The following is an 89,183-nucleotide window of genomic DNA, read 5'->3' as shown; positions in this document are numbered from 1 at the left end:
CCCCGATGCGCCAGCGGTAGAGCAGATCGTTGAGGCAATGCCCGAAGCGCGAGACCATGATGACGACCTTCATCTTCTCGGCCTCGTCGTGGAACTGCCATTCCATCCCGAAGGGCTCCGCGACCGGGCCGAAGGCGGCGCCGACATCCTCCAGCGTCGCGCCCCGTTCGCTCTTGAAGCTCACGCGCATGAAGAAGTTGCCGGTCTCGAGATCGTCGAACTGGGCGCTGTCGGTGATGTTGCAGCCCTGCTCCGCCAGGAAGGTGGCGATGGCAGCGACGATGCCGCGGGTCGAGGGGCATTTGACGGTGAGGGCGTAGGAGCTCATGCTGGGCGGATCCTGTGGATGGCGCGACGGTCGGACCCTCGCTGCCGGGTTTGCGGCAGGGCGTCAAGCCCGCGCGGGCGGAAGTCTGGGCCCATATTCCGCAAGCTTTGCCTATCCGTGCGCCCGGTGGCGACCACTTTGACCCGGCCAGCGACATGAACGGCCCCCGAGCCTTTCCCCCTGCGCGGGAACGTGTTTATGCTGCCCGAGCCTTGTGCAAGCGCTTTGGACCTTGCCCGGTGCGGCGCCACCCCCGGGGGCGGTGCAGGCCCGGACCGGGGAAGGGATGCGGCGCCCTTGGCGGACCGACGAAGCAACCACGGAAAGGACTTCGATCCTTCATGGCCGAAACCTCCTTCGCGACCCGTTTGACCGACCTGCTGTCATTCGTCTATCCCGACATCGACGGCCCCATGCTGGCGAGCCAGGTGATCGACGCCTTCTGGCCCGAGGACAAGCACAGGCGGAAGAAACCGCGAAAGCCCGGCAACAACCTGTGGACGCAGAACGACGCGGTGCTCATCACTTACGGCGATTCGCTGATCGACGGGTCGCACAAGCCGCTGGACCTGATGAACGACTTCCTGCTGAACCGGATGAAGGGGGTGGTGAACGGGGTGCATATCCTGCCGTTCTTCCCCTACACCTCGGATGACGGGTTCGCGGTCACCGATTACCGCAAGGTGAACCCGCAATTGGGCGAATGGGCCGACATCACGCGGATCGGCGCGGAATTCCATCTGATGTCGGATCTGGTGCTGAACCATGTCTCGTCGCAGGGGGTGTGGTTCAACGCCTACCGGCAGGGGCAGAAACCCTATGACGGCTTCTTTTTCGAAGCCTCGCCCGAGGACGACCTGTCGATGGTCGTCCGCCCCCGCACCACGCCGCTGCTGCAGGAGGTCGAGACGGCGATGGGCACGCGCCATGTCTGGTGCACCTTCAGCCACGACCAGATCGACCTCGATTTCCGCAATCCCGAGGTGCTGCTGGAGATCGTGCGCATCATCCGGCTGCACATCGACATGGGGGTGCGCATCATCCGGCTCGATGCGGTGGCCTTCCTGTGGAAGGAGATCGGGACCAACTGCATCCACCTGCCGCAGACCCATGCGGTGATCCGGATGCTGCGCCTGCTGATGGATTACGCGACCGAGTCGGTCATCCTGCTGACCGAAACCAACGTGCCCAAGGCCGAGAACCTCAGCTATTTCGGCCACCGGAACGAGGCGCATGTGGTCTACAACTTTCCGCTGCCGCCGCTGATCCTGCACGCGATGATGTCGGGGACGGCGCGCTATCTCGTGGACTGGCAGCGCACCATGCCGCCCGCGCCGCTGGGCTGCGCCTATCTGAACTTCACCGCCTCGCATGACGGCATCGGGATGCGCCCCGCCGAGGGGCTGCTGCCGCCGCCCGAGATCGGCAGGATCATCGACACCATCCGCGAGATCGGCGGGCTGGTCTCCATGCGCACCCTGCCGGGCGGGGGCGAGGCGCCCTACGAACTGAACTGCGGCTATTTCGCCGCCATGGGACGCACCTTCAAGGGCGAGGATGGGCACCACCTTGCCCGGTTCCTGTGCTGCCAGACCATCGTCATGTCGCTCGAAGGCATCCCTGCCTTCTACATCCATTCCATGCTGGCCACCCCCAACGACCTGGAGGCGGTGGAGCGGCGCGGCATGAACCGGGCGATCAACCGCCACCGCTGGGATTACCCGGCGCTCCTGGAACGGCTCGACGATCCGGAGACGATCCACGCGCAGGTGCTGAAGGCGGTGTCGGAACGGCTGCAACTGCGTTCCGGGCAGGAGGCCTTCCACCCCAACGCGACGCAGTTCACGCTGAACCTCGACCGGCGGCTGTTCGGGCTGTGGCGGCAATCGCTGGACCGGGCGCAGTCGATCTTTGCCCTGCACAACGTCAGCGACGAGACGGTCGAGATCGCCGAAGGCGACCTGAACCTCATCGCGGACGAGACCTGGGTCGACCTGCTGTCGGGCGAGGAGATCACGGGAAGCGTCACCATGGCGCCCTACCAGTGCCGCTGGATCACCAACGAGGTCTGAGGCGCCTCAGAGGCGGGCCAGAAGCTCGGCCTTCTTGGACTCGTATTCGGCATCGCTGAGAATGCCCTTGTCATGCAGCGCCGCGAGTTTCTCGATCCGGCTGAAGATCTGGTCGTCGCTCATCGCCGGGGTCTGCGGCGGCGTGCCGGGCTGCGGCGCGGGGGCGGGGGCAGGCGACAACGGCGGCTCAGGGATCAGCGGTGTCGCACCGGCGGGCAGGGTGTCTTCGGGGGCGGAGGGCGCCGGAGCCGCCCCGGATGCCTCTGCGCGGGTGTCCCCGGATGCGGGCGACGGTGCGGCGGCTTCCGTGATCTCGCGAAGGTCGGCCACCCGGACCAGCCCGTGCTGGCTGGTGAAGGTCAGGCTCTGCCCGCCGCTCTGTGCCTGCCCGAAGCCCGAGATCGCGTGATCGCCGGTGTCGAAGACCCGGACCCGTCCGCCGATGTCCAGCGCCAGCCGCCGTGTCTGCGGGAAATACGCGTAGCGCATGTCGTTCTGGCTGCCGACCGAGGCGGGCTGACCCAGTTCCTCCGGCCAGCCGCCGGCTTGCGGCACGAAGAGGCTGCTGCCGGAGAGGCTGTTGCCCTGAAAGCTGCCGCCCTGCGATTGCGACTGCGACGACACGGGCGCCGCGAACAGCCCGTGGCTGCGCACCACCCCGGCGAGGTCGTTGCAAAGCGCGTCCACCCTGGCCTTCAGCCCGTTGTTGAACATGTCGCCGACCATGGTCATGCCGCCCTGCGACCACTGACCCATGCCGCCCAGCTCGGGATGGTTGAACTGCGCCTGCGTACCGCCGCCTGCAGCCACCGCCATGAGCATGTGGGTCGCGGCGTCTTCGCTGATGCCATGGCGCGCGGCGATCTCGGCCACGATCCGCTGGCCGTCGTCTGTGAGTGTCTGCATCGGATGGTCCTTCGGTCCGGGCAAGGTCAGGGGAATAGCACCGGGGGCGGCTGGTGAACACAGCAATCGGCCGAAGCGGCCGCACGAATAAGCGGCAGCGCCCGCCGTCTGCGCCGCGCCATTGGGCAGTTCGGCACCTCGGCGGCGACCGCAGCCCGTGGCACGAGCTTCGACCGATGGGGCCCGCAGGTCCCGCCGCGCAGGGTTATTCCGGAATGCTCTCGCCGCTGCCGCCGAGGTCGGACGGGAAATCCTTCATCTTGGGAAGGCCGTCCCGCATCGGCAGCACGGTTTCGGCATAGTTGACGTGAACGCCGGGCGCGAAGGGCTGCGTCGGAATGGTCGCCGCGTAGACGTCCATCAGATCCCAGTGCGGGTGGTGGGTCATCAGGTGACCGCCGCATTTCGTGCAGAACTGCCGGTCGCTCCGCTCGGTCTTGCGGTAATGTCCGACGTGGTCCTCGCCAGCGGTGATCCTGACGTTCCCCGTGTTGAAGAGGGTGAAGGCGTTGACCGGCCCAGCGGACCACGACCGGCAGGAGGCGCAATGGCAATAGCCCATCGCGACAGGATCTCCGGTCACTTCGATTTCGACCGCGCCGCAAAAGCACGTCCCCGTTTGCGTTCCGCCCATGTGCCGATGTCCCCCGCGCGCCCGGACCCGGCATGTGCCGGGTCTCGTCACGCGAGCAAAGCCTAGCACGGATCGGCCGCTCCCCCGGTGCCAATTCCGGTCAGGCAGGTTCCGTCGCCTTCGCCCGGCCCGGAACAGGGCCCGCAGAGCCGAGCCGCGGCGGCCTCGGGCGTCACCCGAACTCCTCCTCGTCAGCCGCCACCGCCGCCCGGAAATCCGCCAGAAGGGTCGGGTCGGCGGAATGCACGCGGTTCCAGGTGGGGATGAACGGCGTCTCCTGCGGGTTCTCGATGAACATCTGGCCCGCGCGGACGATGTTCTCGCCGAACATCTCGATCGAGCGTTCCTCGGCGTGGCGGTCGATGGCCAGTCCGTTCATCTTGGCATCGGCCCAGTAGGCTTCGAGCAGGTCCAGCGCCGAGCGGTAGTAGGTCGCCTTGAGCGTGCGGAAGACATGGGGGGTAAAGATCGTCCCGTCCGCCGCCAGCTTGCGGAAGATCGCCTTGCAGATGTCCACCGACATGCGCGACAGCCCCTTCGAGGCATCCTCCGGCGACAGCTCCTGGTGCTTGTGGTCGTACTCGTCCGCGATCTCGACCTGGCAGACCTGTCGCGGCCCGAGATTGCGCCAGGCCTCGGAGAGCACGCCGATCTCCAGACCCCAGTCCGAGGGAATGCGCAGGTCGGGCAGCAGGCCCGTGCGCAGCGCCATCTCGCCGGACAGCGGGTAGCGGAACGCCCGCAGGTAGTCGATGTAATCCCGGTCCCCGATGGTGCGCTTCATCGCGATCAGCAGCGGCGACACCAGCAGCCGCGTCACCCGGCCGTTCAGCTTTCCCTGCCCGACGCGGGGGTAGTAGCCCTTGGAAAGCTGGTAGGAAAAGCTCGGGTGCGCCACCGGATAGACCAGCCGGTCGAGCATCTCGCGCTTGTAGGTGACGATGTCGCAATCGTGGATCGCCATCACCGCGGAATCGGCGCAGGAGATCAGGTAGCCCATGCAGCCCCAGACGTTCTTGCCCTTGCCCGGCTCCTGCGGGGCCAGCCCCAGCGCCTCGAGCCGGCCCATGATCCCGAGCATCCGCGGGCTGTCGTTCCAGATCACCGTGGTCTGCTGCGGAAGCACCGAAAAGAACTGCCGCGCGTGGCGGTACTGCGCCTCGTCCGCGCGGTCGAGACCGATGATGATGCGGTGCAGGTAGCTGACCTTGGCCAGCTCCCGCAGGATGCCGGGCAGCGCGTCGCCTTCCAGCTCCGAGAACAGCGACGGCAGCACCAGCGAGATCTTGCGGCTCTGGGAAAAGGTCTCGAGTTCGTAGATCAGCTCTTCCTGCGGGCGGGCGCGCAGGTTGTGGAACTGGGCAATGTTGCCGTTCTGCTGAAAGTCGGCCATTCACTCTGCTCCCGTCATGAATCCAAGCTCGTCAAGTATGTCCAGTACGGCGCGGTTCCAGCCCTCCGGGCCGGGCGCCGTGGTGCGTCGGATGCGGCCCGTCGCCTCGCCCGGAAGGGGGGGCAGGCCGGTGCCGTGGTCGTTGCGGATGACGACGCCGTGGTCGGCGGCCTCGATCATCTCGCGGTCGTTCGGGGCATCCCCCAGGGCCAGCGTCACCTCGGCCCCGAGATCGCGCGCGATGCCCGCCATCTGCCCGGCCTTGGTGCCGCCGAAGGACAGGGTCAGGAACCGCCCGCCGCGCCGCGCCGCGATCCCCTGCGAGGCAAGCGCCGCGACAAACGCCGCCTCGCCCGCCGCGGTTCCGCCCCACAGCCCCGGTTCGGTGAACTGCCGCTGACGCGCCAGCGCCGCGCCGGCGGGGGGCAGGCCGGTCGCCTCGGCCACCTCGCGGTCGCTCATGTCGCCGAAGCCGGTGAAGGGCGCGCGCAGCGGCTGCGGCAGGGCGGCAAGCGCCGCACGCAGCCGGGCATAGGTGGCGGCGCTGCCGCCCGTTTCTCCGGGCGGACAGCGCGCCGCGCCGTTCTCGGCGATCACGGGGGTTCCGCGCAGGTTCAGCTCGGCCTGCAGAGGGGCAATCTCGGCCACGGTCTTCGAGCTTGCCAGCACCAGCGGCACCGCGAGCCGCGCCAGCGCCGCCAGCGCCGGGGCGGCGGCGGCATGGCTGTAGGACGCATGGTCCAGCAGCGTGCCATCCAGGTCGGTAAATACAACAAGCCGCACGCGGATCCCCCGGCGTCCTAGGATTCGCCACCAGCCTAATCGCTTGTCCGGGCATAGGAAACAACGGATCGCCGCAGCGCGGCACGGCGCCCGGTCCGGGCGCATCCGACCCGATTGAATGAAGCTGTTCTTAAGTGTCCTTTAAGAATTGATGATTGTTGAGCGCGCCCTCCGGCCGCATAACCCTCCCCGGAAGACAAGGGAGGACACCATGACCGCAACACCCGCTCGCGACGGCTCCAACACCAGCCTCGACCAGCGCGCCTGGGCCATCCGGCGCAACGCGCTGCTGATGGGCGAGGTGCAGGGCCAGGGCTACATCGGCCAGGCGCTCGGCGCCGCCGACCTGCTCGCGGTCAGCTACTTCCACGCCATGACCCTGCGCGCCGAAGACCCCGAATGGGAAGGGCGCGACCGCTTCTACCTGTCGATCGGGCACTATGCCATCGCCCTCTACGCCGCCCTGATCGAGGCCGGCGTGCTGCCCGAGGACGAGATCGCCACCTACGGCATGGACGATTCACGCATGCCGATGTCCGGCATGGCCGCCTATACGCCGGGGATGGAGATCACCGGCGGTTCGCTCGGCCACGGTCTCGGCATCGCGGTGGGCGCGGCCCTGGGCCTGAAACGCAAGAACAACCCCGCCTTCGTCTACAACATGCTGTCGGACGGCGAACTCGGCGAAGGCTCCACCTGGGAGGCGGTGATGTCCGCCGTTCAGTGGAAGCTCGACAACCTCATCGCAATCGTCGACTTCAACAACCAGCAGGCGGACGGACCGAGCATGAAAGCCCTCGCCACCGGTCCCGGCACCGAGGCGGCCAAATGGCGGGCCTTCGGCTGGCACGCGGTCGAGGTCGACGGCAACGACATCCCCGCGCTGGTGCAGGCCTTCGACACCGCCCGCTCCCTGGCCGAGCCGAAACCGCGCGTCATCATCTGCCACACCAGGATGTGCAAGGGCATCCCCTTCCTCGAAGAGCGCGAGATCACCCACTTCGTCCGCGTCGATGCCGACGAATGGCAAAAGGCACTGGCGCTGCACGACACCAACCGCCCCGCCTGACCCCGCATCTTCTCTGGTTTCGAAATATCCCGGGGGAGTCCGCGAAAGCGGACGGGGGCAGCGCCCCCCGACACCCCCGGCCACAAGGAGGGCCGCACCCATGATCGGACCGAATTCCCGCCGCAAATCCAAGTACGACCCCCGCAGCGCCCCCGGCGCGGGCGGGGCACGCACCTCCGCGATGATCGCCTCGCTCGATTCCGAAGGCCGCGACACCGTTGCCGCCCCCTTCGGGCAGGCCCTGATCGAACTGGCGAAAACCCGCGAGGACATCGTCGGCCTCAGCGCGGACCTGTCGAAATACACCGACATGCACGTCTTTGCCAATGCCCACCCCGACCGCTTCTACCAGATGGGCATGGCCGAGCAGTTGCTGATGTCCGCCGCCGCCGGCATGGCGCGCGAAGGCTTCACCCCCTTCGCAACCACCTACGCGGTCTTCGCCTCGCGCCGGGCCTATGACTTCATCTGCATGGCGATCGCCGAGGAGAACCTCCCCGTCAAGATCGTCTGCGCGCTGCCCGGTCTCACCACGGGCTACGGCCCCAGCCACCAGGCGACCGAGGATCTCGCCATCATGCGCGGGATGCCCAACCTCACGGTGATCGACCCCTGCGACGCGGTGGAAACCGCGCAGGCGACCCATGCCATCGCGGATCATCCCGGCCCGGCCTACATGCGGCTGCTGCGCGGCAAGGTGCCGGAGGTTCTGGGCGAATACGGCTACGAATTCGAGATCGGCAAGGCCAAGGTCATCCGCGACGGCACCGACGTGCTCTTCGTTTCGTCGGGCTTCATGACCATGCGTACCCTCGACGCCGCCACCGCGCTGGCCCGCGACGGCATCTCCTGCGCGGTGCTGCACAGCCCGACGATCAAGCCGCTGGACGAGGCCACCATCGCCCGCGAAGCGGCCAGGGGCGGCCGCCTCGTCGTCACCGCCGAGAATCACTCGATCACCGGCGGGCTGGGCGAAGCGGTGGCCGGGGCGCTGATGCGGCGGGGTATACACGTACCGTTCCGCCAGGTGGCGCTGCCGGACGAATTCCTCGACGCGGGGGCGCTGCCCACGCTTCACGACCAATACGGACTTTCCGTCGGCGCGATCACGCAGCGCGTGAAAAGCTGGCTCTAACGCAAGGAAACGACTATGAAACTTCTCGAAGGCAAAGTGGCCGTCATCACCGGCGGCGCCAGCCCCCGCGGCCTCGGCAAGGCGACCGCGAAACTCTTTGCGGAGCACGGCGCGACCATCGCCATCCTCGACCTCGACGCAGCGCAGGCAGAGGCCGCGGCGGCGGATCTCGGCGAGGGTCACATCGGCCTGGCCTGCAACGTGACCGACAAGGCGGGCTGCGACGCCGCCGTGGCCGAGGTCATCGCGCGGCTCGGCAAGATCGACGTGCTGGTGAACAACGCGGGCATCACCCAGCCGCTCAAGTTCCTCGACATCGCGCCGGAGAACTACGACGCGGTGCTCGACGTGAACCTGCGCGGGACGCTCTACATGAGTCAGGCCGTGCTGCCCGGGATGCGCGCGCGCAAGCAGGGCTCGGTCGTCAACATCTCCTCGGTCAGCGCGCAGCGCGGCGGCGGCATCTTCGGCGGCCCGCACTATTCCGCGGCCAAGGCCGGGGTGCTCGGCCTGACCAAGGCCTTTGCCCGCGAATGTGCCCCCGACGGCATCCGCGCCAACGCGGTCTGCCCGGGGTTCATCGCGACCGACATCACCGGCGGCAAGCTGACGCCCGACATGATGACCCAGATCCTTTCGGGCATTCCCATGGGCCGCGCCGGCGAAGCGTCGGACGTGGCGGGCTGCTGCCTGTTCCTGGCCTCGGACCTTGCGGCCTACGTGACCGGGTCCGAAGTCGACGTGAACGGCGGATCGCTGATTCACTGACGGGCTAGGGGTCGGTGGCCCTCAACCGCTGACCCGTTGGGGGGCGGCGCCGGACATCAGTTCGCGTTCGGCGTCGATCTCTTCCGTCCGCAGCCCGAGCCGCGCCAGGAGCGCGGCGGTCTGCGCCTCGTGGAGCGCGGATTCCTCGGTGATCCAGTCCATGAACAGCCGCACCGCGCGCCGGTTCAGGTAGCGCGTGGGGCAGGTGGCCCAATGGGCGATGTAGACCAGCACCGGAAGGGACGGGGTGAAGGGCACCAGCCGCCCTTCGGCGACCTCGGCCGAGGCCATGACCAGCGATTCCAGCACCACGCCCGCGCCATCCGCGGCCAGTTGCAGCGCCATCGAGGATCGGTCGATCAGGATCGCCTTGGTGTTGCGGGCCGACAGCTCGTTCCGCCGCAGCCAGACATCCCACTGGCAGAGGTTGCGGGCGCTGTCGATCAGCCGCGCCTTTTCGAAACGCGAGCGGGGATCGGCTTCGGTGTCGAGCCCGGCAAGGTAGTCCGGGCTGCACAGCGGCAGCATGTGGTCGCGCACCATGGGCGAGACGTGGAACCCAGGCCAGGTGCCGAGCCCGTAGCGGATGTCGAGGTCCATGATCTCGCGTTCGAAATCGGTCGGGTCCGGCGCCGCGTCGACCCGCAGATCCCAGGTCGGGTGCCGTTCCACGAAGCGGTGAAGGCGCGGCCCCAGCCAGCGTACCCCGAAGCTGGGCGAGACGCGCAGGTTCAGACGGCGGCTTTCGCGCGCCCGGCCGAGGTTGCGATGCGCCTCGCGCAGCATGGAAATGGCGGCGGTACTGGCCTGGAACAGCTGTTCCCCCTCGAGCGTCAGGCTGAGCGCGCGCCCGTTGCGGCGGAACAGCTTCACGCCCAGTTGCTGTTCGAGCTGCTTGACCTGCTGGGAGACGGCGGAGGGCGAAACCGAGAGTTCCTCGGCGGCGCGGGTCAGGCTGCCGCGCCGGGCCACCGCTTCGAAATAGAGAAAGGCGTTGAGGTTCTGGTCTCGTGACACGGCAGGGCCCCTGGTTGAAGCCCTGCTAAACTACCCCTTCGGCCGGGCTTTAGAAAGGCCCGGCGCGCGCGGGGGCGGTCAGGCTCCGCGCTGCCGGCGCAGGTCGGCCAGTTCCTCCGGGCGCAGCACGGGCATGGCGGGGCGGCGCGGCGATACCGGGACCGGGGCGGGCGTGCCCCCGGTGCGATCCGGCCAGACGCAAAGTGCGAGCCCCATCCAGAAGCACAGGCCCAGCAGCAGGAAGGGCGGGGCGGCGGCCATGACGGACAGCGACCGGGACAGCGGTTCCTCGATCTGCATGGCGATCACCGCGCCCATCGCCGGCAGCACGAAGAGCAGCGGCAGCAGCCCGGTGCCCAGCAGCACCGGCAGAAGGTGCCGCCTGCGCGACGGGCGGGCGAACCATGCCGGCATCAGCGGCGGGCGGGCCAGCGTCACCGCCACCAGCATTCCGACCACCGCGATGACCGCGGGCAGGGCAGCGAACTGACCGCGCGCCATCATGCCGGGCACCGCCACGAAGAACGCCAGAACGGCGAAGGCTCCGTAGATCCCGGTCAGTCGCAGCAGGGTCAGGTAACAGGTCGCAAGCATGCGGCGCATGGAGGTCCTCCTCATCGGTGTGTGGGGAGGGATATCGCGCCGCGTCATGACGGCTTGTAGGCCGGTAAAGGGCAAGAATGTGGAATGTGGTTAACCGGCGGTTAATGGCCGAGCGGGGCTACCAGGATTTGCCGCGCGCGGTCACCGGCCAGAGGCATTCCACCGTATCGCCGCGCATGCCGACGTACCAGTCGTGCAGGTTGCAGGTCGGGTCGCAGTGACCGGGGACGAGGTGCAGCGCATCGCCGATGGCCAGCGTGTCCTCCGGGTCGGTCACGGTGCCGTGCTCGTCCGAGCAGGCGGCATAGCGCAGGTCGGCGCGCCCGTGGATCAGCGGCAGGCCGCTGTCGAGCGATTGCGATTTCAGCCCCGCATCCACCACCGCCTGCCCCGGCCGGGTGCGCGACATGACGCGGGTCAGCAGGAACAGCGCGTTGTCGAAGGTCGCGTCCAGCCGGGCGCCGGACCGGTCGAGGATCCGTCCGTAATCCGCATCCATGAAGGCGTAGGAGCCGCACTGCAGCTCGGTATACAGCCCCGACGCGGCTTCGAAGTCGGCGCTGCCGGTGCCGCCGCCGGTCACGGTGTCGCAGGGCAGACCCGCCGCGGCCAGCGCCTCGACCACGGTGCGCGTTCGGGCAATGGCGGCCTCGGCCACCTCGCGGCGATCCTCGAAGGTTTCGATATGCTGGAGCGCGCCGTGATAGGCCTGAAGGCCGCGAAAGCGCAGCCCCGGCGCGGCGGCGATGGCGCGCGCGATGGTCACGGCCTCGTCGGCGGAGGGGACACCGCAGCGTCCCGCGCCGCTGTCGAACTCCACCATAACATCCAGCGCCGTGCCCTGCGCCTGAACCGCGGCGGAGAGCTCGGCCACGTTGTCGGCATCGTCGGTGCAGACCGCCACCCGCGCGCCCAGCAGCGGCAGCCGCGCAAGCCGGATCAGCATGCGCGGATCGCGCACCTCGTTGGATACCAGCACATCGGAGATGCCCGCCCGCACGAAGGCTTCGGCCTCCGACACCTTCTGGCAGCACAGCCCCACCGCCCCGGCGGCGATCTGCAGCCGCGCCACGTCGACGGACTTGTGCATCTTGCCATGGGGCCGCAGGTTCACGCCCCGCGCCCGCGCCAGGGCGGCCATGCGGTCGATGTTGCGTTCGAGCGCATTCAGATCGAGGACCAGGCAGGGCGTGACCACCTCGTCCAGACCCATGCCGGGCAGGGCTGGCACGTCGTAGCCGACCCTCGGACCTCCCGCCGGTCCCGTCACGCGCTCAGGCGACGTTCTCGAATTTCGCCTCGGGCGTGACGCCGAGCGCATAGCACACGTCGCGCGTCAGTTCCGGACGGTTCAGCGTGTAGAAATGCAGCTTGTCGACGCCGCCTTCCAGAAGCTCGGTGCACAGCTCGGTGCAGAGCGCGGTCGCCAGCAGGTCCTGGCGGCCGTCGCGTTCGGCGGCCTCGAAGGCCTCGATCACCCAGGCGGGGATCTTGGTGCCGGTGGCCTCGGCAAAGCGGCGCGCTCCCTTCCAGTTCTCGATCGGCAGGATGCCGGGCACGATCGGCTTGTCGATGCCCGCCTTCTCGCAGGCGTCGCGGAAGCGGAAGAAGCTTTCCGCCTCGAAGAAGAACTGGGTCAGCGCCTCGGTGGCACCGGCGTCGAACTTGCGCTTGAGATACTCCACGTCGGCGGTGGCGGTGGGCGCCTCGGGGTGCTTGTCGGGATAGGCCCCGACGCGGATGGTGAAATCGCCGCTCTCGCGCAGCGCCTCGATCAGCTCGACGGACGACCCGAAGCCGTCGGCATGGGCGGTGAAGCCCGAGGCGCCCTTGGGCGGGTCGCCGCGCAGCGCGACGATGTCGTTCACGCCGGCCTCGCGGAACTGGCGCGCGATGTTCAGGGTCTCTTCGCGGGTGGCGTCGACGCAGGTCAGATGCGCCGCGACCTTCAGGCCGGAATGCTTGTGCAGCGTCGCCACCACGTCGCGGGTCAGCTCGCGGGTGGTGCCGCCCGCGCCGTAGGTGACCGACACGAACCGGGGGGCCAGCGGGGCCAGCGACTGTACCGTGTCCCAAAGGCGGAAGGTCGCCTCGATGTTGCGCGGCGGGAAGAATTCGAAGCTGATCTCGGGGCGGTTCATGACCGTGGTCCTTCTGTTGACGTGGCCCTTGTCGCATGACAGCGGTTGTGAGACAAACTCATAAATCTCAAGAACAACATGAGCCGGACGCGGGTATGCATATCGAGTTCCGACATCTTCGGACGATCAAGGCCATTCACGAAGCGGGCGGGCTGGCCCGGGCGGCGGATCAGCTGAACATAACGCAATCCGCGCTGTCGCACCAGATCAAGGGGCTGGAAGATCAGGCCGGGGTGGAGCTTTTCGTGCGCCGCTCCAAGCCGATGACCCTTTCGGCGGCGGGAATGCGGCTGTTGCGGCTGGCCGACCACATCCTGCCGCAGGTCGAGGCGGCGCTGGCGGAATTCGACGGCCTTCGCAACGGCTCGTCGGGGCGGCTGCACATCGCGATCGAGTGTCATGCCTGTTTCGAATGGCTTTTTCCGGTCCTGGAGACCTTCCGCAAGAGCTGGCCCGACGTCGATGTCGACATCCGCCCCGGCCTTGCCTTCGATGCCCTGCCGGCGCTGCTGAAGGAGGACGTGGACCTCGTCGTCTCCTCGGATCCGGAGGCGCTGGCCGGCGTCACCTTCAACGAACTATTCGACTACAATCCGGTCTTTGTCGCGGCCTCGTCGCATCCGCTGGCCGCGCGGCCATATGTCGAGGCCGAGGATTTCCGCGACCAGACGCTGATCACCTACCCGGTGGAGCGGTCGCGGCTCGACATCTTCTCGCAGCTTCTGACGCCCGCCAAGGTCGAACCGGCCGCGATCCGGCAGGTGGAACTGACGGCGATGATTCTGCTGCTGGTCGCCTCGAACCGAGGGGTTGCGGTGCTGCCCGACTGGGTCGTGCGCGAGGTGAAGTACAATTCCGACTACGTCACCCGGCCCCTGACGAAAACGGGGATCACGCGCGGCCTCTATGCCGCCACGCGGAACGACGATCTCGACAAGCCCTACATGCGCGACCTGATCCGCCTCGCGGGACAGGAAGCCCGCCGCCTTCAGACGCAGTAGGGGACGGACGCACCCCCGCCCGGGACCGATGCCGGGTCGCCGGTGCCGCCGGATCGCGACCGGGACGCGGTCACACGGACTTGATGTCGGATGCCATCATGCGCCCGTCGCGGCCTTCCTTGAGTTCGAAACTGACTTTCTGATTATCGGCGAGGCCGGTAAGTCCCGACCGTTCGACGGCTGAAATATGAACGAAGACGTCCTTGCCGCCTTCTTCGGGTGCAATGAAGCCGTAGCCTTTGGTGGTATTGAACCATTTCACGGTGCCGCTTGGCATGTTTCCCCGTGCTCCTTCCAGTCTTCCCTTGTACATGCCCGCCGGTCCGGCGGACGCCCTGTCACATCCGATTTTCAGGGGGAGAGCCCGTTCGGCGACGGGGGTCCGCGGCTGATCGTCGAAGGTCACGCATCGAGGGTTACACGGGCGATGTAAAAATCAAGAGAAAGGCTTCGCAGGCGCGGCAATCGGCAATAAATTGTTCCGGAACGGTCAAGGAAGGGGCGCCCCATGCGGCTTTACGGTCTGAAAACATGTGACACCTGCCGGAAGGCGCTGAAGGCGCTGCCGGAGGCGGAGTTCGTCGACGTGCGCGGGACGGGAGTGCCTGCGGAGGTGCTGGAGGCGGCGTTGCAGACCTTCGGGGAGCGGCTGCTCAATACCCGGTCGACGACCTGGCGCGGGCTCGATCCCGCCGAGCGGGAGGGCGCGCCGCGCGATCTTCTGGCCGCTCACCCGACGTTGATGAAGCGGCCGTTGATCGTCGCGGGGGACCGGATGTACCTCGGCTGGGATGCCGGGGTGCGGACCGCGCTCGGCGCGTCGGGCTAGGCCGGGGTTCCGGCCGGGGCCGCGCGCCGCGCCAGCACCCGGTCGAGCGACAGCGCCCCGGCCCCGAGCATCACCAGCGGCACGAGCAGCGCGAGCCACAGCAGCCGCTGGTCGAGGATCGGCGCGTCGGGCACCCTGTCGAACCAGGCGCCCAGGGTTTCGGGCTGGCCGAGCGCGCCGTGGCCGTAGAGGTCGGTGAGCGTCTGCACCGCGACGAAGCCGATCATCGCGAGCGAGGCAAGCCGGGTGAACAGCCCCGCGACGATGAGCAGGGGCAGCAGGAATTCCGCCCAGGTTCCGGCGACCGTGACCAGCCAGTGAAACACGCCGAGCTGCGAGGAATCGTAGCCCGTCGCTTCGAACTGGCGCGGAAAGATCTGCGCATAGGCGCCGGTCGAGGGGCTGAGGATGCCGAACACCCCGTCGCCGAGCTTGGTCGCCGCCGAGGCCCAGAAATATCCCAGCAGCGTCGCGGCAAAGGTCACGCGGGCCAGCAGGGGCAGCCCTTCGGGAGCGAGCCGTTCGATGGCGGCAAAGAGGCGGTGATGCAGGCGGATGAGCATGTCCATGTCAGCGGTCCTTCGGGATGAGGGCGGTGATGGCCCGCCCCGCGAGAAGCAGGGACAGGCAGGCGGCGGGATCGAACCCGTCCCCCGCGCGGTCGAGCGCGGTGCCGAAATCCTTGCCGTCCCGCAGCGCCGCGACGAAGGCGCCGCCGCCGGGCGGGAGCAGGTGGGGCGCGGGGTCGTAGTCCGGCCGCAGGATCAGCACGTCCTGCGCCTCGGCGGGTGGCGGCGGCGCGCCCGGCTCCAGCGCCAGGCGCCGCAGGGCGTGGATCGGCCAGGGCGAGCGCAGCAGGATCGCGGCCGGGGCCAGCGCGATGCGCAGTCCCGCCAGCGCGGTGCCGTCCGGCGTCATCAGCTCCGCCGCATCGACCGGCCGGGCATCCGCCGCGTGATAGGAGCGCCGCATGGCCAGGTCGAGCCGGCCGCAATCGGGCAGGTAGCCCATGCCTTCCAGCGCCTCGAGCCCGGCGAGGAAGGCGGGAAAGGCCGCGCCGTACCGCATCATCAGCGGCGATTCCGGCGGATGGCGGCGCAGGAACAGCCCGGCCACGCGGGCGAAATTCCCCTCTCCGAGCAGGGCGCGGACCACGGGAAAGCCGGTTTCCAGCGCCTCGGTCAGGGAGACGGCGACATTGTTGCGATAGACCGCAAAGCGCCGCCCGGCCGGGGCCCCGGCGCCGTCGGTCAGCCCCTCGGGTACCGGGCGCGCGGGGTCGAGCAGCGCGGCATGGAAGGCGCGGGGGATCATGCCGGCACCAGTGTCCGGGCCAGCGCCGCCCGGGCGCGGCGCGCTTCGGCGGCCAGCACCGGCCAGTCGGGCACGTCCGTGTCCCATTCCACCAGCACGGGTAGGGGACCGGAGCGGGCAAGCGTGTGGTCGAGCAGCGCCCAGACCGGGTCGGCCACCTCGCGGCCGTGGCTGTCGATCAGCAGCGGCGCGCCGTGGTCGTCCTCGTCCTCGTCATGGCCGCCGACATGGATCTCGCCCACGCGGTCGAGCGGAAAGGCGTCGATGTAGCCCTGCGGGGTGTAGCCGAGGTTGGTGGCCGAAACGAAGACGTTGTTGACGTCGAGCAGCAGCCCGCAACCGGTGCGCTGCGCGATCTCGGCCAGGAACCCCGGCTCGTCCCGCGTGCTTTGGGCGAAGGCGAGGTAGGAGGAGGGATTTTCCAGCAGCATCCGGCGGCCCAGCACCTCCTGCACCTCGTCGACGTGGTCGCAGATCCGCGCGAGGGTGGCATCGGTATAGGGCAGGGGCAGCAGGTCGTTCAGAAAGTGGCTGTCATGGGTCGACCAGGCGAGATGTTCGGAAAAGCTCGCCGGGTTCAGCCATTCCACGAGATGTTTCAGGCGGGCGAGGTGGTCGCGGTCCAGCGCACCCTCGCCGCCGATGGACAGGCCGACGCCGTGCACCGAGATGGCAAAGCGTTCGGACAGGGCGCGCAGCTGGGCCAGCGGTCGGCCGCCGTCGCCCATGTAGTTCTCGGCGTGGATCTCAAGCCATTGCACCGGCGCGGCATCCGCCAGGATCGGCGTGTAATGCTGCGGCTTGTATCCGACGCCCGGCGCGGCGGGCAGGGGGGTGATCGGGGGCATGGCGGTCTCCTCGGCCGGAACGGATCTGGAAAGGGGCGCGGATCGGGGCGGCCGCTGCCGCCCCGTCGCTCGATCGGATCAGGTGCTGGGCAGATCCCGCTCCAGCGCCTCGAGCGAGCCCATGCGCGCCGTGCCGTCCATCATCGCCGGCAGTTCGACCTTCATGCAGGTGCCCTCGTCGACGAGTTTCCAGGCATTGCCCTGGTAGTCGACCTTGGAGGTGCCGGCGCAGGTGGTGCCGGGGCCTGCCGCGCAATCGTTCTGGCCGGCCATCGCCACGCCGAAGCACTTCTCCTGTCCCGCGGCATGGGCCGGGGTCACGGCGAGCGTGCCGGTCAGGGCGGTGGCGAGGGCGGTTGCGAGCAGGGCGTTCTTGTTGGGGGTCATGTCTTTCCTCCGGGGTTGGGGGCGCCGTCGTGGCGTCCATGATGTGCCTTTCGCAACGCAGCCCCGGTTCGTTACAGCCATCACGCAGCCGTGACGCATTGCGCGATTTTCGCGAACGGCTGTAACGTTTCGGCGCGCGACGCGAAGGGAGAGGTAGATGAGCGATCGCAATGCCCGCTGGGGCGATCTTCTGTCCCGGGCGCTCGCCGGTGACGGGGTGGCCTACGCGACCTTCCTGACGGAGACCTCCGAGGTCATCCGCCGCGTCGTCCGGGCCCGGAGTCCGGGCGGGGCGGAGGATATCGAGGACATCGTCCAGGAGGTGCTGCTTGCGGTCCACACCAAGCGCCATACATGGCGCCGGGGGGAGCCGGTCTCGCCCTGGCTCTGGGCCATCACGCGCTACAAGACGACGGATGCCTTCCGGCGCCGCAAGTGGCGGGCGACCCTGCCGATCGAGGATTTCGCCGAGATCCTCCCCGAGGACGGCGCCGGCGACATCACCGCGCCGCGCGACCTCGAGCGGCTGCTCGGCGGGATCGACGCGCGCTCGGCCCGGATCGTGCGCGCGGTCGGACTGGACGGAGAAAGCGCGGGCGACGTGGGGGCCCGTCTGGGAATGAGCGAAGGCGCGGTGCGGGTGGCCTATCACCGCGCGATGACCCGGCTGAAGCAGCTGGCAGAGATGGACGGAACGGAATGAAGACGGATGACCTCATCAGAACCCTCGCGGCCGAGCCGGCCACCCCGGCCGGGCTCTCCGTCGATGTGCGGGCGCTGCTCGGGACGGTCGGCGGCCTGATCCTCACGCTCGCGCTCTTCGTTACGGCGCTCGGGCCGCGCCCCGGCCTCTGGCAGGCCTGGGCCGATCCGCTGGTGCTGGCGAAATCCGTGCTGCCGCTGGTGCTGGGCCTGCTGGCGCTGGCGCTGGCGCTGCGCGCGGTGCGGCCCGGCCGGGCTGCCGGGGCGCCGGGACGGGCGATCGCGGTCGTGCCGGTCGCGGCGGCCGGGCTCTTTCTCTTCGCCTTTGCCACGGCAGCACCCGGCACGCGCATGGCGCTGTTCCTCGGGCATTCCATTCCGGTCTGCCTGCCGGCCATCGTGATCCTGTCCCTGCCGGTGCTCGCGGGCCTGCTGTCGGCGCTGAAACGCGGCGCTCCGGTGCGGCCGGCCTTGGCCGGTGCCCTTGCGGGGCTGGCGGCCGGGGGCCTCGCCGCCACGGTCTACTCGACCTTCTGCACCGAGGATTCGCCGCTGTTCTATGCCGTCTGGTACGCGCTGGGCATCACCCTCGCCGCGCTGGCGGGCGCGCTTGCGGGGCGCAGGCTGCTCGCCTGGTAGGCGCGGGAACGGATGGCGCGAACGCAAACGGGGCCGGACACATGTCCGGCCCCGTCCGTTTCTCGGGATCGCCCGTCAGCGCAGGTCGGGCGGCGTCGCATCCAGCGCGAAGGCGGCCAGCGCCTCGTCCAGCGGCAGCACCGAGGTCTGCTTTTCCCCGAGCCGCCGCACGGTCACGGTCCGCTCCTCGACCTCGCGATGCCCCACGGCAAGGATCACCGGCACCTTGCCGACGGAATGCTCGCGGACCTTGTAGTTGATCTTTTCGTTGCGCACGTCGGCCTCGGCCCGCACACCCGCCTTCTTCAGCGCGGCGACGACCTCCTGCACGTAGTCATCCGCCTCCGAGGTGATCGCGGCCACGACAACCTGGCGCGGCGCGATCCAGAACGGCAGCCTGCCCGAGTGTTCCTCGATCAGGATGCCGATGAAGCGCTCGAACGAGCCGAGGCAGGCGCGGTGCAGCATGACCGGGCGGTGCTTTTCGCCATCGGCGCCGACATAGCTGGCGTCCAGCCGCTCGGGCAGAACGAAATCCACCTGGAAGGTGCCGCATTGCCAGACCCGGCCGATGGCGTCGGTGAGACTGAATTCCAGTTTCGGGCCGTAGAAGGCGCCCTCGCCGGGGTTCATCTCGGGCTCGACACCCGCCGCGCGCGTGGCATCGAGCAGCGCGCTTTCGGCCTTGTCCCATACGGCATCCGAGCCGGCGCGGGTATCCGGCCGGTCCGAGAACAGCACCCGGAACTCCTCGAAACCGAGGTCCTTGTAGACCGCCGACAGGAAGTCGATGAACTTCTTGCACTCGCTGGCGATCTGCTCCTCGGTGGCAAAGATATGCGCGTCGTCCTGGGTGAATCCGCGCACCCGCATGATGCCGTGCAGCGCCCCCGACGGCTCGTAACGGGCGCAGGAGCCGAACTCGGCCATGCGCAGCGGCAGATCGCGGTAGGATTTCAGCCCGACCTTGAAGATCTCGACGTGGCAGGGGCAGTTCATCGGCTTCAGCGCGTTGACCGCCTTCTCGCGGGCGTGCTCCTCGTCGACCTCGACGATGAACATGTGCTCCTGGTACTTCTCCCAGTGGCCCGAGGCCTCCCACAGCTTGCGGTCGACCACCTGCGGCGTGTTCACCTCGACATAGCCGCCACGACGCTGCGCGCGGCGCATGTAATCCTGCAGCGCGGTGTAGATCGTCCAGCCGTTCGGATGCCAGAACACCTGCCCGGGCGCCTCGGGCTGCAGGTGGAACAGGTCCATCTCGCGGCCGAGCTTGCGGTGGTCGCGCTTCGCCGCCTCCTCGAGGAAGGTGAGATAGGCCTTGAGATCGTCGCGGTTGCGGAAGGCGACGCCGGAAATGCGCTGCAGCATGGGGCGGCTGGTGTCGCCGAACCAGTAGGCACCCGAGACGCCCATCAGCTTGAAGGAATCCGCCGGAAGCTGTCCGGTGTTCTGAAGATGCGGGCCCCGGCACAGATCCTGCCAGTCGCCGTGCCAGTACATGCGGATCGGCGCCCCCTCGGGGATGCGGTCCACCAGCTCCACCTTGTAGCCCTCGCCGCTCTCCTCGTAGAAGGCGCGGGCGCGGTCACGCTCCCAGATCTCGGTGCGCACGGGTTCGCGGGCGTTGATGATCTCCTTCATCCGCGCCTCGATCGTGCCCAGATCCTCCGGCGTGAACGGCGCCTCCCGGTCGAAATCGTAGAACCAGCCGTGTTCGGTCACCGGCCCGATGGTCACCTTGGTGCCGGGCCAGATGTCCTGGACGGCGCGCGCCATCACGTGCGCCAGATCGTGACGGATCAGCTCCAGCGCCGGGTCGGCATCCTGCATGGTGTTGATGGCGATGGCGGCATCGGCCTCGATCGGCCATTGCAGATCCCAGTGCGCGCCGTCGACCTGCGCCGAAATCGCCTTCTTGGAAAGGCTCTTCGAGATCGACCCGGCCACCTCGGCAGGGGTCACGCCCCTGTCGTAGCTACGGGAATTGCCATCGGGAAAGGTCAGGGTAATCTGGCTCATCGGCCTGATCTCCTCGTCGGTCTGGCGCCCACGGAACGCCCGGTTGCGGGTTATGTCGTGCCCGCCTTGTGCCGCCGCACCCGCCCCCTGTCAAGCCGGCGACGCAGGCGCGCGTCGCGGTTTCTTCTGGCCGGAAATATCCCGGGGGAGTCCCGCAGGGACGGGGGCAGCGCCCCCATGCGCCGCGCAGCGTCGCTCGGCCCGACGGAGCTTCCCATTCTCCGCGGCCTCGGGCAGACTTCCCGCAACCGCAGAGCAAGGGACGCCCGGCCATGCGCAGTTTTGCCGAGATCCTCGACATCGCCGCCCGGCGCCACGGTGGCCCCGAGGCCGCGCTCGCCGGGATCCCCGTGCCGCTCTCCGGCGCCGAACTCGGCGCGACGCGGGACGATGGCTGGCTCTCGGCCATGGCGCGCAGCATCTTCCAGGCCGGCATCTCCTGGCAGGTGGTCGAAACCAAGTGGCCCGAGATCGAGGCGGCCTTCGGCGGCTTCGACCCCGGCCGCCTCTCGATGATGTCCGACGAGGCCTTCGACGACCTGCTGCGCGACCCCAGGGTGATCCGCTCCGCCCCCAAGATCGCCGCCATCCGCGACAATGCCGCCTTCATCCGCGAGGTTTCCGCCGCCTCCGGCAGCTTCGGCCGCCGGATCGCCGACTGGCCGGCCGGGGATTTCATCGGCCTGCTCGACTGGCTCAAGACCGAAGGCGCGCGCCTCGGCGGCGGAACCGGCGCCCATGTCCTGCGCCGGATGGGCCGGGACGGGTTCGTGCTCGGCCGCGATGTGGTGGCCCGCCTGATCGAGGAGGGCGTGATCGACAAGCCCCCGGCCAGCCGCCGCGCCATGCTGCCGGTCCAGGCGGCCTTCGACCGCTGGGCCGCCGAAAGCGGGTTGCCCTTCACCACCATCAGCCGCGTGCTCGCGCGCAGCATCGGCTGACCCCGGGGGCGACCGGAGATCCCGGCGCCCGGACCTTTCCCGCAAGAGGCAGACCGCGATGATGAAACCTGACGAAGAGGCCGTGTTCGCCACCCTCACCGGCGCCGAGGACACCCTGTCGCCGCAGGAATCGCGCAACGGGCTGCGCCACGTCGCGGCGCTGTCGATGACCAAGCTCTCGGACGGTCTTCTCAATCCCAAGCTGGTGCTGACCTGGCTCGCCCAGGCGCTCGGCGCGCCGGCGGTGCTGATCGGCCTGCTGGTGCCGATCCGCGAAGCCGGAGCGTTGCTGCCGCAGCTTCTGCTGGCCCGGCGGATCGAGGCGATGCGCCGGCGCAAATGGGCCTGGGTTGCCGGATCGCTGGGGCAGGGCGCCGCCGCGGCGGGGATGGTGGTGGTGGCGCTGACGCTCGACGGTCTCGCGGCGGGCGTCGCGTTGTGCCTGCTGCTCGCGCTGCTCGCCCTCGCGCGCTCCGCGGCCTCGGTCAGCTACAAGGACGTGCTGGGCAAGACCGTGGCCAAGACCCGTCGCGGCACCGTGACGGGCACCGCGGGGTCGCTGAGCGCCACCGGGGTGATCCTGTTCGCGCTGCTTCTCATGTCGGGGCTGTTGCAGGATGTGGCGCCGGTGACCGTCGCCGTGGCCATCGCCGCCGGTCTCTGGATCTGTGCCGGCCTGCTGTTTGCGACGCTGGAGGAGCCCGAAAGCACCCCGGCCCCCGCGACGGCGCTGATCGACCTTTCCCCCCTGCGCGAGGATGCGCAGTTCCGCCGCTTCGTGCTGGCGCGCGGCGCGCTCACCGCGACGGCGCTGGCCCCGCCCCATATCGTGATGCTCGACGACAGCGGCGGAGCGTTGCAGGCGCTGGGGGCGCTGGTGCTGGCCTCGGCGGCGGCCTCCTTCGCCTCCTCCTACGTCTGGGGGCGGATGGCGGACCGCTCCTCCCGCCGGGTGCTGGTGCTCTCGGGGCTGTGCGGCGGGATCGCCATGGCGCTGGCCGCCGCCGCCGGGATGTTCGGCCTGGCCGCCACGCCGTGGGTCGCGCCGGTCATCCTCTTCATCCTGATGGTCGCCTATCACGGCGTGCGCGAAGGGCGCTCGACCTACCTGGTGGACATGGCGCCCGAAACCGCCCGCGCGCGCTACGCCGCGCTGGCCAATACGCTGATCGGGGGGCTGCTGCTGCTCACCGGCGCCTTCGGAGGGGCGCTCGCAGCCTTCGGGCCGGTGGCGGCGCTTGCGGGCTTCGCGGCGCTCTCCCTCGTCGGCGCCCTGCTGGCCCTGCGCCTCGACGAAGTCGAACGGGGCTGATCCGCGCCCCCGGGGTCTTGGGTTTTCCGGCGCGCGATGCTACGGCCCCGCGGAACGGCAGTCGGGACCAAGGGAGATCCGGGCAGATGCAGGCGGCACTTGCGGGATTCGCCCTCGGGCTATCGCTGATCCTCGCGATCGGAGCGCAGAACGCCTTCGTGCTGCGCCAGGGCATCCGCCGCGAGCATGTCGGCGCGGTCGTGGCGATCTGCGCCCTTTCCGATGCCGCGTTGATCCTCGCCGGGGTTGCGGGCTTCGGCGCGCTGACCCGGGCGGTGCCGGGGCTCGAGACCGTCATGCGCCTGCTCGGCGCGGCCTTCCTCGCCTTCTACGGCGCGCGCACCCTGCTGTCGGCCTGGCGCGGCGGCGAGCGGCTGGAGCCGGCCGAAGGCACCGGTTCGCTGCGCAAGGTCGTGCTGACCTGCCTCGCCTTCACCTGGCTCAACCCGCATGTCTACCTGGATACGGTGGTGCTGCTCGGCGCGGTGTCGGCGCAATATGCCGACCGGACCGCCTTTGCGCTGGGCGCGATGACCGCCTCCTTCGCCTTCTTCACCACGCTCGGCTACGGCGCGCGGGCGCTGGCGCCGGTCTTTGCCCGGCCCGTGGCCTGGCGGGCGCTGGACCTGCTCATCGGCCTCACCATGTGGGCCATCGCGGCGAGCCTGCTTCTCGGCTGAGAGCGGCCGGTGCCCCTTGCCTCCGCCGAAAGATGGTCTACGAACGATTTCATGGAAACAGTCCAAGCCCGTCCCGCTGCCGGGATCTTCTGGATGGTCGTCACCGGACTCTGCTTCGTGATGGTGACGGCCCTTGTGAAACTGCTCGGCGGCCGGGTGCCGGCGGCTGAATCGGCCTTCCTGAGATATGTTCTCGGGCTGGTCTTTCTGCTGCCCGCCTGGCGCAGCCTGCGCAGCCTGTCGCTGAGCCGGCGGCAATGGGGGCTGGTCGGGGTGCGCGGCGTGACCCAGACGCTGGGGGTGCTGTGCTGGTTCTTCGCCATGACCCGCATCCCGCTGGCCGAGGTCACGGCAATGAACTATCTCACACCGATCTACGTCACCATCCTCGCCGTATTCGTGCTGGGCGAACGCCTGGCGATCCGGCGCGTGCTCGCCATCGTCGTGGCGCTGGGCGGGGCGCTGCTGATCCTGCGACCGGGGTTCCGGGAACTCGACCCGGGGCATTTCGCCATGCTGGGCACCGCGGCGCTGTTCTCTATCTCCTATCTCGCCGCCAAGATACTCTCTGGGGAAATGAGCCCCGCGCTGGTGGTGGCGATGCTGTCGATCACCGTGACCATCGGGCTTGCGCCCTTCGCCGCGGCCGTCTGGGTGACGCCGGGCTGGTACGACCTCGCGGTGCTGTTCGGGGTCGCCTGCTTTGCCACCGGCGGGCACTACGCGATGACGCTGGCCTTTGCGGCGGCGCCGGTCACCATCACGCAGCCGGTGACCTTCCTGCAGCTGGTCTGGTCGGTGACGCTCGGCGCGGTCTTCTTCAACGAGCCCGTGGACCTCTGGGTCGTGGCGGGCGGGGTGATCATCATGGGCTCGGTCCTCTTCATCACCCTGCGCGAGGCGCGGCTCAAGAAACGGGTGACGCCGGACAGCCCCGAAACGAAACTCTGATCCCCGGATCGGCGGAAACGCTCTGTTTCCGGATCGCGAAAAATCCCGATTCGCAGCGCATTTCCGCCGCAATCGGCCCGCACTCTCGATTCAGCAAAGATGTTGAAATCGGAGAGTACGATGTTTGCCGAGAACAAGTTGATCGAGAACATGGATGAAATCCGCGACTTTCTGCTGACCGAACGCGGGAAGGTGCTGTCGGAAACGGAATGGCGGTTCCGCATGCGCGGCTACGGCTACAACCTGCGCCGCACCGACGGTGGCGTCGAAGTCGCCCGCCTGCCGCAGAACCGGGTGCTCGGCACGCTCAGCCTCTGAGCCCGCGTCATCCGGTGGTGCGCCTTCGGCGCGCAGATGGGTCCTGCGTTCACGCAGTCAGAGGCTCCGCCTCTCTGCCGCGCGGGGCGCGGCATTCACTCCGGGATATTTGGAGGCCAGAAGAAGCCTCCGACCGCAGGGTTTCTTCTGGCCCGAAATATCCCCGCCGGAGGCATCGGACGCGTCGGCAGAGGGCGGGACGCCGGGTCGGCCGGGCGGCAGTCCACCGCGCGTTTTCCCGAGGTGTGTTTTTGTTGATTGACTAGTCAATAAAAAATGGCCAGCGTCTTCGGGCAAACGGAGACGGACATGCCGAGATTGGGACAGGAGCCGAAGCGCCGGGCGGCGCTCGTGGCGGCGACCGTGGCGGAAGTGGGCGCGCGCGGGTCGCTGGACGTGACGGTCGGACAGATCGCGCGGCGCGCGGGCATGTCCCCGGCGCTGGCGCATCATTACTTCGGCGGCAAGGCGCAGATCTTTCTCGCGGCCATGCGCCATATCCTGACCGAATATTCGGACGAGGTGCGGGCGGCCCTGCGGGCGGCGCCCGAGGGCGGCCGTCTCGAGGCGCTGATCACCGCGAATTTCGCGGAAAGCTGCTTTCGGCCCGAGACCGTGGCGGCCTGGCTCAATTTCTACGTGCTGGCCCGGCGCGACGCGGATGCGGCGCGGCTGCTGCGGATCTACCAGCGGCGGCTTCATTCCAACCTCGTCCATGCGCTGCGCGGGCGCGCGGGCGATCCGCAGGCCGCGGCGCGCATGCTCGGGGCGCTGATCGACGGGGTCTATCTGCGGGCGGCGCTGGACGGGGGCGAGGTGTCGCTCGGGGCGCAAGAGGTTCTCTGCGCCGCGCGGGCGCTGGTCGGAGAGGGCGCATGAGTCCCAACATCCTCATTCTCATGGTCGATCAGCTGAACGGGACGCTGTTTCCGGACGGCCCGGCCGACTGGCTGCATGCGCCGAACCTGAAGGCGCTTGCCGCGCGCTCCACCCGCTTCCGCAACGGCTACACCGGGTCCCCTCTCTGCGCGCCGGGGCGGGCGAGTTTCATGTCCGGGCAACTGCCGTCGCGGACGGGCGTCTATGACAATGCGGCGGAGTTTTCCTCGGCCATTCCCACCTATGCGCATCACCTGCGGCGGGCGGGCTATCATACGGTGCTGTCCGGGAAGATGCATTTCGTCGGCCCGGATCAGCTGCACGGCTTCGAGGAGAGGCTGACGACCGACATCTACCCGGCGGATTTCGGCTGGACGCCGGATTACCGCAAGCCGGGGGAGCGCATCGACTGGTGGTATCACAACATGGGATCGGTCACCGGGGCCGGTGTGGCCGAGATCACCAACCAGCTCGAATACGACGACGAGGTGGCGCATTTCGCCCGGATGAAGCTCTACGACCTCGCGCGCGGCAAGGACGCGCGGCCCTGGTGCATGACGGTCAGCTTCACCCATCCGCACGACCCCTACGTGGCGCGGCGGAAATACTGGGATCTCTACGAGGATTGCGCGCATCTGCTGCCGGAAGTTCCGGCCATGGCCTACGAGGATCACGACCCGCATGCGCAGCGGATCTTCGACGCCAACGACTGGCGCAGTTTCGACATCACGGAAGAGGACATCCGCCGGTCGCGGCGCGCCTATTTCGCCAATATCTCCTATCTCGACGACAAGATCGGCGAGCTGCTGTCGGTGCTCGAGGACACGCGGCAGGAGGCCATCGTGGTCTTCTGTTCGGACCACGGCGACATGCTGGGGGAGCGCGGCCTGTGGTTCAAGATGTGCTTCTACGAGGGCTCGGCACGGGTGCCGCTGATGATCTCGGCGCCGGGCATGGAAGCGGGAACGGTGGAGGCGCCGGTCTCGACCATCGACCTCTGCCCGACGCTCTGCGACCTGGCCGGGGTCGACATGTCGGACGTGGCGCCCTGGGTTCAGGGCGAAAGCCTGGTCCCGCTGGGGCAGGGCGGGGCGCGGGTGTCGCCGGTCGCGATCGAATATGCCGCCGAAGCCTCCGAGGCGCCGCTGGTCTGCCTGCGGCAGGGACGGTGGAAGTACACCGCCTGCGCGCTCGATCCCGAGCAACTCTTCGACCTCGACTCCGATCCGCAGGAGCTGGTGAACCTCGCCGACGATCCCGAATACGGTCCCGAAGTCGAAGGTTTCCGGGCCGAGGCGGCGGCGCGCTGGGATCCGGCGCGCTTCGATGCGGAGGTCCGCGCGAGCCAGGCACAGCGCTGGGTAGTCTACGAGGCCCTGCGGCAGGGCGGTTACTATCCCTGGGACCATCAGCCGCTGCGGGCGGCGTCGGAGCGCTACATGCGCAACCACATGGACCTGAACGTGCTGGAAGACCGCCAGCGCTTTCCCAGGGGCGAGTGACGCGCGCTTTCCGGCGCTCCCACCCGCCCACCCCGCGCCGGAAAGCGCTCGGGCGAGGCAAGGAGATGACAGATGAGCTATGACACGCAGCCGGCCGCCAGCCATTTCGTGGCCGGAGGGTATGTCGAGGACACCGCCGGGGCGGAGATCGAGGTGATCCATCCGGCGACCGGCGCGGTCATCGCCCGGCTGCACGAGGCCACCGACCGGATCGTCGAACTGGCCATGGTCTCGGCCCTGGAAGCGCAGGAGGTCTGGGCGGCGATGACCGGGGCGGAGCGCGGCCGCGTGCTGCGCCGGGCCGCCGACCTGATCCGCGAGCGCAACCGCGCGCTGTCCGAGCTCGAGACGATGGACACCGGCAAGCCGCTGCAGGAGACGCTGGTCGCGGATGCCGCCTCGGGCGCCGATGCGCTGGAATATTTCGGCGGGCTGGCCGGGACGCTGACCGGCGAGCACATCCAGCTGGGCGGGAACTGGGCCTACACGCGGCGCGAGCCGCTGGGGCTGTGCGTCGGGATCGGGGCGTGGAACTACCCGACCCAGATCGCCTGCTGGAAGGCGGCGCCGGCGCTGGCCTGCGGCAATGCGATGATCTTCAAACCCTCCGAGTCCACCCCGCTCTGCGCGCTGAAGGTGGCCGAGATCCTGGTCGAGGCGGGCGCCCCCGCCGGGTTGTTCAACGTGGTGCAGGGGCGGGCGGAGGTCGGCAGCGCGCTGGTGACGGACCCGCGGGTGGCCAAGGTGTCGCTCACCGGCTCGGTTCCGACCGGGCGCAGGGTCTACGCCGCCGCCGCCGCGGGCATCAAGTCGGTGACGATGGAGCTTGGCGGCAAGTCGCCGCTGATCGTCTTCGAGGATGCGGATGTGGAGGATGCGGTCGGCGGCGCGATCCTGGGGAATTTCTATTCCTCGGGCCAGATCTGTTCCAACGGCACCCGGGTCTTTGTCCAGAAGGGGCTGCGGGATCGCTTCCTGCGGCGGCTCGCGGAGCGGCTGGAGGGCGTGGTGATGGGCGACCCGATGGACGAGGCGGTGAATTTCGGCCCCCTCGTCAGCGCGGCGCAGCGCGACAAGGTCATGGGCTACATCCGCACCGGACTCGGCGAGGGCGCGCGGCTGGTCTGCGGCGGCGAGGCGGTGCCGGGCGGGGGCTATTTCGTGCAGCCCACGGTCTTCGCCGACGTGACCGACGGCATGGTGATCGCGCGGGACGAGATCTTCGGCCCGGTGATGGCGGTGCTGGATTTCGAACACGAGGACGAGGTCGTCCGGCGTGCCAATGCCACGGAGTTCGGACTGTCCGCCGGGGTCTTCACCCGCGATCTCGCCCGCGCCCACAGGGTGATCGGAAACCTGCATGCGGGGACCTGCTTCATCAATTCCTACAACGACGCGCCGGTCGAGATGCCTTTCGGCGGAATGAAGATGTCCGGGGTCGGGCGCGAGAATGCCCGCGCCGCCATCGACCATTATTCGCAGCTGAAATCGGTCTTCGTGCGGATGGGCGCGGTCGAGGCACCCTACTGATGGCGATGGCGCTACCTCCCCCCGGAAACATGCGCGGGCCGTCACGGTCGCATTTGCGTATTTCCGACAAGAAGAAGATCGGAGGAATCGCGCAGTTCCATCCCTTCTTCTTGTTTCAAATACGCACTTTCCGCCCTGACCGCCCGTGCGGCGCCGGGAGGCCGGGGGCGTGATGCAGGCGGATCATGTCATCGTCGGCGCCGGGTCCGCGGGATGCGCCATGGCCTATCGGCTGGCGGAGGCCGGGCGCTCGGTCATCGTGGTGGAGTTCGGCGGCACCGATGCCGGGCCCTTCATCCAGATGCCGGGGGCGTTGTCCTACCCGATGAACATGGCGCGCTACGACTGGGGCTTCCGGTCGGAGCCCGAACCGCACCTCGGCGGGCGCGTTCTGGCGACGCCGCGCGGCAAGGTGATCGGCGGGTCGTCCTCGATCAACGGCATGGTCTACGTTCGTGGCCATGCAAGGGATTTCGACGTCTGGCGCGATGGCGGCGCGACCGGCTGGGGCTATGCCGACGTGCTGCCCTATTTCAAGCGGATGGAGCACTGGCACGACGGCGGACACGGCGGCGATCCGGCCTGGCGCGGCGCGTCCGGCCCGCTCCACGTGACGCGCGGCGGGCGGAAGAACCCGCTGGTGCGCGCCTTCGTCGAGGCCGGGGAACAGGCGGGCTATCCTGTCACCGGCGATTACAACGGCCGCCAGCAGGAAGGGTTCGGCGCCTTCGACATGACCGTCTGGAAGGGGCGGCGCTGGTCGGCGGCGAATGCCTATCTCCGGCCGGCGCGGCGGATGGGCGCGCGGGTGGTGCGCGGTCTTGCCCGGCGGGTGGTGATCGAGAACGGCCGCGCCACGGGGGTCGAGATCGCGACCCGCTCGGGCATCGCGATCGTCCGCGCCACGCGGGAGGTGATCCTTGCCGCCTCGTCGATCAATTCGCCGAAGCTGCTCATGCTGTCGGGCATCGGTCCCGCCGCGCATCTGGCCGAACACGGCATCGCGCCGGTCGCGGACCGGCCCGGCGTCGGACAGAACCTGCAGGATCACCTGGAGATCTACCTCCAGATGGCGGCGACGCGGCCGGTGAGCCTCTATTCCTACTGGAACCTGCCGGGCAAGGCCTATGTCGGGGCGCGCTGGCTGCTGACGCGAACCGGGCCGGGGGCGTCGAACCAGTTCGAAAGCACCGGGTTCATCCGGTCGCGCGCCGGCATCGACTATCCCGACCTGCAGTTCCATTTCCTGCCGCTCGCGGTGCGCTACGACGGCAAGGCCGCCGCCGAGGGGCACGGTTTCCAGGCCCATGTCGGGCCGATGCGATCCCCCTCGCGCGGGGCGGTCACGCTGCGTTCGGCCGATCCGGCCGAGGCTCCGCGCATCCGGTTCAACTACATGTCCCACCCCGAGGACTGGGCCGATTTCCGCCAGGCGATCCGTCTCACCCGCGAGATCTTTGCCCAGCCCGCCTTTGCCCCCTTCGCGGGGGCCGAGATCCAGCCCGGCGCGGCGGCGCAGAGCGATGCGGCGCTGGACGATTTCATCCGCGAGCATGCCGAAAGCGCCTATCACCCCTGCGGCACCTGCCGGATGGGACGGGTCGACGACCCGATGGCGGTGGTCGATCCCGAGGCGCGGGTGATCGGGGTCGAAGCCCTGCGTGTGGCGGACAGTTCGATCTTTCCGCGCATCACCAACGGCAATCTCAACGCGCCGTCGATCATGGTGGGGGAAAAGGTCTCGGACCACCTGCTCGGGCGCAGTCTGCCCGCCGACAATGCCGAGCCCTGGATGCATCCCGACTGGCAGACCCGCCAGCGCTAGCGGCGGGATCATCCGTTAACACTGGTAAACGGTTCCGGTTGATTTCTCGCGAGATTGCCGTGATATTAACGAAATGTTCTCGTTTCGTTTTGCATTATTGCTGTCTCTGATCGCGCAGGGCGCGGCGGCGGATCTGTCCGGGCCCGTCCACGTGGTCGATGGCGACACCCTGATCGTCGCGGATGAGCGGGTGCGCCTGCACGGGATCGACACCTTCGAAAAGGACCAGTTCTGCGGCGGCAACGGCACGCCCGCCTGGCCCTGCGGCGCCTGGGTGAGCGATACCGTCCGTGCCCGCTACGAAGGGCGCATGGCGGTCTGCGAGCAGACGGATTTCGACGGCAAGTATCAGCGCGTGGTCGCCCGCTGCACGGTCGACGGCGAGGATATCGGCCGCGCGCTGGTGGCGGAGGGGCTGGCCTTTGCCTATCGCCGTTACTCGATGGATTACGATATCGAGGAAAAGCGCGCGGCGGTGCGGGGCCTCGGCATTCACGGCGAGGGCGGGCAGATCCCCGAAAGGTTCCGCCGCACCAGACAGCGCGCCAAGGCCGCGATCTTTCTGACGGACGCGCCGGAGGGCTGCGCGATCAAGGGCAATATCAGCAAGGCCGGGCAGATCTTTCACATGCCGGGACAGGCGGATTACGACCGCACCCGGATCTCGCCCGAAAAGGGCGAGCGCTGGTTCTGTTCCGAAGCCGAAGCCGAGGCGGCGGGGTGGCGCAAGGCGCGGCGCTGAATGTTGCGCCGATCCGGCCGGGTTTGATCCGGGTCAAGGTCGGGACGGTCCCATGCGTGGCATCCTCCGGGCGTCGCACAGCCCACAGGAGGAGACGACCGATGTCCCATGTCCCGCACGAACTTGCCGAGGAATTTCCGGAACTTGCCGAACGCATGTCGGAACTGAAAGGGGCGGACCGGCATTTTGCCGAGCTGGCCGAGGCCTACCATCGCCTGAACCGGCAGGTCCACCGGGCCGAAACGCGCATCGCCCCGATGGAGGCGCTGGCCGAAGAGGATCTCCGCAAGCAGCGCGCCGCCCTCAAGGACCGGCTCCATGCGATGCTGACCGCCTGAGGCGCCTCAGTCATGCGATGCTGACCGTCCGAGGCGGCTCAGTCGAGAAGGGCCTCGATCCGGGTCAGGATCGGGGCCGACAGCGGGCGGGTCGTGCTTCCCCAGCTTTCGACCAGGGTGCCATCGGGGCCGATCAGGGCCTTGTTGAAATTCCAGCCCGGCGTGAAGCCCTGCGTCGCCAGCCACTTGTAGAGCGGGTGCGCTTCGGGGCCCTTCACATGCGTGATCGTGGTCATCGGCATGTCGAGGTCGAAGTTCACCTCGCAAAAGTCCTTGACCGCGGCATCGTTGCCGAGCTCCTGGCGGAAATCGTCGGACGGCACGGCGAGCACCACCAGCCCGCGATCCCGGTAACGCTCGTATAGCGCCTGCAGGCCGTCGTATTGCGGGGTGAAGCCGCAGCGCGAGGCGGTGTTGACCACCAGCACCGGCCGACCCTTCCAGTCGTCCAGGGACAGGTTGCCGCCGTCGATGGAGGCAAAGCTGAACGATTGCGCCGCGAGGGCGGGCAGGGCCGCCAGAACGGCGAAGGCGAGGGCAAAGATGCGAAGCATGGGCGAACTCCTTTCACGGAGGATAGAGCGGCGGGGGCGGCGGTCAACGCGGCCCTTGCAAGGAGATTACGCAGGAATATCTTGATCGGATCAGGAGGTGCCCGACATGGCCGGAGGCTGGAGCCGCGACGGGGCGGTGAACGAACAGATCGAGGCGTCGATTTCCGACGAACTGGCGCGCATGAAGGCGCGGCGCGGCCCGGCGGGCGAAAGCCTGACCCATTGCGCCGAATGCGAGGAGCCGATCCCCGAGCCGCGCCGCGTGGCGATCCCCGGCGTGAAGCTCTGCATCGACTGCCAGCAGGAACGCGACGGCATCCGACAGGCGCGCGGCGGCATCAACCGGCGCGGCTCCAAGGATTCACAGCTGAAATAGGGTTATTGCGGCAGCGTCGCGATGGCCGGCATCAGGTTGTTGAGGATCACGAATTCCGCCACCTCGATCTGGTCGTCGGTCTTTGTCGCGAACCGGATGTCCTGCGGCGCGCAGCCCTGCTCCCGTCGGCTGCGCGGAAAGATCTCCTGCATCATCTCGTTCTTGATGCGCGGATTCACCAGCCATGCCGCCACGTGCCGCCGGGCAACGTCCGAATAGCCGGCGGAGGCATCGGCGCGGGCCTGCAGGCTCCGTCCGTCGAACTCCGGGCTGCAGGCCATGACGAAGCTCGCCGTCATCAGCGCGGGCGCCTGCTGGAAGGCCCCGCGCACGCCCTGGCGGAAAAAGACCACGGGGGCGGCGGTGACGGTCACCGCATCGGGGATCGCATCGCTCATCTTCGGGCCCCCGACGAGGGCGCTGCCGGAGCAGGCAGACAGAGTCAGGGCGAGGCACAGGGCGGCCGGAACACGCACCATCGGAGGGGACTTTCATGTCGGGAGGCGGAATCGCACGGCCTCAGTGACGCAGACGACGGGCGCGCACAAGGGGCGCACGATCAACACCGCGTGGCGGCGGCGCTCAGGCCGCCCGGCGGCGCCGGATCACCACGGCCGAGGCAAGCGCCGCCGCAAGCAGCGGCAGCCCGGCCGGCAGCGGAACGGGGGAGAGACGCTCGTAGGCGAGGAAGGTGTTGCCGTTGCCGTCGCGCGCGATGCTCCGTCCGCCGGTCAGGTTGTTGTAGTAGACGGCGGAGAAACTGTCCGAGATCGCGGAGATGTCCGAGGCCGCGAGCGCGGTGTCGTTCGCGCTGGCGGCGATGCGGTCCGAGAACCGGATGCTGCTGCCGACGGCGCTCAGCACGCTGTTGTAGCTGTCGAGCGACGCGGTGTCCGAGGTGTTGGCCTCGGCGATCATCAGGATGTCGCCGCCTGCGGTGGAAAAGTCAGCGATCGCAAGCAGTTCCGACGCCGTGTAGGTAAAGGCCGAGCCGAAGTTCGCGGTCAGCACCAGAAGGTCGTAGCCGGAGAGGAACAGCCCCGTCAGGGCCGCCGACGAGGAGGTGACCGTCGCGCCGTGGGTCGTCGCGTAATAGCTCGACAGGTCCGCGAACTGGCCGACGTTGCGCGAGAACAGCACGCTGTCCGAGGTGCCGAGGATGTTGGAAAAGATCGGGTAGTTGCCGGAGCCGTTCTGCACGGTGTTCACGTCCGACACGACGCTGATGCTGGCCGCGTCGGCCTGCCGGGCGGAAAGGCCCATGGACAGGATCGCGGCTGCCGCCAGCGCGACGATGGAGGATGCGCGGGGCATCGGGACTTCGAACTTGGGCACGACCGGATCCTTGTCTACCGAACAGTGCCGACAGTCTGAAAGCGAACCCGTTCCCGGTCAACGCCGCAGACGAACAGGGCCGGGAAGTTGCCCGGCCCTGTTGTATCCGTATGACGGCCGGGGCCTATTCCATCGCTTCCAGCTCGTCGATGAAGCCCTCGATCATGCTCAACCCCTTGTCCCAGAAGGCCGGGTCGGTGGCATCGAGGCCGAAGGGCGCCAGCAGCGCCTTGTGGTGCTTGGAGCCGCCGGCCTTCAGCATGTCGAAATACTTGTCCTGGAAGCCCTCGGGGTTCTCCTCGTAGACGGCATAGAGCGCGTTCACCAGCCCGTCGCCGAAGGCATAGGCGTAGACGTAGAAGGGCGAGTGCACGAAATGCGGGATATAGGCCCAGAAGGTCTCGTATCCCGGCATGTAGTCGAACACCGGCCCGAGGCTTTCGGCCTGCACCGACATCCAGAGCGCGTTGATGTCCTCCGGCGTCAGTTCGCCGCCGCGGCGCGCCTCGTGCAGCTTGCACTCGAAATCGTAGAAGGCGATCTGGCGCACGACCGTGTTGATCATGTCCTCGACCTTGGAGGCGAGCATGACCTTGCGCTCGGCCTTGTCCTTTGCGCCTTCGAGCATCCGGCGGAAGGTCAGCATCTCGCCGAAGACGCTGGCGGTCTCGGCCAGGGTCAGCGGGGTGGAGGCGAGCATCTCGCCCTGGCCCGCCGCCAGCACCTGGTGGACGCCGTGGCCGAGTTCATGCGCGAGGGTCATCACGTCGCGCGGTTTGCCGAGGTAGTTCAGCATCACGTAGGGATGGACCTCGGTCACCGTGGGGTGGGCAAAGGCGCCGGGGGCCTTGCCGGGCTTCACCGCCGCGTCGATCCAGCCCTTGGTGAAGAAGGGTTCCGCGATCTCGCCCATGCGGGGATCGAAGGCGTTGTAGGCGTTCATCACCGTCTCGCGGGCCTCGTCCCAGCCGACGATGCGGGTGCTTTCCATCGGCAGCGGGGCGTTGCGGTCCCAGACCTGCATGGTGTCGAGCCCGAGCCACCTGGCCTTGAGCGCATAGTAGCGGTGCGACAGGCGCGGGTAGGCCGCGACCACGGCGTTGCGCAGCGCCTCGACCACCTCGGGTTCGACATCGTTGGACAGGTGGCGGCCCATCTGGGCCGAGGGCATGCCCCGCCAGCGGTCCATGACCTCCTTTTCCTTGGCCTGCGTGTTGTGGACGCGGGCGAAGGTCTTGATGTTCTCGCCGAAGACGCGGGCCAGTTCGCGCGCCGCCGCCTCGCGCTTGTCGCGCTCCTGTTCGGTCAGCAGGGTGAGGGTGGATTCGATCCCCAGTTCCTCGCCGTCGATCTCGAAGGTCAGCCCGGCGATGGTCTCGTCGAAGAGCTTCATCCAGGCATCGCCCACCACGCCCATGTCGTGCAGGAATTTTTCCAGCTCGTCGGACAGCTGGTAGGGCTTCATCGCGCGGATGCGGTCGAAGGCGGGCTTGTAGCGGCCGAGTTCGGGGTCGGCGGCAAAGAGCCCGTCGAGGAAATCATCCTCCAGCCGGTTCAGTTCGAGCGAGAAGAACACCAGCGGCGTGGTGTAGATGGTGATCTTTTCCTGCGTGTCCGACAGGAACTTGGCGCGGTTGGCATCGGTGGTCAGCTGGTAGTAGCGCAGTCCCGCGAAGGACATGATGCGCCCGGCGATGGTCTCGATCCGCTCGTGGCGCTTGACCATGTCGAGGAACCCGGCGCTGTCGAGGTCGCCCAGCCTGTTCTCGTAATCGGCGGCGAAGCTGGCGCAGGCCTCTTCCAGCCAGTCGAGGTCGCGCTTGAGCTCGGGCGCATCGGGCGCGGCGTAGAGATCGGTGAGATCCCACTCCGGAAGATCGCCCAGGTCGCGGCCTCCCGCGCTGGCATTGACGTCGAACAGGGGGCGGAAAGGGGCGTTCAGCATGGGATCCTCGTATCGGTTTCCCATGACATAGGGGCGCGGGGCCCGCGATGGCAACCACCCTGCGCCGGAAAGCGCGCCGCTTTGTCAGAACCGGTGGGTCAGCCCGGCATGGACCGCGCCGCGATCCCCGACCGTGACGGCCAGCGTATCCGACCGGCCGAGCCCGTATTCCGCGCTGAGGGCGACATGGCTGCCGGAGCGCCGGTGTTCCAGGTGGGCCAGCGCCCCGAGGCGGAGCGCGGGGGTCACCGGCACCGTCACGTCCATCTCGACAGCGTCGGGAACGCGGTTGGCGCGCGGGGCCAGCAGCGTCAGCCCGGCGTCCAGCCGTTCGGTATGAAGGCCGAGCCCGAGCTTGGCGTTGGTCCCGATCCGGTCGCCGCCGTCGCGGGTCGTCACGGTCTCGACCGCCGCGGCAAGGGTCCAGGCATCGAAGCTCCGTTCGGCGGCCAGGGACAGGGCGCGAAAACCGCCCTTGCGGGCGTCGTGGGCCGAGGCGCTCCACCGGGTTCCGGCGGTTTCGCCGGTCCAGGACAGCCCGACCGGCACCGCGGTGCGCTGCATGGCCTTTTCGGTGGCATAGGCGCGGCTGGCAGGCAGGGTCGCATCCTCCACCGCCGGGGCCACCAGCGCAAAGGGCGAGGTCAGCACCGAGTCATGGGCCGGGCGCACGACGCCGACGCGCAGATGCTCGCCCAGGGTCAGGGCGCCGTAGGTCTCGTGCGGATGGCTGCCGTTGCGCAGGAAGGAATAGAGCCCGACCTCCAGCCCGATAGCGTGCCGGGAGGTCACGCCCAGCGTCAGATCGAAGCGCCCGATGCCGGTGCCGTCGATCTCCGACGAAAACCCGCCGGTGACGGTTCCGGACAGCGAGAGGCCGGAGCCGGAGCCATCGGCAAGCAGGGCGCCGGGCCACGGGCACAGAAGGCTGCAAAGAACCGCGATCACGCGCATGGGGCGCTCCTGATGGGAGGAATCCGGGATATTCTGCCCGGCTTTCCGGCACTTGTGTAGAGCTTGGGCGATTTGGGCCGCGGACTGTGCCATTGTTGCGACCTATGTATCGCCGGTGCTTGGGGAAATTCCGTAGATCGGCCCGGCTTTTGGTCTAAGGTCGTAGGGCAGCCGTCCGGAGGAGACGGTCGAACACGAGAATTTGTCGAGGGGAGGATTTTCGATCATGTCACAAAAACCGTTTCTGTACGGCGCCGGGGGGATCATCCTGGGCTTCATCGGCGGGATCGCCGTCGGCGGCGCCACCAGCGAGAGCAAGATCAACGACGCCCTGTCGCGCGCCATGGCGCCGGGACAGAGCGCGGCCGAGCAGGCCGCGTCGAGCCAGCAGGAAAGCCTCGCCGCGCTGAGCGAACGGCTGACCGCGCTCGAAGCCGCCATGCCCGACGCCGCCGCGCTGTCCGAGCAGATCTCGGGCGCGGTGGACGAGCGGCTGGCAGGGCTCGGCAGCGATCTGTCGGCGGCGATCTCGAAGGGGGCCGAAGACCAGAAGGCCGCCCTGGACGAGGCGATGACGCGGATTTCCTCCGGCCTCGAACAGAGCGCGCAGGCGGCCGCGGCGGCGGTGGCCTCGGCGGCGACGGGGAAGGAGGCCGATGCCGGCGGCGTCTCGGTGAGCGAGCCGTTGCAGGTCGGTCAGACGGCGGTCTTTGCAGAGGGCAAGGTGCGCGCCTTCGTCTCGCGGCTCGACCCGCAGGGCGGATCGGTGCGGCTGATGGTGAACGGCAAGTCCGTCGCGCTCGGCGCGGGCGGGTCGGCGCCGGTGTCCTTCGACGACAAGGCGTGCTCGATCGTCGTCATGGGCCTGTCGGACGGCGCGACGCTCGGCTCCGATTGCGATGCCGCCACCCCGACGAGCGAGATGGCGCGCGCCGGGGGCGATGCGGACAGCCCGCCGCCGGCCCCCGAGGACGGCTTCCGCCCCGGCCAGGTCGCTATGCTGGGCGACGGCGCGCTCCGGGTGTTCGTCTCGGGTCTGGCCGAGGACGGAACGGCGGCGCGCATCGCGGTCAACGGCGTGAGCACGCAGGTCGTCGCCTCGGGCGAAAGCGTCGAGGTCACCTCGGGCGACAAGACCTGCACCGTCTCCGTCACCGGCGTCGGCGGCGGCATGGTCGGTCTCGAGGGAAGCTGCGGCTGATCCCTCAGCCGTAGAGGCGCAGCATCTCGCGCAGGGAGTCGAGCGTATCGGCCTCCTGCGCGGGCTTGTCCTGCCGCCAGCGCGCCATGCGGGGAAACCTGAGCGCGAGGCCGGACTTGTGGCGCGGGCTTTCCTGGATGCCCTCGAAGGCGATCTCGAACACCAGTTCCGGGCGCACCTGCCGCACCGGGCCGAAACGCTGGAGCGTGTTCTTGCGCACCCAGTTGGTGATCTTGCGGAATTCCTCGTCGGTGAGGCCGGAATAGGCCTTGGTGAAGGGCACCAGTTCGTTGCCGTTCCAGGCGGCAAAGGTGAAATCGGTGAACAGGTTGGCCCGCCGCCCGTGGCCCTGCTGGGCGTAGATCATCACCGCGTCCACGGTCAGCGGGTCCAGCTTCCACTTCCACCAGTCGCCTTTCCTGCGCCCGTCGAGATAGGGCGAGCCGTGCCGTTTCAGCATCAGCCCCTCGGCGCGGCTGTCGCGCGCGTCGGCCCGGATCGTGGCCAGATCCTCCCACGATTCGAAGGGGATGAGGGGCGATCTTCGCACCGGGGCATCGGCGGGCAGGTCGGCCAGCAGGGCATCCAGCGCGGCGCGGCGCGCGCAGTAGGGTTGCTGGCGGATGTCCTTGCCCCCGTTTTCGAGCAGGTCATAGGCCAGCAGGATCACCGGCGCGTCGCGCAGCAGGGTCTTGGGCACGGTCTTGCGCCCGATGCGCTGTTGCAGGGTGGCGAAGGGCATCGGCTGATCGCCCGCCCAGGTGACGATTTCACCATCCATAACCGTGCCCTGCGGCAGGAAATCCACCGCACGCGCGAGTTCCGGGAAGCGGTCCGTCATCAGTTCCTCGCCGCGCGACCAGACGTGATGCGCCCCGCCGCGCAGGATCAGCTGTCCGCGAATGCCGTCCCATTTCCATTCCGCCGCCCAGTCCTCCGGCGCCCCAAGCGCTTCGGGCTCCGCTTCGAGCTGGTAGGCGAGGTAGAACGGATAGGGGCGGCTGGCGTCGGCCTCGGGGTCCTCGGCCTCGACCAGATCGTGCCAGGTGGTGGTTTCGGGCTGCCAGCCGCCCATCAGCCTGAGGGCAAGCGCGGCCTCGTCCCGACCGGTCGCGCGGGCCAGCGCGCGGGTCATGATCTTGCGGCTGACCCCGATGCGGAAGCCGCCGGTGATGAGCTTGTTGAACAGGAAGCGTTCGGTCGTGCCGAGCCGGTCCCAGGCGGCGAGGATCTGCGTCTTGCGCGCTTCGATGTCGAGGCGGGACATGGCCTTCAGGCTTTCGATCCAGTGCGACAAGGGCAGGTCGTCCTCGCGCTCGGGCGGGGGCAGGACGAGGGTGATGGTCTCCGCCAGATCGCCGACGATGGGATAGCTTTCCTCGAACAGCCAGAGCGGGATGCCCGCGCGCTCGGCCGCCCACTCCCGAAGCTGGGTGGTGGTGACCGCGCGCTTGGGGCGGCGCCCCGAGAACAGCGCCACGGTCCAGAGCCTGTCGCTCTCCGAGGCGGTGCGGAAGAAGGCGGCGAGGGCCTCGGTCTTGACCGTGGTGCGGGTGGACTGGTCCACGGCGGCAAAGAGACGGGCGAAGTCCTTCATTCGGCCTCCTCCGTCGCGTCTTCCTCCTGGCCGAACTCGGTCGGGACCACGCTGGCGTCAAGGCCGCGATCGTTCAGCCATCGCGCGAAGATATCCGTGTAACCATGCGTGACAAAAACCTTTTCCGCGCCGGCTTCCCGGATGGCGCGGTTCAGGTCGTCCCAATCGGCATGATCGGACAGCACGAAGCCGCGATCCGCCGCGCGCCGCCGCCGCACCCCCCGCAGCCGCATCCACCCCGAGGCGAAGCCGGTCGAGGCCGGGCCGAAGCGCCGTGCCCAGGCCGACCCCAGCGCCGAGGGCGGCGCGACCACCAGCGCGCCGGGATGGGCCTTGCGGTCGAGGTCGGGCGTCACCCGCAGCGTGTCCGGCAGGGCGATGCCCTGTGCGCGCAGCACCTCGTTGGTGGCCTCCACCGCGCCGTGGGTCAGGATCGGGCCGATGCCGGGGTCGAGCATGGACAGCACCCGCTGCGCCTTGCCCAGCGAATAGGCCCCGAGGATCGAGGCGCGGCCCTCGGCGGCATTGGCGGCCCACCAGGCGTTGATCTCGTCGCGGATCACCGTGTCGGAGGTCCATTTGAACACCGGCAGGCCGAAGGTGCATTCGGTCACGAAGGCATGGCAGCGCAACGGCTCGAAGGGTTCGGACAGCGCGTCGGGCGCCAGCTTGTAGTCGCCGGAGACCACCCAGACCTCGCCCGCGACCTCGACGCGGATCTGTGCCGAGCCGGGGATGTGACCTGCCGGGTGGAAGCTGACCGAGGCGCCGCCGATCCGGCGCGGGGTCGCCCAGGGGATGGTCTCGAGCGTGATGTCGCCCAGCCGGTGCCGGATCACCGGGGCTGCCGCCTCGGTCGCGAGGTAGCGCGCGTGGCCGGGGCGGGCATGGTCGGAATGGCCGTGGGTGATGAGCGCGCGGTCGACGGGGCGCCACGGGTCGATGTGGAAATCGCCCGCGGGGCAGTAGATTCCCCGATCCGTGAAGGTGAGTACGCCGGTCATCGCCCAGAGCTAGCGTTCCGGGACCCGGCGGCCAGAGCGATCAGGCGCTGAGCGCCTGCGCCTCGGTCCGGGCGGCGGTTTCGAAGAGGTCGGCCATCTGGCTGACGATGCGGCCGCGGGTCACCGCGTCCTCCATCAGCACCTCGTGTTCGCCGCCGGGCACGACTTCCAGCTTCCCGCCGGGCCAGTCGGCCATGCGCGCCTGCACGCGCGCGACATCGACGATGCGCTCGTTACTGCCGACAAAGGAAATGCAGGGGATGCGCGGCGAGGGCAGCCGCGCCAGCGCCAGGCATTCGCCGAGCGCCTGGTGCAGCCAGCGCAGCGACGGGCCGCCGAGCTGAAGCTCGGGCACCTCGATCACCTGGCGGTTCATGTAATCCCAGCCCTCGCGGCTGGTGGTGAGAAGGTTGCCTTCGAAGGCGCCGGTGGCGGTGTAGCTGTCCGGCCCGGTGGAGGGCGCATAGTGGTGATCCAGCCCCATGCGGGCGGTGGACCATCCCAGCGCCCAGGCCGCGGGGCGCACCGGCGCGGCGATGCGGATGCCCCACATCGGCCCGGTGAAGGCGCAGGCCGAGACCGGCAGCCCCTCGGCCAGCGCGCGCAGACCGATGCAGCCGCCCATGGAATGCCCTTCGAGGAAGTAGGGACCGGGAAGCCCCAGTTCCGCAGCGGCATCCATCATCGCGGCGACGTCGTGCTGGTAGTCGTGGAACAGGTGAACGTGGCCGGTGCGCGGATCGCCGAGCATCCGGTCGGCAAGCCCCTGACCGCGCCAGTCGATGGTCAGGGTGTGAAAGCCGCGTTCGGCGAAATCGCGCGCCACGCGGCCGTATTTTTCCACGTATTCCGTCCGGCCGGGGAACAGCAGCACCGTGCCGGTCGCCTCGGCCGGGCCGGGGTAGTGGGCCACGCGGATGCGCAGCCCGTCCGCCGTGCGCACCCACCACGCGCGCGCGCCGTCGGTCCCGTCGGCCAGTTCGGCGTGGAAGGGGGCTGCGCTCAGCATGTCAGGCCAGGACCGCGGCAAGGCGCATGGCGGCACCCATGTCGCCGTCGACCGAGAGGCGGCCGGACATGAAGGCGGAGGTGGGGTTCAGATCGCCGTCGATCATCGCGCGGAAGGTGTCGAGATCGGCGGAGAGCGTCACGTCGGCGGCATCGTCGCCCGCGCGTGCGCCGCCCTCATCCACGATGATGGCGCCCTCGTCCTCGATCCGAAACTTTGCCACGCCGTCGAACCCCTTGCCGTCAAGCTTTTCGTTCAGTGCCGTAACGGCCGCGTCGATCGTTTCGCTCATGTCATCCCTTTCACGAAATCCTGTGCTGGCAATCCAGCACGTCTGAGTTACATTCGGATGTATGAGCACGCGTCCGTTCGATTACAAATCTACCGTCACGGCACTTTGTGCCCTAGTCATGTTTTCCATACCCCTGTCCGCCTCCGCCCAGGAGGAGCGTGGACCGGATTGGCAGATGGCGCCGGTGCCCGCGCCGCTCGAACCCGAGGCGAGCCCGGACCTGCCGACCGAACAGCGGATCGAGGCGCTTCTCGAAGAGCTTTCGACCGCCTCCTCTGACGAGGTCGCGGCGCGACTCGAGCGAAACCTGTTCCGCGAGTGGTCGAAATCCGGCTCCGCCGCGATGGACCTGCTTCTCAAGCGGGGGCGCGATGCGCTCGAGGTCGGAGAGGTCGATGTCGCGCTCGAACACCTGACCGCGCTCACCGACCATGCGCCGGATTTCGCCGAGGGCTGGCATGTGCTGGCGCTGGCCTATTACCAGGACGATGCCTTCGGTCCGGCGATGGATGCGCTCGAACACGTGCTGGCGCTGAACCCGCGCCATTTCGGGGCGCTGCGGGGCGTGGCGGCGATCCAGGAACAGATCGGCCGGCCGGTGCTTGCCTACCAGGCCTATTCACGGGTACAGGAGCTGAGGCCGTTCGACGAGAATGTGACCGAGGCGCTGAAGCGGCTGGCGCCCGAAGTGCAGGGCGTGACCCTCTGATCGTATAAGCAGCAGGACAGGCGGCCGCATGGTTTCGCGCGCAAGGATCGCGGCCGTTCTCGGTCCGACCAACACCGGCAAGACACACTATGCCATCGAGCGGATGCTCGGCCATCGGACGGGCATGATCGGCCTGCCGCTGCGCCTGCTCGCGCGCGAGGTCTACGACAAGGTCGTCGCGGCCCGCGGCCCCTCGGTCGTGGCGCTGGTCACGGGCGAGGAGCGCATCGTGCCGCCGCGCGCGCAGTACTGGGTCTGCACGGTCGAGGCGATGCCCGAGGGCATGGGTTGCGATTTCGTCGCGGTGGACGAAATCCAGCTCTGCGCCGATCCCGAGCGCGGCCATGTCTTCACCGACCGCCTGCTGCGGATGCGCGGACTTCACGAGACGCTGTTCCTCGGATCGGACACCATGCGCGGGCCGATTTCCGCACTGGTGCCGGGCTGCGAGTTCATGCGCCGGGAGCGGATGAGCCAACTGAGCTATACTGGTTCGAAAAAGATAAGCCGGATGCCGCCCAGAGCGGCCATCGTCGGCTTTTCTGTCGATAATGTCTATGCCATCGCCGAACTGATCCGCCGCACCAAGGGCGGTGCGGCCGTGGTGATGGGGGCGCTTTCGCCGCGCACCCGCAACGCCCAGGTCGAACTCTACCAGAACGGCGAGGTCGATTATCTCGTCGCGACCGATGCCATCGGGATGGGCCTGAACCTCGATATCGACCACGTGGCGTTTTCCTCGCTGACCAAGTTCGACGGCAGGCGGATGCGCCCGCTCCAGCCCAACGAGCTTGCGCAGATCGCGGGTCGGGCCGGGCGCGGCATGTCGAACGGCACCTTCGGCACGACGGGGGATGCCGGCCAGATTCCCGACGAATGGGTCGAGGCGATCACCTCGCATTCCTTCACGCCGCTCCGGAAGCTCAACTGGCGCAACGCGGCGCTGAGTTTCGGCTCCGTCACGCGGCTGATCGAGTCGCTGGAAAAGGCGCCCGACGACCCCTGGCTGATGAAGGCGCGCGAGGCCGACGATCTGATGACGCTCAGGACCCTGGGCGGCGATGCCGAGGTGCTGGCGCGGGCCTCGGACCCGGCTTCGGTCCAGCTTCTGTGGGACGTCTGCCGCATCCCCGACTTCCGCGGCATCTCTCACGCGGAACATGCGGGCCTTTCGCAAGTTATCTTTCAGCATCTGCACGAGCGGGGAACGATCCCCGAAGCCTTCATGGCGCGGCAGGTGACGCGGATCGACCGGACCGACGGCGATATCGACACCTTGTCGAAACGTCTGGCCTTTATCCGCACTTGGACTTACGTGGCGCAGCGCAAGGGCTGGGTCGATGACGAAAGCCATTGGCGCGAGGCGACCCGCGCTGTAGAAGACGCACTGTCCGACGCGCTCCACGCCCGTCTGACGCAGAGATTTGTAGACCGGCGGACCAGTGTTCTGCTTCGCCGGTTGAAACAGAAGGAGGCCCTCTTGGCCGAGGTGAACGACAAGGGTGAAGTGACCGTCGAGGGCGAATTCGTCGGTCGGCTGGAAGGGTTCCGTTTCCGCCAGGACGCAAGCGCGGCCGGGCAGGAGGCAAAGACGCTGAAACAGGCGTCGCTGCAGGCGCTGGCGCCGCATTTCCATTTGCGGGCGGACCGGTTCTACAACGCGCCGGATACCGAGATCGACTATACCGAGCAGGGCGGCCTCATGTGGGGCGACCAGGCGGTCGGCAAGTTGGTCAAGGGCGACGATGCGCTGAAGCCGCGGGTCGTGGCCTTCGTGGACGACACCGCCGGTGCCGATGTGATCCAGAAGGTCGAACGCCGCCTTCAGCATTTCATCGACCGCAAGATCGCCGCGCTGTTCGAGCCGCTGCTGGCGCTCCAGCGCGACGAGGCGCTGTCGGGCCTCGCGCGCGGCTTTGCCTTCCGGCTGGTGGAATCGCTGGGGATCATCCCGCGCGGCCAGATCGCCGACGAGGTGAAGCAGCTCGACCAGGAGGCGCGGGGCGCCCTGCGCAAGCATGGCGTGCGCTTCGGCCAGTATACGATCTTCCTGCCGCTGCTGCTGAAGCCCGCGCCGACCCGGTTGCGGCTGGTGCTGTGGTCGCTGTTCACCGATCTCGACACCTTCCCCGAGGCGCCGCCGCCGGGGCTGGTGACGGTGCCCAACATCCGCGACGTGCCGCTCGCCCATTACACCCTGTCGGGCTACCGCCCGGCCGGTGAGCGGGCGATCCGCATCGACATGCTGGAACGTCTGGCCGACATGATCCGCGGCGAGGACAGCCGCGGCGGTTTCGAGGCCAAGGCCGACATGCTGTCGATCACGGGCATGACGCTGGAACAGTTCTCGGACCTGATGACGGGTCTCGGCTATCGCGCCGAGAAGGGTGAGCGGACCAAGGTCAAGGCCGCCGATCAGGTGGTGACCGAGACCTCCGAACCCTCCGCCGAACCGGGCGAGGGCGAGCCGGTCTTCGATGCCGCCCGCGAGGAGGAGGCGACCCCCGCCGCCATGGCCGATCCCTCGGCCACGCCGGAGGCTGCGGATATCGTCGCCGGAAGCGAGAGCATCGACGATGCCGGCATCGCGCCGATCGACGAGGACCCCGAGGCGGTGCAGGTCGACGACCACATCGCCGAAACCCCCGAAGAGGAGCTGCTGCCCGGCACCGCGCCGGACGAGGCGCTGGCCGGTCCCGAGGTCGAGGTGTTCTACACCTTCACCTGGGGCGGCGGGGCCCGCGCCCGGTCGCCGCGCCGCGAGGGCGGCGGTGGCCGTGCGCAGCGCGCCAAGGGCGGCGACGGTGCCCCCGGCGGCAAGCCGCAGGGCAACCGCGAGGGTGGCCGCGGGCCCAAGGGCGACGGCCAGGGCCGGGGCGGTCCGAAAGGCAAGGGCGGCGCCAAGGGCAAGCCGCGTCGCGAGCAGGACAAGGGGCCGAAGGTCTTCGAATCCCGCCCGCAGAAGAAGGATCGCATCGATCCCGACAACCCCTTCGCCGCCGCGCTCATGGGGTTCAAGGGCAAGTCGTGAATGGGTGAACAGGCTGCCAGACTGCGCATCGACAAGTGGCTCTGGCATGCCCGCTTCTTCAAGACCCGCAGCCTGGCCGCCAAGGCGGTTGCCTCGGGCCTGCGGGTCAACGGGCTGAGCGTGGCCAAGCCCGCCCATATGGTCGGGCCGGGCGATGTGCTGACCTTTTCGCAGGGACGGACCGTCAGGGTCATCCGCATCGCGGCCCCGGGAGAGCGTCGCGGCCCCGCGCCCGAGGCGCGGACGCTCTACGTCGATCTCGACCCTCCGGCCCCGCGCGCGCCGGAACCGCAGGCCCCGCGATATGACGGCGGCGGCCGCCCCACCAAGCGCGACCGGCGGGCGCTGGACCGGCACAGGGATGTGCTTGAATGATCCGGCGCACTGGTCTAGCTAGGCACAAATCCCGCGCCACGGACTGAATGGTGAACACATGACCTATGTCGTCATCGACAACTGCATCGCCTGCAAATACACCGACTGCGTCGAAGTCTGCCCGGTGGACTGCTTCTACGAGGGCGAGAACATGCTGGTGATTCACCCCGACGAATGCATCGACTGCGGCGTCTGCGAACCCGAATGCCCCGCCGACGCGATCCGTCCGGACACCGAGCCGGACATGGAGAAGTGGGTGGAATTCAACCGGAAATACTCCGAGATGTGGCCCGTCATCATCTCGAAGAAGGACCCGCTTCCCGAGGCCGAGGACCGCGACGGCGAAACCGGCAAGGTCGACAAGTACTTCTCCGAGGCACCGGGCGAGGGCGGCTGACCGGCGATTCGGCGCTGGACCGCCGAATCCCCCGATTTTTCCGGTTTTTCCGCTCTAACGCATTGTAATCATTCGTGTTGATCCGTGGAGGGAAGCTCCTAGGAAAGGCATTCCTTTTGTGCTATAGTTGTTGGCACACATGACAAAACCATGCACACACAGCCGGGCCTGTCTGTACCCGGGGGCATAATCTGAGACGCGTAGATCAAGGCGAACGGGATGCAACGCAGTTCCGTCCGTCTTTGTTGTCGCCTGTGTGTGCGGTTTGGCTGCTGAGGACCCTGTTGTAATGACCAAGACCAAAAAGAACGAATTCCGCCCGAACGATTACGTCGTCTACCCCGCCCATGGCGTGGGTCAGATCATGTCGATCGAAGAGCAGGAAGTCGCCGGCATGAAGCTGGAACTGTTTGTGATCTCTTTCGAGAAGGACAAGATGACTCTCCGGGTGCCCACGCACAAGGCGACCGAAATCGGCATGCGTTCGCTGTCCTCGCCCGACGTGGTGAGCGCGGCGATGAAGACGCTGCGCGGCAAGGCCAAGGTCAAGCGCGCCATGTGGTCGCGCCGTGCCCAGGAGTACGAGCAGAAGATCAATTCCGGCGACCTGATCGCCATCGCCGAGGTGGTGCGCGACCTGCACCGCGCCGACGACCAGCGGGAACAGAGCTATTCCGAGCGTCAGCTTTACGAAGCCGCGCTCGAGCGTCTGACCCGCGAAGTGGCTGCCGTGTCCGGCGGGGACGAAACCGCCGCCGCCCGCCAGGTGGACGAGGTTCTGGGGCTGCGCGCGGCCTGATCGCCGTCGCCGCTCTGGCCAATGAAAAACGCGCCGTCACAACGGCGCGTTTTTTTGTGCCCGGCGAACCCTGCCTTGCCGGTCAGGCCGCATCGTCCTTGCGCGCGGCAATGGCCGTGAACAGGGCTGTTTCCAGTTCCTTCTCCAGCTCCTGCGCGCGCTTGATATAGGCCTGGTTTTCGGACGGCGGGATGTTGGGATCCCAGAGTTCGGCCAGTTCCTGAACGGTCTCGCGGTCGTGGTGGTAGAAGGTCTCCTGCGCGACGGCGGCTTCGTATTCGGTCATGCCGACCTCTTCCAGCACGTAGCGCCCGGCGCGCAGCGAGCTGTCGAACATCTCGCGCACGATCTTGTTCGCCCCGGCCTGGTAGAGCTCGTAGACATGGGTCCGGTCGCGGGCGCGGGCGACGATGTAGACATCCTCGCGCAGGCGGCGGGCAAAGCGCACCAGCTTGGTGTTGGCCTTGGGATCGTCCAGCGCGGCGACGATGACCTTGGCCTTGCGGATGCCGGCGGCGTGCAGCAGTTCCGGGCGGGTGGGATCGCCGAAGAACCCCTTGAACCCGAAACGGCGCATGAGTTCGATGGTCTGCATGTCGTGGTCGATGACCACGGTCTTGAACCCCGAGGATTGCACCAGCCGGTTGACGATCTGCCCGAAGCGCCCGATCCCGGCGATGATGATGGGCTGCTGTTCGTCGATCTTGTCGTCGGGCGGCGGGGCGTCGCGCGCCTCTTCCAGCTTGGTCGCCATCCAGTCGTAGAGGATGAAGAGCAGCGGCGTGATGAGCATGGACAGCGCCACAACGAGCAGCAGGCGCTGGCCGAGCTCCTCGGTGAAGACGTTGAGCTGCAGCGCGAAGGAAATCAGCACGAAGCCGAATTCCCCGGCCTGCGCCAGCGACAGGGTGAACAGCATCCGGCTGCGGACCCGCAGCTTGAACACCCGCGCGAGGACGTGGAGGATCACCCCCTTGAGCAGGATCAGCCCGAGCGCGAGGCCGAGGATCAGGAAGGGTTCGCGCAGGAAGTCCCCGAGGTCGATGCCCGCGCCCACGGTGATGAAGAACAGCCCCAGCAGCAGGCCCTTGAAGGGTTCGATGTCGGATTCGAGCTGGTGGCGGAATTCCGAGTTGGCCAGCACGACCCCCGCGAGGAAGGTGCCGAGGGCGGGCGACAGGCCGACCAGCTCCATCAGCATGGCGATGCCGCAGACGATCAGCAGCGCGACGGCGGTGAACATCTCGGGAAGGCGCGAGGAGTTGATATGGCGGAACAGCGGCCGCGCGCCGTAGACCCCCGCCAGGATGATGAGCGCGATGGCGGAAAGCGTGACCAGCGTCACGCCCCAGCCGGGCAGCCCGTCGACCAGCGACAGCGCATGGTCGTCGATCGGCGGGGCGGGGCGATGGATCGAGCCGTCCGGCGCCAGCGTCGCGGTGATCGTGGTGCCGAGCAGGGGCAGGACGATCAGCATGGGAATGACGGCGATGTCCTGCGTGAGCAGCACCGAGAAGGCGGCGCGCCCGCCGTTGGTCTGCATCAGTCCCTTCTCGCTCAGGGTCTGGAGCACGATGGCGGTCGAGGACAGCGCAAAGACCATGCCGCAGGCCAGCGCCGGGGCCCAGCCGACCCCCAGCGTCATCGCCGCGGCCATCACCGCCAGCATGGTCAGCACGACCTGTGACCCGCCCAGCCCCACCAGCCGGTGCCGCATGTCCCAGAGCGCGCGGGGCTCCAGCTCCAGCCCGATCAGGAACAGCATCATCACCACGCCGAATTCGGCGAAATGGCGCAGGTCGTCCGTCGCCGCGACGAGGTGGAACACCGGGCCGATGATGATCCCGGCAAGAAGGTATCCCAATACCGAACCAAGGCCCAGCCGCGCTGCGATCGGCACCGCGATGACGGCGGCGCCCAGGTAGACCGAAGCCTGGAAGAGGAAGCTTTCCATCATTGTCCCGTCTGTTTGCGTTCCTCCCATGATGGTCCGAGCGCTTCGGGAATGACAACCGGAATGCGGGGCGTAATCGGCAAAATTCCCCCAATTTTCCGAGAGCTGGGGTGAAGCCTTGCCGTTACGGCAGTCGCGGCTCTCAGGCGGGGAGGGTGGCCGCCTGCGGGTGGGGGCCGCGCCCGGCTGCCCGGCGGGTGCGGGCGCGGGGGGCGAGCATCCGGCGCAGCGCGGCAAGGTCGGGCGCCCCGGCCAGAAAGGCGCGGTAAAGCGGGAACAGGCCGGGCCGCAGGTAGGGCGAACGGTGGCAGATGCGCCGCAGCGGCGGGGCGACGGGAAAGCCCGCATGGCGCAGGGCGGCGAGCGTCTCGGCGCAGTCGATCCGCAGCCGCGCGAGGTTCGGCAGCGGATCGGGGTCGAGGCCCATGATCCGGTCGCCGGGCACGGGCGGCGGCACCAGCCGTTGCAGGAGCTGGTCGAAGACCAGGTTCTCGCCGCTGGCCACGTGCAGAACCTCGACCCCGCGGCCTGCGGGCGAGGCGAGCGCGGCGGCGGCATTGGCGGCATGGTCCGCCGGGGTCATCAGGATCAGCCGGTCGAAACTGCCCGCCTCCGCCCCGGCCAGCGCGCAGAGCGCCACCCGCGCGCCGAGCGAATGCCCCACCACGTGCAGCGGCCGGTCGGGCGCGAGCCGTTTCACCGATTCCGCCAGTCGGGCAAGCTGATGCCCCGCGCGGGTGCATTCCGCGTGGGCCTGCCAGATCGACCCCCGTGCCTGCCAGCCGAAGCCGATGGCCAGCCCCTCGTTCCGCGCGCCGCGCCCGAACCCCAGGTGCTGCGGCCAGCTTGCCAGCCGGGGGCCGGTGCGGCGGGGCGCAAGGCTCAGCAGGCTGTCATGCGGGCAATGGCCGGGCAGGCCGGGCTGGTAGGAGAAGCCGTGAACCATGATCGTCACCGCGCCCGAGCCGCAGGCCGGTCCGTTCAGCACATGGCGCAGGGCGGGCAGCAGCGGGGCCGGGCTGGCATGCAGCGCCGGAAAGGTATCGCGGGCGTCTACCTGGATCAGGGGCATCCGTGCCTCCACCACATCTTGCGGTCTGCTCCTCTCAGAGCGCTACGCCCGCCGCGTGAAGTCCCGGTTACGGGCCCGTCACGGTCTTGACCGGAAAACGCAACGGGCGTATTGGGCCTGCGTGGCGCTTTGTTACCGGATTGCGGGCCACGTTAAACATTCCGCTAAAGAGGTCAGACGAGGGGGCCCCTTTCGCTTTGACCGCGAACGGGGCTTTTTCATTGGGGCCTGCAGAGGGCGCCCGGAGGGACGGATATGACGAACAGAGGCAAGCGCACGGACCTCGTGCACGGCGGAACCAAACGCAGCCAGTGGGGCGAGCTGAGCGAGGCGATCTTCCTCACGCAGGGCTTTGCCTATGACAGCGCCGAACAGGCCGAAGCGCGGTTCATCAAGGCGGGCGAGGACGAATACATCTACGCCCGCTACGGCAACCCGACGGTCGCCATGTTCGAGGAACGCATCGCGCTGCTCGAAGGGGCCGAGGACGCCTTTGCCACCGCCTCCGGCATGGCGGCGGTCAACGGGGCGCTGACCGCGATGCTCAAGGCGGGCGACCGGGTCGTCGCGGCCAAGGCGCTGTTCGGCTCCTGTCTCTACATCCTCGAAGAGATCCTGCCGCGCTTCGGCGTGGAGGTGGTGCTGGTCGACGGCGCCGATCTCGACGCCTGGCGCGCGGCGGTGACGCCCGGCACGCGGGCGGTGTTCTTCGAAAGCATGGCCAACCCGACGCTGGAGCTGGTCGACATCGAGGGCGTTGCGAAGATCGCCCACGAGGCCGGCGCGCTGGTGGTGGTCGACAACGTCTTCTCGACCCCGGTGTTCAGCCGCGCCATCGCGCAGGGCGCGGATGTGGTGATCTATTCGGCGACAAAGCATATCGACGGGCAGGGGCGGGCGCTCGGCGGGGTGATCCTCGGCACGCGGGAGTTCATCCGCAAGACCGTCGAACCCTATCTCAAGCACACCGGCGCCGCCATGAGCCCGTTCACGGCCTGGATCATGCTGAAGGGCCTCGAAACCATCGACCTGCGGGTGCGCGCGCAGGCCGCCTCTGCCGAGGAGATCGCCAGGGCGGTCTCCGATCACCCGAAGGTGACCTCGGTCAGCTATCCCGGTCTGCCCTCGCACCGCCAGCACGAGCTGGCGCAGCGCCAACTGGGCGGCAAGGGCGGCACGGTGGTGTCCTTCGAGATCGCCGGCGGCAAGGAGGCGGCCTTTGCCTTCTGCAACGCGCTCGAGATCATCCTGATCTCCAACAACCTCGGCGATGCCAAGTCGATCGCGACCCATCCGGCAACCACGACGCACCAGCGCCTTGCACCGGAGCAGCGTGTCTCGCTCGGCATCGGGGACGGGCTGATCCGCCTCTCCGTGGGGATCGAGGATACCGCCGACCTCGTGGGCGACATCCTGCAGGCGCTCGACCGGGCGTGATGCGCCACGGGTGATCCGTTCCCGCCGCTCGGGCGTATACCCCCCGGAACTTGTGGAAGTCCGGGGGCAATGACCCTATCTAAGGCAGGAAGCCGCCCGAAGGAGGGCCGAGATCATGAACGTGCACACACCCGACGTCGACCGCCAGCCGAGCCGCGAAGAGGCCGAAGCCGCGCTCGCCCTCCTGCGCCGCTGGACGGACAAGGCGCAGGATGCCGAGATTGCGGCCCTCGACCCGGCCCTGTCGGCCTTCGTGCCGGGGGCCGATCCCTACCCGGACCTGTCGCGCGACTATCCGGCCGACTTCCGCGCGGGCGAGACCTACCGCGCCACGCTGCCGGATCTGCAGAACGGGCCGTCCTCGCTGATCCGCGGCGAGCGGCGGGCGATCCAGCACGTCGGCATTTCGAACTTCCGCCTGCCGGTGCGCTTCCACACGCGCGACAACGGCGATCTGCTGCTGGAAACTTCGGTCACCGGCACGGTGAGCCTCGAGGCGGACAAGAAGGGCATCAACATGTCCCGCATCATGCGCAGCTTCTATGCGCATGCTGAGGAGACCTTTTCCTTCGAGGTGATCGAAGCGGCGCTGGACGACTACAAGTCCGACCTCGACAGCTTCGATGCGCGCATCCAGATGCGCCTCAGCTTTCCGATGAAAGTGCGCAGCCTGCGCTCGGGCCTGTCGGGCTACCAGTATTACGACATCGCGCTCGAACTGGTCGAGAAGGACGGCGTGCGCCGCAAGATCATGCATCTCGACTACGTCTATTCCTCGACCTGCCCGTGTTCGCTGGAGCTGTCCGAACACGCGCGCCGTACCCGCGGCCAGCTCGCGACGCCGCATTCGCAGCGCTCCGTGGCGCGGATCTCGGTCGAGGTTCTGTGCGGCGACTGCCTCTGGTTCGAAGACCTGGTCGAGATGTGCCGCCGCGCCGTGCCGACCGAAACGCAGGTCATGGTGAAACGTGAGGACGAGCAGGCCTTTGCCGAGCTGAACGCCGCCAATCCGATATTCGTCGAAGATGCGGCCCGTCTGTTCGCGGAGCAGATGCAAGCGGATTCCCGCGTCGGAGATTTCCGCGTCGTGGCGAGCCACCAGGAAAGCCTGCATTCGCACGATGCGGTGTCGGTTCTGACCGAAGGCACCACATTTGCCGCGGATTCGCTCGACCCCCGGCTGTTTGCCAGCCTGTTCCACGTCGGCTGACACCCCCCCAGCTGCCCGGATCGGAGGCACTGCCCCAAGGGGCGGCGCCTCTCCGACCGTTTTGCTGCAATGCAGCAAAACGTGATCGGCACCTCCATGAAATCTTCACCTTTTGCGCTAGACTTCCAGTCGGGAGGAAACCGAAGCTGACCGGAGGTTTCCGAATGACCATGAGCAACGTACAGATCGGCATGGGGCGCGGATCCCTGCGGCAGAAGATCGACATGTACTTCGTCACGGTGGGGCTCGGGGTGAACCCCTATGCCCTGCGCCGGGCAAGGATGCGCGACATCATCGCGCTCGAATCGAAATCGGACAGCGACCTTGCCCACATGGGCCTCGCGCGCGAGGATATCGTCGGCCACGTGTTCCGGGATCTTCTCACCGGCTGAGCCGGGCGCCCAAAAGTCTTTCAAGACTTTTGCAAATTCCTTGAAAGGAATTTGGGCGCGCTTGACACCCGCGCGGTGGCAGGCCAACGCTCTGCGCATGTTCGACATCCGCCCCGTCGCCTATGTCATCGGCCTGCTGGTCACGACGCTCGGCGCTACCATGCTGTTGCCCATGCTCGTGGACATCGCCGAAGGGCGGGGGGAATGGCATGTCTTCCTGGAATCCTCGCTCGTCACCATGTTGAGCGGCGGGCTCGTGGCCCTCGCCTGCGCCAATGGCGTCAAGGAAGGGCTCACCCTCCAGCAGACCTTCCTGCTCACCGTCACGGTCTGGGTCGCCCTGCCGCTGTTCGGCGGCATTCCCTTCATGTTCGGCGCCACCGGGGCCAGTTTCACCGACGCCTTCTTCGAAGCCATGTCCGGCATGACGACCACCGGCTCCACCGTCTTCGCGGGCCTCGATTCCCTGCCCAAGGGCCTGCTTCTCTGGCGCGGCATGCTGCAATGGCTGGGCGGCATCGGGATCATCGTGGTCGCCATGGTCTTCCTGCCCGAACTGCGCGTCGGCGGGATGCAGATCTTCCGGTCCGAAGCCTTCGAGACCATGGGCAAGATCCTGCCCCGCGCGGCGGAGATCGCCTCCTCCATCTCGGCGATCTATGTCGGCCTCACCCTGGCCTGCACCGCCGCCTACATGATCTGCGGGATGAATGTCTTCGACGCGACGGTGCATGCGCTGACCACGGTCTCGACCGGCGGGTTTTCGAATTACGACGCCAGTTTCGGGACCTTCTCGGGCCCGGCGGAATACGTGGCCTCGGTCTTCATGATTCTCGCGGCGCTGCCCTTCGTGCGCTACGTGCAGATCCTGAACGGCCACCAGACCGCCATCCTCAAGGACAGCCAGGTCCGCGCCTTCCTCTATACGATCGGGACGCTGGTGCTGGTGGTCTCGGTGACGCTGCTCTGGATCTTTCCGCACCACCCCGAACAGGCGGTCCGAGAGGCGCTGTTCAACATCACCTCGATCATCTCGGGAACCGGCTATGCCTCGGTCGACTACATGGGCTGGGGCACCTTCCTGATCACGCTGTTCTTCTTCATCGGCCTGATCGGGGGCTGCGCCGGATCCACCGCCTGCTCGGTCAAGATCTTCCGCTACCAGCTTCTGTTCGCCTCGATCCGCGTGCAGCTGAGGCGCATCCGCGCACCGCACGGCATCTTCACGCCGCGTTTCGAGGGGCGCCCGGTCTCCGATGACGTGCTGAGCTCGGTGATGGGCTTCTTCGTCTTCTTCACGGTGTCGCTGGGGGTGCTGTCGGTCGGGCTCGGCATGACCGGCCTTGACTTCGTGACCTCGGTTTCCGGCGCGGCCACCGCGCTCGGCAACATCGGGCCCGGCCTCGGGGATCAGATCGGCCCGGCGGGCAATTTCGCGGGTCTCAACGATGCGGCGAAATGGATGCTGGCCTTTGCCATGCTGGTGGGCCGTCTCGAAGTGATGGCCGTCTTTACCCTTTTCACGCTGCGCTTCTGGCGCGGCTGACGGTACCGGGCGTTCCCGCGGAATTCAGCGGGCAGGGGAGTCCCGACCGTGCCGCGCATGGCACGGTCGGGGCAGTCGCTCAGTCTCAGCCGAGCTCGATCAGGCGCGCCAATGCCTCCTTCAGCTTGGCCTCTTCCTCCTCGCGGGCCGCGAGGTTGTCGCGGGTCTCCTCGACGACCTCCTCGGGGGCGCTCTCCACGAACTTCGGGTTCTTCAGCCGCCCGCGCAGACCGCCCAGTTCCTTGCCGAGCTTGGCCAGTGCCTTTTCCAGGCGATCGCGCTCCGCGTCGACGTCGATGATGTCGGCCAGCGGCAGGCCGAAGGTCGCGCCACCCACCGGAACCGTCACGCAGCCCTTGGGAAAGCTCGGAACCTCGCTCAGCCCCTCCAGCCGCGCCAGCCGCATGATCAGCGTCTCGTTCGCGGCCCAGGCGGCGCGGGCGGCCGCGTCGAACTCGGTCACGAGGACGGGGACATGCAGCCCGGCGGGCACGTGCATCTGCGCCCGGGCCGAGCGGATGCCCTCGATCAGCGCGATCACCCAGGTCATCTCCGCATCGGCCGCCGGGTCCAGCAGTTCGGCGGTGCCGTAGTCCGGCCAGTCGCCATGCACGAGCATCTTGTCGCGTGAGCCGAGCGTGCCCCAGAGCTCTTCCGTGATGAACGGCATGAAGGGGTGCAGCATGAGCAGGCACTGGTCGATCACCCAGGACATGGTGTCCCGCGTCTCCTCCGCCACGGCCGCATCCTCGGAGGCGAACAGGGGCTTGGAGAATTCCACGTACCAGTCGCAGACCTTGCCCCAGACAAAGGCATAGAGCGCATTCGCCGCGTCGTTGAAGCGATACTCCGCAAGCGCCGCATCGACGGTCTCGCGCACCCGCGCGGTCTCGCCCAGGATCCAGCGGTTCAGCGTGACCGCGGGGGCGGGACGATCCCCGGACGAAAGATCGCGCCCGGCGGCCTCGTTCATCTCGGCGAACCGGCAGGCGTTCCAGAGCTTCGTGCCGAAATTGCGATATCCGGCGATCCGCTGCATATCAAGCTTCAGCACCCCGCCCAGCGAGGCCATCGCCGCATTGGTGAACCGCAGCGCATCGGCGCCGTATTCGTCGATGATCTCCAGCGGATCGACCACGTTGCCGAGCGACTTGGACATCTTCTTGCCCTTGGCGTCGCGCACGAGCCCGTGCAGGTAGACCGTGTGGAACGGAACTTCCTCCACCACAGCAAGCTGCATCATCATCATGCGCGCAACCCAGAAGAACAGGATGTCCTGGCCCGTCACCAGCACGTCCGTCGGGAAGTACTTCTGCAATTCCGGGGTCTTCTCCGGCCAGCCCAGGGTTCCGATCGGCCAGAGACCGGACGAGAACCAGGTGTCCAGAACGTCCGGGTCGCGGAAGACCGGGATCGCCTGCGCGCGGTGCCGCTGATCGACCCCGGTGTAATCCGTGCCGTTCTGCAGCAGGTCGGCGAGCATGTCCTCCGCGGCGGCGGCATCCTCGACCATGAGGAACTCGGCCTCCTCGCCGAAGAAGTCATGCATCTTGCGCAGAGCCTCCTCTTCGGTCGCGGCGCAGAAGGACCGCCATTCGTCCCCGAAGCCGGGCGTGTGCCAGACCGGGATCTGGTGCCCCCACCAGAGCTGGCGGGAAATGCACCAGGGCTCGATGTTCTCCAGCCAGTGGTAATAGGTCTTCTCGCCCGATTCCGGCAGGATCTTCACCGTGCCGTCGCGCACCGCGTCGAGCGCGGGCCCGACGATGCGCGCGGTGTCGACGAACCACTGGTCGGTCAGCATCGGCTCGATGACCACCTTCGAGCGGTCGCCGAAGGGCTGCATGATCGGCTTGTTCTCGACCAGCGGCATCATCCCGCCGTCGAGACAGACCTCGCCCTCGGACGCCTCGGGCGGCACCGGCACCATGACCGCGAGGCCGTCATCGGTGATCTCCTGCACGACCCGCTTGCGCGCCTCGTAGCGGTCGAGCCCGCGAAGGTGGTCGGGCACGAGGTTCAACGCATCGGCTTCGGCCTCGGTCAGGCTGCGCGCGCCCTGCGCCACCGCCTGCGCGACGGCGGCGGCCTCGGCATAGGGCAGCCCGTCCTCGCGCATCTGCGCGCGGGTGTCCATCAGGCGGTACATCGGGATGCCGCCGCGCCGGGCCACCTGGTAGTCGTTGAAATCATGCGCGCCGGTGATCTTCACCGCGCCCGAGCCGAAGGTCGGATCGGGGTATTCGTCGCTGATGATCGGGATCAGGCGGCGGTGCTCCTTCGGTCCCACCGGGATCTCGCAGAGCGTGCCGACGATCGGCGCATAGCGCTCGTCCGAGGGATGCACCGCGACCGCACCGTCGCCCAGCATCGTCTCGGGCCGGGTCGTGGCGATCGCGATGTAATCGCGCTCCTCCTCGAGCACCACATTCCCCTCCGCGTCCTTCTCCACGTAGGTATAGGTCGCGCCCCCCGCGAGCGGGTATCTGAAGTGCCACATGTGACCCGCGACCTCGACGTTCTCGACCTCCAGGTCGGAAATCGCCGTCTCGAAATGCGGGTCCCAGTTCACCAGCCGCTTGCCGCGATAGATCAGCCCCTTGTCGTACATGTCGACAAAGACCTTGATGACCGCATCGTGGAAATTGCCGCTCTCCCCGGTCGGCGCGCCCTCGGCCCCGGACATGGTGAAGGCATTGCGCGACCAGTCGCAGGAGGCGCCGAGGCGCTTCAGCTGGTTGACGATGGTGCCGCCGGATTGCGCCTTCCACTCCCAGATCTTCGCGGTGAAGGCCTCGCGCCCGAGCTCGCGCCGACCCGGCGCCCCGGCCTTGGCCAGTTCCCGCTCCACCACCATCTGCGTGGCGATGCCGGCATGATCCTGCCCCGGCTGCCAGAGCGTGTCGAACCCCCGCATGCGGTGCCAGCGGACAAGAATGTCCTGAAGCGTGTTGTTGAACGCATGCCCCATGTGCAGCGATCCCGTCACGTTCGGCGGCGGGATCATGATGCAGAAGGTCTCCTCCCGCGAGGCGTTCGCCCCGGCGGCAAAGGCCCCGGAACGCTCCCAGGCGTCATGGATGCGCGCCTCGGCCTCGGCCGCGTCGAATGTCTTTTCCATAGCCATGGGTCCGGCCCCCGTACCTGTCCTTGCGTGTTCCGCATGCTCTAGCGAAACCGCATGCAAAGGGAAAGGCTCGGAAGGGTCAAATCCCCGTCGGCATCTTCTGGCCCGAAATATCCCGGGAGTGAATTGGCCGCAGGCCAAGAGAGGGCAGCGCCCTCTGCACCGGCAACAAAAAAACGGCGGCGCCAGGGAGGAGGAGAGGCGCCGCCGTTCAATTCACGAATCTCTCAGGGAGGAGGAGAGAGAGATCCGATCCGGTTCGGGCCGCAGCCCGTCATGAGGTGCGGCGACACCAGGGAGGAGGAGAGGTGCCGCCGCGTATCGAAGGCGCCAGGGAGGAGGAGAGGCGCTCCGAAACTGTGGGCCGAAGGGCCCGGTATGAGGTGCGGCGGCACCAGGGAGGAGGAGAGGTGCCGCCGCTGACACGAAACGCCCGGGAGGAGGAGTGGGCGCCCGATGCCGTGAACCTTGCGGTTCGTTGTTCAGGGTGGCGGCGACCTCAGGGAGGAGGAGAGAGGTCGCCGCCGGATCCGTCAGGCTCAGGGAGGAGGAGAGAGCCCGGCGAAATCGGAATGTCGTTTCAGGCCTCGTAGGCGGCCTGCCATGCGATCCGGCGGATCATCGAGCGGTTCAGCCCGAGGTCGCTCAGTTCGCGGTTGCTGAGGGAGGCCAGCTCCGAGTAGGTCTGCTTGAAGACCCGGCGGCGCGCCGCGTTCGCCTTGAGGCCTTCGACCAGGGCGAAGAGCCGTGCGGTCAAACCGCTTTGAGCGCGAGTACCAGTTTCCGTTGCGTATGCCATTGTCATCTCTTGCCTGTAGGGCGTTACATCGTTGTTGCCGTTAACATGGGGCAAATGCTGCAACTGCACAATACAGCGAAGATACATTGCCGGTATGCAGTCGGCGCATATTGCGAAAGGTAGTTCGACAAGCGTTTGCAATGCGTTAAGCGTAATGATTGTGCGAAGGACGTTTGCGCATTGCGCCTGGTGCAAGGTGACCCCACGTCGGCTTGCACACAGCGGAAAGGACAGGACATGACCGATCTGGTCGACGAGGTGAAATCGGTGCTGGCGGGGCTCGACCTGCCCGATGGCGGCAACCTGATTTCGCGAAACATGATTCGAGCCCTCAGTATTGAAGGCGGTTTGGCGAGATTCGTGATCGAGGCGCCGAGCCCCGAGATGGCCCGGCACATGGAACCGCTGCGCGCCGCCGCCGAGCGGGCCGTCGCCTCGGTTCCCGGAATCGCCTCGGTCAGCGTCGCGCTGACGGCGCATTCGGCGCCGAAGCCGCCGCCGCTCAAGATCGGCGGCCATGCCAAGCCGCAGCAGGAGGCGATGAACCCTCCCGGCGTCAGGCGCATGATCGCCATCGGCTCGGGCAAGGGCGGCGTCGGCAAGAGCACGGTGTCGTCCAACCTCGCCGTGGCGCTGGCGCGGGCCGGGAAGAAGGTCGGCCTTCTGGATGCCGATATCCACGGCCCGTCGCAGCCCCGCATGTTCGGCATCTCGCAACGCCCGGCCAGCCCGGACGGCAAGACCATCATTCCGCTCGAGGCGCATGGCGTGACGCTCATGTCCATCGGCTTCATGCTGCCCGAGGAAAAGGCGGTGGTCTGGCGCGGCCCGATGCTGATGGGGGCGCTGCAGCAGATGCTGATGCAGGTGGCATGGGGCGAGCTGGACGTGCTGCTCATCGACCTGCCGCCGGGGACCGGCGACGTGCAGCTCTCGCTCGGGCAGAAATCCGAGCTGGCCGGGGCCATCGTGGTCTCGACCCCGCAGGACGTGGCGCTGATCGACGCTCGCAAGGCGCTGGATGCCTTCGACACGCTCAAGGTGCCGGTCCTCGGGCTGATCGAGAACATGTCGCTCTTCGTCTGCCCCGAATGCGGCCACGAGGCGCATATCTTCGGTCACGGCGGGGCGGCGGCCGAGGCCGCCCGCATCGGCGTGCCGCTGCTGGCGCAACTGCCGATCGACCTCGACACCCGGCTGGCCGGGGATGACGGGCGTCCCGTCGCGCTGGGAGAAAGCGCCATGGCGCTGGCCTACCGGCAACTGGCCGAGGGCCTCATCAAGGGTGGCGTGGTCTGAGCAGGGCGGCGATTCTTCGTCGAAAGACCGGGCGCGACGGGACGGTCGCGCCCGTCAGGCGACCTTGCGCATCTGAAGCACGAGGTCGAGAACCAGCGCCGCCGGATCGACGTTGACCCCGCGGGCATGGCGCGCGCGGTCGCCCGCATCCTGTGCCAGTTGCGCCCAGGCCCGCCCCGAGGCGGCATCCGGCGCCAGCCGCGACAGCATCGCCGCTTCGCCCGGCGCCGCCTGCACGGCGGGGGGGGCGCCGGTCACGCCGGTCCGGGCGAGGCGGGACAGCAGCACGTCCGTCAGCGTCAGCACGAGGTCGAGCCGCGCTTCCTGGCCCCGGCCCGCCGCGCTTTCGCCCAGCGCGATGGCCGCGGGGCGGTCCAGCATCGGCAGGGTGCCGACCAGCCGCACGAGGTCGCCGTAAAGGCCCAGCCCGTTCTGCGTGAGCAGCCGCATCGCCGCGCCGACCGAGCCTGCCGACAATTCCGCCAGAGCCGCCGCCTCTGCCGGGGCGATGTCGGCCCCGGCCTGGCGGATCGCCTCTTCCATGTCCGATGCCCCGAGCGGCGTCAGGCGCAATTCCCGGCAGCGCGACCGGATCGTCGGCAGCAGCCGCGAGGGCTGATGGCTGACCAGCAGGAGAGTCGTGCGCGCCGGGGGCTCTTCGAGCAGCTTGAGAAGGGCGTTCGCGGCGTTCGGGTTCATCTCGTCGGCGGAATCCACGATCACCACCCGCCGACCGCCATCGGTGGCGCTGAGGGTGAAAAAGCCCTTCAGCGCCCGCACCTCGTCGACCGTGATGACGGATTTCAGCCGTTTCGCCTTGTCGTCCCAGGGTCGCCGCAGCAGGAACAGGCCGGGTTCGGACAGTGCGCGCGAGCGGCGGGCCACAGGATGATCCGCCGGAATCCCGAGCGTTTCGGGCGGCGGCGGGGCGCCGAACAGCCCGTCGTCCTCCGGCGCGGCGGGTGTGGCCAGCAGAAACCGGGCGATCCGCCAGGCGAGGGTTGCCTTCCCGAGCCCCCGCGGTCCGGTCAGCAGCCAGCCGTGGTGCAGCCGTCCCGTGGTATGGGCCGCCAGGAAATCCGCCTCGGCCCGCGCCTGACCGAACAACTGCAGGGTTTCGCGCGGGTGGGGGGCGCCGTCGACCCGGTCGGCCTCGGGGATATCGGCATCCGCGCTCACAGCCGCGCCCCGACCGTTGCGGCCACGTCGCGGGCCACGGTCTCCGGCGCGCGGTTGCCGTCGATCACCGCAAAGCGCGGCGCGAATTCCTCGGCCAGCGCGAGGAAGGCCGCCCGCATCCCCTGTTGCAGCGCGATGCCGAAATCCTCGAACCGTTCCTCGGCGGTGGCGCGGGCCTTGGCGCGCGACAGGGCGGCCTCGGGGTCCATGTCGATCAGGATGGTCAGGTCCGGCTCCACGCCGATCATCAGCGCGTGCAGGCTGTCGACCATGCCGCGGCGGTCGCCCCGGCCCTGATAGGCGCGGCTGGAATCGGCAAAGCGGTCGCAGATCACGATGGCGCCGCGCGCCAGCGCCGGGCGGATCGTCCGTTCCAGGTGATCGCGCCGCGCGGCGGTGAACAACAGCAGTTCGGTTTCCGCCGACCAGCGGTCGGGGTCGCCCTGCAGCACCAGCGCGCGGATTTCCTCGGCGCCGGGAGAGCCTCCCGGCTCCCGCGTCAGGAGGGTTTCATGGCCGGCGCCCCGGAGGTGATCGCGCAGCAGCCGCGCCTGCGTGGACTTTCCCGATCCGTCGATGCCTTCGAAACTGACGAAGAGCCCGCCCGTGGTCACATCGCCTCCTCGGACGGAGCCTGAAGCCGTGCCAGCAGCGTGCGGCTGACCACCATCATGCGCTTGGCAAAACCGCCGCTGCCCACCGCTTCGGCCGCGAAGAGCGGCAGGCGGTGTTCGGGCAGACCCTCGGGGCGGATCACCAGTTCGGCGAGCTTCTGACCTTCGACGATGGGCGCGCGCAGCGGGCCGGTATAGACCACCTCCGCCTCCAGCCGCGTGCCGGGGGTGACCGGGACAAGCAGCGTCACGTCCTTCTGCGCCACGAGGCCGACGCTCGTCTCGTCCCCGAGCCAGACATCGGCGCGGGCGATCTCGGTATCCTTCCGGACCAGCTTGCGTTCGGCGAACTGCCGGAAGGCCCAGTTGACGATGCTTTCGCTTTCCTCGGCCCGCTCGCGTTCCGAGCCGAGCCCGACCATCGAGAAGATCACCCGCCGGTCGCCCTGCTTGGCAGACCCGACGAGCCCGTAGCCCGCCTCGGTCGTGTGGCCGGTCTTGAGACCGTCCGCCCCGATGTTCAGCTTCAGCAGAGGATTGCGGTTGTTGATGTTCGAGGGCGCGCGGCCGTCGAAGGCAAAGGTCTTTTCCGCGAACATCGGGTAGAATTCCGGGAAATCCTCGATGATCCGGCTGGCCAGCAGCGACAGGTCGCGCATCGACATGCGGTGCCCGGGGGCGGGCCATCCGCTGGCATTGGCAAAGGCGGAATTGGTCATGCCGAGCTGCTGCGCCCGGCGGGTCATCAGATTGGCAAAGCCCGCCTCGGTGCCGTCCGGGCTCAGCGCCTCGGCGATGACGGCGCAGGCGTCGTTGCCCGACAGCACGATGATGCCGCGCAGCAGGTCCTCGACCTCGACCCGGTCCTGTGTGTTCAGGAACATGGTCGAGCCGCCGTAGGACATTGCGTGCTGGGAGACCGGCAGACGCTCGTCGAGCTGCAGGCGGCCGTCGCGGACAGCCTCGAACGCCATGTAGAGCGTCATCAGCTTCGACATGGAGGCAGGCGGCAGCGATTCGTCGGCATTCTTGGCCATCAGCACGGTGCCGGTGGTGTAATCCAGCACGTAGGCGGCGCGGGCCTTGGTGTCGAAGGCACTGGCGGGGCCGGTCAGCAGCGCGGCTGCGGCGGCCCCGGCCATCAGGGTGCGGAGGGAAAGGATCATGGGGCAGCTCCTGTCCTTGGTTGGGCCCGCGCGCGGCGGGGTCAGTTGCTTACGGCGTAGGCGTCGGTGAAGCCTTCCGCCTTGATCTTCTTCAGCAGCGTGTCGAGATCCGACTGCGTCTGTGCGGGTCCCACCAGCACCCGCCAGAAGGTCTTGCCCGAAGCGCTCTGCTTCTTGACCGTGGGAACCATGCCGGACTGCCGCATGGCGGTCGCGGTGTTCTCGGCGTTCTGCTCGACGCTGAAGATGCCGATCTGGATATAGGGCTTGCGCAGGCCGGAGGCCGGTTTCGCCGCGGGTTTGGGCGCGGGCTTCGGCGCCGGTGCCGCGGCGGGCGGAAGCGGCTTGGCCATGGCCGGGGCAGGGGCGGCGCCGGGGGCCCCGGGGGCGTCCAGCGCGGCGGCGGCGCCGGTTGCCACGGGATCGAGCGTGCCTTCCTCGACCGACGGCGCCGCGGGCACCTCGGTGGCAAGGACGGGGGCCTCGGCCGCGGCCTCCTCGGCGGGCGGCGCGACTTCCTCGCGCTTCAGGGCCACGACGTTGAGATTGGTCGGAGAGCCGGCCAGCATCCCGAGCGCGGAGGCCGCGTCGGACGAGACCTGAAGCCTCGGGCCCGGCGACTGGCGTTCGCGGCGGAACAGCGCGCCGATGACGAACTTGCCGTTGGATTCGCTGCGGATGATGACGCGTTCGGGTTCCTTGACGTCCGGGTGCGCGACCCAGACCCCGCCGAGCGAGGGCCGGCCGTCCCAGAGACCGGCCTCGGTGGCCTGGAAGATCTCCGGCGCCTCGATGTCGCGCTCCACGGCTTCGCCGCGTTTCGCGCGGGTCACCGGCGCGCCGTCGGCTGCCGCGGCCTTGTCGCGTGGTTGAAGAAAACCCGGAAGATCCGCGTTTTCGCATGCGGCCAGCGTTGCCAGAACCGCCATCAACACGCTGCCTTTCAGCAGGTTGCGTCGCCCCGCTGCCATTCCTCTGCTCATTGTCCGCCCCTCAGCCTGCCAGCCGCACGTCCGATGTCCGATGCGTTTCACGTCCAGAACCGGTTGTCCCGGCCTTATCATGGCGTTTCCATGCCCCGTAGAGACGCCCGAAGGCGTCCGTATTGCGCAAGACTACCCGCTCCGGCGCGCGGTGAAAAGGCTCCGGCTGAGGATGCGCGGATTTTCCCGTTGCCGCGTCGGGGTCCGGGATGGTCCGGGACCGCATTCGGCGGCCTTGTGCCGCGCCTCACTTGATTGTAGCAGAACGAAACGCACCCCCGCCCGGCCCGGGCCGCGGGGCGCAAAGGTCGGAAGCGTGGCCGAGCGGTTGAAGGCACTGGTCTTGAAAACCAGCAACGGGGTGACTCGTTCGTGGGTTCGAATCCCACCGCTTCCGCCAATTATGGCCCCTCGACATGTTCAGGTCGACGCCGCCAGCTTCTCGAAACCTGTTTGCGGCTGAGATGAACCGCTGAAATGCCGTGGTTCGCGGTGGATCTGGTTGGTTCCCGAGGCTGGCTCGATGCCGCGATGCGGCTTGGCGACTCAGCCTGCGATTTGGCGGGCGAGGTAGACCGCGCCGTAGAGGATCGGTTGGTGTGCGAGGTAGAGCATCAGGCTGTGCCGTCCCGGCCAGGCTGCGAGGCGGACCGCGCGGGTGGCGGGGTCGAGCGGGGCGGGGATGCGTCCGGCAAGGCAGCGCGCCGCCAGGATTCCGGCGAGGAAGACGCCGGACCAGGGGAAGATCGGCACGTAGTCGAGCATCGGCGGGCGATGCGCCGCAATCCCGAGCCAGAGCCATGCCGCGCCGGCGCCGGGAAGCTCGACGGCTCCGAGGGCAAGCGCACCGACCGCCGCCAGGGCGAGGAGGGGCCGGGGCAGGTGCATGGCCGCGAGTCCGAGGCAGCTCGACACGACGAGCGCGTGCAGGATGCCGAAGCGGATCCAGGCCTGGGGCAGGGCGATCCGCGTCGCGACGGACACCAGCGCCGCCATGGCCGCCAGCATCCAGAGCCGGCGCAGGAAGGCCGCCGTCCGGAGACCCGAGCCGTGGGCCAGCCACAGGCTGATGCCGGACAGGAACAGGAAACTGCCCGCGATCAGCCGCGCGAAGGCGCGCCATTCCGGGGCCTGCATGGTGTCGCGCGGCAGGAAGCCGAAACTGGTGAGATCCCAGGCGAGGTGAAACACCGCCATGGCGAGCAGGGCAAGGCTGCGCGCGATGTCGAGTTCCGCGATCCGGCGCCCGGCAGGCGGAGCGCGGTCCGCGGCCGACCGGTAATCTGGGTCAGTCATGCGGCGTCCCTCCGCCGGCCGGTCGTCAGTCGGGGAGGCAGACCAGCCGCACGATGGTATCCATGTTGAACCGCAGCCGCGCCTCCAGCGCTTCGGGCGTCATGTAGTCCATGCCGAAGGTCACCTTGCCGGTGAAACGGTTGGTCAGGTAGTAATAGCCGATGGCGGCGATGGTGATGTTGAGCTGCACCGCATCGATTCCCGGCCGGAACACGCCGTCCGCCGCGCCGCGCTTCAGCAGGTCGCCGACCATGGTGACGAATTTCTGGCTGATCGCCTCGATCACCTTGGACTTCTTCAGGTGGCGCGCCTTGTGCAGGTTTTCGCTGTTCACGAGGGTGATGAACTCGGGATTGCGCAGGTAGTAGTCCCAGGTGAAGCTCACCAGCTTTTCCAGCGCCTCGCGCGGGGGGAGATGGTCGAGCTCGAGCTTCTGCTCGGCGGTGCGGATATCGACATAGGCGGCCTCGAGCACGGCCTGGAACAGGTCGTCCTTGTTGCCGAAATAGTGGTAGATCATGCGCTTGTTGGCCTTGGCGCGATCCGCGATCTCGTCCACGCGCGCCCCGCCGAAGCCGTTCCTGGCGAATTCCGTTTTCGCGGCGGCCAGGATCCTGCCCTTCGTCGCCTCCGCGTCCCGCTGCTTGGTGACTTCCCTGGGCGCCATGATGTTCCTGTCGACGGTTGCTGCCTGATCCCCCCTGATAGCCGACTTCCGGGCCCGGGGTCAAAGCCTGCGTAGCGCGTCCCGGCATTCGCCCCGTTCCGGCAAGTTGCGTGGGGGGTTGACGAACTCGAAATTAATGAAGTAACTAGATGGTGCGTTAAGGGGGCGGAAGACGACCCGTTCCCCGGTCCGCGGGAGACGCCCGGAGAGGGCGGGGCATGGCCGGTCGCGGGCCGGGACGCGACATGATTTCAGGGAGGACGACATGAGTTTCATCAAGGATCACATCGAGCGCGCAACGCTCGACCGGCGCAATTTCCTGTTCGCGTCTGCGGCGGGTCTCGGCGGCCTGGCGGCGGGGGGCATGTTCGGCCCCGGCATGGCGCGGGCGGCGCTGACCGACCCGACCATCGCCTGGAGCTACCGCAACCGCACCAACCCCTACTGGAACGAGATCGTCTCCGGGGGCGAGGCCTTTGTTCAAAGCCTCGGGATGCCGGCGGATGCGATGACCCATCTCATCAACGAGGGGTCGTCGGAAAAGAGCCTCGCCGACGTCAAGGCGCTGCTGGCCAAGACCGGCGGCAACCTCGCGTTGGCCATCGACACCAACGATGCGCCGAACTGCCGCCCGGTGGTCGAGGCGGTCGCGGCGGCGGGGGGCTATGTATCGACGATCTGGAACAAGACCGACGACCTGCATCCCCGGGATTTCGGCGACAACTACGTCAGTCACATGACCTGGTCCGATCTGAAGCCCGCCGAGGAGACCGCGCGCATCCTGCTCGAGGCGATGGGCGGCAAGGGCGGCGTCGTCCACCTGGGCGGCATCGCGTCGAACAACCCGGCGATCGAGCGGCTGCAGGGCCTCAGGAACGCGCTGGTGGACTACCCGGACGTGGAGCTGCTGGCGGCGGAACCGGCCGACTGGGACACCCAGAAGGCCAACCAGGTGATGAGCGCCTTCCTCACCCGCTTCGGGGACGAGATCACCGGCGTGCATTGCGCCAACGACACCATCGCCTACGGCGTGCTCGAGGCGCTGCGCGCCGAGGGGATCGAGGACATGCCCATCGTGTCCTACGACGGCAACCCGCAGGCGGTGCAGCTCGTGGCCGAGAAGAAGATCCTCGCCACCGTGTTCACCAATCCCTACTGGGGCGGGGGCATCTCGGCGGCGCTGGCCTATTACGCCGCCACCGGCGCGTTCAAGCCGTCCGAGGAGCCGGACGAACACCGCGAATTCTACGGGCCGTCGATCCTCGTGACACCCGAGGACGCGGCGGAGTTCAAGGCAACCTATCTCGACAGCGCGCCGGATTACGACTGGACCGATTTCTGGGGCCCGACCAACGGCGGGATCACCTACTGACGGACCGTTTCCGCCACGGCGCGCCGATGACCGCGCGCCGTGGCGCCACAGCCTTCACCGACATTGCCAGGAGGATCCCGTGACCGGAGTCCTGAACCGGGACGCCCTTCTCAAATGGGCCCCGCTGATCGTTCTTCTATTGCTGATGCTGTTCTTCACCGTGCTGGAGCCGCGCTTCTTCTCGGTGCGGAACTTTGCCCGCATCGCAATTTCCGCCGCGCCCGCGCTGATGGTGGCGGTCGGCGTGACCTTCATCATCCTGATGGGCTCCATCGACCTGTCCATGGAGGGCGCGGTTTCGGTCTGCGCCGTGGTCTTCGCCTTCGTCTTCCTGTGGCTCGGCGGGTCGCTGGGCGGCTGGGGCTGGCTGGCGCTGCCGCTGACGCTGGTCGTCGGCGCGGTGATGGGGCTGGTGAACGGCGCCATCCACGTCCGGCTCAGGATTCCGTCCTTCATGGCCTCGCTGGCGCTGGGCTTCGTCGGCACCGGGCTTGCCATGCTGATGACCGGCGGCGACCGCATCCGCATCGAGGACGAGACCTTTCGCGCGCTGCTCACCACGCGCTGGTTCAACTTCCCCGTGATGATCTATGTCGCAGGGCTGTTCCTGCTGCTGGGCTGGTTCATCCAGTCGCGCACCGCGCTCGGCCGCAACTTCTACGCGGTGGGCGGCGGCGAGGATCTGGCCCACGGCTCGGGGCTCGATGTCGCGCGGGTGCGGATCATGGGCTTCATGCTGGCGGGGGTCTTCTATGCCGTGGGCGCGCTGATGGCCGTCGCCCGCATCGGCATCGCGGAAACCGCGACCGGCACCGGGTTCATGTTCACCTCGATCACGTCGGTGGTCGTCGGGGGCACCGCGCTCTGGGGCGGGACCGGGGGCGTGTGGAACACGCTGGTGGGCGTGCTGATCGTCAACGTCATCGGCAACGGCATGGTGGTGATCGGGCTGCCCGGCTACGTGCAGGACGGGGTCCTCGGACTGCTCGTCATCGTCGCGGTGGTCCTGTCCACCGATCGCAGCGCCGTCAGCGTCGTGAAATGAGGGGGGCGGAACATGTATGAACTCAGCAAGGTCGACAAGGTGTTTCCCGGCGTCCACGCGCTGAAGGCTGTGGATTTCCGGATCGGACGGGGCGAGATCGTCGGCCTCGTCGGCGAGAACGGCGCCGGCAAATCCACCCTGATGAAGGTGATCTACGGCGCCTACCAGGCGGACGGCGGCACCATCACCAAGGATGGCCGCGCGGTGCGGTTCCAGACGCCGCGCCAGGCGATGGACCACGGCATCGGCATGGTGTTCCAGGAGCAGTCGCTCATCACCAACCTGACGGTGATGGAGAACATCTTTCTCGGCTTCGAGAAGCAGTTCGTGTCCTTCGGGGTGATGAACTGGAAGGCGATGGCCGAGGCCGCGCGCCACCAGCTTGCCAAGGTCCGGCTCGACATCGACCCGGCCACCGTCACCGCCCGGCTGTCCTTTGCGCAGCGCCAGCTCGTCGAGCTGGCCAAGGTGCTGACGCTCGAGGAGCGGGTGGACGGCGACCTCGTCATCCTGCTGGACGAGCCGACCTCGGTCCTGTCGCGCGAGGAGGTGGAGCTGCTGTTCCGCCTCGTGCGCGAGCTGACCTCGCGGGCGTCGTTCATCTTCGTGTCGCACCGCATGGACGAGGTGCTGGAACTCAGCGACCGGGTCTACGTGATGAAGGACGGCGAGGTGGTCGACGTGGTCGCCCGCGCCGAGGCCTGCGTCGACACGATCCAGCGCAAGATGGTCGGGCGCGACATCGACAAGGAGTATTACCGCGAGCAGAAGCAACGCCCCCACGATCCCGGGAGGGTGCTGGTGCGCTTCGACGGGGTGTCGGTCGCCGGGCGCTACAGCGACATCTCGTTCGACCTGCACGCGGGCGAGGTGCTGTGCCTCGTCGGCACCGAGGGGTCGGGGCGCGAGGCGATCCTGCGCACCATCTTCGGGCTGGAACGGCCGACCTCCGGCACCGTGACGATCAAGGACCGCCCGCGCCGCCGCCACGACGCCCGCGCGGCCGTCGAGGCCGGGGTCGGCTACGTCCCGCGCGAACGCAAGGTCGAGGGCATCGTGAACGGCATGAACGTCTACGAGAACATGACCCTCAGCCAGATGCGCAACTACGCGACCGCCGGCATCCTGCGGATCGGCGAGGAAAAGGCCCTGGCCCGCGAATGGATCGCGCGGCTCGGCATCAAGACCCCGGACGTCTTCAAGGATTGCGGCGGGTTGTCGGGGGGCAACCAGCAGAAGGTGGTGCTGGCCAAGTGGCGCTCGGGCGGGTCCGACATCATCCTGCTCGATCACCCGACGCGGGGGCTCGATATCGGGGCCAAGGAAGACGTCTACGACATGGTGCGCGAGATGTGCGACGCCGGCGCCGGCATCCTGCTGGTGGCCGACACGCTGGAAGAGGCCATCGGCCTGTCCCACACCATCCTCGTGCTGAAGGACGGGGAGGCGCAGCAACTGTTCCGCGGAGAGCCCGGCAACAAGCCGTCGCCCTTCGACCTTGTCCACCACATGACCTGAGGCAGAGCAGATGAGCTTTCACGACATCAAACCGCATCTCCCGTGGATCACCCTGCTCGTGCTGGTGGCCATCGTGGGGGTGTCGCATCCCAACTTCCTGAAGCCCGCGAACCTCGTGTCGATGGTGGCCGACATCATGCCGCTGTTCATCATGGCGCTGGGCATGACCTTTGCCATCTACATCGGCGGCATCGACCTGTCGGCGCAGTCGGTGGCCAACATGACCACGGTCATCGCCACCGTCGCCCTGCCGGGCCTCGGGCTCGGCGCGGCGCTCGTGTGCGTGCTGGCGGGGCTGCTCTTCGGGGCGATCTCGGGTTTCGTCACCACGCGGCTTCTGGTGCCGTCCTTCGTCTCGACCCTCGCGGTCGGCGGGGTGGCCTATTCGCTGGCGCAATACCTGTCCGGGCAGCGCGCGCTCTACATGGACGCGGGACTGCGCGACGCCTCCTTCGGCTGGATGATCGGGCAGAGCTTCGGCATCCCGCACGAGATCTTCGTCGGCGGCGTGCTGCTGCTGCTCACCTGGTTCCTGCAAAGCCGCACCGTCTTCGGCCGGGCGCTCAAGGCGGTGGGTGCGGGCGAACTGGCGGCGGCGGCCTCGGGGCTGCATGTCGGGCGGATCAAGATCGCGGCCTTCGCCCTGTCGGCGATGCTGGCCGCCGTCGCGGGGCTGCTGTTCTCGGTCAAGTTGTCGGGCGGTTCGCCGACGCTGGCAAACGGTTTCCTGCTGCCCGCCATCGTGGCGGTGCTGGTGGGTGGCACCCCTCTTACCGGGGGCGTGGGCGGGGTGGTCAACACCCTGATCGGCACGCTGATCGTCGCGGTGATCCGCACCTCGATGCTCTACTTCGAGGTCGACGCCACCATGCAGCAGATGGTTTTCGGCATCATCCTGATCGTGGCCATCGCCTCGACCATCGACCGCAGCAAGATGCGCATCGTGAAATGAGGAGGCGGGGATGACCGACATGATGAGAGCCGCCGTCCTGACCGAACCGGGACGGTTCGAGATCCGCTCCCGCCCGATCCCGACCCCCGGTCCGGGAGAGGTGCTGATCCGCATCACGCGGGTCGGGATCTGCGGCACGGACCTGCACATCTTTCACGGCAACTACGCCGCCGACAGCCTGCCGATGGTGCCGGGACACGAGTTCACCGGCACGATCCGGGCACTGGGCGCGGGGGTCGGGGGGCTGACCCCCGGCGCCAAGGCGGTGGTCGACATGAACATCGGCTGCGGCGCCTGCTACTGGTGCCGCCGGAACGAGATCCTGAACTGCCCCCACATGCGGCAGATGGGGATCACCATGGACGGCGCCTTTGCCGACTACATGGTGGTGCCTGCGCGGCTGGTCATACCGGCGCCCGATGCGGTGCCCGATGCGGTGCTCGCCCTGACCGAACCGCTGTCCTGCGTGGTGCGCGCGGCGCGCAAGGCGCAGGTCACCTTCGGCCAGTCGGCGCTGGTGATCGGGGCCGGGCCCATCGGCAACCTTCACGTGCAATTGCTGCGCACCATCGGCGCGGCGCCGATCATCGTCACCGACCGCTCCGCGGACCGGGTGGCGATGGCGGTGGCGGCGGGTGCCGACATCGGGGTGAGCGACCCGGCGCAACTGCGCCACGCGGTCATGGCGGCCACCGAGGGGCGCGGCACCGACGTGGTGGTCGAAAGCGTCGGGCAGCCCGCGCTCTATGCCGAGGCGATGCGGCTCATGCGCAGGGGCGGGCACCTCGCCGCCTTCGGGCTGACCGGCCCCGAGGCGGAGCTGCCGCTCAACATCCTCGATACCATCCTGCACGAAAATTCGGTCAAGGGATCGGTCGCGGGCATGGGGCAGGACATGCACGACGCCCTGACCCTGCTGGTGCACGGCCGCATCGACACCGCCGCCTTCACCCGCGCGAGCTTTCCCCTGGAGCAGATCCAGCAGGCCTTCGACAGCATTCCCGACCGCCCGGACGACCTCAAGACGCAGATCGTCGTCGCCTGACGCCCCGGCGGGCACAGATTACGGAGAGAGACAGATGAACAAGCCCCTGACCAGACTTTCCCCCCCGGCGGAACCGCGCGAGTTCGGTTTCTTCCTCGACGGCAGGGCCGTTCCGGCCGGGGAGCGCAGCCTCATCGAGCGCCGCTCGCCGGCCCATGACGTGCCGGTGACGCGCATTCCCCATTGCACGCAGGACGATCTCGACGCGGCCGTGGCCGCCGCCCGCCGCGCCTTCGACGACCGGCGCTGGTCGGGCCTTTCGGGCGCCGCCCGTGCCGGGGTGCTGCTGAAGGCCGGGGCGCTGATCCGCGAGCGCGCCGAGGAGATCGCCTATTTCGAGACGCTGGAGAACGGCAAGCCCATCGCGCAGGCGCGGGGCGAGGTGGCGGGCTGCGCCGACATGTTCGAGTATGCCAGCGGCCTTGCCCGCAGCCTGCACGGCGACAGTTTCAACAATCTCGGGGACGGGATGTTCGGCATCGTCACCCGCGAGCCGGTGGGGGTCGTCGGCCTCATCACGCCGTGGAACTTCCCCTTCCTCATCCTGTGCGAACGGGTGCCCTACATCCTCGCCTCGGGCTGCACCATCGTTGCCAAGCCCTCGGAAGTCACCAGCGCCTCGACCCTGCTGCTGGCCGGCATCCTGACCGAGGCGGGTCTGCCGGACGGCTGCATGAACGTGGTCACCGGTCCCGGCAGCAGCATCGGTCAGGGCATGATCGAACACATGGACATCGACATGCTGTCCTTCACCGGCTCCACCGGGGTCGGGCGGCGCTGCGTCGAGGCGGCCGCCCGGAGCAATTTCAAGAAGCTGGGGCTGGAGCTGGGCGGCAAGAACCCGCAGATCGTCTTTGCCGATGCGGATCTGGAGGATGCGGCCGACGGCGTGGCCTTCGGGATCGCCTTCAACACCGGGCAGTGCTGCGTCTCCGGCTCGCGGCTGATCGTCGAGCGATCGGTGGCCGACCGTTTCGCCGCGATGGTGCAGGCCAAGCTGGAGAGGGTGCGCATCGGCGATCCGCTGGACGAATCCACCCAGGTCGGCGCCATCACCACCGAGGCGCAGAACGCCACCATCCTCGGCTACCTGCGCAAGGGGCAGGAAGAGGGCGCGCGCCTGCTCTGCGGCGGCACGGTAGCGGACCTCGGGGCGGGGCGTTTCATCGGGCCGGCGATCTTCACCGACGTGACCCGCGACATGTCGATCGTGCGGGACGAGATCTTCGGCCCGGTTCTGACGATCCTGCCCTTCGACACGCTCGACGAGGCGGTCGAGATCGCCAATGATACGATCTACGGTCTCGCGGCAAGCGTGTGGTCGCAGGATATCGACAAGGCGCTGACCGTGACCCGGCGGGTGCGGGCGGGGCGCTTTTGGGTCAACACGACGCTGGCGGGCGGGCCGGAGCTGCCGCTCGGCGGATTCAAGCAATCCGGCTGGGGGCGCGAGGCCGGGATGTACGGGGTCGAGGAATACACGCAGGTCAAATCGGTGCATGTCGAGATCGGCAAGCGCCGGCATTGGGGGGCATGATGGCGGCGCAGGGATACGATTACGTCATCGTCGGCGGCGGGGCGGCGGGCTGCGTGCTCGCCAACCGGCTGAGCGAGGATGACAGTGCCCGCGTCCTGCTGCTGGAGGCGGGGGGCAAGGACAGCCACCCGCTGATCCACATGCCGGTGGGCTTCGCCAAGATGACCTCGGGGCCGCACACCTGGGGCCTGACCACCGCGCCGCAGAAGCACCTCTTCAACCGCGAGATTCCCTACGTGCAGGCGCGCGTCCTCGGCGGCGGCAGTTCGATCAATGCCGAGGTCTATACCCGCGGGGTGCCCGCCGACTTCGACCGCTGGGCCGGAGAGGAGGGCGCCGAGGGCTGGCACTGGGACGAGGTGAAGCGCTATTTCCTGCGCTCCGAGGGCAACACCATCCTGTCGGGCGAGTTGCACGGAACCGACGGCCCGCTCGGCGTGTCGAACCTGCCCGATCCGCAGCCGATGACCCGCGCCTTCGTGCAGAGCTGCCAGGAATACGGGATGCCCTACAACCCGGATTTCAACGGCGCGGTGCAGGCGGGGGCGGGCGTCTACCAGACCACCACCCGGAACGGCCGTCGCTGTTCCGCCGCCGTGGGCTATCTGCGCCCCGTGCTGTCGCGGCCGAACCTGACGGTGGAAACCGGCTGCCTCGTGCGCCGCGTTGTGATCGAGAACGGCCGCGCCACCGGCGTCGAGTATGCGCAGGCCGGGAAGGAGCGCAGCGTGCGCGCCGCGCAGGAGGTGGTCGTCACCTCCGGCGCCATCGGCTCGCCCAAGCTGATGATGCTGTCGGGCCTCGGACCTGCCGCGCATCTGCGCGAGCACGGGATCGAGGTGCAGCGCGACCTGCCGGGGGTGGGCGAGAACCTGCAGGATCATTTCGGCATCGACATCGTGGCCGAGCTGACCGGGCATTACAGCCTCGACAAGTACAACAAGCCGCACCGGATGCTCTGGGCCGGGCTGCAATACCTGCTGTTCGGCACCGGGCCCGTCACCTCGAACGTGGTCGAGGGCGGGGCCTTCTGGTACAGCGATCCCGCCGCCCCGCATCCCGACCTGCAATTCCATTTCCTCGCCGGGGCTGGCGCCGAGGCCGGGGTGCCGAGCGTGCCCGAGGGCAGTTCGGGCATCACGCTCAACAGCTACACGCTGCGCCCGAGGAGCCGGGGAACGGTGCGGCTCCGCTCCGGCGATGCCGGGGATCTGCCGGTGGTCGATCCGAATTTCCTCGGCCATCCGGACGATCTCAAGACCTCGATCGACGGGGTGAAGATCAGCCGCGAGATCTTTTCCCGGCACAGCCTGGGCAAGGTCATCCGCAAGGTGCATTTCCCCGATGCCTCGGTCCGGTCCGAGGCGGATTACGAGGCCTACGCGCGCAGGTACGGGCGGACCTCGTATCACCCGACCTGCACCTGCAAGATGGGCATCGACGCGATGGCGGTGGTCGATCCGCAGCTTCGCGTGCGCGGGGTCGACGGCTTGCGGATCTGCGACAGTTCGGTGATGCCGAGCCTGATCGGCTCCAACACCAACGCCGCGACGATCATGATCGCCGAAAAGGCCTCGGACCTGATCCGGGGCAATCGTTAGCGCCGCATCCGGCATGAGACGGGGGCAGGGCCCGGACCGCGGGGTCCGGGCCCTTTCGCATCAGTCGAACACCGGCGCGTAGGGCACCAGCGTGCGGTCCACGATCCGGTAGCCGGTCGCGGTCATCGCGTCGATCCGCGCCATGTCGACCGAGGACAGGGTGAAATCCATCACGTCGAAATTCGCCGCGATGTTGGCCGGCTTCGTCGACATGGTGTTGATCGACACGCCCTTCTGCAGAATCCAGCGCAGCACGACCTGCGCCGCGCTCTTGCCGAAGGCGCTGCCGATCTCGGCAAACAGCGGGTAGCCGAACACCTTCCCCCGCGCCACCGAGCAGTATGAGGAGAGCGGAATGCCGGTTTCCGCCGCCGCCGCCAGCAGGGTTCCCTGGTCGAGCAGGGGGTGGAATTCCACCTGGTTCGTGACCAGCGGGCAGGAGACGGCGCGCACCGCCTCGCGCATCATCGCGGCGGTGAAATTCGACACCCCCACATGTGCGGCAAGACCCGCCTCGCGGGCCTGTTCCAGCCGCTCCAGCACCGGCGCGATGGGGCCGTCCGCGGGCGGCCAGTGCAGCAGCAGGACGTCGACCCGGTCGAGCTTCAGCCTGCGCAGGCTCTCCTCGACCGAGGGCAGGAACGCGTCGGGTCCGAAGTTCTCGACGCCGACCTTGGTGGTGATGCACAGCTCCTCGCGGGGGATGCCGGTCGCGGCCAGCGCCTCGCCGGTTTCGGCCTCGTTGCCGTACATCTGCGCGGTGTCGAAGGCACGGTAGCCGACCTCGGCCGCGGTGCGAATCGCCTGCCTCAGATCGTCGCCCTTCAGGGGAAACGTGCCGAAGCCGCGCTGGTTGGTTTTCTCGAAATAGATGCTCATTGCGGGTCCTCCTTGCGGAATTATTGTAACCATATGGTTACTTAAATGGGAAGCAAATAAAGCCACTTGAAGCGCGATAGCTTTCCATGCATACCTATCAGTAACTGGTTAGTTACAAACTGCGGACAGAAAGGGCGGAGGCAAGATGTCGAAGGTCAGAACGGCGGAGGAGGCCGTCCGGCTGGTGAAGGACGGAGACGTGCTCGCGGTCAATTCGTCGAGCGGGCTGTGCTGCCCGGACGCGGTGCTGGCCGCGCTCGGACAGAGGTTCGAACGCGACGGCGCGCCGCGCGACCTGACGGCGATCCATCCCATCGCGGCGGGCGACATGTTCGGCACCAAGGGGGTCGATCACATCGCGCATCCGGGCATGATCCGGTGCATCATCGGCGGGTCCTACCCGTCGGGTCCGAGCGCGGCAGAGCCGCCTCTGATCTGGCAGCGCATCCTTGCCGACGACCTCCGGGCCTACAACCTGCCGTCGGGCGTGATCTTCGACATGCTGCACGAAGGCGCCGCCCGGCGTCCGGGCGTGCTGACCAAGGTCGGGATGAAGACCTTCGTCGATCCGGACCTGGAAGGCGGCGCGATGAATGCCGCCGCGCGGGCCGAACCGCTGGTGCAGCGCCGCCGCTTCGACGGCGAGGACTGGCTGTATTTTCCAGCGATCTCGCCCGATGTGGCGATCATCCGCGCCAGCACCGCCGACGAACGCGGCAACCTCAGCTTCGAGCAGGAGGGGGCCTATCTCGGGGCGATGGAACTGGCGCTGGCCGCGCGCAACAGCGGCGGAACCGTCATCGCGCAGGTGCGCCGGGTGGCGATGAACGGCTCCATCCGGCCCCATGACGTGCGGGTGCCGGGCATCCTCGTCGACGTGATCGTCGAGGCCCCGGAGCAGTTGCAGACGACCGCGACCGATCACGACCCGGCCATCTCGGGAGAGTTGATAAGGCCGCTCGATACCTTCACCACGCCGGAGTTCAACGTCGGCAAGGTGATCGCGCGCCGCGTCGCGCAGGAGCTGCGACAGGGCTGGGCGGTGAACATCGGGTTCGGGATCTCGGCCAACGTGCCGCGCATCCTGCTCGAGGAAGGCTGCCACGGCGATGTGACCTGGATGATCGAACAGGGGGCCGTCGGGGGCATTCCGCTGCTCGATTTCAAGTTCGGATGCGCCGCCAATGCCGAGGCCTTCGTCGCCTCGCCCCAACAGTTCACCTATTTCCAGGCGGGCGGGTTCGACGCCTCGCTCCTGTCGTTCCTCGAGGTCGGGCGCGACGGGTCGGTCAACGTCTCGCGGCTGGCCGCCACGCCGCACCGGACCGCCGGGGCGGGCGGCTTCGTCGACATCACCACGCGGGCGAAACGCATCGTCTTTTCGGGGAATTTCAACGCCGGTGCCAAGATGCACCTCGAGGACGGCAAGCTGGTCATCGACCGCGAGGGACGGATCGCCAAGTTCGTCGACGCGGTCGACCAGGTCTCGTTCTCGGGGGAACGGGCGGTGGAGCTGGGGCAGGACGTGACCTATGTCACCGAACGCTGCGTGCTGCGCCTGCGCGGCGGGCGGCTGGTGGTCACAGAACTGGCGCCGGGGCTCGACCTGAAGCGCGACGTGCTCGACCAGGCGGCCACGCCGCTCGATGTGGCGAACGACCTGCGCAGCATGGACGAGAACCTGTTCCGCGAGGCGCCGATGGGCCTGACGCTGGCCGGCCCGGCATGAGCGCCGGGTTCTCGCTGGGCGTCGCGGGGGGCGTCGGGCTGCTGCGGATCGAGCGGGCGGAAAAGCGCAACGCGCTCGACGCCGCGATGACGGAGGAGCTGTTCGCGCTCTGCCGCCGGATCGAGCGGGACGAGGCCATCGACGTGGTGATCCTGACAGGCACCGGCCGCACCTTTTGCGCGGGGGGCGATATCGACGCCTGGAGCACTCAGCGCCCGGAGGATTTCGCGCGCCACTGGCTGCGCAACGGGCACGATGCCTTCGACGCGCTGGCGCGGCTGCGGCAGCCGGTCATCGCGGTACTGAACGGCCACGCGCTTGGCGGCGGGCTGGAGCTGGCCGCCTGCGCCGACTACCGGATCGCCGAAGCGCATGTGAAGATCGGCCTGCCCGAGGCCGGGCTCGGCATCATCCCGGGGTGGTCCGGAACGCAGCGCACGGTGCGCCGCTTCGGCGCGCAGGTGGTGCGGCGCATGGCCCTCTTCGGCGAGATTTTCGGGGCGGAGGAGGCGCGCGCGCTGGGGCTGGTCGATGCGCTGGCCGAAACCGGCGACGGGCTTGCCGCCGCCGGGGCATTGGCGCAGCGCCTGCAGGGACGCGGGCCGCTTGCGACGGAACTGGTCAAGATGCTGATCAACACCGCAGAGGGCGAAGAGGGCGGGCGCGCGATCGAGGCCATCGCCGGCAGGCTCGCCGCCGGTTCGGTGCAGTTGCAGGAGGGGCTTTCCGCCTTTCGCGACAAGCGCGTGCCCCGGTTCCGGAGCGTCGCACCGGGAGAGGTTTCATCAAAGGAAAAGGTTTCACCAGAGGAGGAGTAGGGGATGATCCGTCATCTTGTTCATCTGCGGTTCCGCGAGGATGTCTCGGGGGCCGAAAAACAGGCGCTGTACGACCGGCTGCGCGGGCTTTCGTCGCGGCTCGACGGGTTCCTGGGGCTGGAAAGCCGCCCCAACATCGCGGCGGAAACGCACCTTGTCCGCGGCTTCGTCGACATGTTCTGGATCGACTTCGCCGATCTCGCGGCGCGGGACGCCTATCTTGCCGATGCCGAGCATCTGGCGATCGGTGCCGATATCGTCGCGGCGCTGGACGGGGGCGATGCGGGCGTCATGGTCTGCGATATCGCCCTCTGACATTGCTCCCGCAAAGACGCCGGTCCGGGGCTGTTGCCCTGCGGACCGGCGTGACCGCCTAGCGATAGACCATCAGCCGGTTGATCCCGCGCTGCACGGTGTCGCCGCGCTGGTTCGTCACGTCGAAGGCCAGCGTGACGATGCCGCGCTCCGGGTTCGACGTTTCGCGCAGCTCCTGCACGGTGATCGTCGCGCGGATCGTGTCCCCCGCCAGCACCGGCGCCCGGAACTGCCAGTCCCAGCCGAGCGAGGCGAGCGCCTCGAACTGCGCGGGGGTGCGGTTCTTGAGCCCGTCCACCACCGACAGCACCAGCAGCCCGTGCGCCACGCGGTCGGCAAAGCCGTGGCGGCGCGCGGCGTCGCGGTCCATGTGGATCTCGAAGCGGTCGCCGGTCATATCGGCAAAGGCGTCGATGCGCGCGGTGGAGATGCGTTCGGCGGCGGTCTCGATCCGGTCGCCGGGGCTGAGCCGGGACAGGCGATACCGCCCCGGCTCGAGGAGACGTCCCGCCGTCACGCCGGAACCGGCGCGTCGTCGCGCAGCAATCCGAGGCGCTTCAGCTCGGCCCAGAACTCGGCCGGGATCGGGGCCGAGAACCACTCGAGGTTCTGCTGCAGCTGCGCGACCGTCCGGGTGCCCGCCATGAAGGTCGGGATCGCCGGATGCGCGACGACGAATTGCAGCGCGGCGGCGGGCAGGGGCACGGCGTAGTCGGCGCAGACCGCCTCGATCCGGCGGACACGCTCCATGATCTCCGCCGGGGCGGGGGCATAGTTGTACTTGGCGCCCTCCCGGGCCCCGGTGGCGAGAATGCCGGAGTTGAAGCCGCCACCCACGACCACCGCCGCGCCGCGCGCCTCGCAGAGCGGCAGGAAGGTATCGAGCGATTCCTGCTCGAGCAGCGTGTAGCGCCCGGCCAGCAGGAAACAGTCGAAATCCCGCTGTTCCAGCGCGGTCTGGCAGACCTGCCATTCGTTGACGCCGACGCCGATGGCTTTCAGCACGCCTTCGTCGCGCAGTTGCGACAGCGCCTTCCAGGCCCCGTCCATCGCCTGCCGGAACACCTCGGGCTGTTCGGCGCCGCGGGTGAAGACGTCGATGTCGTGGATGAAACAGATGTCCAGCCGCTCCAGGTTCAGCCGCTGCAGGCTGTCCTCGATCGAGCGCATGGTGCCGTCATAGGTGTAGTCGAACTCCATCGTGAAGCGCCCGGCATTGGTCCAGGGCGCATAGTCGATGTCGGCCTTGCGCGCCGGTTTCAGCAGCCGCCCGACCTTGGAGGACAGCACGAAATCGTCGCGCTCCTTCCAGCGCAGGCCGTGGCCGGTGCGCAGTTCGGCCAGCCCGTGCCCGTACATCGGCGCGGTGTCGAAATACCGGATGCCCGCATCCCAGGCGGTTTCGATCATCGCCTCCGAGGTCTGCTCGTCGATCTCGCGAAAGATGTTGCCGATGGGGGCGGTGCCGAATCCGAAGGCCGTCACCTCCAGGTCGGCGCGGCCGAATTTGACCTTTGCGTCAGGGTTCATCTGTTCCTCCCGTATGTAACTAATTGGTTATATACAGCCGGATCGTGACGTATTTCAAGAGGCTTGCGACTCGGCTTGACCAGGGTGATCGACGATCATATAAGTAACTAGATGGTTACTGTGGAGGAGCCGGATGTACATCACCGAAACCCATGCGCAGGTGCGCGACATGACGCGGCACTTTGCGGATTCCGTGATTCGACCCGTCGCCGAGGAGCTGGACCGCGAGGAACGGTTCCCCGCCGAAATCTACGCCCAGATGGCCGAACTGGGCCTGTTCGGCATCAGCGTGCCCGAAGAGATGGGCGGCCCGGGTTTCGACACCCTGACCTATGCGCTGGTCATGGAGGAACTGTCGCGGGGCTATGCCTCGATCGCGGATCAGTGCGGTCTGGTCGAACTCATCTCGACCCTGCTGTGCCGCCACGGCACGGCGGCGCAGCGCGACCGCTACCTCGGCGACATTCTCGCCGCGAAGACCCGCGTCGCCTATTGCATCACCGAGCCGGAGGCGGGCACCGACGTGTCGGGCATCCGCACCGAGGCGGTGCGCGACGGCGACGGCTGGGTGCTGAACGGCGGAAAGATCTGGATCCACAACGCCCCGGTGGCCGACCTCGGCTTTGTCCTCGCGCGCACCGACAAGGCGGCGGGGCATCGCGGCATGTCGATCTTCATCGTCGATTTCCACGCCGCCGGGGTCACGCGCGGGGTCAAGGAACACAAGATGGGCCAGCGCGCGAGCCAGGTCGGCCCGGTGACCTTCGACGACGTGCGCCTGCCCGCCGACTCCCTGCTCGGGGCCGAGGGTCGCGGCTTTCACATCATGATGAGCGTGCTCGACAAGGGGCGCGTCGGCATCGGCGCGCTGGCGGTGGGCATCGCGCAGGCGGGGCTCGAGGCGGCGGTGGACTATGCCCGGCAGCGCAAGCAGTTCGGCAAGGCAATCTCGGATTTCCAGGGCGTGCAGTGGCTGCTGGCCGACATCGCCAAGGACGTGGAGGCGGCGCGGCTGCTGGTCCACCAGGCGGCGTCGAAGATCGACAGCGGCGCGGATGCGACCCGCTACTGTTCCATGGCCAAGTGCTTTGCCGGCGATACGGCGGTGGCGCGCACGGCGGACGCGGTGCAGGTCTTCGGCGGCTCGGGCTATATCAGGGGGTTCGAGGTGGAACGCCTCTATCGCGATGCCAAGATCTGCCAGATCTACGAAGGCACCAACCAGATCCAGCGCATGATCATCGCGCGGGAACTGCTGACCAAGGGGGCGGCGGCATGAGCGGGCAGGTCGCGCTGGTCACCGGATCGGGCCGCGGCATCGGCTTTGCCGCCGCGCGGGCGCTGGTGCAGGAGGGCTTCGCGGTGGCGCTGAACGGGCCTGCCGAGGATGCCGAACTCGCCCGGGCCGTCGCGCAGCTGCGCGCCGAGGGCGGGCAGGTCGCCGGGGTCGCCTTCGACGTCACCGACCGCGCGGCCGGGGAGGCCGCGCTCGCCCGGGCCGAGGCGGCGCTCGGTCCGCTCACGACGCTGGTCAACAACGCGGGCGTGGGGGTGATGCGGCGCGGTGATCCGCTGGACGTTGCCGAGGACAGCTTCGACCGTTGCATCGCGGTCAACACCAGGGCGATGTTCTTTCTCTGCCAGTCCTTCGCCCGGCGCCTTTTGGCGCGCGACCGCGACCCGGCGCTGTTTCACGCCATCGTCAACGTCACCTCGTCCAATGCCGTCGCCGTGGCGGTGCCGCGCTCGGAATACTGCGTGTCCAAGGCCGGGGCGGCCATGGTCTCCAAGGCCTTCGCCGTGCGCCTCGGCCCCGAGAACATCGCCGTCTACGACGTGCAGCCGGGCCTGATCGCGACCGACATGACCGCCCCCGTCATCGCGCAATACGAAGAGCGCGCCCGCGACGGGCTGACCCTGATCCCCCGCGTCGGCCAGCCCGAGGAGATGGGCCGCATCATCGCCGCGCTTGCCTCGGGCAAGCTGCCCTACACGACCGGACAGGCGATCTCGGCGGATGCCGGGATGCTCGTTCCCCGTTTCTGAGGAGACCCGCCATGAAGATCGCCCTTCCCGATGCCTCCGGACGGCTGTCCGACCACGTACTGACCGGCACGCCGCTGCCGGAAGCGCGCCTGCCGGCAGATGCCGCGCGGGTGGTCTATTCCGCCGCGCACGTGGTCGCCGATCCCTTCACCGCCAACGATCCCTCCGGTCCCGCGACCGTCGACTGGGCGCAGACCATGGCATTCCGACACCACCTGCACGGGCTGGGCCTGGGCATCGCCGAGGCGATGGACACCGCGCAGCGCGGCATGGGGCTCGACTGGGCGGGGGCGCTGGAGCTGATCCGCCGCACCCGCGCCGAACTGCCCGACGCGCTGGTGGCGAACGGTGTCGGGACCGATCACCTCGATCCCGCCGGGGCGGGCAGCCTCGACGAGGTGAAGCGCGCCTACATGGAGCAGCTCGACGCGGTGCAGGCGCTCGACGCGCGGGTGATCCTGATGGCGAGCCGGGCGCTGGCGCGCGTCGCCACCGGGCCGCAGGACTACATCCGCCTGTACGGAGAGCTGCTGTCGGCCGCGGACCATCCGGTGATCCTGCACTGGCTGGGCGAGATGTTCGACCCCGCCCTCGCGGGGTACTGGGGCGCCGCGGGTTTCGACGACGCGCTCGACACGGTGATCGAGATCATCGAAGCCAACGCCTCCCGGGTCGACGGCATCAAGATCTCGCTTCTCGACAAGGACAAGGAGATCGCCCTGCGCCGCCGCCTGCCCGAGGGGGTGCGGATGTATACCGGCGATGATTTCAACTATCCCGAACTGATCGAAGGCGATGCGCAGGGCTTTTCCCATGCGCTGCTCGGCATCTTCGACCCGCTGGCCCCGGCCGCCGCCCATGCGGTCGATCTGCTGGGGCGGGGCGATGCGGCGGGGTTCCGGGCCGTGCTCGACCCGACGGTGCCGCTGGCGCGGCTGATCTTCCGCGCGCCGACGCAGTATTACAAGACGGGCGTGGTGTTCCTGGCCTGGCTGAACGGCTTCCAGAGCCACTTCACCATGCTGAACGGCGCGCAGACGATGCGTCCGCTGCCCTATTTCACCGAGATCTTCCGGCTGGCCGATTCCTGCGGCCTGCTGCGCGATCCCGACATGGCCGTCGCGCGGATGAAGCGGCTGCTGGCGCTCTACGGGGTGGCGTGATGCGCGATTTCAGCCGCGATCACTCGGCGCTGGCGCTGAACACGGCGACGCTCGGCCACAATGTCGAGGGTCACGGCGCGGGCTGGTCGCCCGAGCAGGTGATCGACGCCTGCGCCGAACGGGGCTACGGCGGCATCGTCTTCTGGCGGCGCGAGATCGGCGAACGGGCGGTGCGGATCGGCGAGCGCGCCCGCGCCGCCGGGCTGGCCGTCGCCGGGCTCTGCCGCACGCCCTTCCTGACCGGCCCGCTGGTCTGCGGCGACGATGCCGCGATCATGGCCGATTTCCGCGCCTCGATCGACATGGCCGCGGCCCTCGGCGCGCCGGTGCTGACCATCGTCACCGGCGGTATCGAGCCGGGCACGCGGGGCACCGGGGAAAGCCGCAAGCGGCTCGCCGACCGGATCGCCCGCGCCGCGCCCCATGCCGCGGCCTGCGGCGTGCGCCTCGCGCTCGAACCGCTTCACCCGGTCTACGGCGGCGACCGGACCTGCATCATGACCGTGGCCGATGCGCTCGACATCTGCGACGCGGTCGGCGCGCCGGGCCTCGGGGTGGCGGTCGACGTCTATCACACCTGGTGGGACAGCACCCTGCCCGCCGTGCTGGCCGAACGGGGCCGGGGCCGCATCCTCGGCTTCCACCTGTGCGACTGGCTGGCGGAAACGCGGGACGTGCTGCTCGACCGGGGGATGATGGGCGACGGGGTGGCCGATCTGCGCGGATTGCGCCGCGCGGTCGAGGCGGCCGGCTACGACGGCCCCTGCGAGGTCGAGATCTTTTCCGCCGAGACCTGGTGGCGCCGCCCCCCGGGCGAAGTGCTCGACACCATCGTGGAGCGGTTCCGCAGCCACTGCTGAACCCCGTCCGGGGCGCGATCGCGGCCACCGGCACCGGAGCATATTCTGAGGATATGCCCATCATCGCGAACATATATTTGAGTGATGACTTGCCGGGATGCTAGATCGCTGCAACCGTGCCAGAAGGAGAGCCGCCATGAAAGACCTGCCCGATGCCTACCAGGACATCCGCGACGGTATCCGCGCCCTGTGCGCGCAGTTCCCGGACGAATACCACCGCAAGGTCGACGAGGCGCGCGGCTACCCGGAGGATTTCGTCGATGCGCTGACCCGCGAAGGCTGGATGGCGGCGCTGATCCCCGAGGAATACGGCGGTTCGGGCCTCGGGCTGACCGAAGCCTCGGTCATCATGGAAGAGATCAACCGCGCGGGCGGCAATTCCGGCGCCTGCCACGGCCAGATGTACAACATGAACACGCTGGTGCGGCACGGCTCCGAGGAACAGCGCCAGCGCATCCTGCCCAAACTGGCAAGCGGCGAGCTGCGCCTGCAGTCCATGGGCGTGACCGAGCCCACCACCGGCACCGACACGACGCAGCTCAAGACCACCGCGGTGAAAAAGGGCGACCGCTGGGTGATCAACGGCCAGAAGGTCTGGATCAGCCGGGTGCAGCACTCCGACCTGATGATCCTGCTCGCCCGCACCACGCCGCTGTCCGAGGTGAAGAAGAAGTCCGACGGCCTGTCGATCTTCCTCGTCGACATCCACGAGGCGATGAAATCCGGCATGACCGTCCGTCCGATCCCCAACATGGTCAACCACGAAACCAACGAGCTGTTCTTCGACAACCTCGAGATCCCCGAGGAGAACCTGATCGGCGAGGAGGGCAAGGGCTTCAAGTACATCCTCACCGGCCTCAACGCCGAACGCACGCTGATCGCGGCGGAATGCATCGGCGACGGCTACTGGTTCACCGATCGGGTGACGAAGTACGTCTCCGAGCGCACGGTCTTCGGCCGTCCCATCGGCCAGAACCAGGGCGTGCAGTTCCCCATCGCCGAAAGCTACATCGAGGTGCGCGCCGCCGACCTGATGCGCTTCCGGGCCTGCGAGCTCTACGACGCGGGCCAGCCCTGCGGCGCCGAGGCCAACATGGCCAAGTACCTCGCGGCCAAGGCAAGCTGGGAGGCGGCCAATGCCTGCCTGCAGTTCCACGGCGGTTTCGGCTTTGCCTGCGAATACGACGTGGAGCGCAAGTTCCGCGAAACGCGGCTCTACCAGGTGGCGCCGATCTCGACCAACCTGATCCTCTCCTTCGTCGCCGAACACGTGCTCGGCCTGCCGAGGTCGTTCTGATGCTGCCGCTGGCGGGTCTCAAGGTGGTGGCCATCGAACAGGCGGTGGCCGCACCCTTCTGCACCTCGCGGCTTGCCGATGCGGGTGCCGAGGTGATCAAGATCGAACGCCCCGAGGGCGATTTCGCGCGCGGCTACGACGACGTGGCCGCGGGGCAGTCGAGCTATTTCGTCTGGCTGAACCGGGCCAAGACCTCGGTCACGCTCGACCTCGGGTCCGAAGCCGGCAAGGCCGAACTGGCCCGCCTGCTGGGCGAGGCGGATGTGCTGGTGCAGAACCTCAAGCGCGGCGCGCTGGCCCGGCTCGGGTTTTCCTTCGAGCGGCTGGCGGAGGACTTTCCGGGCCTGATCACCTGCTCGATCACCGGCTACGGCGAGACCGGGCCGATGGCCGACCGCAAGGCCTATGACCTGCTGATCCAGGCGGAATCCGGGCTGTGCTCGATCACCGGCGGGCCGTCGGAACCGGCGCGGGTGGGCATTTCCATCGTCGACATCGCCACCGGGGCGACGGCGCATTCCGCCATCCTCGAAGCGCTGATCCGGCGCGGGGTGACGGGGCAGGGGGCCAATATCTCGGTCTCCATGTTCGACGTCATGGCCGACTGGCTGACCGTGCCGCTGCTGAACCACGAGGGCGGCAAGCCGCCGAAGCGGCTCGGCATGGCGCATCCCTCCATCGCGCCCTACGGGGTCTTCACCGCGAAGGACGGGGCGCAGGTGCTGATCTCGGTCCAGAGCGACCGGGAATGGCGCAAGCTCTGCGAGGTCTTCCTCGGGCAACCGGAGCTGGGCGAGGATCCGCGCTTTGCCACCAATGTCGCCCGCGTGACCCATCGTCCCGCGACCGATGCGGCGATCGCCGAGGGCTTTGCCCGCCTCACCGGAGCCGAGGCCATCGACGCCCTGCTGCGCGCCGACGTCGCCCTTGCCCGGGTCACCGACATGGCCGGGCTCGCGGAGCATCCGCATCTGCGCCGCATCACCGTCGACACGGATGCCGGGCCGGTGTCCTATCCGGCGCCCGCCCCGCTCTGGGACGACGCGCCCCGCAGCTACGGGGCGGTGCCGTCCCTCAACCCCCTGGAGGCCTGAATCATGGATCTGGATCATCTGCGCGGCTGGATCGGCCGGGAGGAAACTCAGTCCGAACTGCTGACTCCGGCGCTGGTGCAGCGCTTCAACGCCACCTTCGACCGCGAAGGTCCGCTGGAGGAAGGGGCCGAAGCGCCGCTGCTCATCCACCTCTGCCTCTGCCAACCCGCGGCGCCCACCGCCGCGCTCGGCACGGACGGGCACCCGGCACGCGGCGGCTTTCTGCCGCCGGTGCCGCTGCCCCGGCGGATGTGGGCGGGCGGCGCCTTCGAGTTCCACGCCGCGCCCCGCATCGGCGAGACGATCACCCGCCGCTCGGTCATCGAGGACGTGACCATGAAGGAGGGCCGCACCGGCACGCTCTGTTTCGTGACCGTCACGCACCACGTCTCGGCGGGCGACCGCGCGCTGATCACCGAACGCCAGGACATCGTCTATCGCAACGCCGACGCGCCCGGCGCTCCGAAAAAGACGCCGGAGCCCGCACCGGCCGGCGCAAGCAGCAAGGAGATCGCCGCCACCCCGGTTCTGCTGTTCCGCTACTCGGCGCTGACGTTCAACGGTCACCGCATCCACTACGATCAGCCCTATGTGACGGGCGAAGAGGGCTATCCCGGCCTCATCATTCACGGCCCGATCCAGGCAACCATGCTGGCGCAATATGCCGCAGACCTGCGCGGCGCGGCACCGGCGCGCTTCACCTTCCGCAGTCTCTCGCCGATCTTCGACACCGCGGACTTCACGCTCAACGCCGGCGATGACGGCGCGGCGCTGACCCTCTGGACCGCCGGAACCGGCGGACCGAAGGCGATGGAGGCACGGGCCGAATGGTGAGCCGCATCCGCGCCCCGCTCTTCGTTCCCGCCGACCGGCCGGAGCGCTTCTCCAAGGCCGCGGCCTCGGGGGCCGACGCGGTGATCCTCGACCTCGAGGATGCCGTCGCCGCCGAGGCCAAGGACCGCGCCCGCGCCGCGCTGAGCTGTTCCTTCACCGATCTGCCGGTGATCGTGCGGATCAACGCCACCGGCACGCCCTGGCACGAGGCCGACCTCGCCGCGGTGCGCGCGCTGCCGGTGGCGGGCGTGATGCTTCCCAAGGCCGAGGGCCCGGTCTCGGTCGCGACGGTCTGCCGGGCGCTGGCGGGCCATGCGCCCGTGCTGGCGCTGGTGGAATCCGCGCTGGGCCTCGCGAATGCCCGCGGCATCGCGGCGCTGCCGGGCGTGGCGCGGCTGGTCTTCGGCTCGGTCGACTATTGTGCCGACCTCGGCTGTGCGCACCTGCGCGAAGGCCTGCTTCCGGCGCGCACCGAACTTGTGCTGGCCTCGCGCCTTGCGGGCAAGGCGGCGCCCCTAGACGGGGTGACGGTACAGCTCGACGATCCTGCCGTGACCGCCGATGACGCGCGCCACGCCCGCGACCTCGGCATGGGCGGAAAGCTCTGCATCCACCCGAAACAGACCGCCGGGGTGCTGCAGGCCTTCCTGCCGTCCGAGGCCGAAATCGGCTGGGCGCGCCGCGTGCTGGCCTCGGGCGACGGCGCCGTGTCGGTGGACGGCGCGATGGTGGACGAACCCGTGCGCCTGCGCGCCCGGGCCATCCTTGCCGACGCGGGGCAGGCGGCATGAGCCTGCCGCGGCTGGTCCTGGTCCCGGGTCTGCTCAACGATGCGGAGCTCTGGCGCGATCAGCTCGACGGGCTGCGCGATGTCGCGCGCCCGGTCGTCGCCGACATCACCCGCGGCGCGACCCTGGACGAGATGGCCGAGGCCGTGCTGGCGGTGGCCGGGCCACGCTTCGCGCTGGCAGGGTTTTCGCTCGGCGGAATCGTCGCGCTCGAGGTGATGCGCCGCGCCGCGGATCGGGTGAGCCACCTCGCGCTGCTCGACACGACGATGCTGCCCGACGATGCCGACCGCGCGGCCGAGCGGGCGCGACTGGTGGCGCTGGCGCAAACGCCGGGCAGCTTTCACGGCTTCGGCGAGAAGGTGCTTCTGGGCTATCTCGCGCCGCAGAACGTCGTGAAGCCTGCCATCGCCGGGCGCATCCGCAGCATGACGGCGCGGCTGGGCCCCGAGGTCTTTGTCCGCCAGAGCCGCGTCGCACGGCCGGACAACCGCGCGCTGCTCGGCACGCTCGACTGCCCGGTGCTCGTGCTCTGCGGCGAACACGACAGCATCACCCCGCCCGCCCTGATGCGCAGCATGGCGGCGGATATCCCGAGGTCGCGCTTCGTGCTGCTGCGCGGCAGCGGGCACATGACGCCCATCGAGACCCCGGAGCGGGTCACGGAGGAGCTGCGCGCCCTGCTCGCGCGCGACGCAGGGGCGCACTGACGAAACGGCGCCGGTCGCCATGGAACAACAAAGGAGGTTGCATCCGATGAAGGTACTCGTACCCGTGAAGCGCGTGATCGACTACAACGTGAAGGTTCGCGTGAAAGCGGACGGGAGCGGGG

Annotated in this window: 87 protein-coding genes, 1 tRNA gene and 1 riboswitch; of the genes, 51 read left to right on the top strand and 37 right to left on the bottom strand. The window is 68.3% G+C overall.

Features of this window, described 5'->3' with window-relative positions:
• Window positions 1-328, bottom strand: a 328-nt coding sequence (locus ACN0RJ_RS20560) for an ACT domain-containing protein (RefSeq protein ID WP_417725507.1), incomplete at its 3' end; no start/stop codon positions are given.
• Window positions 329-669: 341 nt separating this feature from the next.
• On the opposite strand from ACN0RJ_RS20560, the gene ACN0RJ_RS20555 reads away from it, so the two are divergent.
• Window positions 670-2,400, top strand: a complete 1,731-nt coding sequence (locus tag ACN0RJ_RS20555) for an alpha-amylase family glycosyl hydrolase (RefSeq protein WP_417725506.1) — start codon at window positions 670-672, stop codon at window positions 2,398-2,400.
• Between the two features lie 6 nt (window positions 2,401-2,406).
• On the opposite strand, the gene ACN0RJ_RS20550 is transcribed toward ACN0RJ_RS20555, so the two are convergent.
• The 4 genes from ACN0RJ_RS20550 to ACN0RJ_RS20535 all read right to left on the bottom strand — a co-directional run bounded on the left by ACN0RJ_RS20550 (window position 2,407) and on the right by ACN0RJ_RS20535 (window position 6,116).
• Window positions 2,407-3,306, bottom strand: coding sequence for an SHOCT domain-containing protein (locus ACN0RJ_RS20550; protein WP_417725505.1), 900 nt, complete (start codon window positions 3,304-3,306; stop codon window positions 2,407-2,409).
• Between the two features lie 205 nt (window positions 3,307-3,511).
• On the bottom strand, window positions 3,512-3,889 hold the full coding sequence (locus ACN0RJ_RS20545) for a GFA family protein (RefSeq protein ID WP_417725504.1): 378 nt from the start codon (window positions 3,887-3,889) through the stop codon (window positions 3,512-3,514).
• A gap of 223 nt (window positions 3,890-4,112) precedes the next feature.
• Window positions 4,113-5,333, bottom strand: a complete 1,221-nt coding sequence (locus tag ACN0RJ_RS20540) for a glycosyl transferase (RefSeq protein ID WP_417722251.1) — start codon at window positions 5,331-5,333, stop codon at window positions 4,113-4,115.
• Window positions 5,334-6,116: an HAD-IIB family hydrolase gene (locus ACN0RJ_RS20535; RefSeq protein ID WP_417725503.1), complete on the bottom strand. Its 783-nt coding sequence runs from the start codon at window positions 6,114-6,116 to the stop codon at window positions 5,334-5,336. It abuts the gene before it with no gap.
• A 211-nt stretch (window positions 6,117-6,327) separates the two neighbouring features.
• Between ACN0RJ_RS20535 and ACN0RJ_RS20530 the strand changes: the two genes are divergently transcribed.
• The 3 genes from ACN0RJ_RS20530 (at window position 6,328) to ACN0RJ_RS20520 (ending at window position 9,088) form a co-directional block, all read left to right on the top strand.
• Window positions 6,328-7,185, top strand: coding sequence for a transketolase (locus tag ACN0RJ_RS20530; RefSeq protein WP_417725502.1), 858 nt, complete (start codon window positions 6,328-6,330; stop codon window positions 7,183-7,185).
• A 100-nt stretch (window positions 7,186-7,285) separates the two neighbouring features.
• Window positions 7,286-8,320: a transketolase family protein gene (locus ACN0RJ_RS20525; RefSeq protein WP_417725501.1), complete on the top strand. Its 1,035-nt coding sequence runs from the start codon at window positions 7,286-7,288 to the stop codon at window positions 8,318-8,320.
• A 15-nt stretch (window positions 8,321-8,335) separates the two neighbouring features.
• Complete coding sequence (locus ACN0RJ_RS20520; RefSeq protein ID WP_417722255.1) at window positions 8,336-9,088, top strand: SDR family NAD(P)-dependent oxidoreductase; 753 nt, start codon at window positions 8,336-8,338, stop codon at window positions 9,086-9,088.
• 21 nt (window positions 9,089-9,109) lie between these two features.
• On the opposite strand, the gene ACN0RJ_RS20515 is transcribed toward ACN0RJ_RS20520, so the two are convergent.
• From ACN0RJ_RS20515 to metF, 4 genes are all read right to left on the bottom strand, one after another.
• A complete protein-coding gene (locus tag ACN0RJ_RS20515; RefSeq protein ID WP_417725500.1) occupies window positions 9,110-10,105 on the bottom strand; it encodes a LysR substrate-binding domain-containing protein in 996 nt (331 codons plus the stop codon).
• 78 nt (window positions 10,106-10,183) lie between these two features.
• Window positions 10,184-10,708 carry a hypothetical protein gene (locus ACN0RJ_RS20510; RefSeq protein ID WP_417722257.1) on the bottom strand — a complete coding sequence of 175 codons (525 nt, stop codon included), beginning with the start codon at window positions 10,706-10,708 and terminating at the stop codon, window positions 10,184-10,186.
• A 118-nt stretch (window positions 10,709-10,826) separates the two neighbouring features.
• Window positions 10,827-11,921, bottom strand: a complete 1,095-nt coding sequence (locus ACN0RJ_RS20505) for a DSD1 family PLP-dependent enzyme (protein ID WP_417725509.1) — start codon at window positions 11,919-11,921, stop codon at window positions 10,827-10,829.
• 61 nt (window positions 11,922-11,982) lie between these two features.
• Window positions 11,983-12,849 carry a methylenetetrahydrofolate reductase [NAD(P)H] gene (metF, locus tag ACN0RJ_RS20500; RefSeq protein ID WP_417722258.1) on the bottom strand — a complete coding sequence of 289 codons (867 nt, stop codon included), beginning with the start codon at window positions 12,847-12,849 and terminating at the stop codon, window positions 11,983-11,985.
• A 95-nt stretch (window positions 12,850-12,944) separates the two neighbouring features.
• Between metF and ACN0RJ_RS20495 the strand changes: the two genes are divergently transcribed.
• Window positions 12,945-13,850, top strand: coding sequence for a LysR family transcriptional regulator (locus ACN0RJ_RS20495; RefSeq protein ID WP_417725499.1), 906 nt, complete (start codon window positions 12,945-12,947; stop codon window positions 13,848-13,850).
• Window positions 13,851-13,920: 70 nt separating this feature from the next.
• Here the strand turns inward: ACN0RJ_RS20495 and ACN0RJ_RS20490 are convergent, their stop codons facing one another.
• Window positions 13,921-14,127: a cold-shock protein gene (locus tag ACN0RJ_RS20490; RefSeq protein WP_417722333.1), complete on the bottom strand. Its 207-nt coding sequence runs from the start codon at window positions 14,125-14,127 to the stop codon at window positions 13,921-13,923.
• Between the two features lie 231 nt (window positions 14,128-14,358).
• On the opposite strand from ACN0RJ_RS20490, the gene ACN0RJ_RS20485 reads away from it, so the two are divergent.
• Window positions 14,359-14,679, top strand: coding sequence for an arsenate reductase family protein (locus ACN0RJ_RS20485; RefSeq protein WP_417725498.1), 321 nt, complete (start codon window positions 14,359-14,361; stop codon window positions 14,677-14,679).
• Here ACN0RJ_RS20485 and ACN0RJ_RS20480 read toward each other — a convergent pair.
• The 4 genes from ACN0RJ_RS20480 to ACN0RJ_RS20465 all read right to left on the bottom strand — a co-directional run bounded on the left by ACN0RJ_RS20480 (window position 14,676) and on the right by ACN0RJ_RS20465 (window position 17,228).
• Window positions 14,676-15,248 carry a DoxX family protein gene (locus ACN0RJ_RS20480; protein WP_417722261.1) on the bottom strand — a complete coding sequence of 191 codons (573 nt, stop codon included), beginning with the start codon at window positions 15,246-15,248 and terminating at the stop codon, window positions 14,676-14,678. The two genes, ACN0RJ_RS20485 and ACN0RJ_RS20480, sit on opposite strands and share 4 nt — an antisense overlap.
• A 1-nt stretch (window position 15,249) precedes the next feature.
• Complete coding sequence (locus ACN0RJ_RS20475) at window positions 15,250-15,993, bottom strand: putative DNA-binding domain-containing protein (RefSeq protein WP_417725497.1); 744 nt, start codon at window positions 15,991-15,993, stop codon at window positions 15,250-15,252.
• The gene (locus tag ACN0RJ_RS20470) at window positions 15,990-16,841 is read right to left on the bottom strand and encodes a DUF692 domain-containing protein (RefSeq protein WP_417725496.1); all 852 of its coding nucleotides are present in this window, start codon (window positions 16,839-16,841) and stop codon (window positions 15,990-15,992) included. The genes ACN0RJ_RS20475 and ACN0RJ_RS20470 overlap by 4 nt, the downstream gene beginning before the upstream one ends.
• Before the next feature lie 78 nt (window positions 16,842-16,919).
• Window positions 16,920-17,228, bottom strand: coding sequence for a DUF2282 domain-containing protein (locus tag ACN0RJ_RS20465; RefSeq protein WP_417722264.1), 309 nt, complete (start codon window positions 17,226-17,228; stop codon window positions 16,920-16,922).
• Window positions 17,229-17,385: 157 nt separating this feature from the next.
• On the opposite strand from ACN0RJ_RS20465, the gene ACN0RJ_RS20460 reads away from it, so the two are divergent.
• Entirely contained in the window at window positions 17,386-17,931 is a 546-nt protein-coding gene (locus ACN0RJ_RS20460) for a sigma-70 family RNA polymerase sigma factor (RefSeq protein WP_417725495.1), read from the top strand.
• On the top strand, window positions 17,928-18,569 hold the full coding sequence (locus tag ACN0RJ_RS20455; protein ID WP_417725494.1) for an NrsF family protein: 642 nt from the start codon (window positions 17,928-17,930) through the stop codon (window positions 18,567-18,569). The genes ACN0RJ_RS20460 and ACN0RJ_RS20455 overlap by 4 nt, the downstream gene beginning before the upstream one ends.
• 75 nt (window positions 18,570-18,644) lie before the next feature.
• On the opposite strand, the gene thrS is transcribed toward ACN0RJ_RS20455, so the two are convergent.
• The gene (gene thrS, locus ACN0RJ_RS20450) at window positions 18,645-20,591 is read right to left on the bottom strand and encodes a threonine--tRNA ligase (RefSeq protein WP_417725493.1); all 1,947 of its coding nucleotides are present in this window, start codon (window positions 20,589-20,591) and stop codon (window positions 18,645-18,647) included.
• 272 nt (window positions 20,592-20,863) lie between these two features.
• On the opposite strand from thrS, the gene ACN0RJ_RS20445 reads away from it, so the two are divergent.
• From ACN0RJ_RS20445 to ACN0RJ_RS20395, 11 genes are all read left to right on the top strand, one after another.
• Window positions 20,864-21,532, top strand: a complete 669-nt coding sequence (locus tag ACN0RJ_RS20445; protein ID WP_417725492.1) for a DNA-3-methyladenine glycosylase I — start codon at window positions 20,864-20,866, stop codon at window positions 21,530-21,532.
• Between the two features lie 58 nt (window positions 21,533-21,590).
• Window positions 21,591-22,844, top strand: a complete 1,254-nt coding sequence (locus ACN0RJ_RS20440) for an MFS transporter (RefSeq protein ID WP_417725491.1) — start codon at window positions 21,591-21,593, stop codon at window positions 22,842-22,844.
• Window positions 22,845-22,930: 86 nt separating this feature from the next.
• The gene (locus tag ACN0RJ_RS20435; protein ID WP_417725490.1) at window positions 22,931-23,524 is read left to right on the top strand and encodes a LysE/ArgO family amino acid transporter; all 594 of its coding nucleotides are present in this window, start codon (window positions 22,931-22,933) and stop codon (window positions 23,522-23,524) included.
• Between the two features lie 51 nt (window positions 23,525-23,575).
• Complete coding sequence (locus ACN0RJ_RS20430) at window positions 23,576-24,475, top strand: DMT family transporter (RefSeq protein WP_417725489.1); 900 nt, start codon at window positions 23,576-23,578, stop codon at window positions 24,473-24,475.
• A 120-nt stretch (window positions 24,476-24,595) separates the two neighbouring features.
• Window positions 24,596-24,793 (top strand): hypothetical protein, encoded by a 198-nt coding sequence (locus ACN0RJ_RS20425; RefSeq protein WP_417725488.1) that lies wholly within the window; start codon window positions 24,596-24,598, stop codon window positions 24,791-24,793.
• 309 nt (window positions 24,794-25,102) lie between these two features.
• A complete protein-coding gene (betI, locus tag ACN0RJ_RS20420) occupies window positions 25,103-25,672 on the top strand; it encodes a transcriptional regulator BetI (RefSeq protein WP_417725487.1) in 570 nt (189 codons plus the stop codon).
• Window positions 25,669-27,174 (top strand): choline-sulfatase, encoded by a 1,506-nt coding sequence (gene betC / locus ACN0RJ_RS20415; RefSeq protein ID WP_417725486.1) that lies wholly within the window; start codon window positions 25,669-25,671, stop codon window positions 27,172-27,174. Before betI ends, betC begins: the two co-directional genes overlap by 4 nt.
• 72 nt (window positions 27,175-27,246) lie before the next feature.
• Entirely contained in the window at window positions 27,247-28,704 is a 1,458-nt protein-coding gene (betB, locus tag ACN0RJ_RS20410; protein ID WP_417725485.1) for a betaine-aldehyde dehydrogenase, read from the top strand.
• A 172-nt stretch (window positions 28,705-28,876) separates the two neighbouring features.
• A complete protein-coding gene (gene betA, locus ACN0RJ_RS20405) occupies window positions 28,877-30,529 on the top strand; it encodes a choline dehydrogenase (RefSeq protein WP_417725508.1) in 1,653 nt (550 codons plus the stop codon).
• 97 nt (window positions 30,530-30,626) lie between these two features.
• Window positions 30,627-31,271, top strand: a complete 645-nt coding sequence (locus tag ACN0RJ_RS20400; RefSeq protein WP_417725484.1) for a thermonuclease family protein — start codon at window positions 30,627-30,629, stop codon at window positions 31,269-31,271.
• Between the two features lie 101 nt (window positions 31,272-31,372).
• Window positions 31,373-31,609 (top strand): YdcH family protein, encoded by a 237-nt coding sequence (locus ACN0RJ_RS20395; protein WP_417722277.1) that lies wholly within the window; start codon window positions 31,373-31,375, stop codon window positions 31,607-31,609.
• A 38-nt stretch (window positions 31,610-31,647) separates the two neighbouring features.
• Here the strand turns inward: ACN0RJ_RS20395 and ACN0RJ_RS20390 are convergent, their stop codons facing one another.
• Window positions 31,648-32,163 (bottom strand): glutathione peroxidase, encoded by a 516-nt coding sequence (locus ACN0RJ_RS20390; RefSeq protein WP_417725483.1) that lies wholly within the window; start codon window positions 32,161-32,163, stop codon window positions 31,648-31,650.
• Between the two features lie 106 nt (window positions 32,164-32,269).
• Here ACN0RJ_RS20390 and ACN0RJ_RS20385 point away from each other — a divergent pair, with 106 nt between their 5' ends.
• The gene (locus ACN0RJ_RS20385) at window positions 32,270-32,539 is read left to right on the top strand and encodes a DksA/TraR family C4-type zinc finger protein (RefSeq protein ID WP_417722279.1); all 270 of its coding nucleotides are present in this window, start codon (window positions 32,270-32,272) and stop codon (window positions 32,537-32,539) included.
• 2 nt (window positions 32,540-32,541) lie between these two features.
• On the opposite strand, the gene ACN0RJ_RS20380 is transcribed toward ACN0RJ_RS20385, so the two are convergent.
• The 4 genes from ACN0RJ_RS20380 to ACN0RJ_RS20365 form a co-directional block, all read right to left on the bottom strand.
• Window positions 32,542-32,937 (bottom strand): hypothetical protein, encoded by a 396-nt coding sequence (locus tag ACN0RJ_RS20380; protein WP_417722280.1) that lies wholly within the window; start codon window positions 32,935-32,937, stop codon window positions 32,542-32,544.
• 184 nt (window positions 32,938-33,121) lie between these two features.
• Entirely contained in the window at window positions 33,122-33,874 is a 753-nt protein-coding gene (locus tag ACN0RJ_RS20375) for a hypothetical protein (RefSeq protein WP_417725482.1), read from the bottom strand.
• Window positions 33,875-33,998: 124 nt separating this feature from the next.
• Window positions 33,999-35,819 (bottom strand): M3 family oligoendopeptidase, encoded by a 1,821-nt coding sequence (locus ACN0RJ_RS20370; RefSeq protein ID WP_417725481.1) that lies wholly within the window; start codon window positions 35,817-35,819, stop codon window positions 33,999-34,001.
• 84 nt (window positions 35,820-35,903) lie between these two features.
• Complete coding sequence (locus tag ACN0RJ_RS20365) at window positions 35,904-36,773, bottom strand: hypothetical protein (RefSeq protein WP_417725480.1); 870 nt, start codon at window positions 36,771-36,773, stop codon at window positions 35,904-35,906.
• Window positions 36,774-36,999: 226 nt separating this feature from the next.
• Here ACN0RJ_RS20365 and ACN0RJ_RS20360 point away from each other — a divergent pair, with 226 nt between their 5' ends.
• Window positions 37,000-37,974, top strand: coding sequence for a hypothetical protein (locus tag ACN0RJ_RS20360; RefSeq protein WP_417725479.1), 975 nt, complete (start codon window positions 37,000-37,002; stop codon window positions 37,972-37,974).
• 4 nt (window positions 37,975-37,978) lie between these two features.
• Here ACN0RJ_RS20360 and ACN0RJ_RS20355 read toward each other — a convergent pair whose 3' ends face one another.
• The 4 genes from ACN0RJ_RS20355 to ACN0RJ_RS20340 are packed head-to-tail and all read right to left on the bottom strand — an operon-like array spanning window position 37,979 to window position 41,876.
• Window positions 37,979-39,571, bottom strand: a complete 1,593-nt coding sequence (locus tag ACN0RJ_RS20355) for an ATP-dependent DNA ligase (RefSeq protein WP_417725478.1) — start codon at window positions 39,569-39,571, stop codon at window positions 37,979-37,981.
• Window positions 39,568-40,575 carry a ligase-associated DNA damage response exonuclease gene (locus tag ACN0RJ_RS20350; protein ID WP_417725477.1) on the bottom strand — a complete coding sequence of 336 codons (1,008 nt, stop codon included), beginning with the start codon at window positions 40,573-40,575 and terminating at the stop codon, window positions 39,568-39,570. The genes ACN0RJ_RS20355 and ACN0RJ_RS20350 overlap by 4 nt, the downstream gene beginning before the upstream one ends.
• A gap of 40 nt (window positions 40,576-40,615) precedes the next feature.
• Window positions 40,616-41,584: an alpha/beta fold hydrolase gene (locus tag ACN0RJ_RS20345; RefSeq protein ID WP_417722287.1), complete on the bottom strand. Its 969-nt coding sequence runs from the start codon at window positions 41,582-41,584 to the stop codon at window positions 40,616-40,618.
• 1 nt (window position 41,585) lies between these two features.
• Window positions 41,586-41,876, bottom strand: coding sequence for an SCP2 sterol-binding domain-containing protein (locus ACN0RJ_RS20340; RefSeq protein ID WP_417722288.1), 291 nt, complete (start codon window positions 41,874-41,876; stop codon window positions 41,586-41,588).
• A 118-nt stretch (window positions 41,877-41,994) separates the two neighbouring features.
• On the opposite strand from ACN0RJ_RS20340, the gene ACN0RJ_RS20335 reads away from it, so the two are divergent.
• The 5 genes from ACN0RJ_RS20335 (at window position 41,995) to ACN0RJ_RS20315 (ending at window position 47,187) form a co-directional block, all read left to right on the top strand.
• The gene (locus tag ACN0RJ_RS20335; protein WP_417725476.1) at window positions 41,995-42,585 is read left to right on the top strand and encodes a tetratricopeptide repeat protein; all 591 of its coding nucleotides are present in this window, start codon (window positions 41,995-41,997) and stop codon (window positions 42,583-42,585) included.
• Window positions 42,586-42,613: 28 nt separating this feature from the next.
• Window positions 42,614-45,616, top strand: coding sequence for a helicase-related protein (locus tag ACN0RJ_RS20330; protein WP_417722290.1), 3,003 nt, complete (start codon window positions 42,614-42,616; stop codon window positions 45,614-45,616).
• The gene (locus tag ACN0RJ_RS20325; protein ID WP_417725475.1) at window positions 45,617-45,991 is read left to right on the top strand and encodes an RNA-binding S4 domain-containing protein; all 375 of its coding nucleotides are present in this window, start codon (window positions 45,617-45,619) and stop codon (window positions 45,989-45,991) included.
• Between the two features lie 58 nt (window positions 45,992-46,049).
• Window positions 46,050-46,388 (top strand): ferredoxin FdxA, encoded by a 339-nt coding sequence (fdxA, locus tag ACN0RJ_RS20320; RefSeq protein ID WP_417722292.1) that lies wholly within the window; start codon window positions 46,050-46,052, stop codon window positions 46,386-46,388.
• A gap of 289 nt (window positions 46,389-46,677) precedes the next feature.
• Window positions 46,678-47,187 (top strand): CarD family transcriptional regulator, encoded by a 510-nt coding sequence (locus ACN0RJ_RS20315; RefSeq protein ID WP_417722293.1) that lies wholly within the window; start codon window positions 46,678-46,680, stop codon window positions 47,185-47,187.
• Between the two features lie 82 nt (window positions 47,188-47,269).
• On the opposite strand, the gene ACN0RJ_RS20310 is transcribed toward ACN0RJ_RS20315, so the two are convergent.
• Complete coding sequence (locus ACN0RJ_RS20310) at window positions 47,270-49,141, bottom strand: monovalent cation:proton antiporter-2 (CPA2) family protein (protein ID WP_417722335.1); 1,872 nt, start codon at window positions 49,139-49,141, stop codon at window positions 47,270-47,272.
• A 142-nt stretch (window positions 49,142-49,283) separates the two neighbouring features.
• Window positions 49,284-50,213, bottom strand: a complete 930-nt coding sequence (locus ACN0RJ_RS20305; RefSeq protein WP_417725474.1) for a hypothetical protein — start codon at window positions 50,211-50,213, stop codon at window positions 49,284-49,286.
• A gap of 111 nt (window positions 50,214-50,324) precedes the next feature.
• Window positions 50,325-50,402: riboswitch (SAM riboswitch) on the top strand.
• Between the two features lie 66 nt (window positions 50,403-50,468).
• Between ACN0RJ_RS20305 and metZ the strand changes: the two genes are divergently transcribed.
• The 4 genes from metZ to ACN0RJ_RS20285 all read left to right on the top strand — a co-directional run bounded on the left by metZ (window position 50,469) and on the right by ACN0RJ_RS20285 (window position 54,798).
• Window positions 50,469-51,650, top strand: coding sequence for an O-succinylhomoserine sulfhydrylase (gene metZ / locus ACN0RJ_RS20300; protein ID WP_417725473.1), 1,182 nt, complete (start codon window positions 50,469-50,471; stop codon window positions 51,648-51,650).
• 115 nt (window positions 51,651-51,765) lie between these two features.
• Window positions 51,766-52,860, top strand: coding sequence for a GTP cyclohydrolase FolE2 (folE2, locus tag ACN0RJ_RS20295; protein ID WP_417722296.1), 1,095 nt, complete (start codon window positions 51,766-51,768; stop codon window positions 52,858-52,860).
• Between the two features lie 164 nt (window positions 52,861-53,024).
• The gene (locus ACN0RJ_RS20290) at window positions 53,025-53,252 is read left to right on the top strand and encodes a hypothetical protein (protein ID WP_417722297.1); all 228 of its coding nucleotides are present in this window, start codon (window positions 53,025-53,027) and stop codon (window positions 53,250-53,252) included.
• A 97-nt stretch (window positions 53,253-53,349) separates the two neighbouring features.
• The gene (locus ACN0RJ_RS20285; RefSeq protein WP_417725472.1) at window positions 53,350-54,798 is read left to right on the top strand and encodes a TrkH family potassium uptake protein; all 1,449 of its coding nucleotides are present in this window, start codon (window positions 53,350-53,352) and stop codon (window positions 54,796-54,798) included.
• An 85-nt stretch (window positions 54,799-54,883) separates the two neighbouring features.
• On the opposite strand, the gene ACN0RJ_RS20280 is transcribed toward ACN0RJ_RS20285, so the two are convergent.
• Window positions 54,884-57,925 carry a valine--tRNA ligase gene (locus ACN0RJ_RS20280; RefSeq protein WP_417725471.1) on the bottom strand — a complete coding sequence of 1,014 codons (3,042 nt, stop codon included), beginning with the start codon at window positions 57,923-57,925 and terminating at the stop codon, window positions 54,884-54,886.
• Between the two features lie 580 nt (window positions 57,926-58,505).
• Window positions 58,506-58,724 carry a DUF1127 domain-containing protein gene (locus ACN0RJ_RS20275; RefSeq protein WP_417722300.1) on the bottom strand — a complete coding sequence of 73 codons (219 nt, stop codon included), beginning with the start codon at window positions 58,722-58,724 and terminating at the stop codon, window positions 58,506-58,508.
• 237 nt (window positions 58,725-58,961) lie between these two features.
• Here ACN0RJ_RS20275 and ACN0RJ_RS20270 point away from each other — a divergent pair, with 237 nt between their 5' ends.
• Complete coding sequence (locus tag ACN0RJ_RS20270; RefSeq protein ID WP_417725470.1) at window positions 58,962-60,023, top strand: Mrp/NBP35 family ATP-binding protein; 1,062 nt, start codon at window positions 58,962-58,964, stop codon at window positions 60,021-60,023.
• 54 nt (window positions 60,024-60,077) lie between these two features.
• Here the strand turns inward: ACN0RJ_RS20270 and ACN0RJ_RS20265 are convergent, their stop codons facing one another.
• Genes ACN0RJ_RS20265 through ACN0RJ_RS20250 form a run of 4 tightly spaced genes read right to left on the bottom strand, consistent with a single transcriptional unit; the run spans window position 60,078 to window position 63,953 of the window.
• The gene (locus tag ACN0RJ_RS20265) at window positions 60,078-61,202 is read right to left on the bottom strand and encodes a DNA polymerase III subunit delta' (RefSeq protein ID WP_417722302.1); all 1,125 of its coding nucleotides are present in this window, start codon (window positions 61,200-61,202) and stop codon (window positions 60,078-60,080) included.
• Window positions 61,199-61,816, bottom strand: coding sequence for a dTMP kinase (gene tmk / locus ACN0RJ_RS20260; protein WP_417722303.1), 618 nt, complete (start codon window positions 61,814-61,816; stop codon window positions 61,199-61,201). The genes ACN0RJ_RS20265 and tmk overlap by 4 nt, the downstream gene beginning before the upstream one ends.
• Entirely contained in the window at window positions 61,813-62,982 is a 1,170-nt protein-coding gene (locus ACN0RJ_RS20255; RefSeq protein ID WP_417722304.1) for a D-alanyl-D-alanine carboxypeptidase family protein, read from the bottom strand. The genes tmk and ACN0RJ_RS20255 overlap by 4 nt, the downstream gene beginning before the upstream one ends.
• 41 nt (window positions 62,983-63,023) lie before the next feature.
• The gene (locus ACN0RJ_RS20250) at window positions 63,024-63,953 is read right to left on the bottom strand and encodes an SPOR domain-containing protein (RefSeq protein ID WP_417725469.1); all 930 of its coding nucleotides are present in this window, start codon (window positions 63,951-63,953) and stop codon (window positions 63,024-63,026) included.
• A gap of 322 nt (window positions 63,954-64,275) precedes the next feature.
• Here ACN0RJ_RS20250 and ACN0RJ_RS20245 point away from each other — a divergent pair.
• A tRNA-Ser gene (locus ACN0RJ_RS20245) sits at window positions 64,276-64,365 on the top strand.
• 146 nt (window positions 64,366-64,511) lie between these two features.
• Here ACN0RJ_RS20245 and ACN0RJ_RS20240 read toward each other — a convergent pair.
• The gene (locus tag ACN0RJ_RS20240; protein WP_417725468.1) at window positions 64,512-65,261 is read right to left on the bottom strand and encodes a heparan-alpha-glucosaminide N-acetyltransferase; all 750 of its coding nucleotides are present in this window, start codon (window positions 65,259-65,261) and stop codon (window positions 64,512-64,514) included.
• Between the two features lie 25 nt (window positions 65,262-65,286).
• On the bottom strand, window positions 65,287-65,928 hold the full coding sequence (locus ACN0RJ_RS20235) for a TetR/AcrR family transcriptional regulator (protein ID WP_417722307.1): 642 nt from the start codon (window positions 65,926-65,928) through the stop codon (window positions 65,287-65,289).
• A 265-nt stretch (window positions 65,929-66,193) separates the two neighbouring features.
• Between ACN0RJ_RS20235 and ACN0RJ_RS20230 the strand changes: the two genes are divergently transcribed.
• The 7 genes from ACN0RJ_RS20230 to ACN0RJ_RS20200 all read left to right on the top strand — a co-directional run bounded on the left by ACN0RJ_RS20230 (window position 66,194) and on the right by ACN0RJ_RS20200 (window position 74,998).
• Window positions 66,194-67,300 (top strand): sugar ABC transporter substrate-binding protein, encoded by a 1,107-nt coding sequence (locus tag ACN0RJ_RS20230; RefSeq protein ID WP_417725467.1) that lies wholly within the window; start codon window positions 66,194-66,196, stop codon window positions 67,298-67,300.
• Window positions 67,301-67,379: 79 nt separating this feature from the next.
• The gene (locus tag ACN0RJ_RS20225; protein ID WP_417722309.1) at window positions 67,380-68,345 is read left to right on the top strand and encodes an ABC transporter permease; all 966 of its coding nucleotides are present in this window, start codon (window positions 67,380-67,382) and stop codon (window positions 68,343-68,345) included.
• Between the two features lie 12 nt (window positions 68,346-68,357).
• Window positions 68,358-69,863: a sugar ABC transporter ATP-binding protein gene (locus tag ACN0RJ_RS20220; RefSeq protein WP_417725466.1), complete on the top strand. Its 1,506-nt coding sequence runs from the start codon at window positions 68,358-68,360 to the stop codon at window positions 69,861-69,863.
• Between the two features lie 10 nt (window positions 69,864-69,873).
• Window positions 69,874-70,815, top strand: coding sequence for an ABC transporter permease (locus ACN0RJ_RS20215; protein ID WP_417722311.1), 942 nt, complete (start codon window positions 69,874-69,876; stop codon window positions 70,813-70,815).
• A 10-nt stretch (window positions 70,816-70,825) separates the two neighbouring features.
• Window positions 70,826-71,860: a zinc-dependent alcohol dehydrogenase gene (locus ACN0RJ_RS20210; RefSeq protein WP_417725465.1), complete on the top strand. Its 1,035-nt coding sequence runs from the start codon at window positions 70,826-70,828 to the stop codon at window positions 71,858-71,860.
• A gap of 34 nt (window positions 71,861-71,894) precedes the next feature.
• The gene (locus ACN0RJ_RS20205) at window positions 71,895-73,397 is read left to right on the top strand and encodes an aldehyde dehydrogenase family protein (protein WP_417725464.1); all 1,503 of its coding nucleotides are present in this window, start codon (window positions 71,895-71,897) and stop codon (window positions 73,395-73,397) included.
• A complete protein-coding gene (locus ACN0RJ_RS20200) occupies window positions 73,397-74,998 on the top strand; it encodes a GMC family oxidoreductase (protein ID WP_417725463.1) in 1,602 nt (533 codons plus the stop codon). The genes ACN0RJ_RS20205 and ACN0RJ_RS20200 overlap by 1 nt, the downstream gene beginning before the upstream one ends.
• Before the next feature lie 60 nt (window positions 74,999-75,058).
• Here ACN0RJ_RS20200 and ACN0RJ_RS20195 read toward each other — a convergent pair whose 3' ends face one another.
• Window positions 75,059-75,877 (bottom strand): aldo/keto reductase, encoded by an 819-nt coding sequence (locus tag ACN0RJ_RS20195; RefSeq protein ID WP_417722316.1) that lies wholly within the window; start codon window positions 75,875-75,877, stop codon window positions 75,059-75,061.
• A gap of 145 nt (window positions 75,878-76,022) precedes the next feature.
• On the opposite strand from ACN0RJ_RS20195, the gene ACN0RJ_RS20190 reads away from it, so the two are divergent.
• The 3 genes from ACN0RJ_RS20190 to ACN0RJ_RS20180 are packed head-to-tail and all read left to right on the top strand — an operon-like array spanning window position 76,023 to window position 78,739.
• Window positions 76,023-77,606 (top strand): acyl CoA:acetate/3-ketoacid CoA transferase, encoded by a 1,584-nt coding sequence (locus ACN0RJ_RS20190; protein ID WP_417725462.1) that lies wholly within the window; start codon window positions 76,023-76,025, stop codon window positions 77,604-77,606.
• On the top strand, window positions 77,603-78,424 hold the full coding sequence (locus ACN0RJ_RS20185) for an enoyl-CoA hydratase/isomerase family protein (RefSeq protein ID WP_417725461.1): 822 nt from the start codon (window positions 77,603-77,605) through the stop codon (window positions 78,422-78,424). Before ACN0RJ_RS20190 ends, ACN0RJ_RS20185 begins: the two co-directional genes overlap by 4 nt.
• A gap of 3 nt (window positions 78,425-78,427) precedes the next feature.
• Window positions 78,428-78,739, top strand: coding sequence for a Dabb family protein (locus tag ACN0RJ_RS20180; RefSeq protein WP_417722319.1), 312 nt, complete (start codon window positions 78,428-78,430; stop codon window positions 78,737-78,739).
• 58 nt (window positions 78,740-78,797) lie between these two features.
• Here ACN0RJ_RS20180 and ACN0RJ_RS20175 read toward each other — a convergent pair whose 3' ends face one another.
• Both ACN0RJ_RS20175 and ACN0RJ_RS20170 read right to left on the bottom strand, forming a co-directional pair.
• Complete coding sequence (locus tag ACN0RJ_RS20175) at window positions 78,798-79,256, bottom strand: MaoC family dehydratase (RefSeq protein WP_417725460.1); 459 nt, start codon at window positions 79,254-79,256, stop codon at window positions 78,798-78,800.
• On the bottom strand, window positions 79,253-80,269 hold the full coding sequence (locus tag ACN0RJ_RS20170; protein ID WP_417725459.1) for an aldo/keto reductase: 1,017 nt from the start codon (window positions 80,267-80,269) through the stop codon (window positions 79,253-79,255). The genes ACN0RJ_RS20175 and ACN0RJ_RS20170 overlap by 4 nt, the downstream gene beginning before the upstream one ends.
• 133 nt (window positions 80,270-80,402) lie before the next feature.
• Between ACN0RJ_RS20170 and ACN0RJ_RS20165 the strand changes: the two genes are divergently transcribed.
• The 9 genes from ACN0RJ_RS20165 to ACN0RJ_RS20125 all read left to right on the top strand — a co-directional run bounded on the left by ACN0RJ_RS20165 (window position 80,403) and on the right by ACN0RJ_RS20125 (window position 89,061).
• The gene (locus ACN0RJ_RS20165) at window positions 80,403-81,548 is read left to right on the top strand and encodes an acyl-CoA dehydrogenase family protein (RefSeq protein WP_417725458.1); all 1,146 of its coding nucleotides are present in this window, start codon (window positions 80,403-80,405) and stop codon (window positions 81,546-81,548) included.
• A complete protein-coding gene (locus ACN0RJ_RS20160; RefSeq protein WP_417722323.1) occupies window positions 81,545-82,315 on the top strand; it encodes a 3-ketoacyl-ACP reductase in 771 nt (256 codons plus the stop codon). Before ACN0RJ_RS20165 ends, ACN0RJ_RS20160 begins: the two co-directional genes overlap by 4 nt.
• Before the next feature lie 11 nt (window positions 82,316-82,326).
• Window positions 82,327-83,478, top strand: a complete 1,152-nt coding sequence (locus tag ACN0RJ_RS20155) for a dihydrodipicolinate synthase family protein (protein ID WP_417725457.1) — start codon at window positions 82,327-82,329, stop codon at window positions 83,476-83,478.
• Window positions 83,478-84,338, top strand: coding sequence for a sugar phosphate isomerase/epimerase family protein (locus tag ACN0RJ_RS20150; RefSeq protein WP_417725456.1), 861 nt, complete (start codon window positions 83,478-83,480; stop codon window positions 84,336-84,338). The genes ACN0RJ_RS20155 and ACN0RJ_RS20150 overlap by 1 nt, the downstream gene beginning before the upstream one ends.
• A 136-nt stretch (window positions 84,339-84,474) precedes the next feature.
• The gene (locus ACN0RJ_RS20145) at window positions 84,475-85,635 is read left to right on the top strand and encodes an acyl-CoA dehydrogenase family protein (protein ID WP_417725455.1); all 1,161 of its coding nucleotides are present in this window, start codon (window positions 84,475-84,477) and stop codon (window positions 85,633-85,635) included.
• A complete protein-coding gene (locus tag ACN0RJ_RS20140; RefSeq protein ID WP_417725454.1) occupies window positions 85,635-86,729 on the top strand; it encodes a CaiB/BaiF CoA transferase family protein in 1,095 nt (364 codons plus the stop codon). The genes ACN0RJ_RS20145 and ACN0RJ_RS20140 overlap by 1 nt, the downstream gene beginning before the upstream one ends.
• A 3-nt stretch (window positions 86,730-86,732) precedes the next feature.
• Window positions 86,733-87,563, top strand: coding sequence for an FAS1-like dehydratase domain-containing protein (locus ACN0RJ_RS20135; RefSeq protein WP_417725453.1), 831 nt, complete (start codon window positions 86,733-86,735; stop codon window positions 87,561-87,563).
• Window positions 87,557-88,354 carry an HpcH/HpaI aldolase/citrate lyase family protein gene (locus ACN0RJ_RS20130; RefSeq protein WP_417725452.1) on the top strand — a complete coding sequence of 266 codons (798 nt, stop codon included), beginning with the start codon at window positions 87,557-87,559 and terminating at the stop codon, window positions 88,352-88,354. Before ACN0RJ_RS20135 ends, ACN0RJ_RS20130 begins: the two co-directional genes overlap by 7 nt.
• Complete coding sequence (locus tag ACN0RJ_RS20125; protein WP_417725451.1) at window positions 88,351-89,061, top strand: alpha/beta fold hydrolase; 711 nt, start codon at window positions 88,351-88,353, stop codon at window positions 89,059-89,061. The genes ACN0RJ_RS20130 and ACN0RJ_RS20125 overlap by 4 nt, the downstream gene beginning before the upstream one ends.
• Window positions 89,062-89,183 lie beyond the last annotated feature (122 nt).

Source organism: Salipiger sp., from assembly GCF_048261495.1.
GTDB lineage: Bacteria > Pseudomonadota > Alphaproteobacteria > Rhodobacterales > Rhodobacteraceae > Salipiger.
The sequence above is the reverse complement of the archived record's forward strand: the minus strand, read 5'-3'. Positions and strand labels throughout refer to the sequence as shown.

Coding starts and splice junctions, on each gene's coding strand:
- ACN0RJ_RS20270 (WP_417725470.1), top strand. CDS start 58,962: ATGACCGATCTGGTCGACGAGGTGAAATCGGTGCTGGCGGGGCTCGAC.
- ACN0RJ_RS20160 (WP_417722323.1), top strand. CDS start 81,545: ATGAGCGGGCAGGTCGCGCTGGTCACCGGATCGGGCCGCGGCATCGGC.
- ACN0RJ_RS20540 (WP_417722251.1), bottom strand. CDS start 5,333: ATGGCCGACTTTCAGCAGAACGGCAACATTGCCCAGTTCCACAACCTG.
- ACN0RJ_RS20305 (WP_417725474.1), bottom strand. CDS start 50,213: ATGCCCCTGATCCAGGTAGACGCCCGCGATACCTTTCCGGCGCTGCAT.
- ACN0RJ_RS20240 (WP_417725468.1), bottom strand. CDS start 65,261: ATGACTGACCCAGATTACCGGTCGGCCGCGGACCGCGCTCCGCCTGCC.
- ACN0RJ_RS20290 (WP_417722297.1), top strand. CDS start 53,025: ATGACCATGAGCAACGTACAGATCGGCATGGGGCGCGGATCCCTGCGG.
- ACN0RJ_RS20425 (WP_417725488.1), top strand. CDS start 24,596: ATGTTTGCCGAGAACAAGTTGATCGAGAACATGGATGAAATCCGCGAC.
- ACN0RJ_RS20495 (WP_417725499.1), top strand. CDS start 12,945: ATGCATATCGAGTTCCGACATCTTCGGACGATCAAGGCCATTCACGAA.
- ACN0RJ_RS20205 (WP_417725464.1), top strand. CDS start 71,895: ATGAACAAGCCCCTGACCAGACTTTCCCCCCCGGCGGAACCGCGCGAG.
- ACN0RJ_RS20235 (WP_417722307.1), bottom strand. CDS start 65,928: ATGGCGCCCAGGGAAGTCACCAAGCAGCGGGACGCGGAGGCGACGAAG.
- ACN0RJ_RS20190 (WP_417725462.1), top strand. CDS start 76,023: ATGTCGAAGGTCAGAACGGCGGAGGAGGCCGTCCGGCTGGTGAAGGAC.
- folE2 (WP_417722296.1), top strand. CDS start 51,766: ATGAACGTGCACACACCCGACGTCGACCGCCAGCCGAGCCGCGAAGAG.
- betC (WP_417725486.1), top strand. CDS start 25,669: ATGAGTCCCAACATCCTCATTCTCATGGTCGATCAGCTGAACGGGACG.
- ACN0RJ_RS20345 (WP_417722287.1), bottom strand. CDS start 41,584: ATGCTGAGCGCAGCCCCCTTCCACGCCGAACTGGCCGACGGGACCGAC.
- ACN0RJ_RS20145 (WP_417725455.1), top strand. CDS start 84,475: ATGAAAGACCTGCCCGATGCCTACCAGGACATCCGCGACGGTATCCGC.
- ACN0RJ_RS20480 (WP_417722261.1), bottom strand. CDS start 15,248: ATGGACATGCTCATCCGCCTGCATCACCGCCTCTTTGCCGCCATCGAA.
- ACN0RJ_RS20380 (WP_417722280.1), bottom strand. CDS start 32,937: ATGAGCGATGCGATCCCCGATGCGGTGACCGTCACCGCCGCCCCCGTG.
- ACN0RJ_RS20335 (WP_417725476.1), top strand. CDS start 41,995: ATGTTTTCCATACCCCTGTCCGCCTCCGCCCAGGAGGAGCGTGGACCG.
- ACN0RJ_RS20200 (WP_417725463.1), top strand. CDS start 73,397: ATGGCGGCGCAGGGATACGATTACGTCATCGTCGGCGGCGGGGCGGCG.
- ACN0RJ_RS20140 (WP_417725454.1), top strand. CDS start 85,635: ATGCTGCCGCTGGCGGGTCTCAAGGTGGTGGCCATCGAACAGGCGGTG.
- ACN0RJ_RS20390 (WP_417725483.1), bottom strand. CDS start 32,163: ATGCTTCGCATCTTTGCCCTCGCCTTCGCCGTTCTGGCGGCCCTGCCC.
- ACN0RJ_RS20330 (WP_417722290.1), top strand. CDS start 42,614: ATGGTTTCGCGCGCAAGGATCGCGGCCGTTCTCGGTCCGACCAACACC.
- thrS (WP_417725493.1), bottom strand. CDS start 20,591: ATGAGCCAGATTACCCTGACCTTTCCCGATGGCAATTCCCGTAGCTAC.
- ACN0RJ_RS20325 (WP_417725475.1), top strand. CDS start 45,617: ATGGGTGAACAGGCTGCCAGACTGCGCATCGACAAGTGGCTCTGGCAT.
- ACN0RJ_RS20510 (WP_417722257.1), bottom strand. CDS start 10,708: ATGCGCCGCATGCTTGCGACCTGTTACCTGACCCTGCTGCGACTGACC.
- ACN0RJ_RS20455 (WP_417725494.1), top strand. CDS start 17,928: ATGAAGACGGATGACCTCATCAGAACCCTCGCGGCCGAGCCGGCCACC.
- ACN0RJ_RS20365 (WP_417725480.1), bottom strand. CDS start 36,773: ATGCGCGTGATCGCGGTTCTTTGCAGCCTTCTGTGCCCGTGGCCCGGC.
- ACN0RJ_RS20135 (WP_417725453.1), top strand. CDS start 86,733: ATGGATCTGGATCATCTGCGCGGCTGGATCGGCCGGGAGGAAACTCAG.
- ACN0RJ_RS20470 (WP_417725496.1), bottom strand. CDS start 16,841: ATGCCCCCGATCACCCCCCTGCCCGCCGCGCCGGGCGTCGGATACAAG.
- ACN0RJ_RS20525 (WP_417725501.1), top strand. CDS start 7,286: ATGATCGGACCGAATTCCCGCCGCAAATCCAAGTACGACCCCCGCAGC.
- ACN0RJ_RS20550 (WP_417725505.1), bottom strand. CDS start 3,306: ATGCAGACACTCACAGACGACGGCCAGCGGATCGTGGCCGAGATCGCC.
- ACN0RJ_RS20315 (WP_417722293.1), top strand. CDS start 46,678: ATGACCAAGACCAAAAAGAACGAATTCCGCCCGAACGATTACGTCGTC.
- ACN0RJ_RS20220 (WP_417725466.1), top strand. CDS start 68,358: ATGTATGAACTCAGCAAGGTCGACAAGGTGTTTCCCGGCGTCCACGCG.
- ACN0RJ_RS20370 (WP_417725481.1), bottom strand. CDS start 35,819: ATGCTGAACGCCCCTTTCCGCCCCCTGTTCGACGTCAATGCCAGCGCG.
- ACN0RJ_RS20180 (WP_417722319.1), top strand. CDS start 78,428: ATGATCCGTCATCTTGTTCATCTGCGGTTCCGCGAGGATGTCTCGGGG.
- ACN0RJ_RS20355 (WP_417725478.1), bottom strand. CDS start 39,571: ATGAAGGACTTCGCCCGTCTCTTTGCCGCCGTGGACCAGTCCACCCGC.
- ACN0RJ_RS20465 (WP_417722264.1), bottom strand. CDS start 17,228: ATGACCCCCAACAAGAACGCCCTGCTCGCAACCGCCCTCGCCACCGCC.
- ACN0RJ_RS20360 (WP_417725479.1), top strand. CDS start 37,000: ATGTCACAAAAACCGTTTCTGTACGGCGCCGGGGGGATCATCCTGGGC.
- ACN0RJ_RS20125 (WP_417725451.1), top strand. CDS start 88,351: ATGAGCCTGCCGCGGCTGGTCCTGGTCCCGGGTCTGCTCAACGATGCG.
- ACN0RJ_RS20155 (WP_417725457.1), top strand. CDS start 82,327: ATGAAGATCGCCCTTCCCGATGCCTCCGGACGGCTGTCCGACCACGTA.
- ACN0RJ_RS20275 (WP_417722300.1), bottom strand. CDS start 58,724: ATGGCATACGCAACGGAAACTGGTACTCGCGCTCAAAGCGGTTTGACC.
- ACN0RJ_RS20475 (WP_417725497.1), bottom strand. CDS start 15,993: ATGATCCCCCGCGCCTTCCATGCCGCGCTGCTCGACCCCGCGCGCCCG.
- ACN0RJ_RS20255 (WP_417722304.1), bottom strand. CDS start 62,982: ATGATCCTTTCCCTCCGCACCCTGATGGCCGGGGCCGCCGCAGCCGCG.
- ACN0RJ_RS20520 (WP_417722255.1), top strand. CDS start 8,336: ATGAAACTTCTCGAAGGCAAAGTGGCCGTCATCACCGGCGGCGCCAGC.
- ACN0RJ_RS20130 (WP_417725452.1), top strand. CDS start 87,557: ATGGTGAGCCGCATCCGCGCCCCGCTCTTCGTTCCCGCCGACCGGCCG.
- ACN0RJ_RS20280 (WP_417725471.1), bottom strand. CDS start 57,925: ATGGCTATGGAAAAGACATTCGACGCGGCCGAGGCCGAGGCGCGCATC.
- ACN0RJ_RS20250 (WP_417725469.1), bottom strand. CDS start 63,953: ATGGCAGCGGGGCGACGCAACCTGCTGAAAGGCAGCGTGTTGATGGCG.
- betB (WP_417725485.1), top strand. CDS start 27,247: ATGAGCTATGACACGCAGCCGGCCGCCAGCCATTTCGTGGCCGGAGGG.
- ACN0RJ_RS20350 (WP_417725477.1), bottom strand. CDS start 40,575: ATGACCGGCGTACTCACCTTCACGGATCGGGGAATCTACTGCCCCGCG.
- ACN0RJ_RS20385 (WP_417722279.1), top strand. CDS start 32,270: ATGGCCGGAGGCTGGAGCCGCGACGGGGCGGTGAACGAACAGATCGAG.
- ACN0RJ_RS20435 (WP_417725490.1), top strand. CDS start 22,931: ATGCAGGCGGCACTTGCGGGATTCGCCCTCGGGCTATCGCTGATCCTC.
- metF (WP_417722258.1), bottom strand. CDS start 12,849: ATGAACCGCCCCGAGATCAGCTTCGAATTCTTCCCGCCGCGCAACATC.
- ACN0RJ_RS20440 (WP_417725491.1), top strand. CDS start 21,591: ATGATGAAACCTGACGAAGAGGCCGTGTTCGCCACCCTCACCGGCGCC.
- betA (WP_417725508.1), top strand. CDS start 28,877: ATGCAGGCGGATCATGTCATCGTCGGCGCCGGGTCCGCGGGATGCGCC.
- ACN0RJ_RS20170 (WP_417725459.1), bottom strand. CDS start 80,269: ATGAACCCTGACGCAAAGGTCAAATTCGGCCGCGCCGACCTGGAGGTG.
- metZ (WP_417725473.1), top strand. CDS start 50,469: ATGACGAACAGAGGCAAGCGCACGGACCTCGTGCACGGCGGAACCAAA.
- ACN0RJ_RS20490 (WP_417722333.1), bottom strand. CDS start 14,127: ATGCCAAGCGGCACCGTGAAATGGTTCAATACCACCAAAGGCTACGGC.
- ACN0RJ_RS20340 (WP_417722288.1), bottom strand. CDS start 41,876: ATGAGCGAAACGATCGACGCGGCCGTTACGGCACTGAACGAAAAGCTT.
- betI (WP_417725487.1), top strand. CDS start 25,103: ATGCCGAGATTGGGACAGGAGCCGAAGCGCCGGGCGGCGCTCGTGGCG.
- ACN0RJ_RS20210 (WP_417725465.1), top strand. CDS start 70,826: ATGACCGACATGATGAGAGCCGCCGTCCTGACCGAACCGGGACGGTTC.
- ACN0RJ_RS20555 (WP_417725506.1), top strand. CDS start 670: ATGGCCGAAACCTCCTTCGCGACCCGTTTGACCGACCTGCTGTCATTC.
- ACN0RJ_RS20215 (WP_417722311.1), top strand. CDS start 69,874: ATGAGCTTTCACGACATCAAACCGCATCTCCCGTGGATCACCCTGCTC.
- ACN0RJ_RS20195 (WP_417722316.1), bottom strand. CDS start 75,877: ATGAGCATCTATTTCGAGAAAACCAACCAGCGCGGCTTCGGCACGTTT.
- ACN0RJ_RS20165 (WP_417725458.1), top strand. CDS start 80,403: ATGTACATCACCGAAACCCATGCGCAGGTGCGCGACATGACGCGGCAC.
- ACN0RJ_RS20505 (WP_417725509.1), bottom strand. CDS start 11,921: ATGGGTCTGGACGAGGTGGTCACGCCCTGCCTGGTCCTCGATCTGAAT.
- ACN0RJ_RS20460 (WP_417725495.1), top strand. CDS start 17,386: ATGAGCGATCGCAATGCCCGCTGGGGCGATCTTCTGTCCCGGGCGCTC.
- fdxA (WP_417722292.1), top strand. CDS start 46,050: ATGACCTATGTCGTCATCGACAACTGCATCGCCTGCAAATACACCGAC.
- ACN0RJ_RS20395 (WP_417722277.1), top strand. CDS start 31,373: ATGTCCCATGTCCCGCACGAACTTGCCGAGGAATTTCCGGAACTTGCC.
- ACN0RJ_RS20445 (WP_417725492.1), top strand. CDS start 20,864: ATGCGCAGTTTTGCCGAGATCCTCGACATCGCCGCCCGGCGCCACGGT.
- ACN0RJ_RS20150 (WP_417725456.1), top strand. CDS start 83,478: ATGCGCGATTTCAGCCGCGATCACTCGGCGCTGGCGCTGAACACGGCG.
- ACN0RJ_RS20530 (WP_417725502.1), top strand. CDS start 6,328: ATGACCGCAACACCCGCTCGCGACGGCTCCAACACCAGCCTCGACCAG.
- ACN0RJ_RS20285 (WP_417725472.1), top strand. CDS start 53,350: ATGTTCGACATCCGCCCCGTCGCCTATGTCATCGGCCTGCTGGTCACG.
- ACN0RJ_RS20185 (WP_417725461.1), top strand. CDS start 77,603: ATGAGCGCCGGGTTCTCGCTGGGCGTCGCGGGGGGCGTCGGGCTGCTG.
- ACN0RJ_RS20430 (WP_417725489.1), top strand. CDS start 23,576: ATGGAAACAGTCCAAGCCCGTCCCGCTGCCGGGATCTTCTGGATGGTC.
- ACN0RJ_RS20485 (WP_417725498.1), top strand. CDS start 14,359: ATGCGGCTTTACGGTCTGAAAACATGTGACACCTGCCGGAAGGCGCTG.
- ACN0RJ_RS20310 (WP_417722335.1), bottom strand. CDS start 49,141: ATGGAAAGCTTCCTCTTCCAGGCTTCGGTCTACCTGGGCGCCGCCGTC.
- ACN0RJ_RS20230 (WP_417725467.1), top strand. CDS start 66,194: ATGAGTTTCATCAAGGATCACATCGAGCGCGCAACGCTCGACCGGCGC.